The sequence below is a fragment of the Psychrobacillus sp. FJAT-21963 genome (assembly GCF_001420585.1).
In the GTDB taxonomy this organism is placed as follows: domain Bacteria; phylum Bacillota; class Bacilli; order Bacillales_A; family Planococcaceae; genus Psychrobacillus.
Genome location: NZ_LJIY01000016.1, coordinates 5,291 through 120,633, shown reverse-complemented (window position 1 = coordinate 120,633; position 115,343 = coordinate 5,291). Strand labels below are relative to the sequence as shown.

At 35.8% G+C, this 115,343-nt stretch carries 110 protein-coding genes, 2 pseudogenes, 3 riboswitches and 1 other annotated feature (1 of these 116 cut by a window edge); of the genes and pseudogenes, 36 read left to right on the top strand and 76 right to left on the bottom strand.

The window, feature by feature from the left end; genetic code table 11:
* The 4 genes in view from AN959_RS19645 to AN959_RS19630 are tightly spaced (at most 27 nt apart) and all read right to left on the bottom strand, a layout consistent with a single transcriptional unit that may run on beyond the window.
* Nucleotides 1–382 carry the 5' portion of an N-acetyltransferase gene (locus tag AN959_RS19645; RefSeq protein WP_056833262.1) on the bottom strand. Its footprint begins 47 nt before the window's first position, so only the first 382 of its 429 coding nucleotides appear in the window; the start codon lies at nt 380–382; its stop codon lies beyond the left edge, outside the window.
* A 3-nt stretch (nt 383–385) separates the two neighbouring features.
* On the bottom strand, nt 386–598 hold the full coding sequence (locus tag AN959_RS19640; RefSeq protein WP_056833260.1) for a hypothetical protein: 213 nt from the start codon (nt 596–598) through the stop codon (nt 386–388).
* A 27-nt stretch (nt 599–625) separates the two neighbouring features.
* On the bottom strand, nt 626–904 hold the full coding sequence (locus AN959_RS19635; protein WP_056833259.1) for a hypothetical protein: 279 nt from the start codon (nt 902–904) through the stop codon (nt 626–628).
* A gap of 22 nt (nt 905–926) precedes the next feature.
* On the bottom strand, nt 927–1,370 hold the full coding sequence (locus AN959_RS19630; RefSeq protein WP_156350834.1) for a hypothetical protein: 444 nt from the start codon (nt 1,368–1,370) through the stop codon (nt 927–929).
* A gap of 155 nt (nt 1,371–1,525) precedes the next feature.
* Between AN959_RS19630 and AN959_RS19625 the strand changes: the two genes are divergently transcribed.
* The gene (locus AN959_RS19625; protein WP_253278950.1) at nt 1,526–2,308 is read left to right on the top strand and encodes an SDR family oxidoreductase; all 783 of its coding nucleotides are present in this window, start codon (nt 1,526–1,528) and stop codon (nt 2,306–2,308) included.
* A gap of 20 nt (nt 2,309–2,328) precedes the next feature.
* On the opposite strand, the gene AN959_RS19620 is transcribed toward AN959_RS19625, so the two are convergent.
* Together AN959_RS19620 and AN959_RS19615 are read right to left on the bottom strand one after the other, a co-directional pair.
* Entirely contained in the window at nt 2,329–3,051 is a 723-nt protein-coding gene (locus AN959_RS19620; RefSeq protein ID WP_056833255.1) for a class I SAM-dependent methyltransferase, read from the bottom strand.
* 18 nt (nt 3,052–3,069) lie between these two features.
* Nucleotides 3,070–4,245: an MFS transporter gene (locus AN959_RS19615; RefSeq protein ID WP_053592012.1), complete on the bottom strand. Its 1,176-nt coding sequence runs from the start codon at nt 4,243–4,245 to the stop codon at nt 3,070–3,072.
* Between the two features lie 427 nt (nt 4,246–4,672).
* Here AN959_RS19615 and AN959_RS19610 point away from each other — a divergent pair, with 427 nt between their 5' ends.
* From AN959_RS19610 to AN959_RS19595, 4 genes are all read left to right on the top strand, one after another.
* Nucleotides 4,673–4,858, top strand: coding sequence for an SE1561 family protein (locus AN959_RS19610; RefSeq protein ID WP_053592011.1), 186 nt, complete (start codon nt 4,673–4,675; stop codon nt 4,856–4,858).
* A gap of 325 nt (nt 4,859–5,183) precedes the next feature.
* Complete coding sequence (locus tag AN959_RS19605) at nt 5,184–6,713, top strand: fumarate hydratase (RefSeq protein WP_053592010.1); 1,530 nt, start codon at nt 5,184–5,186, stop codon at nt 6,711–6,713.
* A 144-nt stretch (nt 6,714–6,857) separates the two neighbouring features.
* Nucleotides 6,858–8,786 (top strand): heavy metal translocating P-type ATPase, encoded by a 1,929-nt coding sequence (locus tag AN959_RS19600; protein WP_056833253.1) that lies wholly within the window; start codon nt 6,858–6,860, stop codon nt 8,784–8,786.
* A 190-nt stretch (nt 8,787–8,976) separates the two neighbouring features.
* Complete coding sequence (locus AN959_RS19595; RefSeq protein ID WP_056833251.1) at nt 8,977–9,162, top strand: hypothetical protein; 186 nt, start codon at nt 8,977–8,979, stop codon at nt 9,160–9,162.
* A gap of 123 nt (nt 9,163–9,285) precedes the next feature.
* Here the strand turns inward: AN959_RS19595 and AN959_RS19590 are convergent, their stop codons facing one another.
* From AN959_RS19590 to AN959_RS19580, 3 genes are all read right to left on the bottom strand, one after another.
* Nucleotides 9,286–9,723, bottom strand: coding sequence for a heme-binding protein (locus tag AN959_RS19590; RefSeq protein WP_082461115.1), 438 nt, complete (start codon nt 9,721–9,723; stop codon nt 9,286–9,288).
* Nucleotides 9,724–9,838: 115 nt separating this feature from the next.
* Complete coding sequence (locus AN959_RS19585) at nt 9,839–10,789, bottom strand: YihY/virulence factor BrkB family protein (RefSeq protein WP_082461113.1); 951 nt, start codon at nt 10,787–10,789, stop codon at nt 9,839–9,841.
* Nucleotides 10,790–10,815: 26 nt separating this feature from the next.
* On the bottom strand, nt 10,816–11,199 hold the full coding sequence (locus tag AN959_RS19580) for a hypothetical protein (protein ID WP_053592007.1): 384 nt from the start codon (nt 11,197–11,199) through the stop codon (nt 10,816–10,818).
* A 187-nt stretch (nt 11,200–11,386) separates the two neighbouring features.
* On the opposite strand from AN959_RS19580, the gene AN959_RS19575 reads away from it, so the two are divergent.
* Nucleotides 11,387–12,754 (top strand): sodium:alanine symporter family protein, encoded by a 1,368-nt coding sequence (locus AN959_RS19575; protein WP_056833249.1) that lies wholly within the window; start codon nt 11,387–11,389, stop codon nt 12,752–12,754.
* A gap of 62 nt (nt 12,755–12,816) precedes the next feature.
* Nucleotides 12,817–13,038 carry a DUF1128 domain-containing protein gene (locus tag AN959_RS19570; protein ID WP_053592005.1) on the top strand — a complete coding sequence of 74 codons (222 nt, stop codon included), beginning with the start codon at nt 12,817–12,819 and terminating at the stop codon, nt 13,036–13,038.
* A 44-nt stretch (nt 13,039–13,082) separates the two neighbouring features.
* On the opposite strand, the gene AN959_RS19565 is transcribed toward AN959_RS19570, so the two are convergent.
* The 4 genes from AN959_RS19565 to motA all read right to left on the bottom strand — a co-directional run bounded on the left by AN959_RS19565 (nt 13,083) and on the right by motA (nt 16,800).
* Nucleotides 13,083–13,994: a pseudouridine-5'-phosphate glycosidase gene (locus tag AN959_RS19565; RefSeq protein ID WP_056833247.1), complete on the bottom strand. Its 912-nt coding sequence runs from the start codon at nt 13,992–13,994 to the stop codon at nt 13,083–13,085.
* On the bottom strand, nt 13,991–15,091 hold the full coding sequence (locus AN959_RS19560; RefSeq protein WP_056833245.1) for a PfkB family carbohydrate kinase: 1,101 nt from the start codon (nt 15,089–15,091) through the stop codon (nt 13,991–13,993). Before AN959_RS19560 ends, AN959_RS19565 begins: the two co-directional genes overlap by 4 nt.
* Nucleotides 15,092–15,245: 154 nt before the next feature.
* Nucleotides 15,246–16,013: a flagellar motor protein MotB gene (gene motB / locus AN959_RS19555; protein ID WP_056833243.1), complete on the bottom strand. Its 768-nt coding sequence runs from the start codon at nt 16,011–16,013 to the stop codon at nt 15,246–15,248.
* Nucleotides 15,997–16,800, bottom strand: a complete 804-nt coding sequence (gene motA, locus AN959_RS19550) for a flagellar motor stator protein MotA (RefSeq protein WP_053592001.1) — start codon at nt 16,798–16,800, stop codon at nt 15,997–15,999. Before motA ends, motB begins: the two co-directional genes overlap by 17 nt.
* Before the next feature lie 191 nt (nt 16,801–16,991).
* Between motA and AN959_RS19545 the strand changes: the two genes are divergently transcribed.
* The 4 genes from AN959_RS19545 (at nt 16,992) to AN959_RS19535 (ending at nt 20,557) form a co-directional block, all read left to right on the top strand.
* Nucleotides 16,992–18,224 carry an aminopeptidase gene (locus tag AN959_RS19545; protein WP_056833241.1) on the top strand — a complete coding sequence of 411 codons (1,233 nt, stop codon included), beginning with the start codon at nt 16,992–16,994 and terminating at the stop codon, nt 18,222–18,224.
* 91 nt (nt 18,225–18,315) lie between these two features.
* Nucleotides 18,316–18,450 (top strand): hypothetical protein, encoded by a 135-nt coding sequence (locus AN959_RS21930; RefSeq protein ID WP_256363939.1) that lies wholly within the window; start codon nt 18,316–18,318, stop codon nt 18,448–18,450.
* 267 nt (nt 18,451–18,717) lie between these two features.
* Entirely contained in the window at nt 18,718–19,725 is a 1,008-nt protein-coding gene (mreBH, locus tag AN959_RS19540) for a rod-share determining protein MreBH (RefSeq protein WP_053591999.1), read from the top strand.
* A gap of 262 nt (nt 19,726–19,987) precedes the next feature.
* Entirely contained in the window at nt 19,988–20,557 is a 570-nt protein-coding gene (locus tag AN959_RS19535; protein ID WP_056833239.1) for a carbonic anhydrase, read from the top strand.
* Between the two features lie 99 nt (nt 20,558–20,656).
* On the opposite strand, the gene AN959_RS19530 is transcribed toward AN959_RS19535, so the two are convergent.
* Together AN959_RS19530 and AN959_RS19525 are read right to left on the bottom strand one after the other, a co-directional pair.
* Nucleotides 20,657–21,202, bottom strand: coding sequence for a GNAT family N-acetyltransferase (locus AN959_RS19530; protein ID WP_053591997.1), 546 nt, complete (start codon nt 21,200–21,202; stop codon nt 20,657–20,659).
* A gap of 6 nt (nt 21,203–21,208) precedes the next feature.
* Nucleotides 21,209–23,011 carry a M3 family oligoendopeptidase gene (locus AN959_RS19525; protein ID WP_056833237.1) on the bottom strand — a complete coding sequence of 601 codons (1,803 nt, stop codon included), beginning with the start codon at nt 23,009–23,011 and terminating at the stop codon, nt 21,209–21,211.
* Between the two features lie 152 nt (nt 23,012–23,163).
* Here AN959_RS19525 and AN959_RS19520 point away from each other — a divergent pair, with 152 nt between their 5' ends.
* Nucleotides 23,164–23,892, top strand: a complete 729-nt coding sequence (locus AN959_RS19520) for a TspO/MBR family protein (RefSeq protein WP_053591995.1) — start codon at nt 23,164–23,166, stop codon at nt 23,890–23,892.
* A gap of 30 nt (nt 23,893–23,922) precedes the next feature.
* Here AN959_RS19520 and map read toward each other — a convergent pair whose 3' ends face one another.
* Nucleotides 23,923–24,672: a type I methionyl aminopeptidase gene (gene map, locus AN959_RS19515; RefSeq protein ID WP_056833235.1), complete on the bottom strand. Its 750-nt coding sequence runs from the start codon at nt 24,670–24,672 to the stop codon at nt 23,923–23,925.
* A gap of 170 nt (nt 24,673–24,842) precedes the next feature.
* The gene (thiT, locus tag AN959_RS19510; protein ID WP_056833233.1) at nt 24,843–25,424 is read right to left on the bottom strand and encodes an energy-coupled thiamine transporter ThiT; all 582 of its coding nucleotides are present in this window, start codon (nt 25,422–25,424) and stop codon (nt 24,843–24,845) included.
* 62 nt (nt 25,425–25,486) lie between these two features.
* Nucleotides 25,487–25,578: riboswitch (TPP riboswitch) on the bottom strand.
* Nucleotides 25,579–25,969: 391 nt separating this feature from the next.
* On the opposite strand from thiT, the gene AN959_RS19505 reads away from it, so the two are divergent.
* Both AN959_RS19505 and AN959_RS19500 read left to right on the top strand, forming a co-directional pair.
* Entirely contained in the window at nt 25,970–27,037 is a 1,068-nt protein-coding gene (locus AN959_RS19505; protein ID WP_056833231.1) for a M20 family metallopeptidase, read from the top strand.
* 57 nt (nt 27,038–27,094) lie between these two features.
* On the top strand, nt 27,095–27,430 hold the full coding sequence (locus tag AN959_RS19500; protein ID WP_056833229.1) for a DUF4870 domain-containing protein: 336 nt from the start codon (nt 27,095–27,097) through the stop codon (nt 27,428–27,430).
* 766 nt (nt 27,431–28,196) lie between these two features.
* Here the strand turns inward: AN959_RS19500 and AN959_RS19495 are convergent.
* The 6 genes from AN959_RS19495 to AN959_RS19475 all read right to left on the bottom strand — a co-directional run bounded on the left by AN959_RS19495 (nt 28,197) and on the right by AN959_RS19475 (nt 33,183).
* On the bottom strand, nt 28,197–29,066 hold the full coding sequence (locus AN959_RS19495; protein ID WP_082461111.1) for an SGNH/GDSL hydrolase family protein: 870 nt from the start codon (nt 29,064–29,066) through the stop codon (nt 28,197–28,199).
* A gap of 13 nt (nt 29,067–29,079) precedes the next feature.
* A complete protein-coding gene (locus AN959_RS19490) occupies nt 29,080–30,309 on the bottom strand; it encodes an aminopeptidase (protein WP_056833227.1) in 1,230 nt (409 codons plus the stop codon).
* A 3-nt stretch (nt 30,310–30,312) separates the two neighbouring features.
* Nucleotides 30,313–31,464: a DEAD/DEAH box helicase gene (locus AN959_RS19485; protein WP_056833225.1), complete on the bottom strand. Its 1,152-nt coding sequence runs from the start codon at nt 31,462–31,464 to the stop codon at nt 30,313–30,315.
* A gap of 148 nt (nt 31,465–31,612) precedes the next feature.
* Entirely contained in the window at nt 31,613–31,768 is a 156-nt protein-coding gene (locus tag AN959_RS20845; protein ID WP_231687507.1) for a Fur-regulated basic protein FbpA, read from the bottom strand.
* 64 nt (nt 31,769–31,832) lie between these two features.
* Nucleotides 31,833–32,405 (bottom strand): VanZ family protein, encoded by a 573-nt coding sequence (locus tag AN959_RS19480; protein ID WP_056833223.1) that lies wholly within the window; start codon nt 32,403–32,405, stop codon nt 31,833–31,835.
* Nucleotides 32,406–32,460: 55 nt separating this feature from the next.
* Nucleotides 32,461–33,183 (bottom strand): AAA family ATPase, encoded by a 723-nt coding sequence (locus AN959_RS19475; protein ID WP_056833221.1) that lies wholly within the window; start codon nt 33,181–33,183, stop codon nt 32,461–32,463.
* Nucleotides 33,184–33,232: 49 nt separating this feature from the next.
* Between AN959_RS19475 and AN959_RS19470 the strand changes: the two genes are divergently transcribed.
* From AN959_RS19470 to AN959_RS19460, 3 genes are all read left to right on the top strand, one after another.
* Nucleotides 33,233–33,835: a DUF3298 and DUF4163 domain-containing protein gene (locus AN959_RS19470; protein ID WP_056833219.1), complete on the top strand. Its 603-nt coding sequence runs from the start codon at nt 33,233–33,235 to the stop codon at nt 33,833–33,835.
* Nucleotides 33,836–33,881: 46 nt separating this feature from the next.
* Complete coding sequence (locus AN959_RS19465) at nt 33,882–34,679, top strand: DUF2935 domain-containing protein (RefSeq protein ID WP_256363938.1); 798 nt, start codon at nt 33,882–33,884, stop codon at nt 34,677–34,679.
* A gap of 96 nt (nt 34,680–34,775) precedes the next feature.
* On the top strand, nt 34,776–35,552 hold the full coding sequence (locus AN959_RS19460; protein WP_056833218.1) for an HAD family hydrolase: 777 nt from the start codon (nt 34,776–34,778) through the stop codon (nt 35,550–35,552).
* A gap of 556 nt (nt 35,553–36,108) precedes the next feature.
* On the opposite strand, the gene serA is transcribed toward AN959_RS19460, so the two are convergent.
* A complete protein-coding gene (serA, locus tag AN959_RS19450; protein ID WP_056833213.1) occupies nt 36,109–37,695 on the bottom strand; it encodes a phosphoglycerate dehydrogenase in 1,587 nt (528 codons plus the stop codon).
* 109 nt (nt 37,696–37,804) lie between these two features.
* Nucleotides 37,805–38,032: a binding site (T-box leader), on the bottom strand.
* 323 nt (nt 38,033–38,355) lie between these two features.
* Between serA and AN959_RS19445 the strand changes: the two genes are divergently transcribed.
* Complete coding sequence (locus AN959_RS19445; RefSeq protein ID WP_056833212.1) at nt 38,356–39,720, top strand: aspartate kinase; 1,365 nt, start codon at nt 38,356–38,358, stop codon at nt 39,718–39,720.
* Nucleotides 39,721–39,760: 40 nt separating this feature from the next.
* Here AN959_RS19445 and AN959_RS21175 read toward each other — a convergent pair whose 3' ends face one another.
* The 12 genes and pseudogenes from AN959_RS21175 to AN959_RS19390 form a co-directional block, all read right to left on the bottom strand.
* Nucleotides 39,761–40,210 carry a GNAT family N-acetyltransferase gene (locus tag AN959_RS21175; RefSeq protein WP_253278953.1) on the bottom strand — a complete coding sequence of 150 codons (450 nt, stop codon included), beginning with the start codon at nt 40,208–40,210 and terminating at the stop codon, nt 39,761–39,763.
* Nucleotides 40,211–40,255: 45 nt separating this feature from the next.
* Nucleotides 40,256–40,738: pseudogene (locus AN959_RS21825) on the bottom strand (NUDIX domain-containing protein); the annotation flags it as partial.
* A gap of 539 nt (nt 40,739–41,277) precedes the next feature.
* Entirely contained in the window at nt 41,278–42,555 is a 1,278-nt protein-coding gene (locus tag AN959_RS19435; protein WP_056833209.1) for an MFS transporter, read from the bottom strand.
* Nucleotides 42,556–42,714: 159 nt separating this feature from the next.
* On the bottom strand, nt 42,715–43,032 hold the full coding sequence (locus tag AN959_RS19430) for a YbjQ family protein (RefSeq protein ID WP_056833207.1): 318 nt from the start codon (nt 43,030–43,032) through the stop codon (nt 42,715–42,717).
* A 77-nt stretch (nt 43,033–43,109) separates the two neighbouring features.
* Nucleotides 43,110–44,393, bottom strand: a complete 1,284-nt coding sequence (locus AN959_RS19425; RefSeq protein ID WP_056833205.1) for a globin-coupled sensor protein — start codon at nt 44,391–44,393, stop codon at nt 43,110–43,112.
* A gap of 161 nt (nt 44,394–44,554) precedes the next feature.
* The gene (locus AN959_RS19420; protein WP_253278949.1) at nt 44,555–46,312 is read right to left on the bottom strand and encodes a PHB depolymerase family esterase; all 1,758 of its coding nucleotides are present in this window, start codon (nt 46,310–46,312) and stop codon (nt 44,555–44,557) included.
* A gap of 300 nt (nt 46,313–46,612) precedes the next feature.
* Nucleotides 46,613–47,893, bottom strand: coding sequence for a nucleobase:cation symporter-2 family protein (locus AN959_RS19415; protein WP_156316839.1), 1,281 nt, complete (start codon nt 47,891–47,893; stop codon nt 46,613–46,615).
* The gene (locus AN959_RS19410; RefSeq protein ID WP_056833299.1) at nt 47,890–48,477 is read right to left on the bottom strand and encodes a xanthine phosphoribosyltransferase; all 588 of its coding nucleotides are present in this window, start codon (nt 48,475–48,477) and stop codon (nt 47,890–47,892) included. Before AN959_RS19410 ends, AN959_RS19415 begins: the two co-directional genes overlap by 4 nt.
* A 148-nt stretch (nt 48,478–48,625) precedes the next feature.
* Nucleotides 48,626–48,727, bottom strand: a riboswitch (purine riboswitch).
* 91 nt (nt 48,728–48,818) lie between these two features.
* The gene (locus tag AN959_RS19405; protein ID WP_053591978.1) at nt 48,819–49,112 is read right to left on the bottom strand and encodes a hypothetical protein; all 294 of its coding nucleotides are present in this window, start codon (nt 49,110–49,112) and stop codon (nt 48,819–48,821) included.
* A 101-nt stretch (nt 49,113–49,213) separates the two neighbouring features.
* Nucleotides 49,214–50,122, bottom strand: a complete 909-nt coding sequence (locus AN959_RS21975; protein WP_056833203.1) for a methyl-accepting chemotaxis protein — start codon at nt 50,120–50,122, stop codon at nt 49,214–49,216.
* 25 nt (nt 50,123–50,147) lie between these two features.
* A complete protein-coding gene (locus AN959_RS19395; RefSeq protein ID WP_056833201.1) occupies nt 50,148–51,236 on the bottom strand; it encodes an FAD-binding oxidoreductase in 1,089 nt (362 codons plus the stop codon).
* 2 nt (nt 51,237–51,238) lie between these two features.
* Entirely contained in the window at nt 51,239–52,270 is a 1,032-nt protein-coding gene (locus AN959_RS19390; RefSeq protein ID WP_056833199.1) for a S66 peptidase family protein, read from the bottom strand.
* A 198-nt stretch (nt 52,271–52,468) separates the two neighbouring features.
* Here AN959_RS19390 and AN959_RS19385 point away from each other — a divergent pair, with 198 nt between their 5' ends.
* The 5 genes from AN959_RS19385 (at nt 52,469) to AN959_RS19365 (ending at nt 58,129) form a co-directional block, all read left to right on the top strand.
* Nucleotides 52,469–53,317 (top strand): neutral zinc metallopeptidase, encoded by an 849-nt coding sequence (locus tag AN959_RS19385; RefSeq protein WP_056833197.1) that lies wholly within the window; start codon nt 52,469–52,471, stop codon nt 53,315–53,317.
* Between the two features lie 121 nt (nt 53,318–53,438).
* Nucleotides 53,439–54,302 carry a diaminopimelate epimerase gene (dapF, locus tag AN959_RS19380; RefSeq protein ID WP_216598650.1) on the top strand — a complete coding sequence of 288 codons (864 nt, stop codon included), beginning with the start codon at nt 53,439–53,441 and terminating at the stop codon, nt 54,300–54,302.
* A gap of 28 nt (nt 54,303–54,330) precedes the next feature.
* Nucleotides 54,331–55,668 (top strand): response regulator, encoded by a 1,338-nt coding sequence (locus AN959_RS19375; RefSeq protein ID WP_056833195.1) that lies wholly within the window; start codon nt 54,331–54,333, stop codon nt 55,666–55,668.
* Nucleotides 55,665–56,711, top strand: a complete 1,047-nt coding sequence (locus tag AN959_RS19370) for a HEAT repeat domain-containing protein (protein ID WP_053591971.1) — start codon at nt 55,665–55,667, stop codon at nt 56,709–56,711. The genes AN959_RS19375 and AN959_RS19370 overlap by 4 nt, the downstream gene beginning before the upstream one ends.
* The gene (locus AN959_RS19365; protein WP_231687506.1) at nt 56,708–58,129 is read left to right on the top strand and encodes a glycosyltransferase; all 1,422 of its coding nucleotides are present in this window, start codon (nt 56,708–56,710) and stop codon (nt 58,127–58,129) included. Before AN959_RS19370 ends, AN959_RS19365 begins: the two co-directional genes overlap by 4 nt.
* A gap of 541 nt (nt 58,130–58,670) precedes the next feature.
* Here AN959_RS19365 and AN959_RS19360 read toward each other — a convergent pair.
* Nucleotides 58,671–61,865: a hypothetical protein gene (locus AN959_RS19360; RefSeq protein ID WP_056833194.1), complete on the bottom strand. Its 3,195-nt coding sequence runs from the start codon at nt 61,863–61,865 to the stop codon at nt 58,671–58,673.
* A 161-nt stretch (nt 61,866–62,026) separates the two neighbouring features.
* On the opposite strand from AN959_RS19360, the gene AN959_RS19355 reads away from it, so the two are divergent.
* On the top strand, nt 62,027–62,581 hold the full coding sequence (locus AN959_RS19355) for a 3D domain-containing protein (protein ID WP_056833192.1): 555 nt from the start codon (nt 62,027–62,029) through the stop codon (nt 62,579–62,581).
* 42 nt (nt 62,582–62,623) lie between these two features.
* On the opposite strand, the gene AN959_RS19350 is transcribed toward AN959_RS19355, so the two are convergent.
* From AN959_RS19350 to AN959_RS19340, 3 genes are all read right to left on the bottom strand, one after another.
* On the bottom strand, nt 62,624–63,244 hold the full coding sequence (locus AN959_RS19350) for an NUDIX domain-containing protein (RefSeq protein WP_056833190.1): 621 nt from the start codon (nt 63,242–63,244) through the stop codon (nt 62,624–62,626).
* Nucleotides 63,245–63,353: 109 nt separating this feature from the next.
* Nucleotides 63,354–63,995 carry a FusB/FusC family EF-G-binding protein gene (locus tag AN959_RS19345; RefSeq protein ID WP_056833188.1) on the bottom strand — a complete coding sequence of 214 codons (642 nt, stop codon included), beginning with the start codon at nt 63,993–63,995 and terminating at the stop codon, nt 63,354–63,356.
* Between the two features lie 150 nt (nt 63,996–64,145).
* On the bottom strand, nt 64,146–64,409 hold the full coding sequence (locus AN959_RS19340) for a CD3324 family protein (RefSeq protein ID WP_056833186.1): 264 nt from the start codon (nt 64,407–64,409) through the stop codon (nt 64,146–64,148).
* A 255-nt stretch (nt 64,410–64,664) separates the two neighbouring features.
* On the opposite strand from AN959_RS19340, the gene AN959_RS19335 reads away from it, so the two are divergent.
* Nucleotides 64,665–65,801 (top strand): polysaccharide deacetylase, encoded by a 1,137-nt coding sequence (locus tag AN959_RS19335; protein WP_056833184.1) that lies wholly within the window; start codon nt 64,665–64,667, stop codon nt 65,799–65,801.
* Nucleotides 65,802–65,936: 135 nt separating this feature from the next.
* Here the strand turns inward: AN959_RS19335 and AN959_RS19330 are convergent, their stop codons facing one another.
* Complete coding sequence (locus AN959_RS19330; RefSeq protein ID WP_056833182.1) at nt 65,937–66,185, bottom strand: DUF3006 domain-containing protein; 249 nt, start codon at nt 66,183–66,185, stop codon at nt 65,937–65,939.
* On the bottom strand, nt 66,172–67,386 hold the full coding sequence (locus tag AN959_RS19325; protein WP_056833180.1) for an MBL fold metallo-hydrolase: 1,215 nt from the start codon (nt 67,384–67,386) through the stop codon (nt 66,172–66,174). Before AN959_RS19325 ends, AN959_RS19330 begins: the two co-directional genes overlap by 14 nt.
* Nucleotides 67,387–67,487: 101 nt before the next feature.
* Nucleotides 67,488–67,532: riboswitch (PreQ1 riboswitch) on the top strand.
* Between the two features lie 7 nt (nt 67,533–67,539).
* Here AN959_RS19325 and AN959_RS19320 point away from each other — a divergent pair.
* The gene (locus tag AN959_RS19320; protein ID WP_056833178.1) at nt 67,540–68,022 is read left to right on the top strand and encodes a QueT transporter family protein; all 483 of its coding nucleotides are present in this window, start codon (nt 67,540–67,542) and stop codon (nt 68,020–68,022) included.
* A gap of 198 nt (nt 68,023–68,220) precedes the next feature.
* On the opposite strand, the gene AN959_RS19315 is transcribed toward AN959_RS19320, so the two are convergent.
* The 9 genes from AN959_RS19315 to AN959_RS19275 all read right to left on the bottom strand — a co-directional run bounded on the left by AN959_RS19315 (nt 68,221) and on the right by AN959_RS19275 (nt 78,784).
* Entirely contained in the window at nt 68,221–69,120 is a 900-nt protein-coding gene (locus AN959_RS19315; RefSeq protein ID WP_056833176.1) for a glycine betaine ABC transporter substrate-binding protein, read from the bottom strand.
* A gap of 6 nt (nt 69,121–69,126) precedes the next feature.
* Complete coding sequence (locus tag AN959_RS19310) at nt 69,127–69,771, bottom strand: ABC transporter permease (RefSeq protein WP_056833175.1); 645 nt, start codon at nt 69,769–69,771, stop codon at nt 69,127–69,129.
* Nucleotides 69,772–70,734, bottom strand: a complete 963-nt coding sequence (locus tag AN959_RS19305) for an ABC transporter ATP-binding protein (RefSeq protein ID WP_056833173.1) — start codon at nt 70,732–70,734, stop codon at nt 69,772–69,774.
* Between the two features lie 116 nt (nt 70,735–70,850).
* Entirely contained in the window at nt 70,851–71,870 is a 1,020-nt protein-coding gene (locus AN959_RS19300) for an LLM class flavin-dependent oxidoreductase (protein ID WP_056833171.1), read from the bottom strand.
* 119 nt (nt 71,871–71,989) lie between these two features.
* A complete protein-coding gene (locus AN959_RS19295) occupies nt 71,990–73,726 on the bottom strand; it encodes a methyl-accepting chemotaxis protein (protein WP_056833169.1) in 1,737 nt (578 codons plus the stop codon).
* Between the two features lie 215 nt (nt 73,727–73,941).
* Nucleotides 73,942–74,922, bottom strand: a complete 981-nt coding sequence (locus AN959_RS19290) for a ring-cleaving dioxygenase (RefSeq protein WP_056833167.1) — start codon at nt 74,920–74,922, stop codon at nt 73,942–73,944.
* A gap of 481 nt (nt 74,923–75,403) precedes the next feature.
* Nucleotides 75,404–76,213, bottom strand: coding sequence for an alpha/beta hydrolase (locus AN959_RS19285; protein WP_056833165.1), 810 nt, complete (start codon nt 76,211–76,213; stop codon nt 75,404–75,406).
* Between the two features lie 172 nt (nt 76,214–76,385).
* Nucleotides 76,386–77,369, bottom strand: coding sequence for an ornithine cyclodeaminase family protein (locus AN959_RS19280; RefSeq protein WP_056833163.1), 984 nt, complete (start codon nt 77,367–77,369; stop codon nt 76,386–76,388).
* 71 nt (nt 77,370–77,440) lie between these two features.
* Nucleotides 77,441–78,784 (bottom strand): MFS transporter, encoded by a 1,344-nt coding sequence (locus AN959_RS19275; protein WP_056833161.1) that lies wholly within the window; start codon nt 78,782–78,784, stop codon nt 77,441–77,443.
* Nucleotides 78,785–78,955: 171 nt separating this feature from the next.
* On the opposite strand from AN959_RS19275, the gene AN959_RS19270 reads away from it, so the two are divergent.
* A complete protein-coding gene (locus tag AN959_RS19270; protein WP_056833158.1) occupies nt 78,956–79,465 on the top strand; it encodes a helix-turn-helix domain-containing protein in 510 nt (169 codons plus the stop codon).
* A 141-nt stretch (nt 79,466–79,606) separates the two neighbouring features.
* Here the strand turns inward: AN959_RS19270 and AN959_RS19265 are convergent.
* The 4 genes and pseudogenes from AN959_RS19265 to AN959_RS19250 all read right to left on the bottom strand — a co-directional run.
* A pseudogene (locus AN959_RS19265) lies at nt 79,607–80,114 on the bottom strand (transposase); the annotation flags it as partial.
* 332 nt (nt 80,115–80,446) lie between these two features.
* Nucleotides 80,447–80,896 carry an N-acetyltransferase gene (locus AN959_RS19260; protein ID WP_253278948.1) on the bottom strand — a complete coding sequence of 150 codons (450 nt, stop codon included), beginning with the start codon at nt 80,894–80,896 and terminating at the stop codon, nt 80,447–80,449.
* A gap of 55 nt (nt 80,897–80,951) precedes the next feature.
* Nucleotides 80,952–82,541 (bottom strand): long-chain-fatty-acid--CoA ligase, encoded by a 1,590-nt coding sequence (locus AN959_RS19255; protein WP_056833155.1) that lies wholly within the window; start codon nt 82,539–82,541, stop codon nt 80,952–80,954.
* Nucleotides 82,542–82,574: 33 nt separating this feature from the next.
* Nucleotides 82,575–83,783 carry a CaiB/BaiF CoA-transferase family protein gene (locus tag AN959_RS19250; RefSeq protein WP_056833152.1) on the bottom strand — a complete coding sequence of 403 codons (1,209 nt, stop codon included), beginning with the start codon at nt 83,781–83,783 and terminating at the stop codon, nt 82,575–82,577.
* A gap of 187 nt (nt 83,784–83,970) precedes the next feature.
* Here AN959_RS19250 and AN959_RS19245 point away from each other — a divergent pair, with 187 nt between their 5' ends.
* Nucleotides 83,971–85,425, top strand: a complete 1,455-nt coding sequence (locus AN959_RS19245) for a phospholipase D family protein (protein WP_056833150.1) — start codon at nt 83,971–83,973, stop codon at nt 85,423–85,425.
* A gap of 28 nt (nt 85,426–85,453) precedes the next feature.
* Here the strand turns inward: AN959_RS19245 and AN959_RS19240 are convergent, their stop codons facing one another.
* Entirely contained in the window at nt 85,454–86,602 is a 1,149-nt protein-coding gene (locus AN959_RS19240; RefSeq protein WP_056833148.1) for an MFS transporter, read from the bottom strand.
* Between the two features lie 89 nt (nt 86,603–86,691).
* On the opposite strand from AN959_RS19240, the gene yeiL reads away from it, so the two are divergent.
* Nucleotides 86,692–87,363 carry a transcriptional regulator YeiL gene (gene yeiL / locus AN959_RS19235; protein WP_056833146.1) on the top strand — a complete coding sequence of 224 codons (672 nt, stop codon included), beginning with the start codon at nt 86,692–86,694 and terminating at the stop codon, nt 87,361–87,363.
* Between the two features lie 126 nt (nt 87,364–87,489).
* Here the strand turns inward: yeiL and AN959_RS19230 are convergent, their stop codons facing one another.
* From AN959_RS19230 to AN959_RS19220, 3 genes are all read right to left on the bottom strand, one after another.
* Nucleotides 87,490–87,969, bottom strand: a complete 480-nt coding sequence (locus tag AN959_RS19230; RefSeq protein ID WP_056833144.1) for an NUDIX hydrolase — start codon at nt 87,967–87,969, stop codon at nt 87,490–87,492.
* Nucleotides 87,970–87,977: 8 nt separating this feature from the next.
* The gene (locus AN959_RS19225) at nt 87,978–88,448 is read right to left on the bottom strand and encodes a YbaK/EbsC family protein (RefSeq protein ID WP_056833143.1); all 471 of its coding nucleotides are present in this window, start codon (nt 88,446–88,448) and stop codon (nt 87,978–87,980) included.
* A 118-nt stretch (nt 88,449–88,566) separates the two neighbouring features.
* Nucleotides 88,567–89,478 carry a GNAT family N-acetyltransferase gene (locus AN959_RS19220; RefSeq protein ID WP_056833141.1) on the bottom strand — a complete coding sequence of 304 codons (912 nt, stop codon included), beginning with the start codon at nt 89,476–89,478 and terminating at the stop codon, nt 88,567–88,569.
* Nucleotides 89,479–89,605: 127 nt separating this feature from the next.
* On the opposite strand from AN959_RS19220, the gene AN959_RS19215 reads away from it, so the two are divergent.
* Nucleotides 89,606–89,890: a phospholipase gene (locus tag AN959_RS19215; protein WP_056833139.1), complete on the top strand. Its 285-nt coding sequence runs from the start codon at nt 89,606–89,608 to the stop codon at nt 89,888–89,890.
* 87 nt (nt 89,891–89,977) lie between these two features.
* Here the strand turns inward: AN959_RS19215 and AN959_RS19210 are convergent, their stop codons facing one another.
* The 3 genes from AN959_RS19210 to AN959_RS19200 form a co-directional block, all read right to left on the bottom strand.
* Complete coding sequence (locus AN959_RS19210; RefSeq protein WP_056833137.1) at nt 89,978–90,409, bottom strand: SRPBCC domain-containing protein; 432 nt, start codon at nt 90,407–90,409, stop codon at nt 89,978–89,980.
* Between the two features lie 274 nt (nt 90,410–90,683).
* Nucleotides 90,684–91,187, bottom strand: a complete 504-nt coding sequence (locus AN959_RS19205; protein ID WP_056833135.1) for a GNAT family N-acetyltransferase — start codon at nt 91,185–91,187, stop codon at nt 90,684–90,686.
* A 15-nt stretch (nt 91,188–91,202) separates the two neighbouring features.
* The gene (locus AN959_RS19200) at nt 91,203–92,207 is read right to left on the bottom strand and encodes a glutathione S-transferase family protein (protein WP_056833133.1); all 1,005 of its coding nucleotides are present in this window, start codon (nt 92,205–92,207) and stop codon (nt 91,203–91,205) included.
* A gap of 197 nt (nt 92,208–92,404) precedes the next feature.
* Between AN959_RS19200 and AN959_RS19195 the strand changes: the two genes are divergently transcribed.
* Nucleotides 92,405–93,688, top strand: a complete 1,284-nt coding sequence (locus AN959_RS19195; protein ID WP_056833131.1) for an NAD(P)/FAD-dependent oxidoreductase — start codon at nt 92,405–92,407, stop codon at nt 93,686–93,688.
* A 4-nt stretch (nt 93,689–93,692) separates the two neighbouring features.
* Nucleotides 93,693–94,556 (top strand): RNA polymerase sigma-70 factor, encoded by an 864-nt coding sequence (locus AN959_RS19190; protein ID WP_056833128.1) that lies wholly within the window; start codon nt 93,693–93,695, stop codon nt 94,554–94,556.
* 69 nt (nt 94,557–94,625) lie between these two features.
* On the opposite strand, the gene AN959_RS19185 is transcribed toward AN959_RS19190, so the two are convergent.
* From AN959_RS19185 to AN959_RS19175, 3 genes are all read right to left on the bottom strand, one after another.
* A complete protein-coding gene (locus tag AN959_RS19185; protein ID WP_056833126.1) occupies nt 94,626–95,015 on the bottom strand; it encodes an iron chaperone in 390 nt (129 codons plus the stop codon).
* Nucleotides 95,016–95,113: 98 nt separating this feature from the next.
* A complete protein-coding gene (locus AN959_RS19180) occupies nt 95,114–96,229 on the bottom strand; it encodes a M20 family metallopeptidase (RefSeq protein WP_056833124.1) in 1,116 nt (371 codons plus the stop codon).
* Between the two features lie 158 nt (nt 96,230–96,387).
* Complete coding sequence (locus AN959_RS19175) at nt 96,388–97,503, bottom strand: M20 family metallopeptidase (protein WP_056833123.1); 1,116 nt, start codon at nt 97,501–97,503, stop codon at nt 96,388–96,390.
* A 638-nt stretch (nt 97,504–98,141) separates the two neighbouring features.
* Here AN959_RS19175 and AN959_RS19170 point away from each other — a divergent pair.
* Nucleotides 98,142–98,636: a L,D-transpeptidase family protein gene (locus AN959_RS19170; protein ID WP_053592317.1), complete on the top strand. Its 495-nt coding sequence runs from the start codon at nt 98,142–98,144 to the stop codon at nt 98,634–98,636.
* 69 nt (nt 98,637–98,705) lie between these two features.
* Here the strand turns inward: AN959_RS19170 and AN959_RS19165 are convergent, their stop codons facing one another.
* The gene (locus tag AN959_RS19165) at nt 98,706–99,992 is read right to left on the bottom strand and encodes a glycosyltransferase family 2 protein (RefSeq protein ID WP_197275577.1); all 1,287 of its coding nucleotides are present in this window, start codon (nt 99,990–99,992) and stop codon (nt 98,706–98,708) included.
* A gap of 855 nt (nt 99,993–100,847) precedes the next feature.
* A complete protein-coding gene (locus tag AN959_RS19160; protein WP_056833120.1) occupies nt 100,848–103,214 on the bottom strand; it encodes a polyprenyl synthetase family protein in 2,367 nt (788 codons plus the stop codon).
* A gap of 332 nt (nt 103,215–103,546) precedes the next feature.
* On the opposite strand from AN959_RS19160, the gene AN959_RS19155 reads away from it, so the two are divergent.
* On the top strand, nt 103,547–104,203 hold the full coding sequence (locus AN959_RS19155; RefSeq protein WP_056833119.1) for a hypothetical protein: 657 nt from the start codon (nt 103,547–103,549) through the stop codon (nt 104,201–104,203).
* A 53-nt stretch (nt 104,204–104,256) separates the two neighbouring features.
* On the top strand, nt 104,257–105,768 hold the full coding sequence (locus AN959_RS19150) for a BCCT family transporter (RefSeq protein ID WP_056833117.1): 1,512 nt from the start codon (nt 104,257–104,259) through the stop codon (nt 105,766–105,768).
* Nucleotides 105,769–105,848: 80 nt separating this feature from the next.
* Here AN959_RS19150 and AN959_RS19145 read toward each other — a convergent pair whose 3' ends face one another.
* On the bottom strand, nt 105,849–106,901 hold the full coding sequence (locus tag AN959_RS19145; protein ID WP_056833115.1) for an LLM class flavin-dependent oxidoreductase: 1,053 nt from the start codon (nt 106,899–106,901) through the stop codon (nt 105,849–105,851).
* Nucleotides 106,902–107,050: 149 nt separating this feature from the next.
* Nucleotides 107,051–108,229: a DHH family phosphoesterase gene (locus AN959_RS19140; protein WP_056833113.1), complete on the bottom strand. Its 1,179-nt coding sequence runs from the start codon at nt 108,227–108,229 to the stop codon at nt 107,051–107,053.
* A gap of 154 nt (nt 108,230–108,383) precedes the next feature.
* On the opposite strand from AN959_RS19140, the gene AN959_RS19135 reads away from it, so the two are divergent.
* Nucleotides 108,384–108,713, top strand: a complete 330-nt coding sequence (locus tag AN959_RS19135) for a DUF3889 domain-containing protein (protein ID WP_056833111.1) — start codon at nt 108,384–108,386, stop codon at nt 108,711–108,713.
* Between the two features lie 107 nt (nt 108,714–108,820).
* Here the strand turns inward: AN959_RS19135 and AN959_RS19130 are convergent, their stop codons facing one another.
* The 7 genes from AN959_RS19130 to AN959_RS19100 form a co-directional block, all read right to left on the bottom strand.
* Entirely contained in the window at nt 108,821–109,327 is a 507-nt protein-coding gene (locus AN959_RS19130) for a DUF1456 family protein (RefSeq protein ID WP_056833109.1), read from the bottom strand.
* A gap of 343 nt (nt 109,328–109,670) precedes the next feature.
* Nucleotides 109,671–110,066 carry a VOC family protein gene (locus AN959_RS19125; protein ID WP_056833107.1) on the bottom strand — a complete coding sequence of 132 codons (396 nt, stop codon included), beginning with the start codon at nt 110,064–110,066 and terminating at the stop codon, nt 109,671–109,673.
* A gap of 681 nt (nt 110,067–110,747) precedes the next feature.
* The gene (gene phoU / locus AN959_RS19120) at nt 110,748–111,407 is read right to left on the bottom strand and encodes a phosphate signaling complex protein PhoU (RefSeq protein ID WP_056833105.1); all 660 of its coding nucleotides are present in this window, start codon (nt 111,405–111,407) and stop codon (nt 110,748–110,750) included.
* Nucleotides 111,408–111,421: 14 nt separating this feature from the next.
* Entirely contained in the window at nt 111,422–112,192 is a 771-nt protein-coding gene (pstB, locus tag AN959_RS19115) for a phosphate ABC transporter ATP-binding protein PstB (protein WP_053591925.1), read from the bottom strand.
* A gap of 81 nt (nt 112,193–112,273) precedes the next feature.
* Complete coding sequence (pstA, locus tag AN959_RS19110) at nt 112,274–113,101, bottom strand: phosphate ABC transporter permease PstA (RefSeq protein WP_056833103.1); 828 nt, start codon at nt 113,099–113,101, stop codon at nt 112,274–112,276.
* A gap of 1 nt (nt 113,102) precedes the next feature.
* Entirely contained in the window at nt 113,103–114,017 is a 915-nt protein-coding gene (pstC, locus tag AN959_RS19105; protein WP_253278947.1) for a phosphate ABC transporter permease subunit PstC, read from the bottom strand.
* Nucleotides 114,018–114,264: 247 nt separating this feature from the next.
* A complete protein-coding gene (locus AN959_RS19100; protein ID WP_056833101.1) occupies nt 114,265–115,107 on the bottom strand; it encodes a phosphate ABC transporter substrate-binding protein in 843 nt (280 codons plus the stop codon).
* Nucleotides 115,108–115,343 lie beyond the last annotated feature (236 nt).

Below are 115,343 nucleotides of genomic sequence, written 5' to 3'. Positions count from 1 at the left end.
GTTCAACGCCTGGATATTTTTCTCCTAAACTCGTAATCTCAAATCCACACTTTCGATAAAATTCAACTGCATCCCTATCGGTTTCGGCATGAATAGAACAAGAAGAATAGTGAGCACAAATAAAATTAATCATTTGGCTCCCTATTCCCTTTCCTCTTTCACTAGGTGATACAGCGATGTGTTTTATTTCAATAGTATTTGAGCTTATAATTTCAATCCCAATACAACCAATTATACTTTCTTTTAACTCAAGCCCATATAAATTTCGTTCATTTGAAGACACGTATTTTTCATATTCTTGATTAATCTTATCCACAGAAGTCGCAAAAGACAGAAGCTGCCTTAGTTCTGAATGTATCGATTTGGCACTAATTTTTATCAATTGTTACCTCCTGTTCGTCGTTCCACTCTTTTCTTCCACACTTATTTTTTTTAGCTCTATAAGCCCGCTTATAAACGAAGCAAACCCTCCCATTCCTATTATTACTGGAAGAAAGGAAACAGTAGACATTGTATCATTTATCATTAAAAAATACATTATATAGAAGAACAAAACAAGGCTACTAGTAGCTCCTATTATTACACTTATTTTTCTCATAGTTATTCACCCTTCGACACTGCGGTATTAGAAAAATAGAATAAATGAAATAACAAAATATACAATACCTAATCCTATTTCCGTAAGTACAACCTTTCTTTTAGCTTTGTGATAATAACTTTCAATACCGTCTACTGTAGAGCCAATGCCTCCCATAACAAAGACAAAGCTTAGTATAGAAATATCCAAGTCGTTAACTATTGCCATTATTAAAAAGATAACCATTGCCAAGAGTATAAAAAATCTCGTAAACAAAATGGGCTTAGAACTTTTCTTTCTGTTCACTTTTTCAATGAATAATTCCATTAAACTTACCTCGTGTCATTTATTAATTGCTTTTATTAGTATTCCTATTTTCAAACATTCCAATCATTATGGATAACCCTGCGACAATTGCTGGAATACCTAGTTCATTTATCCGGTGTAACCAAAAAGGAATAGGAACAGTAAAATTAGATAAATCAGGAGTTGTATATTTTACAATAGTGAATATAACTGGGCTATAAAATGCAATAAGCAAACTTGGTAAACTTACACATAATAATAATGGCCAATTTATATTAACTGCCCAAGTTTTGATAAATAGTAGTGATATATATAAGCCAAATATTAAAAATATAGTTGCATTGAACCAAAAAAAAGGAAGCATGTCGAACGTTATTGCGCTATTATCTCGAATTCTTTGCCGTAAAAAGGAACTTAATAATGTCAAAGCAATTAAACCAACAACCCAACATAATTTCCAAGCGTAATTTGACCAATTAGTACGCATATGAAATCCCCCTATCATAATCGTTTCTAAGAGTACTTTTATATCATACGTTTTAAATTGAAAATTAGTTTCATTTTTCTCAAAATTTTCCTTTTTCAAATCATACTCTTTGAATTAGCATAGGTTTTATAGCTAAAATGGAGTATATAAAAGAAATGGGTGATGATATGTTCCAAGGAAAAGTATGTGTCATAACGGGCGGAGCCAAGGGGATTGGCAGATGTCTTGTAGAAGAGTTTTCAAAGCTTGGATGCTCTATTGCTTTTATTGATAAAGACGAAACCGCAGGTCAGAAAGTGCTTACCAACTTATCTGGCAATCATTTATTTATAGCTGGGGATTTAGCTAAAAAAGAAGATATTGAGAAGTTTGCCAATCAAGTTATTCAAAAATATGGCTCAATTGATTTCTTGCTTAATAATGCGTGTTTTAGCAATAATGGAATTATAAGCGATTGCAGTTATGAGGATTTTACTGAAGTATTAAATGTAGGAATAACAGCGCCTTATATGTTGACGAAGCTATTTCTGACTCATTTTAGCAATCATGCTGCTATCGTCAATATGTCGTCCACTCGAGCATTTATGTCCCAGGCGGACACGGAGAGCTATAGTTCCGCAAAAGGAGGTATATCAGCACTAACTCATGCTCTTTCAATTAGCTTAGCAGGAAAGGTACGTGTGAACGCAATCAGCCCTGGATGGATTGAAACTAGTGCATATCATGAATCAAATGAAATCTATAATGCTTCTGATGAAGATTTACTTCAACATCCATCTCATCGAATAGGAAATCCACTTGATATAGCAAGAGCGGCTATTTTCTTATGCGATCCCAAAAACGATTTTATCAACGGAGAAAATATTACAATTGATGGCGGTATGTCCAAGCTAATGATTTATAATGGAGATGGCGGTTGGAACTACAATAAACAATGAAAAAGGAAACACTTGGTGATTTAATCCCGAGTGTTTCCTTTTTTAATCGCTTTTACAATCATAAAATGTGGATTTTTCATTAGACGTTCATATTTTTCAGGTTCATTCATTTTAAATTCTTCTGTAGGTTGGGGTTCAATTATCTGCTCAATAAAAAAATGCACAAGTGTATCATTTAGTATCATCTGCAGTGGACGACGGTAGAACGGAACTTCAATCATTTTCCCTTCTCTTTCCCATTGATCGATAATGAATTCATTTGAAAAATAATCTCCATTCTCGGATAATTTAAAATCCATAAAGGGATGGTGGACGGAAAATAACAGTTTTCCACCGGGATTTAATATTCTCTGAAACTCCTTAAAAGTGCTGCTCCAGTCCTTTATATAATGAAGCACTAAAGAGCTAATAATCCAATCAAATGTTTCATCTTCAAAAGGAAGCTTTTCTCCCAAGTCTATACAAAAAACACTTGCAGCTTCCCCAACTCTTCTTTTAGTAGCCTCTACCATTTTAGGACTAATATCGGTGGCGGTTACAACTGCTCCTAAATGGATCAATTGTTTTGTATACCACCCAGCCGCACATCCTGCATCCAGAACTTTATTATTTCTTAAATCGGATGGCAAAAGGTTCATCATCGCAGGTCGTTCATATTGCGTGTTGAATGGACTATTAGTATCCACGTTATGTTCATAATCATCCGCAAGCTGATTGTAGGTTTCTTTCACTCTATTATTCATATTTCACCTCACACTCCTTCAAACAAAACTTTTCTTTTGAGGATTCGATACAAAGATAATAAACGATAAAATGCCAAGTAGTAAGGCAACTAATACTAAAAAGCTAATACCTTCAAATAGCTGAATAAAAAGACCGCCTAAAAAGGGACCAGAGAGACTTCCAAGACTAAAGAAAATACCACAAATTAAATTACCTGTAGGAAGCAGTTCTTTCGGTGTTAAGTCAGCCATATAAGAAATCCCCAATGAGAATGTCGACCCTACAAACATTCCAGCTATAAAAAATAATATGGCTATTATCATGGTAGAAGTTTCAAAAAGACTGGCAATTCCAAATGTAATTGCGCCAAGGCCAAGCATTATGATTAACACTTTTCGTCTTCCTATTTTGTCACTTAATACGCCAAGTGGCAGTTGAGAGACAACTCCTCCAATAGAAAATGCTGCTAGTATGTACGACAAGCTTGTAACTTCTATAGCATTTCGAAGTGCATAAACCGGATAAATGGCGTTTAAAGAAGATTCCAAGAATCCATAACAAAACGGAGGAATAAATGCTACCCAAGCAACTGCGAACGCTGCTCCAAATCGTTTCCATGTTCCTGTGTGAGCTGATGAGCTAGTATGAATTTCTGGTTTTTCATTTTTAACAAAAAAGACTAGCAACCAGGCTCCTAAACAGAGAAGACTAGATACGATAAACGGCAGCCCTTCAAAGATTTCTACAAGTTGGACAAACAAAGGTCCTACTGCAAAACCCACACCAAATGAAAGACCGTATATCGCTATATTTCTTCCTAATCGATGTTGTGGGGAGAAGCTAGTAATCCAAGTCTGTGTGGAGAAATGAAGGGCATGATCTCCAATCCCTATCAACAATCGCAATACAAACCAAAATGCAACACTCTTCCATAACGGAAAAAGCATTAGTGAGACAATTACGAGTAGCCCACCTATAACAATAATGGGCTTGTACCCAAACTTACGAAGTGGAGGCTCGATAAATGGAGATATTAATAATGTACCTATATAAAGACCTGTTGCACTTAATCCATTTAAAGTCGCACTTACCCCGTCTTGCTCAAATATTACGGAGATGAGTGGCAATAACATCCCTTGTGAAAAACCTGATATAGATACAATCGTGACAAGTATCCAAAATCTCTTACGTTCAACTGCTGTAAATTGCTGCATATGCTACCTCTTTTTATATATTCTAAGTTGTTCTAAACAGTAGTGTAGCAGACAAATCGATCACATTATATATATTTTTCTTAAAAATTGGGTAAGCTATCGAAAGCTGACATCAACAAAAGACCCAGTCGATATCTACGTGAGATCTGACTGAGCCTTTTACATATAACTATTATTCACTTGTATATTCATAACTGCATTTGCGGCGTCTATGCCGGTGAAATGTCTGAACCCCCTCCTTCTCTCGATTGAATGGTTTTCGACTATTCACTACGGCCTCCCTTCTATGTATGCCTTAAAGAAACTTTAACACATAACGATAAAAGAGTAAATATTCTAAATACAATAATTATTAAAATAACTCTTTGGACCTATCTTTTATACCTATTTTCATTTATTCTTAAATCATAAAGTGAGGTGTTATTCTGTGGGTAAACAAATTTCAAATCCAGAACAACAAGTATCTTATTTAAAAGATCGTCTGCAAATGTTTTTAGAGGTATTAGATTCAATTGAACCTGAAACGACTGAACTGGAAGATATAGATCGACTTATTCAAATGATGGATGACTTAGAGTTGAAAATGGAACAATTTAAAAGTTCAAACGATTAAAACGCATGTCAAAGAAGTTCGGAATGCATCACATTGCGAACGCTCAGATTGTCGACAAAAGGTATCGAGAGGCCTCCTCACGATACCTTTTGTCAATTTAAAGAACCAGATTAGTAAATCGTCCGCAAACTGATCAACACTCATTCAGCGGGCGGGGCAGAGCCGCTTCCTTCCCTACGCTCCAATCAATCTATTGGATAATTACATATGAAGATACGTTAAGGCTCTACATAAAACTTACATGAATCCTCTCTTTTTTTCGAAGTGATTAAATAGTATACTTGTAATGTTTAAGATACATATACATAGAAGGAGCGTTTGTCCCATGCAATTGGAGCAATTAGAAAAAAGTATTTATGACTTAGTAACCGAAACATCGACAAATTTACCAAAAGACGTCCGTCGAGCAATTAAAAAAGCGAAAGCAGCTGAAAATGCTGGTACACGAGCGGCGATGAGTTTAGACACCATTACAAATAATATTCAGATGGCGGATGACAACGTATCCCCTATTTGCCAAGATACTGGGTTACCTACATTCAAAATTAAAACACCTGTTGGAGTTAACCAACTAGAAATTAAAGCAGCGATTAAGCGTGCTATCGTGAGCGCTACTAAAGATGCAAAGCTTCGTCCTAACTCCGTTGATTCATTAACAGGGAAAAACAGCGGCGACAACCTTGGCGAAGGTGTACCAGTAATGAAATTTGAGCAATGGGAAAAAGATTATATTGAAATGAAGCTAATCCTAAAAGGTGGCGGCTGTGAAAACAAAAACATTCAGTATAGCCTTCCTACAGAACTAGAAGGCTTGGGCCGAGCTGGACGTGATTTAGACGGAATTCGTAAATGTATTTTACATTCTGTTTATCAAGCACAAGGGCAAGGATGTTCTGCAGGCTTTATTGGAGTAGGCATTGGTGGAGATCGTTCCTCAGGTTATGACCTTGCAAAAGAACAATTATTCCGTCATGTAGAAGATACAAATCCTAATCCAGATCTAGCAAAATTAGAAGAGTATATTGTTGAAAAAGCAAATACATTGGGTATAGGAACTATGGGATTCGGTGGAGAAGCTACTCTGCTAGGCTGTAAAATTGGTGTGATGCACCGTATTCCAGCAAGCTTCTATGTATCTGTTGCTTACAACTGTTGGGCATACCGTCGAATGGCAATTAACATTCACCCAACTACAGGTGAAATCATAGATTGGCATTACCAAGATGGAGAGAAAATTGAATTTAAGGAAGAAGCTACTGAAGAAGCCCCTAAAAAAGTGGTGGAACTTCAGGCTCCAATTTCGGAAGAACAAATACGCTCCCTACAAGTAGGAGATGTTGTATCAATCACTGGTCGTATGTATACAGGTCGTGACGCAATCCATCATCACTTAATGAGTCATGATGCTCCAGTAGATTTAAACGGACAGATCATTTATCACTGTGGTCCAGTAATGCAGAAAGACGATGAAGGTAATTGGCATGTACGTGCTGCGGGACCAACTACTTCTATTCGAGAAGAACCATACCAAGGCGATATTATGAAAAAATTTGGTATTCGTGCGGTAATTGGTAAAGGTGGTATGGGACCTAAAACACTTGCTGCACTATCCGAACATGGTGGAGTATATTTAAATGCGATTGGCGGAGCAGCTCAATACTATGCAGACTGTATTAAAGGCGTCGAAGGCGTTGACCTAATGGAATTCGGCATTCCGGAAGCAATGTGGCATTTACGAGTGGAAAACTTCACAGCTGTCGTAACAATGGACTCACACGGCAATAGTTTACATGCGGATGTAGATAAGTCTTCGTTAGAAAAACTATCTGCATACAAAGAACCTGTATTCAACTAAACGTATCGATTGACATTAAATAACTTCTAAATTATAATAATTATAAAGTAGTAATGAATATAAAATGGATTTCCAACTGGGAATCCATTTTCGTCATTTTATAAGCTTATTAATAGTGAAATTCATTATCAAGGAGGTATTTACATGTCTACTATAAAGGAAACAAATGAGAATCCATCATTTTTAAAATCCCTATTTCCCCATATGGAGCTAATTGCCGCTCTCTTCTCTGGAGTATTAATTCTCGGTGCTTGGTTGCTAAGTAATGCTGGCCAAGAGACAGCTTCTATCGTATTTTATTTGTTAGCATTTGTCATTGGAGGCTTCGCTAAAGCAAAAGAAGGAATAGAAGCAACCATTGAAGATAAAGAATTGAATGTGGAAATGCTGATGATTTTAGCAGCGATTGGTTCTGCTATTATTGGTTATTGGACGGAAGGTGCTATATTAATTTTTATCTTTGCTGTTAGTGGTGCACTTGAAACCTATACAATGAACAAAAGTAAAAAAGAAATTTCTTCCCTCATGAAATTACAACCGGAAGAAGCCTGGAAACTAAACAGTGATGGCTCTACAATCCGTGTCTCCGTAAACGAACTTGTAGTCGGAGATCAATTGGTTGTCAAACCTGGAGAAAGAATACCTGCAGACGGAATCATTGTAAATGGTTTTACTGCAGTAGATGAAGCTGCAATTAGCGGTGAGTCTATTCCTGTTTCCAAAAAAACAAATGATGAACTATATGCGGGTACCGTGAATATTAGTGGCGCTATTACTATGGAGATGACAAAAGCAAATGAGGATTCACTTTTCCAAAAGATTATCCAACTTGTTCAATCTGCCCAAGATGAAAAATCTCCCGCACAACAATTTATTGAGAAATTTGAAGGTACTTATGTAAAATTCGTATTGCTTGGCGTGGCAGTTATGATGTTTCTTCCACATTACTTGCTTGGTTGGGACTGGACGACCACATTGTATAGAGCGATGGTTTTATTGGTAGTAGCATCACCTTGTGCTCTTGTAGCTTCTATTATGCCTGCAACACTTGCAGCTATTTCAAATGGAGCCAAAAGTGGGATATTATTTAAAGGTGGAGTCCACTTAGAAAATGTCAGTGAAATGAAAGCAATTGCTTTAGATAAAACAGGTACATTAACGCAGGGCAAACCAGTTGTAACAGACTTTTTTGTTCGAGAAGATTTAGATCGGATAGCAACTCTAACATTACTGGCAACTATTGAAACGCAGTCGAATCACCCACTTGCACAAGCAATAACTTCCTATGCCAAATCAGAAGGAATTGGTCAACTTCCCCTTATTCATATTGAGGATAAACCTGGATTTGGGTTAGAAGCAACTATTGACGGTCAAACAATCATTGTGGGAAAACCTGAATTTGTGAACAAAAAGGATGCATTTGCTTTCCAAAATGGTATCGCAGCTACATTAGCTGATGAAGGAAAGACTGTCATCTTCATGCGAGATCAACAAGGAATTGCAGCTGCTGCCGCTTTGAAAGATACAGTACGGGAAGAAGCAAAAGAAGCCATAAAGTTACTTCAGTCACTAGGAATAAAAACAGTGATGCTAACAGGAGACAATGAAAAAACAGCGAAAGTGATTGCTAAAGAAGCAGGAATCGATCAATATATCGCTGAATGTCTACCTGAAACGAAAGTAGAACATATGAAAGCATTATTGAAAGAGTACAAATTCGTTGGAATGGTTGGGGATGGCATTAATGATGCTCCAGCACTAGCGACTGCAACAACTGGATTTGCTATGGGTGAAGGAACAGATGTAGCACTTGAAACTGCTGATGTAGTGTTAATGAAAAATGACTTATCGAAAATCGCATATGCAGTTAAAATGTCTCGAAAAATGCAAAGAATTGTAAAACAAAACATCGTCTTTTCTATTTCGGTTATAGGCGTTTTAATTATCTCAAACTTTCTACAAGCAGTTGATCTTCCACTTGGAGTTATCGGTCATGAAGGAAGCACTATTCTAGTAATCTTAAATGGTTTAAGAATGTTAAATAGAAACATTAAAAAAAACACTCCTAAATAATCGTAGAACTCAAAAAGGACTTCTTATAGTCCTTTTGATTTGTTCTTGAACAAAAGCCTCCGTAGTCGAACAAGGGAGTTATTGTCTTCACTCAAAACGGTATTGTATTCGAATTACCCTCGTGAATCGCAATTGGTTCAACTTACCTTTCCCTTGTACATATAATGTACTAAAGAGGAGGCGAAATAGAATGGATCGATTAATTCTTTTAATGTTAGCTAGTATATTAGCTGGTTTTGCATTGTTAAAGGTTCCCTTAGAAGGTACTTTCTTAGCAGGTTTAGAGCAAATAATTAACTTAATAGGTATTTTAGCAATTATTATTTTCTCTCTTTTCCTAATTTTTAAAGGTTTAATGGCACTGCTGGGGAAATAAAAAAGTTGCACCACCTATTGCTTGGCCAAACAGACAGCAAACAATAACAAAAATGTAAAGAGACTATGTATAGTGGGTATACCATTGTACATAGCCTCTTTACATTCCTATATTAAGACAAAATTATTGATCATTTGTATTTGTTCGAGTAAATGTCATGCTTTCAAATAAACGAACTGCTGCAGTTGCTACTTCAATGTCTTGTGCGCTTGTTGCTCCACTTACTCCTATACCCCCAACTATTCTTTTATTGTATATAAGCGGAATTCCTCCACCCAATATGACAATTCTCCCTTGGTTTGTTGTATTAATTCCAAAGGATGGCCCTCCAGGAAGTGCTGCACTAACGAGATTAGCTGTTGGTACTTGCAAAGCAACACTGGTCCAAGCTTTATTAACTGCTATATCGATCCCGGCGATTTTAGCATTATCCATTCGATGGAAGGCTATCAAATTTCCTCCTTCGTCAACAATTGCTATATCCTCTGTAATGCCCATCGCCATTGCTTGTTTTTCTGCAGCTTCTAATAGTGCTTTTGCAGTTCTAAGAGAGATAATCAATAATTGTGCCCCTTTTTACTTTTTCTTTATTTTATGAACAAAATGATTTTCCGTTACGAAAGTTAATATATTTTTATGTATAAAGAAGTTCTTGAAAAATAAAAAAACAGAAGGGCTAATGCTGCCCCTCTGCTTCTTTTTGTTCCAGTGCAATTTTTCTCTCTTGCATCACCGCATTCACTTGCCCACCTACAAGGAGCATTATTCCGGAAATATATAGCCAAAGCATCATAACGATGATTCCCCCAATGCTTCCATACGTAGAAGAATAATTTCCGAAGTTACTAACATAATAGGAGAATGCTAACGAAACAACGATCCATCCAAAAGTTGCAAAGGCTGCTCCTGGAAAAACGCTTCTTAAAAATAATTTTTTATTTGGTACAATCCAGTAAAGAGCAGCTAATATTAAAAACATAATAATCGGACTTATTGTCCATCTAATATTATTCCATAGCTTTATAAAACTCTCTTCAAAACCGAAATAAGAAAATAGAATAGTTCCGATTTGCTGACCAAAAACTGGTAGAACAAGTGCAATAACCAATAAAAATATTAAAAGTAATGTGAAGACAATCGATAAACCTCTCACAATAAAAAAAGGTCTCGTTTCATCTAGATTATAAGATCTATTTAATGACTTAACAATTGCATTCATCCCATTGGATGCTGACCAAATAGTACCTATAATCCCGAAGGATAATAGTCCTCCATTTCGGTATTGCAAAACATCCGAAACTGTATCTTCAATTAGAATATAAACATCTTCTGGAGCATAGTTTTCTAGAAAGCGAAAAACTTGTGCCTCGTCCAAATTTAAATATGGCAATAAGGTAACTAGAAAGATAATCATTGGAAATAATGATAATAAGAAAAAATAAGCTAGCTGAGCAGCAAGACCAGTAATATCTGTTTCCTGAATATGTTTAATCAGATGCTTCACGTATCCTGACCATGTAGTTAAGTCTTGCTTCTCACTTTTTTTCTCTTCTTTCTTTTCATACCATTTAGTGGAGGACGAAGTGTTTGTTTCAGATACTTCTTTATTTAAATGATTATGTTCCACCTCATCCCCACCTTTCTTATGATTTATTACTTTTTTTCTTCATAAATACTTGTATATTCCGGTTCCGGGACAACAATTGATTTGTACTCGTCTTTTGATTGTGAAAATGCATCTTTCGTGTCAGTCAGTAAAGTTTTCACTTGAGGAGTCATTTCTTTTACCTCGTTTACTTTTTGAGATAAATACTTAGCATCCGAAGAAAATTGATCATAAAATGCCTTCCATTTTGTCACTTGGGATTCAATGTTAGTTTTTAATTCTTCACGGTTTTTACTGTAGTATACAATTTCATTTCTAATATATCTTGATTTGTTCATAACAGAATCTCGAGTCTTTCTATCCATCATTGTTATTGCACCACCAAGTAGTGCACCATACATAATTCCTTTAAATAATTTATTTTCACTCATATTCTTACCTCCATTTTTCGCTATATCTGTATTCAATTATACCCTTGTCATAATAGAATAAAACAAATTAATTGAAAAATAGTCTTGACTATATCTCTGAATTTTAAGAACATTGGTAATAAGTAAAAAACAATATAGAAAGGGAGCAAGACTTGGAAAGTAAAATTATAATGGGGGTTAATAATCGATGGAGAAGTTAAATGAGTTTTTAGGAAGTGTATCATCTTTTTTATGGGGCATACCGCTCTTAATCTTAATCGTAGGGACAGGCATTTATTTAACAATTCGAGTAGGATTTTTACAAGTTAGGCTTTTACCTGTAGCTTTGAAACTAGTATTCTCTAAAAAGCATGATAAGTCAGCGGAAGGAGATATTTCACAATTTCAAGCACTTACAACTGCGCTTGCTGCAACTGTAGGGACAGGGAATATTGTCGGAGTTGCTACAGCTGTAGTTCTCGGTGGACCTGGTGCAATTTTTTGGATGTGGTTCTCTGCATTTTTTGGTATGGTTACGAAATATAGTGAAGCCATATTAGCGGTAAGATATCGTGTAAAAGATGCAAACGGTCAAATGGCTGGTGGTCCGATGTATTACTTAGAACACGGACTAAAACAAAAATGGCTGGCAGTTTTATTTGCAATCTTTGGTGCGATTGCAGCATTCGGTATTGGAAATGGAACACAATCTAACTCCGTTGCCGGAATTGTAGATTCAACATTTGGTATAGATACATGGATTACTGGAATTATACTTACTGTATTTACTGCACTTGTTATCCTTGGTGGGATTAAATCTATTGGTAATGTTACTGCGGTATTCGTACCAGTTATGGCATTATTCTATTTATTAGCCGGTTTAATAGTTATGGTTACAAATATCACTGCTATACCAGAAGCATTCGCTACTATCTTTAGAATGGCATTCTCTGGTGAAGCTGCTGCTGGTGGAGCAATTGGTGCCGCTATTCGTTACGGTATTGCTCGTGGTGTATTCTCAAATGAGGCTGGTTTAGGTTCTGCTCCTATTGCTGCTGCTGCTGCAAAAACAGATTTACCAGGACGACAAGCACTAGTTTCTATGACTCAAGTATTTTTAGATACTTTCTTAATTTGTTCCATTACTGGAGTTACGATTGTATTGTCAGGACTTTACCAGGATCCAAATCTTGCAGCAAATGAATTGACTTCTGCTGCTTTCGGACATTTCTTAGGTGACTGGGGACCAATTGTTGTAGCAATCGGATTAGTTTTCTTTGCTTCCTCTACTATTTTTGGTTGGGCTTATTATGGAGAAAAATGTTTCCAGTACTTATTTAAAAGTCCTTCATCATTAATTGTTTACCGTATTGCATTCGTAATAATGGTATTTATTGGTTCAGTTGTTTCTCTAGATTTAATCTGGACTTTCTCTGATATAACCAATGCATTGATGGCAATTCCGAACTTAATAGGATTACTTGGTCTATCTGGGGTAGTTATATATGAAACAAAACGGATTCAAGATAAATTAAAAGAAGAAAAACTAGCGCAGAAATCTGCGAAATCTATTTAGTAATTGACAATCGTTGCGTAGCGTGAAATGATACTTAATGTATGAAAGGTAGGTACAAAAAAATGAATTTATCTGAGCCTTCGGTTGAAAATGTTACGTATATGATTGAAACAATAAAAGAAAAGCTTCGCATGGTAAACGTTGATGCAATGAAATCAGAACATTTTAATGCTAGCCAATATGAAGATTTAGTTTACCTATACGAAATGGTTAGTAAAAGAGACTCTTTCTCTCCAAGTGAAATGCAAGCTATTGCTGCTGAATTAGGTAATTTAAGAAAATAAAATAAAGAATCCTTCACCCATATTAAGGTGAAGGATTCTTTATTTTAAAGATTATTCAATTCAACTGCGATCTTCGCTCCAACTTTTGCATTGTTATAAACAAGTGCAATATTCGACTCTAAGCTTTTACCTTCTGTTAATTCTTTTACTTTTCCAAGTAAGAATGGTGTTACGTCTTTCCCTTTAATACCATTTTCTTCTGCTTCTGTTAAAGCTTTTTCAATGATATTGGTAATATACGCTTCGTCCAAAGAATCTGCTGCTGGGATTGGATTCGCAATGATTGCTCCTCCATTTAACCCTAATTCCCATTTCACTTTTAGCATTTCTGCTACTTCCTTCGGCTCATCCAAACGGAAGTTTGAATTGAATGCACTTGTTGCGGAATAAAATGCTGGAAACTTGTCCGTTTGGTAACCCACTACAGGAACCCCTTTAGTCTCTAAATATTCAAGTGTTAGTCCAATATCCAAAATAGATTTTGCTCCTGCACATACAACCGCAACATTCGTAGAAGCTAGTTCTTCCAAATCCGCAGAAATGTCCATTGTTGTTTCAGCACCTCTGTGCACTCCACCAATGCCACCAGTAACAAACATTTTAATACCCGCTAGCTCAGCACAGATCATTGTTGTAGCAACAGTTGTCGCTCCGATTTCTCCCGAAGCTACCACGTAAGGAAGATCTCTTCGTGATGTTTTTCGTGCATTGCTACTAGTACCTAAAGTTTCTAATTCCGCATCGGATAGTCCGATTTTAATTTTACCTTCCATTATTGCAATTGTGGCAGGAACTGCACCATTATCACGAATAATCTGTTCTACAGTTCTAGCCATTTCAACGTTTTGTGGGTAAGGCATACCATGTGAAATAATAGTTGATTCTAAAGCAACAATAGCTTTGCCTGCTGCCATTCCTTCTTCTACTTCTTTTGAAAATGTTAAAAATTCTCTCATGATAAATATTCCTCCAATTCATTATTTAAAATTACATTTGAAAGCTCTGTTCGAACTGTTTCAGGAGATTGTAATGTTTTACTTGCATTGACCATTCCTGCATTCAATGCTGACTCCATTGTTAATCCTTCCAACCAAGCATGAATCGTACCAGAAACAAAAGCATCTCCAGCGCCAGTGACGTCAACAACTTCGCTCACTTCTATCGCGGGTACGATTATCCCATCGTTAGAACTACTAGCATACATAACTCCTTTGTTACCTTGAGTGATAACAACATGTTTAATACCCTTCTGCACAAAAATTTGAGCAGCTTGTTTCCATGTCTCTTGATCAGTTATCTCCATTTGTAAATAGGCTTCCGACTCATCCTTATTCAGAATAAGTAATTCTATTCCTTCTAATTCATCTGGCATTCTCTCCATTTTAGGAGATGAGACCGGAATAATGGCTAAAGGAATATTCTTGCCAATCGATAACGTTCGTAAATATTCAATGACTTCCTTTGGACAATTCATATCTACAATTATTAATTGAGCGTTTGTGAGATAAGCTTCTTGTCTTTTTATATATTCTACGGATAGCTCATCATATATTTCCATATTGGCTAATGCTAATAGCATTTCACCTTCATTATCTAATATGGCTGAATACGTTCCAGTTGAATAGTTGGCAAGTTTCTCTACTGAAAATAGGTTCATCCAATGACTAGATGCTTTTTCAATAATTTGATATTCCATATCATTGCCGACTACAGATAATAATCGAACACTATGCCCAAGTCTACCTATGTTTTCAGCGATATTTCTTGCTACGCCTCCAACACTTTGCATGCTTATTGTCGGATTAGAAGTCCCCATCTGTAATTTACTTTTTACTATATATTTTCGGTCTACATTAGCACCTCCAATACAAATAACCTCTTTGTTTTCAGGAATAATATATGCTCTCCCTGTGATTTTCCCATTTTTAATTAATTGAGAAATCGTATTTGCTACTGCAGGTCTAGACATCTGGAGATTATCAGCTATTTCTTGTTGTGATGCGTAAGGATTATTTTTAAGGTACTGAAAAACTTGAAGTTCCTTCTGTTGCATGTTTCAACCCTCCTCCAAATACAAACTTTTGTTTTAATTATAAACTTTTGTTTGAAAAAGTCAAAACAAAAACTGACAACTTTATAAAAAAGTTGTCAGCATTGATTAGTCAGATTAACATTCCAAGATGTCACTTCAGGCTTTTCGACCGATATTATTTTGGTTCGTCGTTTAAAGTTCCATCTTCCAATACGCGTGGTTGAATTAAAACTTCTACACGTCTATTTTTTGCCCGACCTTCAGCAGTATCATTTTTTGCTACTGGTTTAAATTCACCATACCCCTTTGCACTAAAATAAAGGGGATCAATTGTATTATTATTTACTAAAATCTTTAAAAAATTCACTGAACGCATAACACTTAGTTCCCAGTTAGAAGAAAATTCACTACTGGAAATTGGAACATTATCCGTATGTCCTGTTATGACAACATGTCGAGGGGGATCAAACACTAATAGATCGGATATATCTTCAGCAATTTGGCGATACTGTGGATTTACTTCCGCTTCACCTGTATCAAACAAAATACTATCTCGAATTGTTACTAATAGGCCTTCATCCGTTAATTGTGTAGCGAATTGCTTTTCTAATGCATTCACAGCAATATATTCATCTACACTATCTTGAATCTCTGACAATGCTTGTTGGTCCTCAATGTAAGCCGAACTCTGCTCATTACCATTTGTTTTATTTGGTGTAACCGGTACGTCTAAAGGAGAAGGATTTTCCATTAATCCTACTCCGCCATCAAACACTTGACTAAAAACTTGGGACATCTGCTCCAGTTTTTCCTGATCCACTGTACTAGATGCAAATAAAACGATAAACAAAGCTAACAATAAAGTTAAGATATCCGCATAAGGAAGAAGCCATGATTCACTCATTTCCTCTTCTTCTTTATGTTTCTTATGCTTCTTTGCCAAGGCCAGCCTCCCCGCTTTCATTTAAAACTTTTTTTCGCTCCGACATAGAAAGATATGAAGCTAGCTTTTGTTCGATAACTCGTGGAGAATCTCCTTCTAATACAGAAAGAATACCTTCTAACATCATTGTTTTTTGACGTATTTCTTGCTTAGATTTACGTTTTAATTTATTTGCAAATGGATGCCAAAGAACATACCCAGTAAAAATCCCTAGCAAGGTTGCTATAAAAGCGGCAGAAATGGCGTGCCCTAGTTTTTCTATATCGTTCAAATCACCCAAAGCAGCTATTAATCCAACTACGGCTCCTAGAACCCCTAAAGTAGGTGCATAAGTACCAGCCTGTGAGAAAATATGTGCTCCACCTGCATGTCTTTCTTCCAATGCATCTATCTCTTCCGTTAATACATCACGTATATAATCTGCATTCTGACCATCAATCGCAAGTGTCAAACCATTTTTTAAAAATGGATCTTCTACTTCCGTTGTCTTACTTTCTAATGCAAGCAATCCTTCTCTTCGTGCTAAATCAGCCCAGCTAGAGAACATTTTAATAACCTCATAATCAGGCAATAACTTAGTCTCTTTAAATATAACTCCAAAAAGCTTTGGAACGCGTTTTAACTCATTCATCGGGAAACCTATAACAATTGTAGCGATTGTTCCAAAAATGATAATTAAAATAGCTGCAGGATTAAAAAGAGCAACTAATGGAACCCCTTTTAAAACTATCCCAACTAATAAAGCAACAAATCCTAGTACAAGACCAATTACGGTAGACTTATCCATTCATTTACCCCCACATTCTATATCTGTCATTTATTTCGGCAAATTTATATATTTTTTAATATTAAACTTCCTTTTGCATAATATAATTTCATAAAATATGTACTATCTATGTCTTTTAGCCTGGAATATTTTGTGTTCATACGTCATAAAAACTGATATTATGAAATTAAATACAGAAAGGAAGTCGAAATATGTCATCTTTTAATGAAAACTTAAATAAGTACGCTGCTTTGGCTGTAGAAGTTGGAGTTAATATTCAACCAGGTCAAAATTTATTTATCGCTGCATCAATTGATAGCGTAGAACTCGTTCGATTAATTACGAAAAAAGCATATGAAATTGGCGCTAACCAAGTTTTTGTAGATTTTTCAGACGATGAAATTACACGCTTACGTTATGATTTAGCTCCTAAAGATTCATTTGACATCTTCCCATCATGGAAAGCACAAGAAAAAGAATTATTAGCTGAACAAGGTGCTGCTTTCATGAGCATTATAAGTCAAAGTCCAGATCTTTTAAAAGGAGTGGACACAAATAAAATTGCGGCATTCCAAAAAGCGGCAGGTACTGCATTAAGCAAGTATCGTCAATACACACAATCTGATAAAGTAAGCTGGACAGTTATCGCTTCACCTTCTAAGGCTTGGGCAAGTAAGGTGTTCCCAGAGGTTGCCGAAGAAAAACAAGTTTCTGCTTTATGGGATGCAATTTTTAAAGCGGTACGTGCAGATTTAGAGAATCCAGTGGAAGCTTGGAAAGAGCATGACGAATTACTTCATACTAAAGTAGATTACTTAAATGATAAGAACTATAAAAAACTACACTATACAGCACCAGGGACAGATTTAACGATCGAGCTTCCAAAAGGTCATCTATGGTGTGGAGCTAGTAGTGTAAATGAAAAAGGAAACGATTTCATGGCAAATATGCCTACAGAAGAAGTTTTCACAGTTCCTTTAAAAACTGGAGTAGACGGGTACGTAGCTAGTACAAAACCTTTAAGTTACGGAGGAAATATCATTGATAATTTCACAGTAACATTTGAAAAAGGTCGTATTGTGAAAGTGGAAGCTGAACAAGGTCAAACTGTGTTAGAGAATCTTGTTGCGACAGACGAAGGCTCTCACTATTTAGGAGAAGTAGCGTTAGTCCCACATGATTCACCTATTTCTAATTCAAACTTATTATTCTATAACACGTTATTTGACGAAAATGCTTCTAACCACTTAGCAATCGGAAGTGCATATGCATTTTGCATAGAGGGTGGTAAGAAAATGAGTCGAGAAGAACTTGCACAAAACGGACTGAATGAAAGTATTACTCATGTAGACTTCATGATTGGATCAGAAAAAATGAATATCGACGGAATCAAAGAAGATGGAACGATTGAACCAATCTTCCGCAATGGAAATTGGGCTTTTTAATCTACCTAACTAGATTTCTATAATATTCTACTTACTTTTTATACTATTATAAGTTATAATGATAATATCATGACTAGTGAGGTGTTTAATAATGGGCTTATTCACAGTTACAGTTCTTGGAGTTGCTGGTGGTATAGGAGTAGTAGGCTACGTAATTCTTAGCTACTTTGCAAAAGCAATGAACTCACATGATTCAATTACAGTTGATCCAAAACCTTCAAAATAATTCAAACAACCGCAATTATATTGCGGTTGTTTTTTTATGGGTGAATAGTTTAAAGTTGATACTATTTCTCTTTTTCTTTTCATTTTCAATACAACTTTATGTCAAATCAATGACCAACAAGGTCTATCTATTTATTTTAAACAAAACTAACAGGATAAACGCACTATTATCTTTTGAAACAATTGTAAACTTCCAAAAAGTAACAAATGGCAATCCCTCCTTTATCCTTTATACTATATAAGTATGATTGAATGGGAGGTTTAATATATGTTTTCAAATACTCATATTGGAATAGATTTAGGAACAGCAAATACATTAGTATATACAAAAAGCAAAGGCTTACTTTTAAATGAACCGACTGTTGTCGCAATAAACACTAAAACAAAAGAAATTATCGCATTTGGTGAGAAAGCAAAACAAATGATCGGTAAAACACCAGCTTCTATTGAAGTTATTCGACCTTTAAAAGATGGTGTCATTGCGGATTTTGATGTTACGACAGAATTATTAAAACTGATAATGCAAAAAGCAGGCAAGAAGCTAGGCACTGCTTTAAGAAAACCGACTGTTATTGTTTGTACCCCCTCTGGTGCTACATCCGTTGAACGCAGAGCAATTCAAGATGCGGTTAGACAAAGTGGAGCAAAAGAGGTCCAACTGATGGAAGAGCCGGTAGCTGCAGCAATTGGTGCAGGACTTCCTGTAAATGAACCAGTTGCAAGCATGGTGGTTGATATTGGTGGTGGTACTACAGAGGTTGGAATTATCTCATTTGGTGGAGTTGTTGCTTCCAACACTGTAAAAGCTGCTGGAGATAAAATGGATGAAGCTATTATCAATTTTATTCGTAAAGAATATAATATTTTAATTGGAGAACCAACTGCTGAAGAAATTAAGAAAACAATCGGACATGCATTGGTGCCACATTCTGTAGAACAAATGGATGTAAGAGGAAGAGATGTTGTTACAGGCTTACCAAAAACAATACATCTTTCATCTACACAGATTCAGGGAGTTTTAGCAGAATCACTTGAAACTATTTTAGAAACTATTAGGGCTACATTAGAAATTTGTCCTCCTGAGTTGGCTGGTGATATAGTAGATCATGGCGTTGTATTAACAGGTGGAGGCGCTCTATTAAAAGATATGAAAGAGTGGCTTTCAACAGTTATTGAAGTACCTGTTCATATTGCCCCTGAACCTCTACAATCAGTAGCTATCGGTACAGGAAAATCATTTTTTATCTCTGAGAGAAAACAAAGAGTAGCAAAATAAAGAATTGGCGCTGTTAAACATACAAGTTGTCATTGACGAAAATTCGCTCGCTTTCCACAGAAGTCTCGCTAATTTTCACCACAATAAAAATGACAATCATATTAATAGTGCCAAATAATAAAAAATGCCACTCAAGTTCTCTCTCCTGAGTGGTTTTTTTCATGAAAATTTATTAATAGTTATTACACTAAAAAACATAATAGAGGAAATATCAATTACTTTCATATAAAATAATAATGTAGAAAATTGAAAGGGGAATTCCATGCCTAGTTTAAAAGAAATATTATCTTACAATGAATCCTTTGTACAAAATAAGTTGTATGAACCATTTTTAACGACAAAATTTCCAAATAAACGAATTGTAATATTAACATGTATGGACACAAGGCTCGTAGAAATGCTCCCTAAATCCATGAACTTTAAAAACGGTGATGTTAAAATTGTAAAAAGTGCTGGCGCTGTTATAAACCATCCGTTTGGTGGCATCATGCGGAGTCTAATCGTAGCAGTTTATGAACTTCAAGCGGACGAAATATACGTTATTGGTCACTATGATTGCGGTATGAGTGCTATTCAAACAGATAAAATCATCGGCAAAATGACTACAAGAGGTATAGATCCAAAAATATTTGATGTATTGAAGAATTCCGGGGTAGAAGTAGAAAAATGGTTAGAAGGTTTTTCTGATGTTAAAGACAGTGTTTTACATAGCGTCGATATGATTAGAAATCACCCACTAATGCTAGGTAGCGTACCTGTTCATGGGCTCATCATTGATCCTAATACTGGTAGATTAGATTTAGTGAAAGATGGCAATCTCGACGTAAAATAGAATATTTCCCGGGAAATCGACAAATCTGGTTATCCATCAATTGATGAATAACCAGCTTTTCGTTTTGGAAAGAATTTTTTTATAAATACTCTTACCCTTTCAGAAGTCCTCACTAATGCATGCATAAATATAATGATCTTCCCACTTACCATTAATATAGAGAAGACTTCGAAGTAATCCTTCTCGATGAAATGCATTGTTCTCCAAGACTTTAATTGACCCAAGATTTCTAGGTGATACATAAGCTTCTATACGATTCAAATGAGCATGTTCAAACCCAAACAATTTAACAAGGTGTACAGCTTCCGATGCAATACCTTTACCCGTTAAATTTTCGTCTATTGAATAGCCGATTAGTCCACTAGAAAAAGGCATTCTTTTTAAGCTATACAATGAAATACTACCTATCATCCGATCGGTATCATGTTGAAATACCCCAAAGCTGAATTCTCTTTTTTCGTTCATTAATAATAGCGACTCTCGAATTTTCTCTCTTTGCACAGAGGTTGTATAATAATCATCTCGATGCAATGGTTCATATACAGCCCAATATTTTTTGTTTCTATAAACAAGATCTGCAAGATTGGGTGCGTCCTTTACATTTAATGTCCGTAAATAACATCTGTCACCTTCTAAATAGATCAAACATCGTCACCCTTTTGCATTAGTTAATTGAATGAACTCGTTTACATCTTGAATGCAAAGATTAATCCCTTTAATCCAAAATTCCTCTTCAGTAATATCTTCACCAAGATGCTTCATCGCTAAATCCTCTACTGACATTACGGCAGTATCTTGAAGAAGTGCAATATATTTTTCTTCAAAATTTGCACCTTCGTTAATTGCTTTCGCATATATACTTAATGAAAATAAATAACCAAATGTGTATGGGAAGTTATAAAAAGGTACCCCTGTAATATAAAAATGCAATTTAGAAGCCCAGAAATGAGGATGTGTTGTTTCTAGTGCCTCACCGTATGCTTCTTTTTGAGCAATTTCCATCAACTCATTTAATCTTGTAGCTGAAACGATTCCATTTTTACGTTCCTCATAAAATCTTGTTTCAAATAAGAAGCGAGCATGAATATTCATAAAGAAAGCAACACTTCTTTGGATTTTATCCTCTAGTAAAGCAATCTTTTCATCGTTCGTTTTTGCTTCTTTTACCGCTGCGTCTGCTACAATCATTTCCGCAAACGTAGATGCCGTTTCTGCTACCCCCATTGCGTACTGGCGATTCATCCAATGTACTGGTCTTAAAGCATATGAATGAAAAGCATGTCCCAATTCATGTGCAAGTGTAGAAACATTGGACATAGTTCCACTGTACGTCATGAAAATACGGGATTCTTCTGAAACCGGCATTCCTGTACAAAACCCGCCTGGACGCTTATTTGGACGGTCTTCTGCTTCAATCCACCCTTTTTCAAAGGCATTTCTTGAAAAGGATTCTAATTTTGGTCCAAACTCTTTAAAATGCTTTAATATAAATTCTGCACCTTGTTGGTAATCCATTTTCTCGGTTGAAGCACTTACCGGTGCATCCAAATCATACCAATGCATACCTTCTTTTCCTAGCATTGTCGATTTTACATTTAAATATTCGACGAAAGGAGCTTTATTTTTGGAAATAGCACCCCACATCGCATCTAATGTCTCCTGCTTCATACGATTTATCTCAAGTGGTTCTTGTAGGACAGATTCCCAGCCTCTTTTTTCATAAATAGATAAACGGAAACCTGCTAAATGATTTAAAGTTTTAGCAAAAAATTCTTCTTTCTCTGTCCAAGCTGCTTCTAATACTTCAAATGCTTCTTTACGTGTAGTAGCATCTTCGTGAGAGCTTAAGTTATTAGCTTGACCTACTGAAAGTTCTTTTTCTACTCCATCCACTTTAACTTTTACTCTAATATCCCCTACCAACAAATCATATAGCTGCCCCCATGCATGGTAGCCATCTACACCAAGGGCTGTAATCATAGACTCTTCTTTTTCAGAAAGCATTCTCTTTGCTTCTTCTCTCCACTCATTTAGAACAAAAGAAAATTCGAGTAATTCATCTGTTTTTATTAATTCTGCCCATACCTCATCTGGTGTCTTGCTAATCGTTTGTTGTATGCCTAACAGCAAGGAAGAAAACTTTGCATAAATACTTCCTATCTCTCCTTCCAAAAGAGAAGCTTTTTTATCTGTAGTGTCTTGTGCTTGAAAGCAACCAATAACTGCTCCAGCTTGAGATAAGTTAGTCGCAATGTCCTTTAATTCATCAATGATACTAACGATTTTACTTGCTTCCTGAACTGATGTCGGAGTGGTAAAACTTTCTAATCTTTCTCCAAAAACCTTTAATTTTTCTTTCACTTGATCTAAATGGTTTCGTAACTCTTTAGATTCACTTCCACCTTCAAAGAACACATCTAAATCCCATGTAATTGGATATACTACTTCTCTCATTATTTTTCCCCCTTAAAAATTCATACTAGTTCGAATTATATTATATCATGATTTTTATGTTCCGTTTATTCTGTATTTGCCATGAAACATTCACAAATCAATTTGTCGCAATAAAATTTCAAAGGTATACTATAATAATAGGAGGGATGCGTATGATTAAAATAATCATTTTGATTATAAGCTTGTTCTCTACCATCTTGGTAAATTTACTCGCAAATACTCTACCGATTAATCATCATACAACCGGAGAAATTTCAAATAGACTACCTTCATTATTTACTCCCGCAAGCTACGTATTTCTCATATGGATCCCCATATATTTATTACTAGCATATTGGATTTGGAATAATGTTAAAGAATTTAAAAATGGAGAGTCCATATCCACGATAAGAGTTATATTATTTGTTTGTAGCTCCATTTTAAATATTCTTTGGATTTTCTTGTGGCATTATGAGTTATTTTTATTATCGCTTATAGATATATTTGCTTTATTAGGAGTCTTGTTTTTATTTTATAAAACGTATTCTTCTGAAGAGCAATTATGGATAAAGCGGCTCCCTATTTCTATCTATTTAGGATGGATATTCGTCGCTACATTTGCAAATATCGACTACTATCTTACTTATGTAGAATTTGGTGGTTGGGGCATGACGAAATCACTCTGGGCTGTTATTTTCCTAACAATTGCTACAGCAATTGCTTTACATTTTCGCTACCATTATAATGACCCGACAATCGTGTTAGTCTTTATTTGGGCGTTTTTAGGGATTGCCTGTCGACATATGTTAGATGAATTATTAATAACTGCCGCATCCATTTTTTTAAGCTGTGTACTTATAGTAGGAATATTATTTATAAAAAAAATGCCTCAGAAATCATAATTTCCGAGGCATTTTACTATTTAATTTTTCTTAATCTAATTTTGTTAATAAAAGCGGGCCCTCTTTTGTTACGACAATCGTATGCTCAATTTGGGCAACTAACGATTTGTCTGGTGTCACGAATGTCCAACCATCTCCCGATTCTACTATATGTTCAGCTTTTTGAGAAATAAATGGCTCTACTGCTAGCACCATACCTTCTTTTAAAATTGTCGGATCCCAAGCATCATAATAATTGAGCACGTGCTGCGGAGCTTCATGAAGTGATTTACCAATTCCATGACCAGTAAGGTTCATAATGACGTGCAAACCATTTTCTTTTGCTTCTCTTTCAACCGCTTTTCCAATTTGATTCAATTTAGAACCGACTTTTACTTTTAACATTGCCCGGTTAAATGCGCTTTCTGCCACTGCACATAACTTTTCTTTCTCCTCATAACCTTCACCAACAACAAAGGAAATACCTGTGTCAGCAAAATAACCATCACATGAGCCTGATACGTCAATATTGACAATATCACCATCTTTAATGATACGGGAACCTGGAATACCGTGAGCAACCTCTTCATTAACACTTATACAAGTGTATCCTGGGAAATCATACTCACCCATTGGACCTGAAATTGCTCCGTGCTCATTGAAGAGCTTACCACCAATTTCATCCAGTTCCTTTGTTGTAATACCTGGCTTCGTTGCAGCTCTCATTGCATCCCGAATTTCAGCAACAATACGACCTATTTTTTTTAAAGCTTCTAATTCTTCATTTGTTTGTACAATCATCTTTATAAGATCCCTTCTCATATCTAATGCGCCCCGGAGTATTTGCGTCTAGATATTATATCATGACGAACGATTAAGTCCCTATCCAAAAATCTGTGACGTCCACCGAAGGCTTAACCTGTATTAGCATATTCTAAAACTGGTTAAACTGTACAACAATCATATCATATTTATGCTTTATTCGGCAGTATAAGGCGAGGAGCCTTAAGGAATAGTATCATACAAACGAATGCTGCTAGTAAAAATACTGGAATCATATAAGTAGAATTATAGATTAATGAATAAAGGATAACGTTTTGATCGCCAGCAAATTCACCAAAAAACAGAATACCAGAAGTCACATGTGCAAGATAGCGAAGAAATGCTGCAATAAAAGCTCCAATAATTACCGCAGTAGCCATTTTCATTTTATCTTTGTTTTCATATGCCTTTAAAAAGGCAGGTCTTAGTAATCCTGCAAATCCTGCTACCATGAAAGCAATAAAATAATCAATTCCCACTTGTAGAATGACAACTTCCAATGATAATGGTGCTGCATAAAAACGGCCTGTTACAACTTGCAGCATACCGATTAAAAATCCTGTTATAAGGCCCGCGACTATCCCGCGACGAAATGCTATTAAAATTACAGGAACAAGCACAAATGTGACTGTACCACCTTGTGGCATACCAAATCCTATAATATCCAAAATATATCCAAGAGCCGCAAAAATTGCGATTTCCACTAACAATATAACGCGTTGATTTTTCATAGTAATCTCCTTTTTCGACCACAAAAAAACGACGTCGGGATAGACCCAGACATCGCGCGATTGTCAGTTTCCATCCACATCCCTACGCAAGCATGAACTTACAGGTTCGAAGGGTACTATCTCAGCCGCATAAGCGACGCCCCTTGTGGTGATAAATTATTTAGTTCGAGTTCATTGTAGCCCAATGAAATAAGTTATGCAACCCCCCACTGTACATTGTGAGGGCACTGAAAAAGTCCTCCATGAGATTTTATAACAATATGTGAACGACAAGTTGTTCAAATACTCGTTTTTATTTTGGATCCGTTAGTTTACGTTCCAGGCGGACGCGTTCCGCCGGCATGGCTTCAGCCGCTTCCTTCACAACGCTCAGTCCGCAGCGCAGCGAGGAGGCTAAGGCAACGCCCGCGGAAAGGGATCCGTTTCAACGATTTTCTTATTTATCGGACGACATTATTTAGTAAATTTAAATTCTATGGACTTTTTCAGTGCCCGTGTTCATTGTTATACTTATAAAAATATAATATGAAAATGGAGGTAAGTACATGATAGATTTATTGAAAGACTTAATTCGTATAAAAAGTGATGATGTGGATGGAGCAAATGAAGCACTTTTATTTTGTCAAAATTGGCTGGAAGAAAAGGGAATTGGTACAACTTTACATAAAAAAAATTCAAAGCTTATGCTTGTATCAGAAATCGGCGTTGGAAAGGAATGCATCATTTGGAATGGCCATGTTGATGTGGTTCCTGGCAACAAAGAGCAGTTTAATCCTTTTATAGAAGGTGACAAATTATTTGGTCGTGGCTCTGCAGACATGAAAGCGGGAGTTGCTGCTATGATGCAAGCATTCTATGAACTTTCAAAAGCGTCAGATCAACTAACGAAGAGAGTCCAACTACATATTGTTACCGATGAGGAAACAAATGGAGAAACGTCCGAGTATTTAGTTGAACAAGGATATCATGGTGATTTCGTTATTTGCGGAGAACCAACTCACCTTCATATTGGCCTCCAAGCAAAAGGAATTGTCCAAATGGATATTAAAATGAAAGGCAAATCCAGTCATGGCAGTCGTCCTTGGGAAGGTATAAATGCAATAGAAGAAGCAATTGCTTTAGATAAAGAAATTCGACAACTCTCTTTTTTAACTGCTAGTAATAAATTTTATGATTATCCTTCTTTAAACTTGGCTAAAATACATGCAGGTGAAAGATACAATATCGTTCCAGATGAGTGTATCATAAGCTACGATATTCGCTATGTGCCTGGACAAGACCCTGCAGAGATAATTCAAGAAATAACAGATGTTGCGCACAAACATTTCCCTGGAAATGAAGTGCTCATTTATGCCTCTGAGCCAGCGGTCACAACTAACGACAATAATCCCTATATTATTCAGCTACAATCCGAAACTACTATAAAAACAGGACGAGATACTAACTTATTTGGACAACACGGATCAGCGGATACCCGTTTCTATGTAAAAAATGGAGCAGGAGCTGTAGAGTTTGGTCCGTCAGGAGCGGATTGGCATGGAGAAAAAGAGTATGTCTCTATTTCATCCGTAGAAACATATAAAGATATTTTAGTCTCCTTTGCCAAAAGTTGAAACTAATTATGTAAAGAGACGTATATTAGATATCTAATCGGAAAGGAGTGTATTCAAATGGAAAACAACCGAATTTTATCTGCACTGTCTTATTTTAGTGTATTGTTTGCGCCTTTTATACTTCCGATTATTGTATTTTTTGTTTCTCAGGATACCGAAGTGAAACATCATGCGAAACGTTCGCTAATTTCTCATCTGATACCCTTTGGATTTATGATTATATTGTTTATAGCTCTATTCTCAAGCTTTTTTTCAGTATTTATGAATGCAGCTGTTAATGAGCAATCGCTTTTTATGGCATCAGCACCTTTTTTATTCATATTATTGTACTTAGTCAGTTATATTATTATCCTTGTATGGAATATTATCCAAGGTGTAAAGGTACTAAGATAATGTTTATACTACCGTTAAGACGGGAAAAGAATTAGTACTAATTAAACTTGGGAGCGATACTAATGAATATAAAAACCATAGCAAAAACTGCAATAAAATGGGCACCTGTAGTCTATCCGATTATTCGTAAATTAATGAAATCAAAAAAGACGATAAAATAAAAAATCTGCTCCCACATAAATTTAATGGGAGCAGATTTTTTAATTTTTGCTCATGCAAGCCGCATGACGTGGAGGGCATTGAAAAACTCTTCAAGGTTCTCTTAGCTAGTATGGGCACCGTGATTTCCGTTCGAGGCGGACGCTTTCCGCCGGCATGGCTTCAGTCGCTTCCCTCACTTCGCTCAGTCCAGGGTCTTCAGCTCACGCTATTCCGGCTGGAGTCGCCGCCTTCCACTCCAATCAACTATTATCCGCTTTATAATTAGAAATCCATTATGACATTAATAGTACAAGTTTTTATTACTTAAATCTTTTCAATTAGTATTTATAGAAAATCGTTGAAAAAGGCGACACTCCTGCGGGAATAGCGTTAGCCGCAGACCCCGCAGTTGAGGGGAAGGCAATCTAAGTTCGCCGCATCCTGCTCCTGCGCAAAGCTCGTCGCAAAAGAACTTTTGCGGCAACGATTGCATGACCAACATCGTGTTGGCCTAGGATGCTAAGGCAACGCCCCGCGGAAAGGGAGCCGTTTCAACGATTTTCTTATTTATCGGACGACATTAGCTCACACAAAAAGTAAGACAGTTTTTAACAAAACCCTAATATTATATCAATGGCCTTAATTCCGTAAGTGACAAATAACGATCAAGACCCTCTACTCTTGAAACGGGAGTCTCTGCTTTTTCCTTTTGACTATTAAGGATTTGTTCAAAAGTTAAAGGATTTGGAGCAGGCAATTCCTTTGGATTTACTTGTAAATTCGCATTGTACTTTTTGAAAAAAGCATTAGCCATCAGACGGTATCCTTCCATTGTAGGATGCACATCCGATACATTAGGTAGCAACTCTTTTTCTTTATTAGAAAAATCTTCCTCAACTGATACGTATGTTGCTCCATTGGCCTCCGCTTCCGTTTTTAATATGGAATGCAGTGCATTTAACTCTTTTCTTATACCTACTTTTTGTGTTTCTCGTAAATGAGGATAGGAAAAATAGTAACCCAACACATATATCTTTGCGTTTGGTGCAGTCACTTGAACTTCTTTCACAATTGCTTCCATATTTTTGCGTACCATATTTAAGGCATAATTTACTTGAATTTGCTTGTACGAAATTGAACCATTCGCTGCATTTAATTGCACAAGCCTTAGTAAATCATTTGCCCCTGCTGAAATGGTAACAATTGATGCATTTTTAAGTAATTCCTTTGCTTCATTTGTGCGAACTGTTTTTAACACATCAGCTGTTGTATATCCTGGAAATGCAAGTGCCTTCGAATAATAAGCAAGCTGATGAGATCTTTTCAACTCTTGTGCTATTAAATCTGTATAACCAGTATCTATTGATCTGTTCGGAGTTTGGCCAGCAGCTAGAGAATCTCCTAAAGCGATATATACTTCAGCACCATTTGCCTTTACAGAAAAAGACGTGAAAGGAACCACAAGGAGTAAGATTATAACTATCCACTTTTTCATCTAGATTTACTCCTTAAAAAGCCCAAGAACCTTTGCTGAAGATAGGCTCTATTGTACCATCTTCTAATTCTCCCATAATATCCATATCAGCAGAACCAATCATGAAGTCTTCATGAACAATGGAAGTATTGAGCCCTAAGTTTTCAAGCTCACTTGGAGATAATCCACGCGCACCTTCCACACATGTCGGGTAAGCTTCTCCAATAGCAAAATGATTCGAAGCATTTTCATCAAATAGGGTATTAAAAAATAAAACATTAGATGCAGAAATTGGAGATTCATGTGGAACTAGCGCAATTTCCCCTAAATATTTTGCACCCTCATCTGTTTGTGTTAATTCTTTTAAAAGCTCCTCACCAGTAGTTGCTTCAACCTTCGTAATAGCACCGTTTTCAAAAGTTAATGTAAAATTATCAATGACATTCCCTTTATATGCTAGCGGTTTAGTGTTTTTCACATAGCCATTAACTCCTGTTTTTAATGGAGCAGTATAAACTTCTTCCGTAGGCATATTAGCTATAAAAGGAACGGATTGAGCATTTTTACTAGCTCCTGACATCCAAATATGACCTTTTGGTAGTTCCACTTGGATATCTGTTCCCTCTGCTGTGTAATGTAATTTTTTATAACGCTTCGCATTTAATAGTGAAGCACGGCTTTCTAAATTTTCGATATGCTCTTTCCATTGTTGAACCGCTGTTCCTTCACCAATTCTTACTACTTGAAAAATTAAATCCCAAAGAGCCTGCATTTGCTCTTCGGCAGGTAATTCCGGAAATACCTTCGCTGCCCATTTTTCGGAAGGCATCGCAACAATTGACCAAGTAATGACATCATTCATCACTGCTTTTCTATAATTTTCAAGTGCTTTTCCGCTTGCTTTATGGAAGTTTGATATTTTTTCAACCGAAACACCTTCAAGTAAATCTGGATTTTCCGCATCGATCCATAATAAAGCACCTTTGTTTTCGATTAACTCATCTCGTTGCATAGCTGCCCATTTCGGATATTCGTGGAATGCTTCGTCTGGAGCCAAATCATAAAATGATCTTGTATTTGGTCCATCTGAATAATTTACATCTACTCGCTTTGCACCAGCTTCATACGCTTTTTTTACAACAAGTCTGGTAAATTCAATCGTTTCCGTAGTTGTATTAATAAGTAACTGTTGATTTTTTTGAATATTTAAACCTACTTTAACGATAAGCTCAGCGTATTCCTCTAATTTTTGTTGAAAATTCATTGTTTATTTCCCCTTTTTCTGTACTGTTTTCGATGAACCTTCTATTAACTCCCCTCGATACCATATTTTCTGAACTGGCTTGCTCGGAAGCTCCTTTGTCCATTTCTTATACGTTTTTTCATCCCCATAAGTTAATAAGGTCAATACTTCTCCATCATTTCCAGCACGTCCAGTACGGCCAGAACGATGCAAATATTGTTCTATAGAATGCGGAACATCAACATGAATTACATGTGTTAATCCAGAAATATCCAGACCTCTAGCAGCAACGTCAGTTGCTATAAGTATATTTACTTTACCATTTTTAAAGTCATCTAATGCTTTTTTTCTTTCCTCTTTTTTCATTTCTGAATGTAGAGAAATAATAGGAGCATCTCTATAAGAGAGCTTTGTATCCTTCATTAAAACTTGATCTAAACTATTTACAAAGGCTAGTCCCTTCATACCTTCTAAGTGAGAAAGCTTTCTTAATAATTCCGTTTTGTCTCGCACTTCCGTTTTGACAAAACTATGAATAACTTCACCCTTTGAAGGAATTTCCTCTGCTGTAACTTGAATGCGGACAGGATTATTCATGATTCTTTCTGCAACTAGTTCAATTTCTTCCGTAATTGTGGCAGATGTAACAACCAGTTGTCTTTCAACAGTTGCATCTATTAACCCCTTAACAGTCGTACGATTTTCTCGACTTAACAACTGGTCTCCTTCGTCTAGTACGATTGTTTTGATTTCATGCATCTTTAATTTTTTTAATTTCACAAGTTCTTGTAAACGTCCAGGTGTTCCAACTACAATTGTTGGCTTCTTTTTAAGTACATCGAGTTGTCTTTGAATATTTGCACCACCAATAAGTTGCGCTACAGTAATATCGGTACCTGCCACCCATTCACGAAATACTTCCACAATCTGCATGCCCAGTTCTTGAGAAGGCACAATGACCAATGCTTGTATGTGCTTCTTTGATGGATCCACCTTTTGCAATATAGGTAGCACATACGCTAATGTTTTTCCTGTTCCAGTTGGAGATTCTGCAACGATATCTGAACCATCAAGCATATGTGGTATTAATTTAGTTTGGATAGGCATTTCAGATACAAAATTAGCCTTTGCCCATTTTTCTTGTAATGTTTCATTTAAATTTTGTAAAAAAGTCAATTTGTTTTCCACCTCATCTGTGTTTGAGACAAGTGTACCACATTTTTCTTCTAGACAATTAGCTATAAATAGCAGAATTGGACGTTTTTCCGAGACCAGCGTCCGTAATAAGAACAGACGAAAAAAAGTGCCGATATTATCGGCACTTTTAGTTATCTTCTTCTGTTATATACTCTTTTGTTAGTTCATACAGATTCAGCTCATATAGTTGTCTTCCATCAATTTTAAATACGCCTTTATTCACTAGATCTTCAATCATATGCTCACGTTTTTCTTCAATTTTAGATTCTTTTGGTATCATCATTTTGTTACGCTCCTTGCATATTGTTTCCGTTATATTTTTACCCAGAAACTAATGATTTCAAACTTTATTCCTTTATTTTTTTAAATGCCAAAGTGACTGTTGGTAATTTCCTGTTGATGATTAAATAAAATAAATAACCAAGTAAGGCACCAAGTGTATTTAACCATAAATCATCTACATCACTACTTCTGTTTTGGGGAAGTTGCATTATTTCAATAAAAAGAGAGACCAATAAACCTATGACTACAGTGTAAGGGAAATCCTCCATTCTTCTAGAAAGAAGGGGAAGGAGAAAACCAATGGGCATGAAAAGAATAATATTCCCAAGAAAATTAATATAAAACGGCTGCCAGAATCCTAAATATTTTATAGCATTATAGGTTTCTTTTATAACCCGAAACAAATCTAAATTTACATTTGTTAGCGAGGGCTGCATCAATCCATACCTTGGAATAATGGTTTGTGAAAACAAACCAATGAGCACTAATACAAGTAGAAATATACCTAACTCGTGGAAACTTTCTTTTAGCTTAAGGCCTCTTTTTCTCCATCGACTAAAACGCCAAACAAAAACAAATGGAAGTGCTACACAGACGAAAAAAAGCATATCATCTAAATAATGAATTATTACGTTCATTTATTTCACTCCCAATACAAGATAGAACGAATTTAAGTCATTTAAAGTTTCATTTTCAATCACCTTCTAATAGTTCTTTCAAAAATTTCTCTCGGTGGTCCAAAAAATATTTTGTTATTTGATAATGATTTGTCATTTCATATTCTATTTCTTCAATCTCTCCATTATCAAAACTAAAGATTGTCGCATTTGGATAGCCTAATATAATAGGTGAATGAGTTGCAATTATGAACTGGCAGTCTTCCTCCGTTACAAGATCATGCATTATTTTTAAGAATGCAAGCTGTCTTTGAGGGGATAGTGCAGCTTCCGGCTCATCTAATAAATAAATAGCTCTACCATTAAATCTATTTAAAAATAAGGACAAAAATGATTCTCCATGAGATTGTTTGTGAAGTGACTTACCACCGTAACTTTGATTGCTACCTGGATGTAGTCTTTCCATCTCATCTATATGCGATGCAAATTGATAAAAAGATTCCGCACGTAGAAAAAAGCCATTTGTGATTTTCGGCATCCATGATAAACGCATGTATTTCCCCAATGCACTTTCCGACGCATCTACTTCATATACATTGTTTCTACTTCCCCCAGCTGTATTGAACTGACAATTATCAGCAATTCCTTCTAATAAAGTAGATTTACCAGTCCCATTTTCACCAACTAAAAAAGTGACGTTATTTGTTAATTCTAATTCTCTTAAATGATTTATAGTCGGAATCGTAAATGGATAGCTTAGTTCTTGATCTCGTAAAATTGTAATTTTCTTCAAAAACATATGTAGTTCCCCCACTCATATAAAATAACAATTGGAAAGGTGGTGAAAAATGGATTTACCTATTCTCATAAAAACAAAATATGTTCAATCACCAAAAGTAAACGTATCTTACCCTATTGTAACGAAATTACCTCATCCTCAGATAGAAAAGAAGATAAATAATGAAATTATTTCTACTTTGAACAAAATGTTGATTGAGGAAGGTTTTTATAATGAGAACTTAGTAGAAATGATCGGTCATTACGAGGTAAAAACGAATGAACGCGGAATTTTAAGTTTATCCTTATTAGTTTATTCATATACTGGTGGAGCTCATGGATTAACTATTATTCAATCATTAACTTTTGATGTGGCAACAGGTAAATTAGTTGAATTAAAGGATTTATTTGAACCAAATAGCCAATACGTAAAGATTTTGTCAGAAATAATCGAAAAGAAAATCGTCGAATGGGAAGTCCCTGTTTTAGAGGAGTTTAAAGAGATTCGTATGGATCAAGATTTTTACCTAGCGGACCACAGTATTGTTATTTATTTTCAAGTTTACGAAATAACACCTTATGTATATGGCTTTCCATACTTTCCAATCGCCATAAAGGATATAGAGGAAATTATTCTTGCTGGTGGACCTCTTGATAAATTGTTGCAATTCTAGTCATTTAACATCTTTTAGCGGGGTATGAATATTATAAGAAAAAGGAGTGATTTCAGTCAGTTTATTTGTGACAAGATCATTGGATGAGATTCGTTTTTGGTCAAGGATAATGAAAGAGCATGCCTTATTTTTAAGTTTGGGATTCAGTTTCGACGACAAAAAATTAATTCAAGAAGCACTGGAATTTGTTGCTTTGTTTGAAAAAATCGAAGAAAAACTAAATACCTATTCTTCACAATCCGATCCAGAAGAAATAAGAAGATTTAATATTCAAGTATATCAGGCAGCTACTGCGATATGGGCTTATAAAAGAAAGGTACTTGGACTAATATTACGTTGTGAAATTAGATCAAATAACTATGCTTTATTAGTGGATCACACAAGCAGAGAAGCAGCTTATTTTGTTAACCGATTAAAAGAGCTTAATGCCGGAAAGCTCGAACCTACACCTGATGACATTATTAAGGAAAATGTTTTCTTCCTTAAAATCATGGCAGATCATTCTAAATTCATTGGCCACCTTTTGGATCCTTCCGAAAGAAAGCTAGTAGACCAAGCACGAGAGTTCAGTCATGATTTTGACCAGCTTGTTTTTCAGGCACTCGATTTAGATTCCATGCGTCCAGAATCAGAAACTCCACCTATATTGGATCAATTTTTGGATCAAAATCGTGTATCTGTTGTATCCCTCAGAGATTTTAAAAAATCAGCAAGAGACCTAATAGAAGCTTGTCGTATAAAAAGCAATATTCACCCTCTTTTGGCCGACCATGTATTCAGAGAGGCAGAAAGGTTCCTTCATATTATAGATATGTTTGAAGAAACTCTTATTTCGAACAATTAATTATTTTGATTTGAAATTCATACGGTAACTCTAGTGACAGTCTCCCTTTACTGAGGTAAAGTAAATAGATAAGAAAGTGAAGGGAGTATTTAATAAATGAAGGCTATTTTTTTTGATTTAGATGATACTTTATTATGGGATAAAAAAAGTGTGGAAACCGCTTTTCATAAAACGTGTAAATTTGCAGCTAAGAAAGTTGACATTGATCCAATAGCTTTAGAGCAGGCAGTTCGAGAAGAAGCAGCCAAATTATACGATACATATGAAACACGTCCATTTACACAAATGATTGGAATAAACCCTTTCGAAGGGTTATGGGGCACATTCGATGACCCTACAGAAGAGTTCCAAAAGATGAAAGTAATCGTTCCAGTCTATCAGCAGGAAGCTTGGACACAAGGACTATACAAATTAGGCATTGAAGATGAGACTCTTGGAAAAGAATTAGCAGAGTACTTCCCAAAAATGCGAAAAGAAAGTCCTTTTGTTTATGAAGAGACATTTGAAGTTTTAGATCTATTAAAAGATAAATACATTCTTCTATTAATTACAAATGGTTCACCTAGCTTACAAAATACGAAGCTGGAAATTACACCTGAGCTAACCCCTTACTTCGACCACATTATTATATCTGGGGCATTTGGTAAAGGAAAACCAGACCCTTCCATTTTTGAACATGCACTAGAAGTTGCTGGAGTTAATAAGGATGAAGCGTTAATGGTAGGCGATAATTTAATGACCGACATCCTTGGCTCCTCTAAAATAGGTATGAAATCAGTTTGGATTAACAGAGAAGACAAACCACAAAATGAAGAAGTAAAGCCTACTTATACGATTAAAAACTTACATGAGTTATTCACAATCTTAGGATGATAGAATAAAAGCATACTCATGCCAATGAGTGCACTGAAAAACTTACGTATTAAATGACATGATTTTGAACAAAAAATAAGGCACTTGGGCACTTTCTGTTCAATTTTGAATAGAAAGTGCCTTGTTTTGATTTTTTCTCCTGTGCGATTTCATCCGTTTTCCCAATAAGTATATCCAATAGAATGACTTCTTTTAGAAGCAATCTGCGGAATTCTGTCTTATGAGCACTTACCTTTATTTCCTTTAATTTATTTGTAAGCATACAATGGTTGATTTTCGTTTTAGGCGGCGACTCCAGCCGGAATAGCAAATGTTTTCTGCACCGAAAGCGAAGCGGCAGGTGCATGAGCTGAAGACCCTGGACCGAGCGTAGCGAGGGAAGAGGCTGAAGCCATGCCGGCGGAAAGCGTCCGCCTTGAACGGAAATCAATGGGGCACAGACAAAAAGCGAGAATGTGAACGAAATGTCGTTCACATTCTCGCTAAAAGATACTTTGAAAAGTTTTTCAGTACCCTCTATCAATAGCTTTTATTATTAAATTGATTGGTACGTGCATTAAAGATCAATTGTTGTTGCATCTGATATATCTTCTAGTTGTTTCAACTGCTCAATTCCTGTTTCTTCGACATGTTTGTCAATAGAAAGCATCATGATTGCGTCTCCACCCACTTCAGAACGGCCAACCTGCATCGCTGCGATATTGACACCTTCACCAGCTAATAGAGTTCCTACACGACCGATTGCTCCTGGTTGGTCTTTATGACGAATAAATAATAAATGGCCTTCTGGCACTACATCAACGATAAAGTCATCTACTCGTAATATACGTGGTCCTAATCCGTTTAATAACGTTCCTGCCACTTTTCTTGTTGCTGAAGCTGTTTTTACTTCAACCGTGATTAAGCTTGTAAATCCTTTTGCTTTAGTTGTTTTTAATTCATTTACTACAATCCCAATGCGATCAGCATGAAAATTTGCATTCACATCATTGATCGACTCGCCTAGCTTGCTTTTCAAAAGACCCTTTACAGCATTTCGAGATAATGGTCGAACGTCGATATTAGAAAGTTCACCAGAATACGTAATGTTCACTTCTTCAGGAACACCGTCTGTCAAATCGCTTAAGAATGAGCCTAGTTTCTCAACAAGGTTAAAGTATGGCTCTATTTTAGCTAACACATCTTTTGGTACAGATGAAAGGTTAACTGGATTTTTTACTACCCCATCTTTTAAAAAGCTTACAACATCATGTGAAACGTCGATTGCTACGATTTCTTGCGCTTCCACGGTGCTTGCTCCTAAGTGAGGTGTCGCAATAACTTGCGGTAAAGTCAATAATCGATGATCAACAAAAGGTTCTTCTTCGAATACGTCTAGTGCTGCACCTGCCACTTTACCAGAGACAATCGCATCGTATAATGCATCCTCGTCTATAATTCCACCGCGTGCACAGTTTACGATTTGAACGCCATCTTTCATTTTTTCAAACGCTTCTTTATTAATTATATGACGAGTTTCTTTTAATAATGGTGTATGCACTGTAATGAAGTCTGCAGCTTTAATAACATCTTCGATAGTCCCAAATTGAACGCCTAGTTTTTCAGCTTTTTCAGGAGTTAAGAATGGATCATATGCGATTACATTCATACGTTGTCCTTTTGCGCGAGCAGCAACCTCTGCCCCAATTCTACCTAGGCCTACAACACCTAATGTTTTATTTTTCACTTCTACTCCAATAAATGATTTGCGATCCCATTTCTGATTTTTCAATGCATGGAACGCTTGTGGGATATTACGTGCAAGTGACATCAACATGGCAATTGTATGCTCCGCAGCAGAGTTTGTATTTCCGTCTGGAGCATTGACAACAATAATCCCACGTTCAGTAGCTGCAGTTAAATCAATATTATCTACCCCAACACCGGCGCGACCAATAATCTTTAAGTTTGTACCTTTTTCAATAATTTCACGGGTTACTTGAGTTTGGCTACGCACAAGAAGTGCATCGAATTCACCGATTTTTTCTCCAAGTTGCTCTGGAGTCAACTCTGTATCAATTACAATATTAAATCCTTCTGCTTGTCTTAAAGGATAAATACCATCTTCGCTAAGTGGATCACTGATTAAGATATTATAAGCCATTTTTTATATTCTCCTTCTGTTGTATGTGTATTTGTTGTGTTACAAATTTTATCTTGGTTACTATCCTCCTTTATTAAAAGCAAAAAAGCCCTTCCCCCCCTACATAAATGTAAGGGGCGAAGAGCTTGTATAAACTCACGCGGTACCACCCAAATTTACTGCATAATGCAGCATCTTAGTTAAAATGCTTAACGCGCATGACACGAATGAACCTACTATAATTGTTCAGTTCACCAATTCAAGAGTGCTACTCTACAATAGAAATCACTGATTTGCACCATCCATCAGCTCTCTTTAGATTCCAAAAAGTAAAATTTATCTCCGTCAAAATTGTTTAAGTTGTATTAGATTAAACCCATCATACGTTCACTCTTTTCAATTGTCAATATAGTTAAAAAACTTGAAAACGCTATCATTTAAAAACATCTTAAAAAAAGCCTGATTTGGCGCTAATTAAATCAGCAAAAAAAATTATAAAAAAATTTATTATTCGTGTTTTGATTGTTTATAGAACNAATAAAATCATACATCTTAACATAAAATAAATTATACTTTTTGAACCAAATATATTGACGTTTTACCGTATAATTTGTACACTGTATAAAATCATTTGTTTTTTCTAGAAATACAATATAACTTAATAAGTAAGGATATGATGATATGAAAGTTAGTAAATTCGGGGGAACTTCTGTCGCAAGTGCAGAACAGATTAAAAAAGTAGCAACAATCGTCCAGTCAGATCCAACTAGAAAGTTTATAGTTGTGTCAGCACCAGGAAAGCGTTTTGATTCAGATAAAAAAGTTACGGATTTACTTATAGATCTAGCAACAGCAGCTTTAAACGAAAAAGAAGTAGAAGCAAAACTTCAACTTGTATTAGATAGATATAAAGAAATTGCAGCAGGTCTTGGTTTAGAACAACCAATATGCGATGTAATTGAAGAAGATTTACGCCAACGTGTATTATTAGACACCTCGGACGAAGAATTTTTTATAGATAATATGAAAGCTAGTGGAGAAGATAACAATGCAAAGCTTATTTCTACATACTTTACAAGTATTGGACTATCAGCTCAGTATGTCAGTCCTAAAACCGCTGGACTTGTAGTAAATGATTATCCAGAACGTGCATTAGCTCTTCCACAAGCTTATGAAAACTTAAGCAAATTAAGTGATGTCAATGAAATAGTAGTATTCCCAGGATTCTTTGGATATACAATGGATGGCCAATTACGGACTTTTGATCGTGGGGGATCAGATATTACTGGATCTATTTTAGCTGCGGCTGTTCATGCTGACCTATATGAAAACTTTACGGATGTGGACTCTGTATTTTGTGCAAACCCTAGGGTTGTAAACGACCCAATGGAGATCGAAGAAATCACCTATAGAGAAATGCGTGAACTTTCTTACGCAGGCTTTTCCGTATTCCATGATGAAGCTTTGATGCCTGTTTATAAAGCTGGTATACCTGTTTGCATCAAAAATACGAATAATCCATCTGCTCCAGGAACAAAAATCGTCTCTGTGAGAAAAGGAAAACATCGACCAATTACAGGAATATCTGCAGATAGCGGATTTTCAATATTATACGTAAGTAAGTATTTGATGAACCGAGAAATAGGATTCGGAAGAAAATTACTTCAAATTTTAGAAGAAGAAAACATTTCATATGATCATACACCGTCTGGATTAGACGATATTTCTGTAATTTTCCGCAGTCATCAGCTAACTTCTGAAAAAGAAACACGGATTATCAAACGTGTAAAAGAAGAACTTCATGCAGAGGATGTCCATTTTCGCCATGAATTTTCTATGATTGTTCTTGTAGGAGAAGGAATGAATAACAATACAGGCCTTGCAGCACGTGCAGCAACTGCTATTTCAAGAACAGGAGCAAACATTGAAATGATTAATCAAGGATCCTCTGAAGTGAGCTTGGCTTTTGGGGTTCATAGAAGTAACGAAAATAAAATTTTACAAGAACTATATAAGGAATTTTTTGCACCAGTTACGATAGGTTAAACAAAAACAGCATCCTAACACAGTTAGGATGCTTTTCTTATCAAAGAGCCTTCATTCGTTTTATATTAGAAGTTTTAACGTAGTGAACTAGTGTCATCTTATCATTGACTTTCCATCTATCTTCGGTTTGATCATATCCCATCTTTTCATACAGATAGCAGTTTCTTTCCTCCTCTAGAATAGTGTCAAGTTCCCAGCTGTCAGCTTCTGGGTACATAGTTTCTAGTCGATCCATCACTTGTTGGGCAATCCCCTTCCCCTGACAGTCTTCTAAAATATTTATCATATGTAGTCGCATCACTTGTGGGGATTTCTTATATACATGGACACTTCCAACTAACAAATCATCCATATGGATTTTATAGAAGTCTCCAGTCTCTAAACGAGCTTTAAATCTTTCAAACGTTTGTAACACAGGACTTGTATTGTGATCCTCATATTTTTCATAAATAGGTGTGAAAACTTTTTTCTGTAACTCAAATAACTCCAATGCATCTTGTGGTGTTGCCTTCTTTAAGGAAATTTTAGATTGAATAATTTCAAATAAGGCTTTAAGTATAGAATAAGGTATAAATTCTCCGCTTTCGACAAGTTTAAAGATTTCTTCCATAGTAGCCCATTTCGCATTAGCCACTTCCTCATATTGTAGGCTTAAATTGTCGATATCCACGTTTTGCTTAACTAGCAGATGATCATCAAAACCTCGCGAAAACTTAATTGTAAATAACACTTCACATTTTTCCACTTGCAAATCAATTCCTAATTCTTCTTTTGTTTCACGTATAGCTGCCATTTCACAAGTTTCCCCAGCAAGGGCAGAACCGGCAGCAGCACAATCCCACATATTGGCCCATCCCTTTTTCCACGGTTGGCGCTGCTGAATTAACAACTCGCCTTCTTCATTCATTATCCAAACATGAACTACTGTATGAAAATCTCCTTCTTGCAACTCCTCGCCTCTTATATGTGATTTTCCAGTTCTCTCTCTTCTTTCATCATAAATATCCCAAACTTCCATTCTCTCACCTTCCCCCTTAAGTTAGATTGAGATAGTATAGCATGCATTCAATAAAGAAGTATATTAGATTATTGACTATATATGTAATTTATGCTATGATGAAGTTTGTTAACATTTTTGGTAGTGCATAAATCAAGAAATTTGGCATTCTGCTTTATGTGTTTTTGATTATACTTATTCACACTGGAGCGACTAAAGGGTCGCAAGGACGTAAAAGAAGGTAGGGTTTACGTTGCTTAGGTTAGAAGGCAACCAGTGGAACAATTTACCGCGGCATTGAAAGCTGAGGCTTTCATGGAGATTCTTCCCCAATGTATTGGGATGAAAATTAAATTCAAAATTTTATGTGTTACCATATACACAAATCAAGGGGTGTTTTCATTGAAGAAACACTCTTTAGATTGTTAAACATTATCATTCTTCGAAGGTGTACTATCAGACTGACTTGAAAACGTTTGTCAGTCAATGCGCGCCGTACAAGGCTTAAGCGAATAACAGTCTGAAGGGGTGTTCTCAATGAGAACACCCCTTGTCCAATTTTATACACTTATTTCATTTTGTCTTTTGTTATATTCCTTAAATGTTATTAGATAAATAACTCCACTTAAAACTGCTAAAATGGCTAAAATAACAAAAGTCCATGTAAAACCGATCCACGCTACTAATGGGAATACCAATGGTGCAATTGTCCGTCCAATAGTATAACGCAAACTAGCCGCCGCAAAGTATTGACCACGCATGTCTTCTGGTGCCAGTTTAGATACAAAGCTTTCTTGTAATCCTACTGTCATTAATTCTCCTAAAGTGAATACGGCCATTGCAAAAAGGAAAACCCAAAAATTTGCTGTGAGTGGAAAAATCAGCATAGCAACTGCATACATAATAGACGATAAAAAGAATACGCTTTTCTCCGGATATTTCGTCATCCATTTAGTGACGAAAACAGTGAACAGCACAACTAATAATCCATTCTCCGATAAAAGTATACCAAATGAACCTTCTCCAGTGACTGTCCATTCTCTACCAAATAAATTACCGAGCACTTGAACATCAATCGCATCTTTCATATAAACAGGTATCAACATATCTAATTGCATATACGTTTGAGCAAGTAAAATGCCTGCAACGACGAAAAGAAAAAAGACTTTATCCTTAACTATTAAGCCATATGCTTTTATTTGATTGACAACTACTTGTATCCAACTATTATTCCCGCTATCCTTAAGCTGTTCTCGCACTTCTGCAGGGAGCGTTTCCTCTGTTAAAAATCTTATTGCTATTCCAACTAAGATAAATATAATACCAGCTACTAGTAATAAAGCAAATCGATATTGAAAGAATAAAACTGCCCCAACAATAGGTCCTATAACAACAGAAATATTGATGGACGTATAAAAGACTGAAAATACACTACTTCTTGCTTGTTCAGGTACTACATCTGCTACAATCGCCTGACTTGCCGGATGATAGAAAGATCCAGCCATCCCAGCAATCGTAAATGCAATGAAACTAACAATTGGCGAATCCATCCATGGAGAATTAGCAAAAGCAAATAGTATAAACGCTATCCCTTCTACGGTAGCAGACAAGAAAATCATTGTCCTTCTCCCAAATCTATCTGCACAATATCCACCTATTAAGTTGGCACCTACCGAAAAGACCTGTGAAACCACTAGCAATATCCCCGCCATACTCGTTCCAAATTCATCAGCAAAGTAAATTGCTAAGAACGGAAACACCATCCAAAAACTTAAATTACTAAAAAACTCCCCAAATAAACGTACTTTTAAAGCTCGATCCCAATCTCTTATTCTCATCTTCTGTTCCTCACATCTTGTGTCTGATACAATTCTACCATAATATTGAAATAGTAGAAATATTGTTTTATCAATTGCAGTATGGGAATCATTTAGTATAAAAATTAGAAAAGTCGTAAGCTCATAAAAGCTTACGACTCCTTATAAAAACCTCTTTAATTAGTCACGGTATGTAACAGCAGTTCCCGTGGCAACACACATCATCATGCCTTCTCGAATAGTTTCAAAATCAAGATCAACCCCAATAACAGCGTTAGCACCTAGTTGATTTGCAAGAACCTTCATATCTTCCAATGCAATTTTACGACCTTCTGATAATTTATTCTCGTAAGCAGAACTTCTGCCCCCCACAATATCCGTCACAGATGCAAATAGATCACGAACTACGTTTGCACCCATAATTGCTTCTCCACTCACGATGCCATGATACTTTTCGATCGTTTTACCTTCTATTGTATTCGTTGTAGTTACTAACATGTAAATCCCTCCCTTTACTGATTATTTTCATCATACAATATTATTTTTAAAATAGCATTTTCAAACAGATTTACATGCTAAATTTGCTTAATTGTATTATCTAACAGCTTTGCTGAATCTAAAATTTCGAGAGATGCATTTCCAATCGATTCAACAGCTGTCGTTAAACTATTTATTTCTGTTCCAACCACTTTTGACTCCGCAGCAACTTCTTGTATCATTAATGAAATATTAGAGAAAGCTTGTGCAGTTAGATTACTTTCTGTTAAGCCTAAATTAGCTAATTGTTGAATAACCTGAATTGCATCCACAACGGTTCTTTGTGCCTCATTCGATTCTCCTACAAGTATATCTATTTGTTCCACTGAACTTTTTGTTTGTTCTGCTAGCTTTCGTACTTCCTCTGCTACAACCGCAAAACCCTTTCCATATTCACCAGCTCTTGCAGCTTCAATAGCAGAGTTCAAAGCGAGTAAGTTTGTTTTATTTGCGATGTCTTTTACAATTTTAACGACATTAAGTATTTCTGTAGAAGACTGATTTAATTTATCGATCATTTTAGACATAGAGGAGGTTTTATCAAATATTTCTTTGGTGTTATTAGTTAATGTATCAATTGTTTGTTTACCCTTTTCAGCAGTACGAATTGTTTCCATAGAGGTTTCAATTCCATTCTTGACATCGACCTTCAATGTGTTTGTAGTTCCTATAAGCTCTTCTACGGAAATACTTGTATCAGAAGATTGATATTCTAAAACGCTTACAATGCTCCCTAATGTTTCTTTAATTTTCTCCCTGATTTCTTCCTGTTCTTCCCTTGATTTTTCTGCAGCATATCGATCAAACTCTTCCACAACTAATTGTTGTTCATAGCTTATAATCTTACTAATTGCATCAATAAAAATTCGCTCTTTTTGCTTTGGAAGGTCCTTTAATAAAATTTCCTGTATAAAACTGTTGTGCAAATTGTGGCAAGCAGCTAAATACCATTTTGTTTCTAGTCCAATATGAACATGCATTTTTGCTATTTGCTTTCTTCTAATAATATAATCATCATCTATTATCCCATTAAACCATTCGGCTATGTGGCTTCGTAAAGTTTTTTCTAAACGTACACGTGAGCTATAGGTACTTATTATTTCCACCAACTGAGGATTTTCCATTATGGAATCGTAAAAGTGGCTTACTGCTTGGGGAATATAGTCTTCTAAAGTTAACTTCATTTCATTTAATGATTGAAGTACTTCTTTTGTTAATTTTATTAATTGAAGTTGTCGCAAACTTTCTTTCTCAGTCACGGTCAGTATCCCTACGAGATTGTCCACCGGATGTTCTACTTTTTTTCGTTTAGTTAGAAACATAATCACTTTCCTCTTTTCTATTGAAAATAGTAAAAAAGACTCCCTTTATATTTATGCTAACAAATCCACAATATAATTACAGTGACTTTTATCACAGATCAAATACTTCTTTAGAAACAAAAAAACACGAAGGAAGTATACCTTCGTGTAATATAAATATCCTAATTGCTATTAATAATTAATTTAGGTGCATAATCGGCAGTTTCTCCTCCATAAAACTCTATGAAATTAGAATTGAACCCCGCTAAAGTGTCAGCCTTTAATCGGAATTGAGTAATACCGTTTAAGTTAATCAGAGATAAACTATTGGTTGGAATATTAATGTCAAAATATTCACCTTCCACAGGTGAGAAACTACTTATATTAGATTGGGTGGCTGAATTGGAGTAATCAAGTTGTTCAATCGTTGAACCACTTCCAAATACCCCAGTTTTAATGTCTAATCGAAGTAATGAAATCGTGCCTTGTTTCGACTTAGGATATAGTCTTATTTTTGCAGATTCTATTGGTTCTGTTAGTGTACTTGTATCGAAGGATAAAATACCTCTATACGTATCCGTATTATACATTCCTTTATCCCCAACTTTAATCGTTGCATTGCTCTTTCCATCTGCAGTGTACTTTCCGACAAATCCATCTTCATTCCCAATGGATGATATAGATGTTTCATTTCCAGGATCATCTCCTGTTTCAATTGTATACGTCTCTGTTTTGACCGATTCGGAGTTATTTTCATTGTCCCGACTAAAGAATTTTAAAGTGGTGTTTTCTGTTATTGTAAGCGGTTGCAAATATATGGGCGAGTTAGTAGTTGGTTCAGTTCCATCTGTTGTATAGTAGGTCGTTCCTGGTTTATTAGAAATAAGCTCGACACTTACGGAATTATTGTAAGTTCCACCAGGTGGGGTTGCAGTTGTTACAGGATTAGTTACAGGGGGTTTTACGTCTGATTGAAAAAATTCCCACATTATTCTACTAGCATCAGGACCTTGTGGATCCGTATAGCTTCCTTGAGAACTTCCTCCTGACCACGCATGCCCCATATTTTGTATGTTTACTTTTTTCATCCAAATTTTTTCATCCTGTGCCTTGTAATCATATACGGTATAGCTTTTTCCTGATGGTACTTGTAAAATCTGAGTGTTATCAGCTTGATCATCTAGCCATCCTTCTGCTCCAGTTGCTGCTAGGCTATTCGTTACTGCCCATTGAGAAATGACTTGATCTCCGTTTATTTTATTTACTGTGTAGTCAGAAGTACCATGAAATACAATTACCTTCACTGGCTTAGCTCTACTTCCCATTGCGTTATAAGCATCTCTTCCTCTTTGAGCCGGACTTGATCCACCACTAGACATCGCTGTAAATGCTTCCGTCATGCTAGTCGCCGCCTTATATTCTAATCCTGCCCCAACTCCTATACCCGAAAAAACATCTGGATAGGTTGCGCCCATAATGACACTCATTGCAGCCCCAGCTGAAAGTCCAGCAACAAATACTTGATCATTCTGAATAGAATAATTCGATTTAATGGATTGCACCATGCCAGCTATCACGCTAGGCTCACCACTTCCGCGATTTTGATGACTTGTCTCAAACCAATTCCAGCACTTATTAGAGTTAGCGCTAGAGTTTTGCTCTGGATAAAGTACTAGAAATCCTTTTTTCTCTGAAAGCGCATTCATTTTTGTCCCTGTTGAAAACTGAGTTGCATCTTGTGTACATCCATGCAACATGACATACAATGGATAACTCTTACTAGAATCATATTGACTCGGCACATACAATTTATAGGTCTTTCCTCCATATGTTCCGGAGATTACCCCTCCTGAAGCTTTTGTCATAGAAGGTAAACCGACCATAGAACTAATTAACACTAGACAGAAAATCACTAACCAAATTCTTTTGAATCTTAACAATAAAACAGCTCCTTTCCTTTAGTTTGACCAATGGTAAGGGATTGGAGTTACAAATTAGTTACAAAATACTTTAAGTTTAAGATATTTTGTTTTTATCGCTGAAGGAAAGGCGAAGGCACTACACTTGTGCAAAGCTCCTTCATATTCTAAAAATCAATTCAGTAACAGGTTGGCGATTAGAACCTACTATTTTGATGACACCGTATCTAGGAGCAAAATAGCATGTTTTATTACTCTTGTATCTTCACATATAAAAAATGCCACCTACAAGTAGGCGACATTTCATTTTAAAGACCAATTTTATAGTTTTACTACTTTTTTCGAAGGAAGCATATTGAATAATATATTTAATATAATCGCTGTCATACTTCCAGCTACAATCCCATTACTCGTTAAAATTTGAATGCTTGTTGGAAGTGCTCCAAACAAATCAGGCACTACTGTTACTCCTAAGCCGATTCCAATAGCACATGCAATAATCATAGAGTTTTCTTGAGATTCGGTAATAATCGTGCTTAGCATTTTAATACCTTGCGCTACAATCATTCCAAACATCGCAATCATCGCTCCACCTAATACAGATGTAGGAATAATCGTTGTAAGTGCAGCAATTTTTGGAATAAAACCAAGAGCGATCAACATTCCTCCAGTGATATAAATAACGTTTTTCGTTTTCACACCAGAGATTTGCATTAGTCCAACGTTTTGTGAAAAGGTTGTATATGGGAATGAATTGAAAATACCTCCAAGTAAAACAGCGATTCCCTCTGCGCGATAACCCTTCGTTAAATCTTCTTTTTTGATTTTTTTATCTAGAATATCACCAAGTGCAAAATATACACCTGTAGACTCAACTAAAGAAACGATGGCAACCAAAGTCATCGTAATAATTGGGGACCATTCAAAAGTCGGTGTCCCAAAGTAAAATGGTTGAATCATATGGAAAATATCAGACTCTCTTACCGGGGTGAAATCTACTTTCCCCATAAATGCTCCAGCGACTGTTCCTGCGATAATTCCTAGTAAAATAGAAATAGCTTTAATAAATCCAGTAGCAAATCGATATAACAAGACGATAAAAATTAATGTTCCAAATGCTAACGAAATATTTGGAATGGAACCGAAGTCACTTGCACCTTGTCCTCCACCCATATTATTAATTGCAACAGGGATTAGAGTTATCCCGATAATAGTCACAACAGAACCTGTCACTACTGGCGGGAAGAACTTAACGAGCTTTCCGAAAAAACCGCTTATTACAATTACAACAAGCCCGGAAACAATAATAGCACCGTAAATAGAAGATACCCCGTATTCAGCACCAATAGCGATCATTGGACCCACAGCAGTAAAAGTACAACCTAAGACAACAGGTAATCCTATACCGAAAAACCGATTACTCATTACTTGTAAAATCGTTGCAACTCCGCACATCAAGATATCTACTGCTACTAAATAGGTTAATTGTTCAGAGTTAAGCCCGATTGCTCCCCCGACAATAAGAGGAACAAGTATTGCTCCTGCATACATAGCAAGTAGATGTTGAATGCCTAAAGCGGTATTTTTTATTGCATTATTCATCGCGTTGGTGCCTCCTCAAAAAATTCCACTTTTCCATTAGCTAACGATTTGATATTAGCAAGAGAATCTACTCGAATGCCACGTTCTCGAATAATGCTTCCACCCGTTTGGAAACCTTTTTCAATGACAATTCCAACCCCAGCAGTAGTAGCATTGGCTTGTTCTACAATATCAAGTAAGCCAAGCACTGCTTGTCCATTTGCAAGGAAGTCGTCAATTATCAATACAACATCTTCACTTGATAAGAAGTTTCGTGAAATAGATATATCATTTGTTTCATTTTTCGTGAAAGAATGTACCTTTGACGTGTATAAATTGTCTGAAAGAGTTAAGGATTTACGTTTTCTAGCAAATACAACAGGCACACCAAGAGTTAATCCAGCGAACATGGAAGGTGCAATTCCAGATGATTCTATCGTTACTATTTTAGTAACTTCTGCATCTTTATAACGAGTAGCAAACTCTTCTCCAATTGCTTGCATTAATGCAGGATCAATTTGATGATTTAAGAATGAATCTACTTTTAAGACATTTTCCGATAGAACTTTACCCTCTTGAGCAATCTTGTCCTTTAATAATTTCATGTTATTTGAATTCCCTTCAAGTATATTTTTACTAAATACAAAAAAGCTCGAAGACATTACCCATCCATATTTGGAGTGGAATAATGTCATCCGAGCTTGAAAATTTCGAATGGAAATAAAAGAAATATCGACAAAAAGTCCTACTTCTCTTATTTCATTTTCCACTCATAGTCAGCTTATTTACGGTAAGCCGGTAGAAACTTGCAGGCCTTATTCCTGCGATTATACGAGTAAAATGCTATTAGAATAGTTCCCATTATAGCACGAATGTTTTCAATTACAACGACCTTGTAATATATTTAATAATTCATAAAATTATGTAGAAATTTGTCGAATTAAAGTTATAAATTTCTTATTTTTAAAGACTTGAAAGTTTGAATAAATGGATCTGGATCATCTTGAATTTTATAGGAAAATACACCTTGATTGGTATGTAAGTATAAAATCCCACCACCAAATGAAAAACGCTTATGGGAAACATCATGAACATGCTGAAGCTCGAATTGATGTCGAGCCGACTTAATTCCTTCCATATTCAAACGAAGCTCATATTGGAGCTCTATTTGTTTCTGTTGAAAATAAAAATCTATTTGCCGCTCAATTTCTATATAAACAATTGAATGCTCACTCAACATCCATCCCTCCAATTCCACTATTTAGTGTACCATGTCCGAAAGAAATTATTACAAAAAGATTACTGGTGCCTGGCACCAGTAATCTTTCCGTAATCTATTTGCTAGATGAGTTTGATGAATTGGGCAGTTTGGGTTTCTAGCTTTTCTGATGCTTTGGATATGTCATTGAATTCTTCTAATGCAATTCGAATTTCTTCTTGGCTTTTTTCTATGCTAGCTTGAGACTTCCCATTACTAATTGTTACTTTATCAACTTCTTTTGTTATTCCATCGATATTTTCACGTACCTCGACGATGGATGCTTCCACTCTTGCCGCGAGCTTGCGTACTTCTTGAGCGACTACATTAAATCCTCTTCCGTGTTCACCAGCGCGAGCGGCTTCGATTGCAGCATTCAAAGCCAGTAAATTGGTTTGAGCAGCGATTTCTCTAATTGTTTGAACGATGCCCTTAATAGAGTCTGCTTGCACTTGTAGGTTGTTCAAGGTAACCGTATTTTCACTAGAAACTGCAGCAATTTCATCAATAGTTTCTAATAACTCCTGGCTTCTTTTAATACCTACTTCCGCACGAGTACTTAGCTCTTCGGACATATCATTTAGCTCTTCTGTTACAGCCATAATGGTTTGATGGCGATCAGTTACATTCGTTGCAACTTTTGTAACACCTAACACTTGCCCTCTTTCTCCAAATATCGGCATATAGGTTGCTTCAAACATAACGCTATTACCTTTTGCGTCTTTACGTTCCACTTTGTTTTGAATAGCCTTCCCACCAAATAATTCTTTCCAAAACATTTCATATTCTGGGCTCTTTGTATATGTTGCAAAACAAAAATCCCGATGGTTCATTTTCATTACTTTTTCTTTTGTATAGCCCAGTTCGTTAGCAAAGTTATCATTTACATATGCGACATCCCTATTTAAATCAAAACGAATAATCGCTAGGTTTTTTTCTAAAGCATCTACAACCGACACATCATTTACTTCTTCTACGTGAGAATAATTCATCCTTTTTGCCCCATCTCTTTATAATTTAAACTGGTGCGTATGCGGTTAAATCCAATACTGTTTTTTTCCCTAATGCTAACCGAGCTAATTCAGCTCCAACAAATGGCCCTGCAGTCAATCCAGAAGCACCTAATCCATTTGCAAAATAAATAGTCTCATATCCAGGTAACTTCCCAATAACGGGTAGAAACTCTGGTGTATAAGGCCTAAACCCTACGCGCACTTCCTCAATTACTGCAGTCCCCAAAGATTCCGCTATATATGTTGCCTTTTCTAATAACTCTACTTTACCTGCCTCAGTCACACGGACATCGAAACCGGTGTTTTCTTCATATGTGGAACCAGCCACCACTTTTCCATTGTCAAAGGTTAGTAAATATTGGTTCGTCGGAGGAAGAACAACCGGCCAATCTCCCGTTGATTCATTTTCTATCTTAAAATGCATGATTTGGGCTTTTTGAGAGCTCACCTTCATATTAACTCCCAGTGTTGCAGGAACTTCATTTCCCCAAGCACCAGCTGTTAAAATGACTGTATCCGCATCTATTTGATTTCCATCTACTAATAGAACTCCATTAGAAAACTCTGCATTTCCACTAATCACTTGTGCCCCTAGCTTTTGTGCCCCTTGAATTAATGCATCTCGCATAGCTCGCCCATCGACACGGGCTGCTCCTTCCACAAACAACGACGTAAAGTCCTCTGAAATAAGTGGAAACAATGCTCGCGTCTCATCACGAGACAGTATTTTTAACTCGCCGATTTCAGGTGCATCCACTCTTTTTTCCAATGCTCGCTCAAGCATTTTTTGCAGTTTTTTTTCATCATTCTGAAGTGCTATTGCTCCTACCTTTTTATAGCCAGTAGATGTTTCCCCTAATGCTTCCAACTCTCCAACGAGCTGCTTATAATATTTAGCACCATTTTTCACAAGCTCGTACCATTTCTTATTTCTTCGTTGGGAAATCCACGGGCATATAATTCCTGCTGCCGCTTCAGATGCCTGTCCTAAATCATTTCGATCAACGAGAATTACTTTCGCATGATGTTTTGCAAGATGATAGGCAGTGGAAGCACCTAATATCCCACCACCTACTACAATATAAGAAGACACAATTACTCAACTCCACTATCTAAAATAGAAAAAGTTACTCTCTCACAATCTATTTCAGCCATCGCTCCATATGGAAGAATAAATTTCGGTTCCGTATGACCAAAATTCAAATTATAAAGAATTGGTAACTCATTCAAATCTAGTTCCTTCATTATTTTTAATATAGATTCTTTGTATTCCTCATAATATCTCTCATGTTGAGGCTTTGCAAAAACTATTCCTTTTATATTTTGCAAAATTCCTTGCGAGCCATAATTCCTTAGCCAATATTCAATATAAGATGGCTCAGGTAGGTCCTCTGAAGTTTCAAAGAATAGTATACTGTCTTTCCAATACGACTCTTCCGGCCATAGAGAGGTTCCTTTAGCAAACTCTAAAACCTCGATACATCCTCCGATTAATCTTCCTTGCACGACTCCAGAGCCTTGCAGCAATTCATAGCCTTGATTTGGATTCATTTTACGTTGTTTATCTTTGTTTTCTATAAGCCATTCTAATCGTTCACTCGTCCATTCAGGCGCTGGTTTAACTTCTCCGATTATTTCATTTGTGAACAAAGTCTTTTTCACAGCCTCTACCGTATACGCATGCATCTCTACATTTTCAGCAAAGTCTGTCAGTATTGCAGGGCCATAAAATGATGAAATTCCAGCTTTATGACAAAATAAATGAGTTACTGTTGCATCTGAATAACCTATAAAAATCTTCGGGTTATTACGGATGACATCAAAATCAATATAAGGTAATAGTCTGATACTTTCACTCCCACCGATATTGGAAACAATCCCTTTTATGGTAGAATCCTTAAAGGCATTCATCAGATCCTCTGCTCGTGCTTTTGGATTATCATATAAATACTCCGCACCCTTTAAGCTATTTGGCATAGATACTACTTCTAACCCAAATACCTTTTCTAGTCGTTCGACACCCTGCTCATATCGCCAGTTCAATTCAGGTTCTCCAGCTCCACCCCATGACAAACTAATTGTCGCTACTTTATCCCCAGCTCGAAGCATTTTCGGTTTAATAAGCATGATAAACACTCCCCTTTATTACATTATAATCCAAACCATCCAAGATGGATGTCTAATTTTATAAATTTTGGGTATAAAGACAATATACATGTAATTCCGTTTGTTGATAAAGACAGTTTTCAAAGGCCTCCCCAGACTGTAAGATCTCATGGTAGGATAAAGCGTTTGTCAACAGTCTGATGAAAAGGAGTGAGATAAATGAAATGGAAGGGACGAGCTGGAAGCTCTAATGTAGAAGACCGGCGCGGTATGAGCGGAGGAAAAGCGATAGCCGGTGTTGGAGGGGGGCTTGGATTAATTATTGTAATTATACTTTCCTTTCTTGGCGGGAATCCGGGTGATATTATTGGAAATCTTGGAACTTCGGAACAATCAAGTACAATCCCCTATGAAGAAAGTGCTCAAGAAAAAGAATTAGCAGAATTTGTATCGGTAGTATTAGCAGATACCGAAAAGGTTTGGACAGAAATATTTGAGGAAAACGGTCTGGAATATGTGGAACCGACGCTTGTACTATATTCGGGCAGTGTAAATTCAGCATGTGGAGCAGCGGGAGCCTCTGTAGGTCCTTTTTATTGTCCAGGTGACCAAAAGCTTTATATTGACTTAAGCTTTTATCAGGAGTTACAAGAAAAATTCAATGCTCCTGGTGATTTTGCGATGGCATATGTGATAGCTCATGAAGTGGGACATCACGTCCAAACACTTTTGGGAACAACGGAAGAAGTAATGCCATTGCGCCAAAAATTGAGCGAAGAGGAATTCAATAAATACCTTGTCCGATTCGAACTGCAAGCTGACTATTTATCGGGTGTATGGGCTAAGCATGCACAAGGATTAGGTTACTTGGAAGAAGGTGATTTAGAAGAAGCATTGACTGCAGCAAGTGCTGTCGGAGACGATACATTGCAAAAGCAAGCAAGAGGTTATGTCGTTCCCGAAAGTTTTACGCATGGTACTTCAGAACAACGAAAAAGCTGGTTCTATAAAGGTTTTGAAAACGGAACAATTCAAGGTGGAGACACCTTTAATACAAAAACACCATAAAAAAATAATGGCAGTCGCAATAATATCTACTTTTGCGACTGTTTTTTCTATAGTCATCCATTGACCATGTTGGTTTGTAGTAACTATAATGAATGAAATTGTATTAATAAGGAGATTTCAAATAATGAATATTACATTTACAAAAATGCATGGCTGTGGAAATGATTATATCTATATAAATTGTTTAGAAAACATGATCGAAAATCCTGAAGGACTTAGTCGTTTAGTTTCAGATAGACATTTTGGAATTGGTGGAGATGGTGTTGTATTAATATGCCCATCTGATATTGCGGATGCAAAAATGAGAATGTTTAATGCGGATGGTAGTGAAGGTAAAATGTGTGGTAATGCCATTCGTTGTGTTGCAAAGTATTTATATGATTATCAGATTGTCCCGAAAAATACGATGAATATTGATACTTTAAGTGGTGTAAAAATTATTCAAGTTTTTGCCGATAATAACAAAATGACTTCTGCTACTGTTGACATGGGAAAACCGAATTTAAATCCTTCCGCATTACCTATCTTAATCGATCAAACTGAAAGTATAGTGAATATGCCATTTACGATTGAAAATGAAAACTACCATATTACTACTGTATCTATGGGAAATCCTCATTGCGTAATTATAACTGAAAATATAGAATCTATTAATCTTCCATTAGTAGGTCCAACATTCGAATTTAATCCTGTCTTCCCTGAGAGTGTGAACACTGAATTTATTGAAATAGTAAGTCGCACTTCTATTAATATGCGTGTTTGGGAACGTGGCAGTGGAGAAACATTAGCTTGTGGAACAGGAGCTTGCGCTGCAGTTGTTGCAGCAGTCTTAAATGGTCATTGTGATTTTGACACAGATATTGAAGTAAATCTTTTAGGTGGGAAGCTTATAATTAGATATTCTGATCATGGAGTATTTATGACCGGACCTGCTACTACAGTGTTTAAAGGTGAAATAGAGTGGAATGGTTCTTTCATTAACTAATATTGATAATATGTAAGGAGGTTTTCAGTTGTTCACTAATAACTCAACTATTAATTCTCACAACAAACTGGGACTTCTTTTGTTAATTGCAGCAGATTTAGTGGAAGTATCTTCTATTAAAGACGACTTAGAAAAGGAAGGCTACACAATCTTAGTAGCACCTAATGTTGAAAAAGGAATTGACTTATTTAATACAAACGAAATTGATGTTTGTTGTATTTCAGCAAATATGTCTGATTCTTCGACTCTTTCTTTTTTAGATAAAATGAAGCAGACTGCTCAAGTCCGTTTTATTCCAATAATTGTATTGAATTTTAATAATGAATTTTCTTCGATAAAAACGGAGTTCATCCGTCATGGAGCTGCGGATATGATACATCCTAGACAAGGAAACCATCTCCTTCTTGCAATCGTTTCAAACTTTTTATCACATCGAAATTTTATTAAGCACCTTCAATCGATTGATCCGCTTACAGGTGCACTTAACTATGCAAGCTTTGAAAAGAAAGCGCTCGATTTAATAGACAATTTTAATAATGAAGGCACCACTTTTTCCGTCTCAATAATAGAAGTACATCATATACAACAGATGAATAAAGACTTTGGATTTTCTTATACAAATGAGATACTAAGCACTTTTAGTGAATTGATGCACACTAACATTCAATCCAAAGAAAGCTTTTATCGATTACACGGGGGAACCTTTGCTCTCCTTCATCCAACAACTAAAGAGAATGAAGCACTTGAAAAATTGGACAAATTAAATAAAACCTTTGTTTCTAACACTTATTATAAAGATGGTCAAAGCTTTCATATTCAAATTGTATCAGGTGTTGCAGAATGGAACTCTTCTTATAACCATATTCAGCAGCTAGTAGTGAATGGCAAGCAGGCTTTGAGTGTTGCCAAGCAATCCACTGAGCCAACATGTATTTCATATAATAATATGAACTTAGAGTCTATTATGCCAATCGTCCGCGTCATTATTGTAGATGATAACAAACTGAGTAGAACGATGCTAGAAAAACAATTTCTATCATGGAAATCCCCTCGATTTCATATAGAAGTCTCTGTATATGATAACGGGTATGAGTTTATACACTCTGATTGGTATCATCCAACAGATTATCATATCCTCCTTTTAGATGTTGTAATGCCTAAAATGGATGGTTTAGAAGTTTTAAATCACATAAGAGAAGAGTATCCAAACGACCGTATCATCATATCAATGCTTACTTCCCGAAACAGCAATCAAGATATTTTACATGCTTTAAAAAGAGGTGCAGACGATTATTTAGTTAAGCCTTTCCAACCACAGGAAGTACTCGCTCGAATTCAACGCCTTGCCAGTAGGTTGTTTGTATGATTATAGAAATGATTTACTTCTATTGGGTTATTGGTATTCTTTTAGGATTTCAATTACTATTATTAGCTCTGCTATGCATTAGAAAGTGGCTCAGAAACAGAGAGAATGATAGACAAGACAAAGTGTATGAAGACAATCTAGAGCTTTTTGTGGACTATCTAATGTCAGAAAACTGGATGATACCTAAGGCCCTTGTAATTAGAGCGAATTTTGAAGTGGCAGAACGTATTTTTAGTGAAACATTTACAGATGTTAAAGATGCGCATATACGAGAGAAACTCGAGCAAGCAGCAGAATCTATATTCGCTGAAACCTATTTAAAACGAATGAAAAGAGGAACTTGGTCTACACGAGTAAATACACTATACTTCATCGAGGATTTTAAACTTATATCGTTAAAGCCTTTTCTCCAAGACCACTTATCGAAATTAAAAGTGTGGGATGAGGAAAAGAATCAAACTGTCCGAGCACTTGCAGCATTAAATGACCTTTCCATTGTTGATTATTTAAATAGAGATAGAACTGCAACATTACAACATTATTTAGATGTATTTAGTAGATTGAATGAGGATACTTTTGGAAATGCTATAAAACTGAGTAAAGAAAGCTATAATCCGATGTGCAGGATAGCCATTCTTTCCTTTATTGGGCTTACAAAAAATCTACGTTACCAACCATTATTAGAAGATGAATTACAAAATGAAAATTTGGAAATGCGTATACAAGCGCTTAAAGGCCTTTATAGGTTGAATTATATAAGCAATATCGAACTACTCATCCCATTTTTCGAATCCTCTTCATGGCAAGAAAGAATGTTCAGTTGTCGTATTTCCGGAGTACTAATGTTGGAAGTCTTTGAGCCATTTTTAGTTAAATTATTGGGAGATAGAGAATGGTGGGTTCGTAATGCGGCTGCAGAATCCATTCTTCAAATATTCGGAGAGGATAAACTTTATTTTCTTTCAAAGAATCATTCCGATTTATATGCAAGAGATATGGCAGTACAATGGATCACTTCCAAAAAAGGGGGAAGTAAGGATTGAAGGATATTGTTATTTTCTTATTTCAAGTAACCTCCTACTTCATCATATTTTATATGGGATTTACTTCAATTAGTTACATCGTTTTGTTTTTATTTTCCATGAAAAATGTTATGCGTGAAGGAAGACTTATTAAGACGGAATCACTTGAAGATATGGCAGTGAGCGAAAGAACATATCCAGTTTCTATCATTGTTCCTGCCTATAACGAAGAAGTTGGAGTAGTTAGCACTGTTCGTTCATTGTTAGCACTCAATTATCCTGAATATGAGATCATTGTGGTAGATGATGGTTCAAAAGATGGAACGTTATTAAAATTAATCGAAGAGTTTAAATTAGAAAAAATAGAACTGGCTGTTCGAGAACATATGAAAACCCAACAGATACAATCCTCTTATCGTTCGACAATTTATTCAACCGTTATGGTCGTCTCTAAAACTAACGGTGGAAAAGCAGATGCTTTAAATTGCGGTATAAATGTATCCAAGTATCCATATTTTTGTGCAATCGATGGAGATTCTATATTAGAGAATGATGCTTTATTGAAGGTAATGAAACCAGTAATCGATTCGGAAGGTAAAACGGTTGCAGTTGGTGGTTCCGTACGAATTGCAAATGGGACTACCATTTCGCGAAGTAAGGTGGAGTCAATTGATCTACCTAAAAACCCCTTAGTCATCTTGCAAATCGTGGAATATTTTAGAGGTTTTTTAATTGGGAGACTAGGATTTACTAAAATTAATCAGCTTCTTATTATTTCAGGGGCATTTGGCCTATTTCATAAAAATACGGTGATAAAATCGGGTGGATATAAAGTAGATACTGTAGGAGAAGATATGGAACTTATCGTTCGCCTACATCGAATTATTAAAGAGCAAAAACTCGATCTTCAATTAAAATATATTCCCGATCCAGTTTGTTGGACGGAAGCACCTGACTCCTTTAGAGTATTGAAATCTCAAAGAATTAGATGGCAAAGAGGCTTAGCAGAAACATTAAATGCACATAAAAAGATGTTTTTAAACCCCAAATATGGACTACTCGGATTCATCGGCTTTCCTTATTTTTTTACAGTCGAATTATTAGGTGCAGTTATGGAATTGATTGGATATATTTTAATAGTTGGTGGAGTATTTTTTGGCTTTTTAGATCCTTACATTGTAACAATACTATTATTGGTTACAATGCTTTACGGATCATTCATCTCAGCTTTATCTATTCTTCTAGAGGAGCTTACTATGTTTAAATATCCAAAGGTGAAGCATTTATTATTGTTATTCTTTTGGGCATTAACAGAGTCCTTTTGGTTCCGTCCCCTTCTAGTTATTTGGCGATTTGAGGGCTTGATTAAATCATTTCGTAGAAAAGAGGCGGAATGGGGAAAAATGGATAGAAAAGGAATATCTTCAGATTCCAAATAAAAAATATGGCTATCCCAAAAGAAAGAAAATCATTAAAATGGCTCCCTTTCCGCGGGCGTTTCCTCAGCCTCCTAGGCCAACACGATGTTGGTCATGCAATAGTTGCCGCAAAATCTTTTGCGACGAGCTTTGCGCAGGAGCAGGATGCAGCGAACTCTTAGATTGCCTTCCCCTCAACTGTGGGGTCTTCGGCTAACGCTATTCCCGCCGCCGGAGTGTCACCTTTTTCAACGATTTTCTAGAAATTAAAAAGTAGAATAAGGGTTTTTTAAAAGTTTCCACTCTACTTTTTAGTTTTTTAGACAACTCCATCTCGCTTGTTTCATCTAGATTGGACACTTTGGATGCACTTTCGCAACTAAAGTGTCCTAATTTTATCTAATATAACTATTTTCAGTACCCTTCACACAAAAGCGAAAGCGCTCGAATTCGTTCGCCGAAAGCGAGCTTATGCTTTGGAAAACCCATAGAATAATATATAAAATAAAGGGCTGCCCTCAAAAGTCGTTTTTCAATAACTTATGGGACTGCCCTATTTTTTTTAGTTTACTTCTTTAAATTTGTCTTGCAGAATATAATAAGATTTTTTTAAGCGTTCCTTTGATTGTGGTGCTTCCCACTTATCCCAATTGTATCGAGCTACAGACTTAAAAGGGATTACCCCATCCTTCATTTTTGGAAAGGTGTGCAATTTACCATTTTTTCTAAAGGTAAAAGCAACGCCTAAATCCTCTATTTCTAAGTTAGTTTCTAGTCCGTCTTTATATAAATCTGATAGGACTATTTTTGAACTTGGATCCTTCACGTTTAATAATAACCAGGGAATCCTCATCTCTAATACACCTGTTTTAGGATCAGCATAATAATCAGCTAATGAATAATAATCCTTTGCTGACGAATTACTATTTCCATACTGTAATTTTCCGGTTTCATAGCTTTCAAATGGAAGCTCTTTACCTGTGTCTGGCCTAACTAACCCTTTATTTAAAGCATAACGAATTGGGTTAAATACACCGGTACTTTTTGTTGGTATAGGCTCGCTTTCAGGAATCATTTGTAATACATGTCCATATTGATAAAGAAACGAATCGTAATAAGCATCTACGTATAAATTCGCTTTTTCTTTACTTTGTATATTTGCCCAAAAATCAATAACTGGTCGATCGAGTTGAATACTTGGTTGGCCTTCTATAACATCTGTTCCACTTTTTGGCGTTACATCGAATAAAATATTTACTTCGTTTTGATCAAACCAGTCACCTTTTTTGCTAGATTTCTGATCTAATCGAATATACAGATACGCCTCATCATGTGTGATAAAAGCAGATTGAATTGGTTCTTCCGACGATTGATAAACTGGTTCAATTCCTTTCCAATCATCCGAATTTCCATCCAATTTTATTTTTAATGTATTAAAACTAAGCAACCCAAAGTTCTGTTCATTTGTTTGTAAATTGGACCAAAACGGCCGTCGATTCGGATCGTCCAAGTCCATTGTGTTCCATGTCCGTTTAAACCACTCATCCTGCCAAGTAAAGATGAGTCCCCCCATCATTCCCTCTTCTAAAATATCCTCATATAATGAGACTAATATTTCTCCTTGTTCCTTTTCTGAATGACCTCCCTGATTCCAACCAAAAGGGTTCAAATGTGTTATACCTCGAGATGCAGGAATTCCAAATTCAGAAATGAGAATTGGCATAGAGTGGCTTGCTTTTAGGTCATGTAAATACCCTGCGTAATTATTTTTATTACCTCGATGATCGATATACTCAGTATACTTTTCTTCTAAATTTAAAAAATCTGGGTAGTATGGATATACATGATACGAAGCGAATAAGCCAGGTAAATCTTGCCCTTCTTTTATCTTTATATGGTTTGGATCAACGGAAGCCATGTCTTCTTTTTCTAAAGGTTCCGCTGGCTGGTTTAAATTATCTGTTGAAACCCAGTTTGTAAAGCTCATTGGTCTTGTCCAACTATACACCTCTGCTTCATATTTCATTAAAGTATCCATTTGCTCAGCTAACCATATCTCAAATCCTTCCGCTTGGTCTGTCTTGATATAAGAGCCATCAAACTGGGGGAGGTTTGCATAAACTGTTTTCATATTATCTACCATTAAAGGGTACCACTCTATTCCAATCATCCACCCGATTACGTATGGAGAAATATCTGAGTCATATGTTCCATGTGCATGCCCAACCTTTTCTGACACTTCTGCTATACCGTGAATTACATCAACCATCTGCTTATACTCTTTCTGAAAAGTCTCTGTAATCTCAGGCGTATATGCATCTAATGTTTCCTCCAACGGCCCCTCATCAATCCATACCCCATGGAAAACATAAATAGGTTTTTCATGCGTCTCATTATAATGCTTAAGCGCTTTATAAAAAGCTGGTGGGTGGAGTGTATAAACCCTAATCGTATTAGCGTTCATTTCACCGATGTATTCAAGCCAACGTGCATATTCTTCTCTTGTAATAGCAGCTTCTCCAGGAAATGCTCCTGGTTTTCCCATTCCAAGATTCACACCTTTTATCGTCATCGTTTCCCATTTATTATTTCTGTACACTTCAAACTTATCCTTTGAAATTCGACTATTATATGTTAACCCTTCTTTTGTTTTCACAGTGCTCAATGTCTGTGTCTTATCCACCATCTTTTCTTGCTCAAAAGATTCTATATCTTTTAGGATAGATGTCATAATAGGTACATAAACTTGCCAATAGAAACTCTCTCCCGGAAATAAAAAATCTACAGTCAACATTTCTCTAATTTTAGTGAACCCTTTATATTGGTAGATTCCTGGAATTTTCTCTACTGTACTGAAATTACCTGCAATGTAATAGCTATTCGTTGCATTCTGTTTTTTCATTACTATAGCTGGTGAGTTGGAGGAAATCCCGATTTTTTGGAGTATCTTTTTTCCTTTTTCCGTTGTATCTATTTCAAATTCTGCAAGTATTTTAGCATCTGCCTCTGAATCTATAATGTCAAACCAACCATTGTACATACTCGCTTTACTAATAGAGAACGTTTCTTCACCTTGTTGGGTAGTTTTGAATAATAAACCGTGTTTTTGAAGAGTCCCTTCATTCACCGAAAGCACTTCAACTTCTTCTGAGGATTCATTATAAAAAATAATACCTTCTCCATCAAAACTCCATTTTTTATTATTTTTTTCATAGGCATTTACAACCCATTTCGGTACCTCTCCGTCATTCAGTGCTAATGACTTGCCATACTTAGCAATCCAACCCGTTTGTTTAATACCCAAATATTTGGATGCTTTATCTCTTACATTATTAGAAATTGAATTATATTCCACTACTAGAGTTGCGTGTTTATCCTCATTTGCTGATTGAATGGATGTCCACTCTTCATTTGTTAATCCACCTTTTAAATCTTTTTCGTCTACACCATATGTATCTATTACATATATAAAATCCGAACCTGCTAAATTCGTAGGAAGTGGTTTTTCAATGTATTCGTTGTCCTCAAAAGTGTAGCCATAATAATCTTCAGAAGGATTATATTTTTTATTCTTTTCATTATTTATTTTCAAATAGTCTAGTAGCCAAAAGAATCCTTGGTGTTCACTAATATTCCCATGCGGAGTTGTTTTATTTATTACAGTAATGTTACGTTGTTTATCATCAGACATAAACCAAAATAACCACGGCAATAATAATAAAGTCCCTATTAAAATTATCCATTTTACAAATTTCATTGAAATCAGCCCTCTTTCGATAGTACTTTTCCAATATACACGATTCATAATATAGCAACAATATATCTACTATTTGTAATGCTATTGGTAAATTACCGTAATATTCCTGTAACAATATATTGCTAATATATGATTAGACTAAATAGCAAGGGGTAGAGTATTTGAAGAAAATTCTTGGATCACTCATAATCACAATCGTACTATTAGTCAGCGGAGTAACACAAGGCTTCGCAGCTACTACCGTTCACACAGTAAATAAAGGCGAAACTTTATATTCTATTTCCAAAAAGTATAATGTATCAATCGCCAACTTAAAGTCTTGGAATAACTTAAAATCAGATAGTATCAAAGCGAAACAAAAACTTAAAATAACAGGCAAGGAAAAAACAAAAAATCCTTCTAGATCCGATTCAGAGGACAAGGTTGCAAAAGAAATTGTTGTATCTGCGAGCGCTTTTACTGCAAATTGCAATGGCTGCTCAGGTGTTACAAGTACAGGAATTAACTTAAAGCGTAATCCAGATATAAAAGTAATCGCAGTCGACCCTGAAGTTATCAAGCTTGGCACAAAAGTGTATGTAGAAGGCTATGGCTATGCTATTGCTGGTGATACAGGTAGTGCAATTAAGGGAAACAAAATTGATGTATTTTTCTCTTCTAAAAAAGAGGCATATAAATGGGGCCGTAAATCTGTAACTATAAAAATATTAGAATAAAATAAAAGCCAACTTTCTATTAAGGAAGTTGGTTTTATTATGTCATAGAAGTGCTTGAATTCCTAAAATAACTGCTTTGTAATAAGAGTCCTCATGTGGAACAAAGGAGTCCCTTCCAACTATTTTTTTTAGTGGAATCCTTTCTCCTAATTCATTCAACTGATATCCCTCGACTTCAATGGCAAGAACTTCATTCCTCCAAAGTGCTGTAAACTGTTTAAAATCCGTCCTTACTATTCCTGAAACTTCTTCTACTTGGAGGTTAAAATCTTCAAAATTTACATTATTATTATATATAAAGACATTCGCTAACTCGTTGTCTATAAGTTCTCCTGTTGTGACGGAATAATCTATCACACCGAGCGGAACGAGCTCGTCAAAAGTTACCTCTATTCCAAGTTCTTCTCGTACCTCTCGTATACCGTCAACCACATTTTCAGTAGCCATTAAATGTCCAGCCGCAGTAATGTCTAGTAAACTAGGATAATCTTTTTTAGTTTCACTTCGAATTTGTAAATATATATACCCTTTCCCTTCCTCACTACAAATAAACCAACAATGAAACGTTTCATGCCACAATCCAAGCTGATGAACTTTTTCTCGTGTCGCTGTTCCTATTTCTAATCTATTTTCATCAAATATTTTCAGTATTTCATTTTCCATTTATAAATCCTCCTTATATGACAATTATATTACAGGTGCCTGGCACCAAAACAAACGTGAAAAACGTGAATGTTTAAACATTCACGTTTGTTTTGGTTATACATACAATTTAAGAGCCGATGATTAATTCTACAAATTCATCTAGTTTGTCATGGGAAAGTAAATTTTGATTACATTTATGGCTGTCCTGGCAAATGTAGTTCCCTCTTTTAATATAGGCGTCTTGTGTCGCACCTTTTGTGGCAGAAGTAAACATACCAATCTCTTCAAAGCGATTACATATAGTACATATTCCTTTTTTGTTGGAATTTTTATAGCCACCGGAAATCCCTATAAGCTTACCATGTCGTTCTACTATTAAGTATTTTTTATTCGTCCCTTTGTCCAACCATCCCAAATAAGATATTTCACTAAAGTCTACTTGTTCTAATGAAGGCATTTTTAGTTTTTTTGCTTTTGGGAATAATTTCTTTATTGTTTGTTCTTTTATTTCTCTAAAAGGAACTACATAGGGTTTTATTTTCTCCAAGAATACTTCCGCATCTGATTTTTCCTTTACTTCAACTATTGGATTTAGTAATAGTTTTTGATCTTCATGTAACTCTTCGAACAGCCCTAAAACTTTTTCAATCGTTAGCGACTTTAATGCATTTAATACAGCTTGATCATTTACAGTTGCATGCCCATTAATTAAGTTTTGTGTCTGATATTTAATAAAGTTGTATTGATCACTTTTTATGAAAGGATTCATTTCCATCCCTCCTATTTCATTTTTTAACAAATCATTTCTAATTTATTGTAGCGGAAATGACTTTTTTTATAAATGGTAAAGATGGCTATGAAATGTTCTCGACATATTAAAAGCTGATAACCCTGTATAAAAGGGTCACCAGCTCCTGATTTATTTAGAATAAATGATTTTTTTAACAGTTTCAACAGAAAGAAAATGTTCTGTAGCAAGCTGATTCATCGGAACTCCATTTTTATAAGCTTGCTTAAGATAGGCATTTCGTTCGTCAATACGCTTTCTTTCTCCTGAAAGCGCCCCCCACTGTTTATAACTCTTTTCTGGTTTCGGAATATAAATTGTTTCCCCTTGAATATACTTTTGAATTTCCTTCACAAGCTCCTCAGGTAAAACAGAATTCGCTTTTATATAAGTCATTGCGCTCGCTCCCTTATTTTTATCACTTTCAATAAGGTGCAAAGCCACAAGTTGAAATGGCGATTAATATTTATTTAATGACTCCCCACGCAAAGTATCGCCTTTCCAAAAATAGGCTTTGCATGAGACGTTGCGCTCTCTGGCAATTTACATCGATTTGCCATTACACTCACCCCCCTAGTAAATATCTTAATATAAGCATACCACGATTACAAAATACATATATTTTTTAGATGGCAAAAAATATATGAACAGGTGGTTATAATCATAAAAAAAATTACTATTCTATGTGCAGCTCTTTTCATCTCTTTTATTTTTAGTACAACCACTGGGCAAGCAGCAGTAGAAACACATTATGTTGGCTTTAATGATCAATTATTAGATTTTAGTGATGTACAAGTTATCAATGAAGACACGAAAGTTCCACTGGAAGAAATAGCAGCTTATTTAGATATTCCTTATGAAACAGAAAAAGGAAATACTTTCATACGAAAACAAAACTTAGAGATTATTTATAACGAAACATCGAACATAACTACTAAAAATGGAACGCCACTTAGTTCGGTTCCATTTGTGCGAATAGATGGAAAGCTGTTCATTAGTGTTAAATTTATTGCTACAGAAATAGGATATAAAATTGAAAACTTTCCAAAACAGAAAACACAGCGAATCTATAGAGATGACTGGATTCGTATGTCTCATGCAGAATATGAAGTTTATTTAAACCAACAGATGAAATCTAAACAAACACAAACAAAACCAGGAAAAGCAACTATTTACTTAACATTTGATGATGGACCAAATAAATTCACAGCAGTAAACAATGCCACTTTAAAAAAATATAAAGTGCCAGGTACTTTCTTCTTTTTAGGAAACAATATGAAAAAGAACTCCTCTATTATCAAATCTGTCGTAAAAGAAGGCCACTATATCGGAACACATAGCATGACACATGATAAAAACAAGGTCTACAAGTCCGCAAATTCTTTTATTAACGAAATGAACGAAGGAACCAAGCTAATAAAAGAAATGACCGGGTTGGATTCAAAACTCGTTCGAACCCCATACGGCAGCAAGCCCCATATAACGACAGCCATGAAAAATGAATTAATAAAAAATGACTACAAACTATGGGATTGGGACGTAGATTCACAGGACTGGAAATACACGGACAAACAAGCAAACCAAATCGTGAAAAACGTAAAAGTCGGAGTAGAAAAAGCCTTTAAATCAGGTGATAAAGACATCATCATCCTACTACACGACCGAAGCCAAACAACAAAAGCCCTACCCCAAATTATCGAGTGGCTTCAAAAAGAAGGCTATACACTAAAAACTTACGAACCCAAACAGCATATCGTCCAAAACTTCCTATATGACACATCCCTCTAACCAATTATTACAACAGTATTACTGGTGCCAGGCACCAAAACAAACACGAATAACACGAAAAACGTGATTAACATGAATGTTTGCAGATTCATGTTAATCACGTTTATTTTAATAATTATGAAAACTTCATTATTATTATTTATTACCGTTTTTTAATTGTTCTAATAAGCTTTGAATTTTGTCTCTTTGGCCCATTGTTTCCTTTTCATGAGATTCAATTTTATACGTATCACCCAAAACTGTTATGTAGACAATATCACCTTCCTCTAAAGGCACCTTTATCTGATCGCGAGCTACGAGAACGCTTTCTGTTTCATTTGGATGCTTTAAAAATACTGCATACTCACCATCAAAACGATCTAATGTATACTTATTTGACCTCACTTATAACCTCTCCCTTCTCATTTATCAAGCTAGCTGCATCTCCGTCGTTTCTCCAAACCTGTCTCTTTGTCCAATGAAGGTATCCATGACCTTCCTTGGCACTAGGACCACTTGTAATATAGATAGTTTTGCCAGCTTCTAAATCCATGTTTGGAAACGTAAATACTTGATTACCTTCCGTGGAGATAAGTTGCCAGCCCTCTAAATTTACGGCTTCATCCCCAGTATTTTTTATACCCACTATCTCCCCTTGTAAGTCCTTACTCAAAATCACGATGGATGGGGTGGATACCGTTTTTTTCGCTTCCACTTTGTCTGGACTGTCTTGGGTCGAAACAGAATAATCAACTCCGTTTGTCGTTACTACAATATTTCCAACTTCCGCTGTTGCATATGCTTGGGATTTCACTTTTTTAATATGGTTCACTACTTCTTGCTTTGGATGACCGTAGGAATTATCTTTTCCATAACTTAAGATTGTGACCTCTGGTTTAACTGCTCGAATAAAATCTTCTGAGGTGCTAGTGTCGGAGCCATGATGTCCTGCTTTCAAAAAAGTAGACTGCAGGTTGTATTGTTTCATCATGCTTTTTTCTACCTTAATATCCGCATCACCAGTTAAGAGAAATGATATTTCTCCATATTGCACTTTTAACACGATAGAAGCTTCATTATTATCATCCGATTCTTCTCCTACATTTAAAACAGTAATATCCATATTAGAATCTAATGAAATCTTATCCCCTTTATTTGGCACGACAAACGGGATTTTCTTATCAACTATAAGCTGAAGCATATTTTCATATGTCTGTGATGTATGTATTTTCCCTGAATCTATAAAATGATTAATTGAGATGGAATTTAACACAGCAAGAAGACCACCTATATGATCGGCATCCGGATGAGTTGCGACGACATAATCTAACTTCTTCACTCCCTGAGCGCGTAAGTAATCCACTACTTCTTTACCTGAGTCTCTCTTGCCACCATCTATTAACATAGTTTTTCCATCCGGTGATTGTATAAAAATGGAGTCCCCTTGTCCCACGTCAATAAAATGAACTCTCAATTCATTCCCAGGATTTATTTGGGTGGCAGACGTTTCCACTTTTGTATCAGTTTTTTCTGATTGCATCTCTGTCGTGCAGCCGAAAATGAGAAAAATCATGCATGCACTTAGTAATGTGAAAAAATGTTTCATATAAACCTTCCTTTTTTAATACTGTTTCCTATTTTAACATAGAATTTCTATAATCCTTGACATATGTCAAACCCTGTCATAGAATTAGCAATTGTGATTTATCAAACGTGGTTCGTGAACCTCCCACTTAAAAAAACTAAGGAGAAATGAATAATGAAAACTAAAACACTTGCTACAAGCGGTATTATTGCTGCTTTATATGTAGCGGTATCTTTACTGGTGGCACCATTTGCATTTGGAGCAATACAATTTCGTATAGCTGAGATGTTTAACCACCTTGTCGTGTTCAATAAAAAATATATTTTTGGTATTGTACTCGGTGTATTTGTAACAAATCTGTTTTCCCCACTCGGTTTATATGATTTAACTTTTGGGGTAGCACATTCGATTATCACTTTGTCCATCACTATTTTTGCATCCAAGTATATTAAGGGTCATATTCCTCGCATGATATTCAATACATTACTCTTTACTGTCACAATGTTTATCATTGCAATTGAATTAAACCTAGCATTGGGATTACCTTTCTTTTATACATGGCTTACTGTTGCAGCCGGTGAATTTGTCGTATTAGCAGTTGGTATTCCAGTAATAGCTGCTTTAAATAAACGCTTGAACTTTAAATCACTTTTGTAGGAAATATTTAGAGGGTGACTCAAAATAGGTCGTTAAAAACGACTTTTTGAAGTCACCCTCTTTCCTTTTGGGGTTTGTTCACTGATATGATTGGTTGCTCTAATATCACAATTGGTTGCTTTTATATAATGAATAGTTGCTCTCATACTCTATTTTGTTGCTCTTAACCAATTTTTAGTAAATAAATTGAGATAATTACTACTTATCAATTAACCCCTTCTCCACTAAGAAATCATGTGCGACATCTTCCGCCTTATCTCCATCGATATCCACCCGTGCATTCATTTTTAGCATATCTTCTTCAGATATTTTCCCTGCCAAATCATTTAGCACTTTTTCAAGCTCTGGAAACTTCTCCAATGCTTCCAAACGAACAACCGGCGCTGCATCGTACTTAGGGAAAAAGCCTAGGTCATCTTTTGTTGTTTGTAACTCAAAGCGTTCAATTCGACCATCTGTTGTAAATGCAGGAATAATATCCACGTCTCCATTTTTCACTGCCTCATACATGACGTTTGGGTCTAAACTTTCGGTTCTTGTGAAAGTAAATGGGTACGAATTAATAAAGTCATCATAGCCGTCTCCCTCACGCTCATAAAATGCATGAGGTGCACCAAATACCATATTTCCAGTTCTTGAAACTTCCACAAGATCCGAATACGTTTTTGCATCATACTCTTTATCCTTGGCATACGCGAGTGTGTACGTATTCTCAAAACCAAGTGGACTTAACCAAGTTGCTTGAAACTTTTCTTCATATCCTTTTTTCACTCGCTCTAAAACACTTTCAGAGCTTTCACCGACTTCCGACTCTTCCTTTAGCACATCCTTCAATCCTGTACCTGTATACTCCACATACAAATCAATATCGCCCTTTTCTAAGGCAGGAGTCATAATTGCTACCTCACCAAGACCTTCTTTATACTCAACATTATAGTCCGTCTTCGATTCAATATACTGTCCTAATATTTGAGGCAGAATAAATTGTTCTGTCCAAGGCTTTCCACTTATTACGAGTGTTTCCTCTGAGTTGGAGCTGGAGCAAGCCCCTAATAATAAAGATGCTGCAATCCCAATCGTTAATAATGATCTTTTCATTCCCGTTCATCCTCCTGTTTTCATACCTTTTGGTGTAGCTTTTCTCTCAATCCATTTCAAAGCAAAGTCAAACAAAATAGCCAATAAAGCAACAGGTAAGGCACCAGCTAGCACAAGAGAATTATTATATGACTGCAATCCCCGATATATGACATCTCCCAAGCCACCTGCTCCTACAAATGTTGCTAAAGTCGCTATTCCGACAGTTAAAACAGTTGCTGTTCGAATACCCGCCATAATAAACGGTAAGGCCAAAGGAAATTCAATTTGCCATAGAAGCTGGTTTTTAGTCATTCCCATCCCTTTACCTGCTTCTAATATCGAGCCATCAATACTTGTAACGCCTGTATATGTATTACGTAAAATCGGTAAAAGTGCGTAAATTATTAAAGCAATTAATGCTGTTTTAGCCCCAATCCCAATAAGAGGAACTAGAAATCCAAATAAAGCTAAACTAGGAATCGTTTGAAACACAGCAGTAATTCCAATTATCGGTTCGGCAAACTTGCGATACCTTGCAACGAAAATGCCTAATGGCAGGGCAATCGCAATGCCAATAGCAAGTGCAATAAAAGATAAGTAAATATGCTGAATAAAAGCTTCTTGGATTAAGTCTGATCTACTTTGAATAGTTTCTATAAAGCTTCGCATCTAAACCACCTCTTCCTTTGCAATAATTGCACGAAGAAGGACGGATTGATTTACATATCCTAGCGGTTCATTTCCCTTTTTAACTAACAAGCTCTTCACTGCATCATTATCTAGTAAAGCAATTGCTTCCTCTAACAATAAAGTGGCATCTACCTCTAAATAAGGTGTTTCCTTATCTTCTTCAAAGAACGTCGTAAACTCTTGTATTTCTCGCAATGAAAGGGACTTTCTTCTATTTATTCGCTCAATTCCTATGAAATCTTTTACAAAATTATTAATCGGTTTTTCTATTAACTCGGTTGGGGAGGCTATTTGCTCTATCTGTCCTTTCCTCATTACAATGATCGTATCTGCAATCTTTAAAGCCTCATCCATATCATGCGTGACAAAAACAATTGTCTTCTGAATCTTCTCTTGCAGATACTTTGTTTCTATTTGTAATTGCTCTCGACTAATTGGATCTAGAGCACTAAAAGGTTCATCCATTAAAACAATTTCCGGGTTTCCAGCTAAAGCCCTTACGACTCCAATACGCTGCTGTTGTCCTCCACTTAGCTCTAAAGGATACTTACCTAAAAACTGTTCCGGATCAAGCCCTACCATTTTCATAAGTGCATGAATTCGTTCGGTAGTTTTCTCTTTTGTCCACCCTATTAAATTTGGAACAAGTGATGCATTTTTTTCAATCGTCATATGTGGAAACAAACCTATACGTTGAATTACATAACCAATAGTTCTTCTGAGCTTTACCTCATCAAGCGAAGAAACTGCTTTACCATCTATAAACATTTCTCCTGAAGACGGCACTACTAAACGATTAATCATTTTCATTAAAGTTGTTTTCCCACAGCCACTCGGTCCTATAATTACAGTTAATTTCCCTTCTTCTATTGTTAAGGAAACATTATGTAAAGCCTCCGTACCGTCTTCAAATACTTTGGACACCTTCTCAAATCGAATCAACCATCTTTCCTCCTTCATACACTATATTTAACTGTTACTATATATACCCTAAAAAGTTGGATTAAAGCCTCTCTTAAAAATAAAAAACCAGATTCTACATTAGAATCTGGTATACATTATAAAGATTTCATACCCGTTACCTCGGCAACTATCTCATATGAACGCAGGCGAGCTTTTGGATCATATATCGTTGTATTGATAATCATTTCGTCGGCATCCGTTTCATCTAGAAATGCTTGAAGTTTTTCTTTTACTTCGTCTGGATTTCCGATAATTGTAGATTTCAACTGACTCAAAATACTTTCTTTCTCAAAAGTTGTCCAAATCCCTTCCATCGTTTCTACTGGAGGTTGTAATTGACTTGGCGTATTTCGAATAAGACTTAAAAACTGTAATTGATGAGATGTAGAAAGAATTTTTGCCTCTTCTGTAGTATTAGCTGCTATAACATTTAGCCCTACCATCGCATATGGTTTATCTAATACAGAGGATGGCTCAAAATAGTTGCGATACCTCTCTAAAGCAGGCAACGTATTTTGAGGTGAAAAATGACTTGCAAATGAAAATGGCAAACCTAATTGGGCAGCTAAAGTAGCACTAAAACCGCTAGAACCAAGCAACCAAATCGGAATGTCTTGCCCTTCCCCTGGTATCGCTCTCACTTTATTGAATCTCGAATCAACATCCAAATACCCTTGCAGTTCTTCTAATTGCTGAGGAAAATCTTGCCCATTATTTCTAGGATCTCTGCGTAATGCCATCATTGTCACTTGATCTGTACCAGGAGCTCGACCTAATCCTAAATCAATTCTCCCTGGATACATTGCCTCGAGTGTGCCAAACTGTTCTGCTATAACAAGGGGGGCATGGTTAGGAAGCATGATTCCACCAGAACCTACTCGGATTCTTTCTGTCGCCCCCGCTACATATCCAATGACAACCGAAGTAGCTGAACTTGCGATGCCAGGCATACTATGATGCTCCGCTAACCAAAATCGATTATACCCCCATTTTTCTGCATGTTGTGCTAAGTTTTTTGTATGTTGAAATGCTTCGCCTGGATTGCCACCTTGTGTAATTGGCGCTAAATCCAATACAGAGAATTTAATCTGATCTAATGATTTTTTTTCGCTCAATTTATCTCACTTCTTTCTAGCATTAAAAAATGCTAATTAAAAGATAGCGTACATTTTCAAAAATACAAAATAATTGAACTGAAAAAGGTAGCAGCTCGCAAGCTACTACCTTTCATATTTTATTTTGCCAGTTTGAATTCAGAAACAATATCTTGAAGCTGCTCAGACATTTCTGCCAGAGACCTAGAAGCGGCAGTCATTTCAACCATAGAAGCGTATTGTTCTTCCGCTGCAGCAGCTACATTTTGTGTATAACTAGTAGACTGTTCTGTTACTTCTTTCGTTTTATTCACTTCGTTTACAAGAACTTCCGTATTACTATTTATTTCTTGAATTTCCTCGGAAATAATAGAAAGCTTATTATTAATGAGATTTACATCCTCTGCTATTTTTTCAAACGTTTTTCCAGCGTTCGAAACATAGCTCATCCCACTTTCTATCACTACTTTTCCTTCGTTAGCAGTTTGGACAGTATGCTTCGTATTTAACTGAATTTCACCGATTAAAGAAGATATATTTTTAGCTGCGTTCCCGGATTCTTCCGCTAGTTTTCTTACTTCATCCGCTACAACTGCAAACCCCTTACCATGTTCTCCTGCTCTAGCCGCTTCTATAGCTGCATTTAAAGCTAGTAAATTTGTTTGCTCTGCGATACCAGTTATTACATTAATAATCTCGCCGATTTCTTGTGATTTATTTTCTAAAAGCACCATAGATTCGGTCGTTACCGAACTTTGATTATTAATTTGCATCATTTGTTCTACTGTTTGCCTTATAACCTCATTACCTGCTAATGAATCTTTAGACGTTGCGATGGATAGTTCGTTTAATTCCTTAATATTTTTCGCTATTTCTGTAATACTTGTAGAGATATACGAAGCAGAGTTTTTAGCTTCCTCTATTCCAACTAATTGACTTTCCTGGCCAGAAGAAATTTGTTGAATAGATTCTGTGATTTCCTCCGAAGCTCTACTTGTCTGTTCACTGCTAGCAGTAAGCTGTTCGGATGTTGCAGCTACTTGCTGTGCAGAATTGGAAACAGACGCAATCACTTCTTTCAAATTGGTTGCCATTGTATTTATTCCAATAGCTAAATGACCAAGTTCATCTCTATTTTTTATCTTTATACTTTCAGTAGATAAGTCTTGCTCGGCAATTTGTGTAACACTTTGAGCGATTCTTTGTATTGGTATACCAAGATGTCTAGAAAATAAATAGATTACAACAATACCAATCAATGCACTAATTGCCAGTGTTATTAGGATAGTGAAAATAATATTATTCGTACCTTCATTAAACGCTTTCATATAGGTCCCTGCACTGATTACCCATCCCCAATTAGGATCCAGCGCATTATACGTAATTTTAGGAGCTATCGTTCCTGGTTGATTTGGTAAATCCCATTTATAGTGAGTGAAACCACCACCAGATTGTGCAACTTCGATCATTTCCTGAACAAAATAATTTCCGTCTACATCTTGTTTATCCCAAACATTTTCTCCCTCTAATGAAGGATGGGCGATTTCTAATCCATCTGTTCCATAAACGACAAAATATCCATTCATACCTAAATCTACTTTAGATGTTATTTTTCGAGTACCATCACTTTGTAAATCTCCGAGTAAATATTGTTTTGCTTGTTCCTGCGCCTCTTCTAATGTCAAATCTCCATTTTCAACCGAAGTATTCAATGACTCGATAACTAAAAGAGCCATCTCCACACTATTTTTAAGCGTTTTTTCTCCCAGTTCATCTAAGTTGTTTTTAGCTGAATAATAACTACTTAGTCCAATTATTAAACTCGGAATAAGTAATAAACTAATAGCAATAATAAAAAGCTTAGAACGAATATTCATTCTTTTCCCCCCTAAGTAATAGACAGCTAACAAAAAATCGTAGTCTCCTTATTAACCCCTCTAATTGAAAATAAGGATTTTCTCTATGTATTTTTAACTACTTATTTATTATATCGTCATTTTTTCTAAATCTTTAGTATGTTATGAATTTAGTATTAATTACTTATTAAATGATAAAAAAGCCTACTTCGTAAATAGAAGTAGGCGCGATAATATTAATATTCTTTTTCAAATTCCTTTGTACTTCTTACAGTATCGAAATGGCGTACCATACTTTCAATCTCTTCCCGTTTTGGTTCTAAAAATGGAGGCAATGATAACTTTTCTCCAAGCGTTTCGTAAGGCTCGTCTCCCATGAATCCTGGACCATCTGTAGCGAACTCGAACAATAGGCCTGGCGCTACTCTTGCGTATAAAGATTGGAAGAAAAAGCGGTCTACAAAACCAGACGTTTGAAAACCGAAGTTTGTCATACGTTGAATCCACTCTTCCAATACTGCACGGTCTTCCACACGGAATGCTGCATGGTGAACTGTCCCAAAACCTTGACGACCCGGCGGAAGAATAATGTTTTTCTCAACAATTACTTGTGCACCATTACCACCTTCTCCGACTTCGAACAAGTGGAATGAGCCCTCTTGTGCAATCTCTTTAAATAACAAAACCTTTTCCATTACTTCTTTTAAATAATCGAACTCAGCAATCCTAATATGAATTGGCCCTAGACCAGTAATAGCATACTCTAAAGGAATTGGCCCTTTCTGCCATGGAGTACCTGTTGCAACTCCTTCATTATTTTCATCTGAGATTAATTGATATTGTTGGTCATCAAAATCTACGAAAGAAAGCACTTTTGTTCCAAATTGATCTTCAATTCCCGTATGCTTTACTTCCAAACGATCAAAACGCTTAACCCAATAGTCTAATGCAGCATCACTTGGCACTCGGAAAGCTGTTTTAAAAATTTCATTTGTACCATGAGTACCTTTTGGAATATTTGGGAAGTCAAAGAAGGTCATATCTGTACCTGCGCCACCAACATCATCCGCAAAAAATAAGTGATATGTTTGGATATCATCTTGATTTACCGTTTTCTTTACTAAACGCATCCCTAATACATAAGTGAAAAATTCATAATTTTTTTCCGCACTACTTGTAATTGCTGTTACGTGATGCATGCCTTTTAAATGATTCATATATTTCCCCTCCGAATTTATCTTTAATTTAAATATCTCTAATTCAAAGTAATTTTAACATGTTATAAAATGCTTGTCAATTAAAGTATTGCCATTTAAATTTTTATAATACTAATTACAAGTATCAAACAAATAAAAACACACTTAGCAAATAAGTGTGTTCAGGTCGTAAACTATCTCGAATTTTTTTATATAGATTTGAACAGGTTTTCCGAAGCTTATCGCCCGCTTTCCGCGGGCGAGCGCCGAGCCTCCTCCTCAGCTCTCGCTTCGTGTGGGATCTCGTCGTCTCGCTTTCCCGCAGGAGTCGATCGAACGCTTCTCCAAACCAATAAAATGCTACCTTATTATTTTCTATATGCGCAGGAAAAATAATCTTGAGGTAATAGTGAATAATGACTAAAAATCAACATAACACGGACTAATTAGCCAACTGCTTTTTTTCTTCCATCTGAACACACTTAAAAAATAAGTGGGTTTTTTATAATGCTATTTTCTCACTATTATTCGAAAACTTATCTAGCCACTCAAAGGATTTATTAAATAACTCTTCTTCCAATGCATAACTGGAAAAGGTATGATCAGCTTGCTCCACAAAATGCTTATCCACTTCTTTTTTACATCCTCTTTGACGTAGCGCATCAAAATAGCTATATGTATGTTCTGTAGGAACGTCTTCATCCTCTTTTGCATGAATGATGAAAGCTTCGTCTTTATAGGAGCAAATAGCTTCTAATGGGTGATGATTTTTCAAATCCTCTAAAAATAAATGACTGACGTAGAATCCATTATAATCTACTTTTCCATTCACTCTCGCTAATTCAACTGTCTCAGCACCCATAATTTTTGTAATATCTTCGTAAGGTTTACCTACTGGTGACCACAAAATAAGTTTTCGAATGCGTCTATCCTGAGCAGCCGTAATGGAAGCTACAGCACCGCCTAGACTATGTCCAATCAGAATAATATTCTCGGCATCCACTTCTTTAATCGATGATAAATAATTTAGTACAGTCTGTACTTCCTTTAATTGTTTTGTAACCGCTACATTAGAATAATCACCGTCGCTCTCACCACATCCACTAAAATCGAAACGGAATACACTAAACCCTCTTTTAGTAAAAAAACGAGCTGCCTTCACAAACATTCGATGCTCTCCTACTTTACTACCTAAAAATCCATGTAAAATAACAATGAGAGGAACTTTCTGTTCAACAGAGTTTAGAGGAAGATGGAGTACTCCGGAGAGACATAATTCATTTGAAAGGATTGATACTGTTTGTTGTTTCATATTTAACTTCCTTTCATAAGTTAATTTATTTCTGTTTCACTAGTATGTTAATAGATATAATAATGGAAATGACTTTTTTAGTCAATTAAATATAGTGGTTTAGTAGGAATTAATAAGATACAAAAAGAGGCTTCCATTATTGGATGCCTCAGATGTTATTACGTATTCATTTTTACACATCTATTTCTGTTCCTATTTGTTGTTTTTTCGCTTTATTATATACACCTTTTGCTACTGCTAAATCAAAGTAAGCTGCTCCTACCGATTTAAAAAATGTAATTTCCTCCTCGTTTTCACGACCAATTGTTTGACCGTTTACAAGCTTTCCTAGTTCGCCATGCACATCGTCGAATGACCATTTCCCAATTTTTTCTGCATGCATTAATTCTCCTGCTTCATCTTTAACACCGGCTAGGTCATCTACTACAATTTTTGACGCTCTAGTAATTGTGGTGATGTCTACTTCCAACATATGTGGCAAATAAGAGCCCACCCCATTTATATGAGTTCCTTTTTTTAAATCTTCTCCTTTAAAAACAGGTTCATTAGAGCGAGTTGCACAGCATATTATATCTGCTTGTCGAACGGCAACTGACACATCTTCAAATACTTCATAAGGTACCTCTACACCAAATGACTTTAATTTTTCACCAAACATTTCAGCTTTTGAAGTAGTGCGATTCACTAGTAAAATACGATCAATTTTACGAACAGCAAGAACAGCTAATACTTGCTCAAAGGCCATTGCTCCTGTTCCAATCACAGTAACCACTTTCGCATCTTTTCTCGCTAAATAATCTGTTGCTATTCCACTTAAAGCACCAGTACGAAGTCTTGTTAAATAGGATGCATTCAGCATTGCTATATGCTCTCCATTTTGTGCGTCTGATAGTAATACTACCCCTTGAGTAGTCGGTTTACTTTTTTGAGGATTGTTTGGAAAAATTGTCACGACTTTAACTGCAGACACTTCTCCTACTAGATCAGCACTTGGCATATATAACGCAGAAGCTTCGTGTTGAGGAAATTCTATTACTGTTCGATGCGGATTTGCAATTTTCTCTGCTTCTTTCGCTATTAAAACGTCTTTCACATCTTTTATTGCCTCTGTCATTCCATATGTACGCATAATCTGTTCTTCATTTACTACTAACATTTTTGCAACCCCCATTTATATAAAAAACTCGTCTTCCCTAGTAATGGCAAAGACGAGTTATTCTAATAACTTTATACTTGACTCAATTCTTTTGCTTTTCTTCTATTTGTAGGCTTTTTTAAACCAGCATCATTATTTACATCATCTAAATGTTGTTGACTTCGATCCTTAACAGCCCAAATTGCAACTAAAGATACAAGTGCTGTAAAGATTATATAGCATGCTACTGGAATATAGGAGTTGTTAAATTCAAGCATTAAGCTTGTAGCAACTAGTGGAGCAGTTCCTCCAGCTACTGCTGCACCTATTTGATAACCAAGAGTGATACCAGTGTAACGAACTTTCGCATCAAAAATTTCTGAGAACATAGTCCCTAGAACCGCAGTAATAGGTGCCCAAATAATTCCTAATGCAATAACTGTAGCAATTACTAATAATACCACTGATTGTTGCTGTAACATCCAGAAGTAAGGGAAGGCAAATAACGCCATACCAACCGTTCCAGTTATATACACTTTTTTACGTCCAATTCTATCTGATAAGCTACCCATAATCGGAATAAGAATAGTTGTTACGATCGTACCAATCATCACAGCATTTAAAGTAGTAGTTCTTGAGAAACCTAAATTTGTTGTTGCATATGAAACAACAAAAGTACCAAAAATATAGAATGGAGCTGTTTCTACTACTTTCGCTCCAATTGCAATTAATACTTCACGCCAATGATACTTAAAGGTATCAACGATTGGAAGCTTTGGAATATCTCCTGATTCCTGCACCTTTTTAAAAGAAGGAGTTTCCTCAATACCTTTACGAATCCATAAACCAAAGATAACCAATAATGCACTGAATATAAATGGAATACGCCAACCCCATGTCATAAACGATCCTTCAGGTAATAATGTCATAAGAGATAAAGCGATTGTTCCTAGAACCATCCCGATTGTCACACCCATTTGAGGGATAGCACCATATAATCCTCGTTTTTCTTTCGGGGCATACTCGACTGCTAATAGAAGAGCTCCACCCCATTCTCCCCCAATACCTAACCCTTGAACTAAACGAAGAGTGATTAGAAGAATCGGAGCCCATACTCCAATTGCTTGATATGTTGGTAGTAATCCCATTCCAAAGGTAGCTACTCCCATTAAACTTAACGTGATAACTAATGTCTTTTTACGTCCAATTCTATCACCAATATGCGCAAAGATTACCCCACCAAATGGTCGGATAAAAAAAGCCAAAGCAAATGATGCATACGCTAATAGTAAACCAACTGTTGGGTCTTCTGTAACAAAAAATAATTGATTGAACACTAAAGCTGCTACTGTCCCATATAAGAAATAATCAAACCATTCTATTGAGCTACCTACTAAACTTGCAATCCATACCTTCCGCATTTGTTTTGAATCCATATTACTTCCCCCTTCATAAAAATTGAAGTGCCACTTTAATTCTCCCTTTTTTTATTGTAGATTGTTGAAAATTTTCTGTCAATAGGTTTTTAATCTATTAACATTGAGAGTTCTTTCAAAAGTAATGTATGATGATAGAAATAACGTGATAATTTAAAAGGAGAATTATGTATGTCTTCTAATATAGGTATGGTTTTAAAAAATCTTAGAAAAGAACGTAAACTGACTTTAAAAGAGTTAGCAGAACAAACGGGGGTATCCATAAGTTTCCTTTCACAAGTAGAACGTGGTAAATCGAGTGTCACTTTAGAATCTTTAAAAAAAATAGCAGATGCTTTAAAGGTAAACCCAACTGTATTTTTTCCTGAGAACGATAAAGAAAAGGATTTAAAGGAAATACGGGAACAATTCTATTACAAGGATTTATCCTGTGGTATACGAGAAGCTGCCTACTCTCCCATTTTAGTTATACTACAGCCTGGAGAAAATGAAGGAAATGCATTTTCACATGGTGGACATGAGTTTATTTTTGTTATTAAAGGAACATTAACTGTGGTAGTAGATGACCATAAAGAAGAGATACAAGAGCACCAGTCAATTATGTTCGATGCGAATAAAATGCATTATTGGTATAACCTAACAGATGAACCGATAAAATTTTTAGTAGTCTCCTCGAAATGAACAAAAAAAACGCTTGGAACAAATCCAAGCGTTTTATACTGTAGACAAAGTACCCCGAGAGTTCGTCTCTCGGGGTACTTTGTCAATTTTGAAGGTTTTTGATTTCAAATTTCCCTATGATTTTTACTTTCTGTACACTGAGTAGGCACGTGTTTCTTTCCTTACGATTTTCTTGCCATACTTGCGTTTATTGGCTCTCGCCTTCACATGAGTTGAATCAATGAATACACGGTCTTCTGATAATAGACCACGGTCCATAATCTCTATTAAGATCCGGTAAAAGATTTGTTCAAAGATGTCGGTCTCTTGAAAACGACATGCGTAGTTCTTACCGAAGGTTGAGAAGTGTGGTATTTCTGTATGAAAACCAAATCCTAAAAAATAGCGATACGCCATATTCGTTTCAATCTCTTTTATTGTTTGGCGCATCGAAAGGATGCCAAATGTATATTGAATAAACGTCATTTTAAATAACACAACAGGATCAATCCTTGGTCGCCCAGTAGCAGAGTAAAGATGTTCTACTAATGGATAAATGAAATGGAAATCAATCGCGGCATCTAATTTACGGACCAAATGTGCCTTCGGTACAAGCTGCTGTTAGCATTTCAAGTTGTTCACGTTCATTGATTTGGTTTTCAGTCATCATTCAACACCTTAACATCTTAGAAATTTAGAAAATCAACACTTTTTATATAAACCAACACTAGTCGATTGGAGTGGAAGGCGCGAAGACTCCTACGGGAACAGCACGAGCCGAAGCACCCGGACTGAGCGTAGCGAAATTAATTTTTGCGACGAGCTTGCGCAGGAGCAAGGAAGAAGGCTGAGGCCGTGCCCGTGGAAAGCGTAGCGCCTGAAATGGAAATCGACGATTTCATACTATGTATTGTAATTAAAAAAAGACTATAGACAATTTCAAATTTCTTTGAGTTTGTCTATAGTCTGAAAATCTTGGAACAAATCCAAGCGTTTTATATCCTAAACTAATTGCAAACAGTATTCTACTTCACCTTCAATTATTTCGCCCGTTTCCTTAAATCCAAAACGCTCATATAGCTTTCGTGCTAATTCATTATCAGGCTCAGTTGATAAATAAATTGCATCACAGTCTTCTATCCTTTTCATTTCATCTATTATCAATCCAATTGCTCGCTTGCCATATCCTTTTTCTTGATATCTCCTATCAATCATTAATCTGCATATTTCATATTTTGAAAGATCTTCTGAAAATCCATACATTGTAAACCCTATTAATTTGTCATCCACTTGAATTCCTTTAATAGTCCATCCTGTCTCAAATACGGATTGAACAATTGAAAGAGCATTAGAAGCAACAAACTTCTCTGTAATGGTTGCATGGCCATTTTCATTTGTAGTTAAAAAAACTGTTTTCAACCAATTTTCCTTTGTTATATCTACTAAATTCATACTTATGATTTCCCCCGATAATACTTGCTTTGTCTATATTTCTTATTACTTACTTTTAATTAACTTTTTTCAGTCCATTCCAATACATTTCTCTTAGTCGGAATTTTTGAAGTTTACCTGTGGCCGTTTTTGGTAAAGCCTCTACAAAGTCAACCGCCTTCGGTGCTTTAAAATGTGCCATAGTTGAGCGACAGTAATCAATAATCTCTTGTTCTGTCACATGGCGATCAGGATGGAGAACAATTATGGCCTTTGGTACTTCTCCCCATTTTTCATCAGGCACGGCAATCACGGCTACTTCTAAAATATCTGGATGTTTATAAAGAACCCCTTCAATTTCTGTTGAAGAAATATTTTCCCCACCTGAAATAATCATATCTTTAATACGGTCTTGAATCTCAATATATCCATCTGGATAGGTTACGGCTAAATCACCTGTATAGAACCATCCATCTTTTATAGCTTCGGCCGTTTTTTCAGGATCTTTATAATACCCTTCCATTACAACATTACCGCGAGTGATGATTTCCCCTAATTCCTTTCCATCCCATGCCACTTCTTTTCCATCTTCTTGACTTACTACTTTTGTTTCCCCATTAAACGCAAGCTCAATACCTTGTCTTGCTTTAATCGTCGATTGCTCTTCTGCAGACTTATCATCAAATTCTTTTTTCCACTCACAATATAAGATGAAAGGAGATGTCTCGGTTAACCCGTATACATGCATCATGTTCAGACCTAAAATGGCTTGTGCTTTTGCAATAAGAGCTGCTGCAGGTGGAGCACCAGCCGTAGCCATACGAGGGTTAGTTGTAATCTTGACCTCTTTTGCCTTTGGTTCGTTAACTAGCATGTTCACTACTGTAGGTGCCCCACACAATAAAGTGATTTTATGCTCTTCAAATAAATCTAATATGAGAGGAGGATCTACTTTTCTTAAACAGATATGAGTAGCTCCTGTAGCTGTTATTGCCCAAACTCCTCCCCATCCATTCGCATGGAACATTGGCAATGTGTGCAAATATACATCATCATGATGAACGCTTAAGTGGTACATAAAATTAGCTGCATTCAAATAATTACCTCGATGAGTTAGCATAACACCTTTCGGTTTTGAGGTTGTACCACTTGTATAATTTACGGTTAGCAATTGATTTTCATCAATTGGTGGTAATGAAATCTCTTCTAGATCCTGTTGAATAAAGTCCTCAAAATCAATTCCATTTAACGAATGGGATTGCCCTTCTACAGATACAATGACAACTTGATCTAAAGACAAGTTACTTTCAATTTTCTCAATTGGCCCAGTAAACTCTTCATCTACGATAAGCATCTTGGAATCACTGTGTTGTATGATATATTCCAAATCCTCTGCATTTAATCGATAATTTAGGGGTACCATTACGGCTCCAAGCTGACAAACACCATAAAAGCATTCCAACATGTAGTGTGTATTTGGAAGCATAACTGCTACATGGTCTCCTTCGCTTATTCCTGCTTGACGCAAAGCGTTGGAAAGCTTGTCTACACGTTGCCCAAACTCTTTATATGTAAACTTTTTCTCCCCATCTATTACTGCTATCTTTTCCGGATAGTACTTTACTGCTCTGCGTTTCCAGTCTAACGGTGTTAATGGTGAAAACATATGATCAGCTCCTTTTCTATTTATCTATTTTATTTATATTGGAATAACCTTATTCTTATTTGTCCCAAAAACTCCTTTTTGAGTGAACAATTGAATAGTCTCTGATTGGAAACCAATTTCCTCCATAATCTCCATAGAATGTTCTCCCGTTTGTACTCCAGAAAAACGGTATTCAGGTAAGTTATTAGAGAATTTTATAGGGAAAGCAATTTGATTTTGCGAGCCTCCTTTTTGCTTTGGAACGGAGATAACCATTTCTCTTGCTTTAATCTGCGGATGGTTCACTGCTTCTGAAAAACTCAATACAGGTTCAACACAGCCATCGAATTTATCTCCAAGAATATTTAGCCATTCATCAAAGGTCTTTTGTTTAAATGTTTGTACTAATAACTCTTTGAAAGTCTGCTGGTCCTTTTGCCTCTTACTACCACTTAATGTTAATAAACTTTTATCACCGATTAGTTCACAAAGCAATTCCTGAAATTTCGGTTCTAAGCTCCCAACTGAAATGTATCGATGATCACTAGTCTCATAATAATCATAAAAAGTACCGCCATTTAATAGTAAAGACTCTTCTGTTGGCTCTTCATTCCCCACCAAATATCCTGGTCCATACATAGCATTTAAAGAAAAAGAAACATCTGTCAGACTAATATCGATATGCTGTCCCACTCCAGTTTTATCTCGATTGTATACCGCTGCTAATATACCAATAACAGCAGGCATTGATCCTCCAGCTATATCAGCAACTTGTATGCCAGACGGAACAGGAACCTGTTTTTTCCTAAAAGAATAACTTGGGATGCCAGCTATTGATAAATAGTTAATATCATGGCCAGCTTTATGCTGTAAAGGGCCTGTTTGTCCATAACCTGTAATGGAGCAAAAAATAATTTTCGAATTAATCTCTTTTAATCTGTCATAACCAATTCCAAGTTTATCCATAACTCCTGGCCTAAACTGTTCAATAACAATATCGTAATCTTGAATTAGTTTATATATTATTTCCTTTGATTCCTCTAATTTTAGATTCAGAGCCAATGAGCGCTTGGAACGATTCAGATGAGCGAAAGTGGCTGATACATCTCCATCCTTAGGATTAATATGTTTTAGAAAGTCCTCTCGATCTGGTGATTCTATTTTTATAATATCTGCACCCATGTCTGCCAGCATCATTGTTGCAAAAGGACCCGGTAGTAATGTAGAGAAATCTAAAATCTTTAAACCTTTTAATATCGACATCCCCATCTCTCCTTATCTATACACTACTTTATCTAACTATTCAAATAATTCTATATAATTTAATTGTAAAGAATTCCACGATTGCTTTCAATATAATTAAACTATTTCTAACAGTTAATTCGGTTTGCGTTTACACTTTAGCGGGAATATCTCTATTGCAGATAATATAAACTAGGGGGAACTACAGATGGCTAGAAAGCCGAGCAAGCCATGGAGTAAGAGAAAGAGAATTATAATGGGCTCAATTGGTGTTATTGCACTTATTTATATAGCCTTGATTTTATGGCATACATATAAACCTCTTCCGGAAGGAGTTTCATTCGCCGGAAAGATGCATAAAACGGATACTGTAGAATTTATCACCGATTTGACGTATGCTCAGGACCAAAAAGGAACCGAGATGGTACATGAGAATCATATATTCGAGGAAGTTTATACGATGATCGAGGAAGCGGAAAAATTTGTAGTGGTAGACTTTTTTCTATTTGATGGATACTATGACGACGATATAAACTTCCCTCGCATTGCAGATACACTTTCTATTTCTCTAGCTAAGAAAAAGAAAGAGAACCCTGACATGCCTATAGTTTTTATCACAGATCCTCTAAACCAAGGCTATGGATCCTATGAAAACAAATGGTTTAAAAAAATGAGAGATGCAGGAGTCGAAATCGTATACACTGATTTAGATTCTTTAAGAGATTCTACTCCAGTATACTCCGGTATATATCGATTATTTTTTCAATGGTTTGATATTGGTGGAGAAGGTTGGATTCCAAATGGAATGGCCAGTGAAGCACCCAAAATGACAATTGCTTCTTATATGAAATTACTTAATGTAAAAGCTAACCATCGCAAAACAGTTGTAACAGATAAAGAAGCCATGATCACGTCCTCCAATCCACATGATGCAAGTGGATTCCATGGGAATATTGCTTTAAAAGTAACCGGTCCTATTTTAAATGACATATTAGAGGCAGAGGAAGCTGTTTCTTTATTTTCAGGAGGCCCTAAGCTTCCAAGAATAGATGTGGAAAATTCAGATGGACAATATGAAGTACAATATTTAACAGAGAAAAAGATATTGGATGCACTACTGAAAGATTTGTCCGCAACAAAGGAAGGAGATAAAATTTGGCTTGGAATGTTTTTTATTGCTAAGCGAGACATTGTAAACGCCTTAATAGAAGCTGCAAATCGAGGCGTAGAAGTAAAGCTCATTCTAGACCCAAATAAAAATTCCTTTGGGCAAGAAAAATCCGGACTTCCAAATCGTCCGGTTGCACAAGAAATGATCGAGGATACAGAAGGAAAAATTGACATTCGTTGGTATAATACAGTTATTGGACAATACCATACAAAAGCTATTTGGATTCAATCAGACGAGCATACTATCATTTCGAATGGTTCCGCAAACTATACAGAACGGACATTAGATAACTATAATCTTGAAAATAATCTACGTGTTATCGCACCAAATGATAGTGATTTAGTAATCGAAATGGAAGATTACTATGAAAGACTCTGGAATAATAAAGACGCCATGTACACTGTCGATCAAGATAAATATGAAAACAACTTCACATGGTGGCAACGTTGGATTTACTCTATTCAATTTTTCTTTAAAGTAACAACCTATTGAAAATAACCCCCAAAACTTGGGGGTTATTTTAGTATGCATATCGTTTTTTTGTTAGGATAATGATTGCGATTGCTGGAATCGTACAAATAATCATTCCAAGGAAAGCCAATCCAGAAGATATTTCATATAAATATCCTCCTATTAAAGTTAATACGGCAGTGCCCCAGCTTAATGCAAAAGCTGAGTACACACCTTGCGCATTTGGAAGCTGTTGCTTTGGTAAGTTTTTTGTTAGATAACTGATAAATGCAAAGTGGGCTACGCCAAAAGACAATGCGTGTAAGCTCTGAGAAAAAATAAAAACCCAAACATTTGGAAACAAAAATACAAGCACCCAACGTAAAGTAGATCCAATTGCAGCTAATAACAACAAGGATGAAGGCTTCCAATTTTTAAATAATTCCGCCTTAGAAAAATAAATTATCTCAAAAATAACTGCTATATTAATAATCATTCCAATGTAGAAGCTATTTACACCTAACTCCTGTAAATATATATAGCCATAATTATAATAGGATGCATGTGCACCCTGTAATAGAATTACAATCAGAAGCACAATAGGAAAACTTTTAACTTTCCACAGACCGCTTAGTGAAAGATTCTCCTTCCGATCTGTTTTTGTTGGCTTTACTAAAAGTTCTGGTGGGGATGGGAGAAAACGTATCAATAGCAGTAAACATAGCCCCACCATCATACTCCATAAAATAGCCCCCTCACCGAAATAGCCTGTGAGCATACTAATGATAAGAACTGAAATTATAAAGCCAAGTGATCCATAGGAACGACTCTTGCCATAGTTTACTCCACTTTGCTGGACTAATGAGCTTGCGGTGCTTTCAATAGCAGGAAGTAAGGTCGGGTAAACCGCATTAAATAAAATTGTTACCACAAAAAGCATTCCAAACGAGGTAACAGGAATATAAAGTACAGTTACTATTAATGAGATTATCGTTAGCATAAACACAACAGCTTGGCTGCTCATATATTTTGAAGCTATTGGAAAAACAAACATTGTAGAAACTCCACGCGCAACTAATCCAAAGCCCATAATTAAACTCGCATTTGTTACACTTAATTCTTTATCTTCAACTAGCCAACCTGTCCAATAAGGTAGAAACACACCCCAAGTGATAAAAAACACAAAAAAGTTCTGTGAAAGCCATCGTTGTTTATTCATTTTATTCCCTCCGTAATAATTGCATCATACCACTTAAACACATACAATAATGTGAGATATCTCATACTTTTTCACTCTAGGAGGAAAAAATGAAATTTTTAGATGAGCCTATGCGTAGCTATTACATTGAAAAATATCCAATACAGTCCTTATTTTCTTTTCCAATTATCTCTTATATTCAAGTTTGTCAATTTGAACGTGGTGAATTTATTTTAAAGGAAGATTCCAATCCGGAGTACATATACTATCTCGTAGAAGGAAAGTCAAAGCTCTATGTGACACATTCAAACGGAAAAGTTTCCCTTATCAATTTTTTAGAGGCTCCTATTTTTATAGGAGAAGTGGAATTATTAAATTCTGAGAGGTATTCAAAAGGAATACAAACCGCTACTCAAACAACCTGTTTTGCTATCCCTATTCATTTATGTAAAGACAACCTTTTAAAAGATGCCACTTTCCTTCGATATTTGTGCATCTTTATCAGTCAAAAGATGACTACAATTTCAACAAAATATACACAAAGTCAAGCATTCCCACTAGAAAATCGTCTTGCAGAATTTATCCTTTTATCTGCAGATAATGATTTTTATAAAGAGAAACACACAGAGGTATGCGAATACTTGGGTGTTTCTTACCGTCATTTACTACATGTTCTAGCTCAATTTTGTAAATCAAATATTATTGAAAAAAAATCACGTGGCTATATTATTCGAGATAGAGATCGATTACAAGAACTAGCAAAGGAAGTCAAAATAAATTAACACACAAAGAAATTTCAAAGCCACCTGATAATCCAACAGTTACAACAGTAAACCCCTCATATTTAATTTATTTAGAGTTTATATAAAAAAGGTAACCACTTGAATGGTTACCTCGGTCTACTTTATTTACAATTTGATTTCTACTAAATGCTCAATTTCTAGAGGTAAATCTGTTATTCTCTCTTTTAAAAATAATGGATAAAGATTTAAACCTATTAATTCTTCAAAAGGCTTCCAGTAATACGTATGTATTTTTCCCTCTTCATTCACAGTAAATTCGTTCCCTCTAACATAGAAATCTTCGTCTTGTAATTCTAACAAATAGAAAAAACAAATTTCATGAAACTTCTCTTTCAATGTCGCTTCCTCGAAAAAGTTTTCATTTACCCATAACATACGCTTAATATTCACTTCTAGTGAAAGCTCTTCTTTTATTTCTCTTCTTATTGCATCTTCACTTTTTTCATGCAATTTTACCCTTCCGCCAGGTACATAATAATAGGGTTGATTTTCATCGTTCATGATTAGTAATTTTTCATCATGAACGATTAATCCTGCCACGCGATAATTAAATCTACCTACAGCTGTTTTAAATGAACTATCCATATTATTATTTACTCCCATCCTTTGCAAACATCGACCCATTCTTGCGCTTTTGCATATGTATATAATTCTTCACAAGTAAGTTCTATTGCACTATTGCTACTACCACAAGCAGGGTAAACAGTTTCAAATCGTTTCAATGATTCATCTACATATACAAGCACATGATCTGGAATACCAAAAGGACAAACTCCACCAACAGCATGTCCCACATTCTCCAATACTTCATCCGGGGACAACATTTTAGCCTTAACACCAAATGTACTTTTAAACTTTGCATTATCGATTTTTGTATCTCCTGCTGCTACTACAAGGATACTATTATCCTCCTTCTTGAAGGAAAGTGTTTTCGCAATACGCGCAGGCTCTACATCTAGAGCTTGGGCAGCAAGTTCTACAGTTGCACTCGACGCTTCATACTCCTGTATCTTATCAGCTATTCCTAGTTTAGAAAAATAATCTCTTACTAATTCAATTGCCATGACATACACCTCTAATTGATTTTTTGATTAATCATAACAGGTATTCATACATATAAGCGCGTGTTATTTCTAACAAAACATTTTGATCCTATCCACGATAATCTCCATTTATACCATATTAAATTTCAACATTCGTAGAATGAATATCGTATTTATAACAAGTTACTGCCTCTACTTGCTCAAATCCTTCTTGCACGTATAAGGCTTTTGCATGGTTATTATCTGCGTTTACACAAAGGATGGTTCTTTTATAATTTTTTTCTTTCGCAAAGTGTAAGGAAGCCCTTAGCAGAACTCTACCTAATCCTTGCCCTTGATATTCGGGTATAATAGCAATTGGTCCTATATTCATAATTGGTGCATTTTCGTATTCATCTACTGTTCCTCGAATAACCCCCACAGCCTTGTCCCCATGATATAAAATCATGGCTCCTCCCTCAATATGGTCATCATCTGACATCATTTTCTTTACCATCCCAGGTGTGATAGGAGTCTCACTTCCTTTAAGTTTCGCAAAGCTCGGGTTTCTAACTGCACACCAAGTCTCTTCATTTCCAGGTTGAAGCTTTTTTATCTCATATCCATTTGGTAAATGGAATTTCGGTACTTCCCTATCCTCTCTCACAAGAACAAAAGTGTATCTTTCGATATTGAACTTTAATCCTTCCATAACTTCCGATAGCTTCCTATTTTCAAATGGTACAAACAAGAAAACCTTCTCTATCTCTTTCGTATGCAACATGATTGCTTTCATAAGCAAAGTATAAACCTCGAAGCTTTCGATTTCAGTGTGAAATATTCGAAACCGTGCCTTATTCCCACTTCTATGATATTCATCCATTATTAACGAAACAGCACCTACAATACCATCTTGTTCATTCAGAACAATATAAGTTGGGTTTTCTACTGTCGACTCGAAGCTTTGTAAATCTTCGTCATATAAAAATGAATCATCCAACTGCGCTCGGTGTTTCTTGCAATACTTTATAAAGTCATTGACTCGATTATTTTTTAATTCTTCAATTCTCATCAATATCCCCCTAACACGTTTTTGGTGCTATTAAATTTGTATGTCTCTTAGGAAACAGTATATACAAAATCGGTAACTATTGAATAGCTTATATTAAATTGAAAGTAATAGAAGGGAGGTTGCTAATTTGTATCAGAGAAGGAATAGGAATCGTCGATTTTGTTTGTTTCCAGGATACAACTGGTGTGGACCTGGTTGTAGTGGGCCTGGTGCACCTATAAATGCTGTGGATGCAGCTTGCATGGCACATGATAAATGTTATAGTAGAGGCATTAATCCTTGTGAATGCGATCATGAATTTCTCCGTAATCTCCATCCTCTTATTAACCCTTATACGCAAGAAGGAAGACATGCTCGAATACTCTATAATTATATGAAATTACAAACAGTATTCACTTGTTTTAAAATTTAACAAGACAAAAACTCTAGATTCCAGGTTCTTATTAGCACAAATAGAACCTGGAATCAAAAGTGAAAAATTGATCATACAATTTTCCAATTATTTTACAATGCCTACTCTCAATTCTGTAATACCAAATTCCAAATAAGCTTTTAAACAGGTCAGCATATAAACCCAACCTTCTTTATTATCCACCAATGTATTAATAATCTCATCTTCATTTTCATTAAATCCTTCTTCATTAACCTCTATAATCGTACTCAATTCATCTACTTCTTTCATGGAAATAGTTACAGTGTTTTCCTCAAGCTCTCCCCATTTGAATACAATCTTCTTATTGATGTCGATTTCGGTTACTTTAATATTTACTTCTGCGTTATATTCATCGTATCTTAATGTGATCGTCTTTCCTTGCTCCCATCTTTCTGAGCTCGATGACCACCAAAAGTTCCCGATTCTCAAAGGATCCACAAAAGCTTCAAATACCTCACTTGCAGGTTTTAATATTCTAAATTTTGTAAGTATGTTCATATTACTACAACTCCTTTTTTATTGTGTTATTTCTTCAAGTATAGACTTTTATCTTATAAAAAAGAGTCCATTTTATAAGAAATAATAAGAACTATGATTTATTCAATTGCTCATAACAGCTATTTTAAGGGATACATTTTTTTCTAATTTCACAATCATATCTTCTATCATTACTTCTTGTGTTCCTAACATTTCTTCATAATAGATAAATTTCTTTTCAAGTACAAATCAACTTAAAAAGGTGTCATGGAATTCTCCACGACACCTAAATTTATTAAAAAGTAATACGGAACGCTTTTACGACAATTCCATCATTAGTTGGTTCAAAATCAAATTGTGGCAAACGCTCAAACCCAAGATGACCATATAATTTTATAGCATTCTCCATAAAATCAGCAGTATGTAGTCCCATAGCAGAGAACCCTTTAGCTTTAGACCGTTGAATACATTCGTTAATCAATGCTGTTGCCACACCTTTTCCTCGAGCTTGTGGTGCGATGGCTAGCATTCTTAGTTCTGGATAATCAAGTTCGTCTTCCAGTAAACCTTCATAAGCTTTTATTTCAGGAGAAAATAAAGCAACGCTTCCTACTATTACTCCATCAATCTCTGCTACCATTCGTTCTACGCCGGGCTGAATATCTCCATCTGATAGGATGGATTGTTTTAAAACTTTCCAATGTTCTTCCGGAATTTTAGGAGCATGCTCGGTATATGCGTCTAATCGTTGTTCTCGGATAAAAGATAATTCATCCTCTATTGCATTACGTATAATCACTATTTCCCCATCTCCTTAATTACTTGTATGAACAAGAAATTTTTCTTCTTTTCCACTTAAAGATTCTCGATTATGTGCAGAATTGAAGTTTGAAACATCCGGTCCTTTTGGTAATATGTTTAGACTTTTTTGATCATCACTCGCAATATGGTTTGATAAATGGTAATGGATTTTAATTGCTTCAAAATTAGTTGTATCTCCAAAACCAGGCGTTTGGAACAAATCTCGTAAATAACCCCATAGATTTGGAAAATCAACAATACGATTTCTATTTGCCTTAAAAGCTGAATAATACGCTACGTCAAACCGTGCTAATGTTGCATATAGTCGAACGTCTGAATCCGTAATATAGTCCCCAAACAAGAAGCGTTGCGTCGATAAACGTTGCTCTAATTCATCTAAACGATTAAATAATACGTCATATGCTTCTTCATATGCTTCTTGTGAACGAGCAAATCCACATTTATAGACACCATTATTAACATCATGAAAAATGACATCATTTAATGCATCAATTTCCTCGCGTAAATTTTGTGGATATAGATCAGGCGCATTTTCTTTATGATATGGTGCCCATGCAGTTTCTAAATGATTTGTTAATCTAAAGTAATCGTTATTCACTACTTTTTGTTCTTTTACATCAATGATAACTGGTACAGTTGGTCTTCCTGCGTATTCTGGATCTGTTTTTTTATACATTTCGCTTATATATTGAATACCTAAAACAGGATCTACACCATTTTCATCTAAAGAAAATTCCCAGTCTACACGGCCGATATTCGGACGCATTGGACTAGCAGTACCCAAACTGATGACATCTTCTAAACCTAGCACGCTTCGTACGATCACTGAACGATGCGCCCATGGACAGACAGCAGCCCATAAAAGACGATAACGTCCTTCTTCAACAGGTAGTTCACCTGGTTGATTTCCAAATGGCGTGTCAAATTGATTACTTTGACGAACAAATTTCCCTGTTTTATCAACTTCTACTGGTACTTCCTTCTTTGTTTTTTCCAATTTTCATCATCCTTTTCCAGTCAAAGTTTGTGTCAAATATATAAAACATAGTTATCAACTTTGTTTAGTTAATTTTATTAATTAGTTATCTTGAAGTCAAGATAAAAATAGTTTAATTACATTCTTGATTTAAATGTCACAACTTAATTAGCTTCCTCGTCTTAATTTATGAAAACATAATAGGAGGTTATCATCGTATGGCTCAAAAATGGGACGTTGTAATTGTTGGTGGTGGATTGGCAGGGTATGTGGCAGCAAACTATTTGGCTAAAAAGGATTTGTCTATTTTAATAGTCGAAAAAGATAAAAAGGTCGGCGGAAGGGCTAGGACAGATAAGATTAATCAACATTATTTTAATCTCGGCCCACATGCCCTATATAAAAAAGGAAAAGCGGCTCCTATTCTCGAAGAATTAGATATCAAACTGAATGGGAAATCACCTATATTAGGAGGTACTTTAATTGAAAATAAAATGGAGTACACTGCTCCTTTTAATCCTTTGGGACTTTTAACGACACGATTATTGAACTGGAGAGAAAAAGTGGAATGGGTAGCTATATTAAAGAATATAAATAGCTTGGATACAGAAAAGTTAGCAGAGCAAACATTTCAACAATGGGTCATGCAAGTTACGATATCTAAAAAAGTCCAGTCTTTATTATATACACTCGGCAGACTCACCACGTATTGCCATGCCCCTGAAATGGTTAGCACCAAGATAATTGTATCTCATATGAAGATTGGAATGGGTGGAGTACTTTATTTGGATTACGGTTGGCAAATGGTAATAGACCAACTGCATAATAAAGCGGTCATCTCTGGTATTCAAGTTCAATCAAACACTGTTGTAAAGCAAATTATCAAACTTCAACAGGAACATTTTAAATTGGTTCTATCTAATGATGAGGAAATTTCCAGTAAGTATGTGCTGAATACCACAAGCCCTCAGGAGCTTAATAAAATGTTAGGTGACCAATCGAGTATTTCGCAGCGTGACTTTTTTGCCAAAATAACACCTGTAAAAGGAGCTACACTTGATGTTGCATTAACGAAGCTTCCTAATCCAAAAAAATTGTTTGCCATGGGTATAACTGACCCCTTATATTACTCAGTACATTCAAATTATGCCAGACTCTCTGAAGATGGAGAAAATACAGTTTTACATGTTTATAAATACCATCACCCGAATGATCAAATAGATGGTAAAGAAGTAAAAAAGGAGTTGGAACAATTTTTAGAAAAGATGCAGCCAGAATGGAAAAAATACGAGATTACTAGTCGTTTTATGCCTAATATTACAGTTAACCAGCGTCTACCTCAATTAGGAGATGAGCAAAAATTGGCCTGTGCTAATATAGAAATCCCTGGATTATTTTTAGCAGGTGACTGGGTTTCTCCTTATTCTGTTTTGTCAGAAGGAGCAGTAAGCAGTGGAAAGCAAGCAGCGAAAGAAATAATACAACTACTCGAACAGAGGTGATAAAGTGCAAATTAGTAATGAAGATTATCAACTATTTAGACCACTGTTATTTACAATAGGCTATCGTATGCTAGGTTCCATTGGGGATGCAGAGGATATTGTGCAAGAAACTTTTTTAAAAGCATATCAAATGGATGAACAAGAGATTAATAATATGAAAGCGTATCTTTGTAAAATGATGACAAACCGTTGCCTTGATTACTTAAAGTCAGCACGTTATAAACGAGAGAATTACGTAGGACCTTGGAATCCCGAGCCACTATTGTTAGAGAAATCTAATGATCTAGATCCAGCTGATGTTGTTCTTCAAGCAGAAGGATTAAGCATTGCTTATTTAAGGATGATGGAACATTTAACACCAGACGAACGGGCAGTACTTCTATTAAGAGAGGTATTGGATTTCTCCTACTTGGAGATTGCTAGCATTATTGAAAAAAATGAAGATAACTGTAGGAAAATATATAGCAGATCTAAGCATAAAATTGCACGCATAGATAGTGAAAGTTTAAACTATGAAACCAATAAGTCGATTATCAATCGGTTTATCCAAGCTTTTGAAATGAAAAATACAAATGCCTTGTTAGAATTAGTATCCGAGAATGTAACACTATATTCTGATGGTGGAGGAAAAGTTAAGGCTGCTATTCGTCCAATAACATCCCTTCCAAACGTTTTGGCATTATTATACGGTATAATGAAAAAAGCTCCTAAGGATTTTTATTTTGAAATAAGAAATGTCAACGGTCAGCCAGCAATTGTGAATTACATGAACGGCTCTCTTCAAAGTATTATTAGTTTTTATATTAGTGATGAAAAAATAAAGGAAGTTTACATTATGATGAACCCCGATAAGTTACCTAAACTTTAGATACTATTAAAAGTAAGACTGTCCCCTGTACAGATGAAAAAAGGGGCAGTCTCTTATTTTAAATAAATATTATTTTTCTTTTTTCCGCTTTTTCTCGGCTTTATTTTCATTCTCAGCGACTCTAAATTTAACTATTTTGCTGATTAGTTCATAAGGCAATGGTTGTTCTAAAGGAAACTGGACGGATCCTTTCGCTCCTTTATATTGTGCAATTTCCTCTTTAAAAGCTTCTATTCCGCTTGGAGCTGGATAAAATCCTATATGGTTTTTATAAGCAGCAAAGTGGACTAGGTTCCCATGGAAAGCAAAAGTAGGCATTTGATAGCTTATTTTCTCTGTCGCTTCAGGAGCAGCCTCTTTTATTACTTGCCATATTGTTATTAGTTTTTCTTGAACTTCAGGAGGAAAGGTTGAAATATATTCATCTATTGAGTTAAAAGTGACTTTGTTTCCTTCCATAATTTCTCCTTCCAAAACCATTTATTTTAGTATAGCATTGCTAGATTAAACTTAAAAAGCATCCACACAATAGTGTGAATGCTAAATTTAACGAAGGTTTATAATTCTGCTAATCCTTTGAAAAGCTCTACAGCCGTTTCAATTATATCATCACGGAAATCATATTCATACGTATGTAGATGTGGATAATCTTCACCGTTCCCTATATAGCACATAGCACCTTTTGTTAGCTTTAAGTAATGGCCGTAATCCTCAGAGCCACGGAATGCTTTTGTCATTTCCACTACCTCAAAACCCTTATTCTTTGCAACTTTACGAATTTTATCAGAGCTTTCTTTGTCGTTTACAGTTTCAGGGAAAGAATCCGCAAAGGAAAAACTAACTTTCAAGCCGTATTCTGCTGCTTGAGCATTAGAAAGATCCTCTAGGTTTTTCTGAAGCTTATCTAGTTCTTCTTCATGAAGAGCACGAATAGTTAACAGCAAATCACCCTTACTTGCAGACATACCGAAAGCTCTTTCGCCTATATCCACTTGTACAACTGTGCAAAGTACAATCCCTTCATTATTCTCTGGTGAAATGAACTCAGGAATCGCATCAATAACTTTAGCAATAGCAAAAGCTGGGTTTGCTCCATTCTCCGGTTGGCTAGCATGTGCTGGTGCACCTTCCATATGGATCGTCATCCCTTTGGAAGCACAGTGTGCAGTCCCATCAATTACATTTACCGAGTTAAAAGCCATGCCACTCATATTATGATAAGCAAAAATTTCTTCGATATTATGTTCCTCGATAAATGAAGCGCATTGAGCAGCACCGTCCCCGGTTTCCTCCGCATGTTGGAAAAGGAAGAAAATATTTTTGTCTGCACCCTTTTGGTCAATTTCTAATGCAAATCCGGCAAGACTAGCAGAGTGGCCATCATGCCCGCATTTATGAGAAATGCCTGGAGACTGAGAAGCATGTGGAATGTCAATTACTTCCGGCATAGGAAGAGCATCAAAATCTGCACGGTATGCAATATTCTTTTTGCCTTCCCCTGCACGATATACCGCATAGAACCACTTTTCTTTGTCTAATATTTCTAATTGTGTATGCGTTTTTAAAAAATCTATTAAATGTTGTTTTGTCCAAACCTCATGATTTGAAAGTTCAGGATGCTTATGTAACTCATGTCGTAATTGGATTGCTAATTCTAGATTTTTCTTTTCCAAAGCTTTTCTCTCCCTTAACTCATTTTTTTTGATAAGTCGTAAGTGTATCTTATTAAAATATTCCTATATTTATAGTAGGCTTCATCGTCAGAATGATGCTTATTTCTAAAAAGCGCATTTGGCTAATTAGACAACTTTTTATTATTTATGCTATATGACTATTGTTCCGTAATACCTTTGAAAAGCTCTACTGCTGTTTCAATGATGTCATCTCGGAAGTCGTACTTAGATGTATGGACATGAGGGTAGTCTTCTCCATTTCCGATGTAGCATATTGCACCCTTAGTTAACTTTAAATAATGACCAAAGTCTTCTGAGGCACGAAATGCTTCTTTCATTTCAACTAATTGAAACCCTTTATCTTCACATACTTTACGAATTTTATCTGAACTCCCTTTGTCATTTACAGTTTCAGGAAATTCATCATTATAAGAGAAGCTTACCTGAATTCCGAATTTTTCTGCTTGATCCTTAGCAAGATCTTCTAAATTTTTCTGAAGTTTATCTAATTCCTCTTCGTATAATGCTCGGATCGTTAAAAGTAACTCTCCCTTACTCGCAGACATACCGAATGCTCTTTCACCGATATTTACTTGAACAACTGTACAAAGTACGATTCCCTCGTTATTCTCTGGGGAGATAAAATCAGGGATTGCATCAATTATTTTAGCAATGGCAAAGGAAGGATTTACTCCATCCTCCGGTTGACTTGCATGTGCAGGAGAACCAACCATGTGAATTGTCATTCCCTTTGATGCGCACTGAGCCGTTCCGTCAATTACGTTTACCGAATTGTAAGCCACACCACTCATATTATGATAGGCGAAGATTTCATCTATATTATTTTCTTTAATAAAAGTAGCACACTGAATAGCGCCATCTCCTGTTTCCTCCGCGTGTTGGAAAAGGAAAAAGATGTTTTTGTCTGCACCCTTTTGGTCGATTTCCAGAGCAAATGCAGCGAGACTTGCTGAGTGACCGTCATGACCGCACTTGTGAGAAACTCCAAAGAATTGGGAAGCATGTGGAATATCAATTACTTCAGGCATAGGTAGTGCATCAAAGTCAGCACGGAAAGCTATATTCTTTTTGTCTTCACCGGCACGATAAATAGCATAGAACCATTGGCCGTTGTCGACTATTTCTAATTTTGTATGCGTTTTCAAGAAATCGATTAAATGTTGTTTCGTCCAGACCTCTTGATTCGAGAGTTCAGGATGCTGATGCAACTCATGTCGTAGTTGAATTGCCAATTCAAGATTTTTCTTTTCCAATGTATATCTCTCCCTTTTAAAATCGAAATTATACAATATAATAGTTTCACTATTTTAAGTATAGTAGTATATATTGAAAAACAGTAGATTCGATAATTTTTACTAGTAAAAAAAATTTTACTTTCTTTGTATGTACGTCATCCAAAAACTAAAAAAACACCCACACGATGTGTAGGTGTTAGACTGTACACAAACTTAATTTTGGGTGCATAGAGTTGTATATTAAATTCGGCAAGGGGCCACCACTTCGCTTTCCGTGGGCTTGGCTTCAGCCTCCTCGTCACTTCGTTCCTGCGGGGTCTTCTGCTCAAGCTGTTCCCACAGGAGTCTTCGTGGTGGTCCTTGCCTTATAAACAATTCCTTATAGGTATCTACTATCTTTACTATTAATTGGATAAAGCAACCTCTCTAATTTCTTATTATTCATAACCGTTTATAAAAATACTTTTGTCGTCAATCTGACACTCACACGATGTGTAGATGTTTTAACAGTTCAACAACGTTTCTGATCATTTGTAACTTTGACACTCTTCTTATTACATTTGCCATATCATATATGAGAAATGAAAGGATGAAAACAACACTTTTAAATTTCATCATATTATGTAATATAACTAAAAAATATGGAGGTGATTTTACTGATTCATACAGTAAAGCCAGGAGAAACACTAACTCAAATATCTAGAGACTATCGTACACCGTTATCCACAATCATAAGAGCTAATCCTTCAATAGATCCAAATGTACTATATATTGGTCAATCCATTGTTATACCAGGTTTTCCAGACCCCAATACACTCCCCTATAAATTGGAAGTTTCCATTAACAATCGTTGGCTTCGTTTACTATTGGATGGTGTTTTACAAAAACAGTATCCTATCGCAGTTGGGAGAATGTTATTCGCTACTCCAGTAGGAAATTTTATCATTATTAACAAAGCACCTAATCCAGGAGGACCATTCGGTACTATGTGGATGAGTTTATCGAAAGAACACTATGGGATTCATGGAACTAATAATCCAAGTTCCATTGGTCAAGCAGTATCACGTGGTTGTATCCGCATGAACAATAAGGATGTGGAGGAATTAGCACGCCTAGTCCCAATAGGAACTCCGGTTTTTATACACCCATAACATCAAGAGTGACTACCAAAAAGTCTTTGAAACTGACTTTTATAGGTAGTCACTTCTCTTCTTTTGTCCTTATCGTACATCATCAAGTGATTTCACAACTGTGTGAGCAATTGGTTTCCATTCAACATGCTTAAACAATGCTACGACAGAAATTGGTATATAGGTAAACATGAAAATTGGAAAAGTAATTGTAAAAGCGATTTTTTTCCAGGCAGAACAATGGATTTTTCTCCACTCTGATAGTGTTGTCATTAAGCCCAGAACAAAAAGGATTCCATAATACCAAACAAAAGATTCTATTATGGCCGTAGTTGCTCCTTGCATAATCCCTTTCCCCTCAAATATTCCCATAAAGATGCCCAAGTATAGTAAACCATTCACCATAATGCTGATACTAGAAACAAGCATGGCCGGCATGATCATCATCGTCATATCAAAGCATGAAAATCTGTTACCCTTACCTCGGAATATATTTTCAATTAAGTCCTTTCCATATTTAGAAAATACCTGATAAAAACCTTTTGCCCAACGTAATCGTTGATTCCAGGATTGAGCAAAAGTGACTGGTTGCTCGTCATAAAACACAGCGTTTCTACAATAACCAATCTTTTCACCTTTAATAATTTGAGAAACTGAAAACTCGATGTCTTCCGTTAGGAGATGATGTATCCAACCTCCATTGTCTCTGAATACATCTGCATGTACTAAAAATCCTGTTCCAGATACCGCACAACTAGAGTTAAGGGCCATTCTTGGAAGGTTGAGATATTCAGCTTCATGCAGGAACCAAAGTGCATATCCTGCTGAAATCCAATTCTGATCATAGTTCTTAGAATTTCTATAACTAGTGATCACCCTGTATCCTTTATTGAATGTCTTGTTCATCTCCGTTATATAATTCTCGTCCAAGAGATTGTCGGCATCAAACACGAAATATCCATCATATTTATTGGATGAGTAGTCACTTCCAATGATTCTAAGCATATAGTCGAGCGCGTATCCCTTGCCAATCTGAATCTTATTGAAACGCTCTCTAACTATAGCTCCCGCCTTCTCCGCAACCTTAGCAGTATTATCGGAACAGTTATCTGCCACAACGAAAATATCAATCATTTCTTTGGGATAATTTTGATTTTTTATACTTTTGATCAGTTGTCCAATAACGAGTTCTTCATTTCGAGCTGGGATAATAACTGCAAATTTATGGTGATGAACATTCTGTATTTCAGTGTACTTTTTCTGCTTGGCTTTAAATGTGATAAACATATAAACAAATTGGTAGGAATACATTAATGCAAATAATAGGAACATAAGTGAATTAAAATCATTCATAAAAGTTAGTAAAGTTGAGTCCAAACGGATACCTCCACAATTTCTTCATTTTATTTTCTTCATTCTTCAAGTTGGGTATACAATGCAGAATAATGAAATATAGCTTGGTATAACGGATTCTCCTGCTTAAATGATTAAACAAATAGTATGCCCTGATTAAAAAGAATCAATTTATCTGTTAATATTCCCTAAAGTTAAGCATATATCACATAAATAAAAGAAAGATTAAAGTCATGTTAAGTCCACGTAAATTTTTAAACACTAAATAATACAAACTTCATTTTTAGATACATGGATGTATCCTTTTATTCAGTTCTATTTCAATGAAAGCGGAAATATGGCGGGCGAACTGAAATCTTTCATTTTGAATGTATTTCAGACGCATAGAAAATTGAAACACGGAGTGCGCTTGCTGCACGCTTCGCGTGAACCTCCATCGGATGAAACGCTCCTGCGGCGTGTGAGGCGTGCATCCTGTTAACCACTTTTGATGAAAAATTTTTGATAGCAATATTTTGGACTTTCAATACTATTTAGCACATTTTAGAAAGAAACCTTTTATTTGTAATGGCTGACACCTGCATTCGCGCCTTCCCAGCCTCATGACGTGCCGTATGAGACAGATGTAAGCGTCTAGCGCATTACAGCGGCTCATGCGGACGTGCGGCATCCGCGAATGCATATAGATAAGTAGTATTCATTTTTAGGACTCGGATGTGCGCTTGCTGCACGACCTGCCTTATGAGACAGTAAAATTTAGAGCTTAAACCAGGAGTAAAGACGATACCAAAATAAAAGATCATAGATATTTGCATATCCATGATCCATATATAAAAATTGATTAAATTGTAGTAAAGCCTAAAAGATTGTACCCAACACTCAATGATCGCGATTTATTATATAGTTTAAAAAATGCTTCAAGAAAGAAGTATTGCGTGGCACTTCCTGTAATACTTCCATTGCAATACAGTAATTTTCCCACATCTCTTTTTTGGCACCTTCCAGACCCAATATAGATACGAAAGTGGAGTTGTTGTTTTCCTCATCCTTGCCAATAGGCTTTCCGAGTATGGCAGAATTACCTTCAACATCCAGTAAGTCATCCTTAATCTGAAAAGCAATGCCAGCGTGACGAGCAAACTTTTTCAAAACCTCTACTTCTAAATCATTTGCTTGGGCTAGGATGGCTGGCATTATTAGGGAAGCTTCGAAGCCTATGCCAGTTTTATAAAAGCACATCATATTTAATTGATCTAGTGTCAGTTGTTTCCCCTTTGAATCTAAGTCCATCGCTTGCCCTCTACACATATTTGCAGTTGTTTGTGCTGAATATTTAATCAGATTAAGTACAGTCTTCGAATCGAACTGATCCAGAGAGGTTTGTTCCTCAATTGCCTTTTGTGTTAAAAAAAGACCCGTTATTTCTGATATAGCAATGTTGTACACCTCATGAAGAGTTGGACGTCCCCTACGAGTGGATGAATTATCCTGTGAAGGTAGATCATCAAAAATAAGTGAAGCTGTATGCATATATTCTAATGATTTCAAGAGTGGCTCGATAGCCGTTTTATTTAATCCATATGCTTTTACGCCCATGAACCAAGTAATTATTGGCCTTAAACGTTTTCCTTCACCCATTAGGCTGTAATTTGCAGCATCTTGTATAGGGTCTGTTATTAACCTCTTATTCTCGATTGTAGGGAGATTTAAGATACTATTAATCTGATTACGTAAAGTCTTGCTCACATTTGAAAATTCTTCCTGTTCTTCTCGATCCTTTTTCAATATGGTAATCATATGGTCACGAAGCAATTTATCAAAGAAATCTACATCATCGGCTTTTCGAACCATCTCTTGAATCAGTCTATTGAATTTAGGATTACTAGAAGCAAAGAGATCCATAACTTCATTGTACTTTTTAATACCCATTCGCTCTTTAAATCTTTTCAGCCCGTTTATAGCTCGATCCAAAATTACCTCACATGTCTTCCTGTCCGAGTCATACACGTTATGAATTAAATTAGAGATAACTGTCCAGTACAATTCAAATGGGTTTATGAGATCCAAGCGTTTATCATGATACTTCATATAATAAGTATATGGTGTTACCGCACCGTCCTTCATGTCATCAAACATATCTGCAAAATCATCAGCAAGCTGATTATAAATGCCATAAAAGAATGTTCGGTCGTCCAATTCTTTATCCTCAGGAGCACCGATTACTGAACGTACAATCAATCGAGAAGAAGAGGATTTTAATATAACAGGAATATAAAGTTCTTCATTGGTGTAATTTGCATTCGATAAATCTTTTATACGATCAACTTCTTGGGAATTAAAAAAAACATAGGATTGCGCGAAAAAATTCTTTGTTGTCTCTTGCCTCTGCTTGCTCTTAATATACGTAAAGGCTTCTCGAAGCTCCGCATGAATATACTTGATTAGAGCTACGTTCTTCCCCTTCCACTCTCCCAATTCCGGCACTACTCCAGTAATAATTGTGGTACGAATCAAATCCGAATATTGTTTTTCCTCTTCTTCAGATAAAATTTTTGCATCCAGAAGATCATCAATAAACGGATAGGTTAAACCATAGGAATAGCCAAGCCTAATAGCTGCATCAAGCCTCCGAGAACGTTCTTCAGGAGATGTTTTGTCGTTCATCTCTTCAACCTCTTGCATGATTACTCCGGCAATGATTTTAATTAGTTTTCGTTGGGCTTGCTCAGCATCCATCCCGTTCGGAATTTTGGAGGATACAGTCTTCAGCTTGTTTATAACCCAGATTAGACTCGATTCCACTCCTTCTTTCTGTGCAATTCTGTATAACCAGGCCATGCTAAATGTCTCGTCTTTGTCTCCTTTTGTTAGGTGATTTTTTAAACTATTTACTACACGGTCAATTCTGCTTAGAGTATCAGGTGAATCCAGTGCTCTTCCCAGATCACGCATAAAAATATAGGACATGCTTCTATCGAGGTAATTATCAAGTTTACCTGTATAATTTAGCCATTGAATATAATGGTGATATCCGCGAGAATCAGGTTTTCCCTTTCCACGCGATAAAAAGGAGAATAATGAATGATGATGAATATGATTGTGTTTCCACAATCGTATATCTTCCGTTAGGATTGGTATATAAGCCTTTTCCAATACTTGCCCATAAAGTGATTTAAAATAAAGAGCAGCCTTCTGCTCAGCATGCTGATAGCATTCATCAGCATTTATTAATAACTCCTCGATCATTCCATAACACACCTTCACTTTATGTTCTCTATTTTCCATCTTGTAACTATTAAAATCTCATCATATAGTATTTTCTTCATTATATCACCCGACACTTTCTCTAGCTTGTTTTCGACTTCTAGCCTCCACATTGTATTTATTAACTAATTTAAATCTATTCTTCTTTAAATGCCTAAATTCCTATAATTCACCAGACAGCTAAGCGATTGTTTAGTTTCATTTATTTGGTGACATACTAAACGAAGAAATAGATCTTTAGAATCCTAAAAAACTATACGGTTTTCCATAACTAGAAATGATTATATGCGCAATTATTTGGAGGGTGTGCTTTTGTGAAACTGTTTCAAGTAAGAAAAGGACAATTTGTATATTACAATAATGAATTGCACAGAGTTTATTCGGTAAAACCTATGTATAAACAATCTGTTCATCTTATGAGGCTGAGGGATTTGTCCCAACATTTAAGTAGTGCGGCCGAAGTAGAAAAATACCAACCAAAAGAACTCGATAGCTTTATTTTCAATAAAAATATGTATACCCTCAGTAAAGATAGAAAAGCAGAGGAAGGGGATTTCATATTAATTACGAACCCAAATCCCGATTACCTCGATCATTATTCATTAAATGAAATCGAAGTAGTGGCAGCGGTTGAAAACAAAGGCGTTATTACGAATAGGTCAAACGGGATTAGGCATAATGAGTATCTATTAATGGTTCCTGGACGTCATGACCAGAGTAATCCAATTGAATATCGAGATATTCAAAATATAGATGAGAGTACCTTGAATGAACAATTAAATGTTATTAATGACATGTTACCAACAATAGGCGATGTATATAGAAAAAACGATTCGGATACTGTAATTGAAGCGATGGTTGTTGGCATAAAAGGCAATTCGATATTTCTTGGATGCGATATAGAATTACCCTATGTAGAGTTGATGAACACTGAAAAATGGGAATTTCTCTATAACCTCCTTGATAAATGATTTTTGTATATTAGTCTTCACAATTATTAACACATTTCCTGTTGGAGGTTTCCATGAATGTTAACAAGCTAAAAGAAAACAGTGTATTTATCATCTCACTTATACTAACCCTTATTTTTATTGCATGGGGGGTCTTTTTCACAGATCTTCTTACAAAGGTCACCAATACTATTTTCAACATTTCTATTGATTACCTTGGATGGGTCTATATTGGCACCACCCTTTTCTTTGTAGTATTTTCCTTTTACTTACTATTTTCTAAGTATGGTCATATACGTTTAGGCAAGACTACAGACAGGCCTGATTTCAATACTGCGTCCTGGCTAGCAATGTTATTTGGGGCAGGAATGGGTATTGGGATTGTTTATTGGGGTGTAGCTGAACCGGTTACTCACTATACGAAACCCCCATATGGAGAGGGCTATACCATTGAAGCAGCCAATGTTGCCATGCAATATACCTTTTTTCATTGGGGCCTCCACCCTTGGGCGATTTATACTGTTATTGGATTAGCTCTTGCTCTCTGCCAATATAATAAAAAACTACCTGCAGCCATAAGTTCTGTTTTCTATCCGTTGCTGAAGGATAAAATTTATGGACCTATTGGTAAAACAATTGATATTCTGTCTGTATTTGCAACTGTCTTTGGAATAGCAACGTCTCTTGGACTTGGAGCATTACAAGTTACAGCCGGGATGCATTCCATTTTCGGTGTTCCAAATACTTTAGTTGTTCAACTGATTGTTATTGTTGTCGCTACAGTTATTTTCATTATTTCGATTAACACTGGCTTGGAAAAGGGAATTCAATATTTATCTAACGCTGCAATGATCATATCTTTTGCTATTTTGTTGCTAATATTAATTGTCGGACCAACTTTGACAATCATTAAAATCTTTTTTAATACGTCTGGACTCTATATCAATGATTTTATCCATATGAGTTTAAGGATGACACCATTTGGTGAAGGAGAATGGATTGCATCATGGACGTTATTTTATTGGGCATGGTGGATTGCTTGGGCACCTTTTGTCGGTATGTTTATAGCCCGAATATCGAGGGGAAGAACCGTAAAAGAGTTTGTTGTAGGTGTGTTGATCGTCCCTACTCTTGGAACTTGTTTATGGATGTCTATCTTTGGAGGCTCCGCGCTTGATCTTGTGATCAACTCAGAAAATCATGAATTGGCTAAATATATTGCAGACAACGTGTCTTTAGCTATCTTTTCATTCTTTGATTATCTTCCACTAAGTTCTATATTAAGTCTTATGGGATTTGCTCTAGTAGCTATTTATTATATTACTGTTGCAGATACCTCTACTTTTGTATTAGGAATGTTGAGTGAAGGGGGAACATTAAATCCCTCCAATAAAATCAAAATGACATGGGGTATTATTCAATCTGCTGTTGCAGCAGTTTTACTTTTATCCGGTGGATTAACCGTATTGCAAACAGCATCTATTGCAGCTGCCTTTCCATTTGCCATAATTATGATCTTCATGTGTTACTCCCTACTTAAAGTGCTAGATAGTGAATTGGCAGTACAATCAAGGAAAAAAAAGTGAAAGAATATTGAATACTTAGGCTTGGTTCTGCTTCAACAGAATCAAGCCTATTCTCTTATAAGCTTAAAGAGTCACTGAAGTCATTCCCCTTCAGCTTCCCAACGTTCTATTTCTGCACGAACCAATGGTGCCACTTCTTTTCCTAGTAGTTCAATTGCTTTTAACACTTCATCATGAGGCATCGAACCGACTGGTACGTGAAGCATAAAGCGTGTGATGCCTACGTTTTTACGAAGAAAAATAATTTTTTCAGCAACTGTTTGTACATCACCTACGTATAAGGCTCCTTCTAAACTGCGTGCATGGTCAAAGGTGGCACGAGTATATGGACCCCATCCGCGTTCTTTTCCTAAGACGTTCATAGCTTGTTGAGTTGATGGAAAAAATTTGTCCACAGCACTTTCGGTACTTTCAGCAACAAACCCATGAGAGTGTGATGCAACTGTCAACTTCGATACGTCATGCCCTGCCTGTGTAGCTGCTTTCATATAAAGTTGCACGAGTGGTGCAAACTGAAGTGGACTACCTCCGATGATTGCTAAAACAAGTGGCAACCCAAGAAAACCCGCACGAGCAACAGATTGTGGAGTTCCTCCGCTAGCTATCCAAACTGGAAGTGGATGTTGAACAGGGCGTGGGTAAACACCCCGGTTTTGAATATCCGGTCGATGTTTTCCGCTCCAAGTAACCATTTCTGATTCCCTTATTTTCAATAATAATTCTAACTTTTCATCGAATAATTCATCATAATCCTGTAAGTCATAACCAAATAGAGGAAAAGACTCGATAAATGAACCTCGTCCAGCCATAATCTCTGCACGACCATTTGAAATTGCATCTAGCGTAGAAAATTCTTGGTATACTCGAACAGGATCGTCCGAAGATAATACGGTAACCGCACTTGTCAGCCTAATTTGCTTTGTCTGAGATGCTGCAGCAGCCAACAAAACTGCTGGTGCAGAACATGCATAATCCTTCCGATGATGCTCTCCAACACCAAATACATCTAATCCTACTTGATCCGCTAATACAATTTCTTCTATAACCTCTCGAATTCGCTCAGCATGACTAATTACCTTACCAGTTTCCACATCCGGTGTTGTTTCTACAAACGTAGTTACGCCAATTTCCATTATACTTCTCTCCCCACTGCTAGTTATATAACATACATATTACATCATCTCACTAAAATACTTAGCAGATTATGCCTTCAAATAAAATAAAAAAGAACCATGTGTGTTTCTCACATAGTTCTATATAAAACAAACAGCTGTAATTGTGACTATCTCTTTTGAACCTCATGCATTAAATATTCCACAAACAAATCATCCCTCACTAGCCATGCTTCAAAGTTTCTTTTTAAAAATCGTTCGCATTCATCAAAACTTGTAAAGGTATGTTCCATTTCCCTTTTATTTCTTTCAATCATCCAGTTTTGTTCATCCTCTTGATAAATAAGAAAAACATCATCATTTCTATTTTTGTATAACGAACCGAATGAAGATTGTTTCAAATTATATCGATTTCTTTTGGCATCTTCCTGTATTGGTTCCAAGTGAAATGTTTCGACCACAAATTGGTTGTACGCTTCCTCTGTTAAAGTACAACCTGACGCTTTCTGATGTCCACCACCACCAAAATATCCTGCAATTTCAGAAACATCAATATGATCATGAATGGTGCGCAATGAAATTCTTTTCCCACCCATAATTATAATTGCAATATAATCTAGATGAGGATATTCTTTACCAAGTTCGTTCCCTAGTTCCGAATGGTATGATTCTGCATAGACGATTCCAGTAATATATGCCCCTACTGTTGACTGAACAATCTCTCTTTTTTTACGGCGAATATATCTTTCTATTTTATCTTCTTCCATGTTCAACAATGTCTTTTCTAATTCATCAAACACAAAATGTTCACTTGTCTGTAGTCGATCAATCATTTTTTCTTCAAAATCATCAATTGATACTAAAAAGAAGAGAGAATTTAAGGAATGAGCTTGATGATTCTCATTTTTCTCCCACTCCCATGTATCGTATTGCCTAACCAACTCTACAAATTCCGCAATTGAATCCTTTGGCTCCAGCAGTCTATGTTTGACTAGATATTTATAAAACAATGAAGTAGCAGACGTTAATTTGCCTTGATTATCTTCAACTAGGACATAGCCCCACTCATAATCATTTAAATGTAAAGCCGTTTTATGATGATCAAGTAGTTGGATTTTTCCTTTTGAATGATAAAAATTATCGAGCCTTTGTTCATTTTCTTTATTCGGAGACAAATCCGTAATAAATAAAAACGTATCTGAAGAATCATGTTCAAGAAAGAATTCAATCTCTCTATTTAAAGATGCTACAGAATTATATCGCACCTTCACTTGTTTACCAAAAGCTAGCTTTGCTAAAATCCCACATCCAACCCCATCTAAATCGTTATGAGTCAGTAATTTATACATTGCTTTCACCTCAAACATAGTATGGTTTTTAAAAGCTTAAATTATTATTAGGACTAGTTTTTATTCTTCCGTAGAGTAATTTGTGTAACTGGTTATCCGAATAACTTAAATAAACAAGGAAATAATAAAAGTTAAAAGAGAGGTTTCATAAACCATGAAGACAGTTTTAGCGATTCAATTAGTTCTAACCTTAATTTTCGGTAATTTTACGGCTTTTCATGTAAACCATGAAGAACATGAAGTTTCCCCACCCTATGCTAAATGGGGACAAATTGCTATACAAGAGACGAAGAAAAAATATCCTCAAGCAAGTATTATCGATTATCTTCATATTGGAAAGGAAACAGGTACTGATTCCTCAACAGAAAAGTTCAAACTATGGTTAAGAGAAAACAACAAAGAATTTGGTGTATTTGTTGATATTTCCTTTGATAATGAAACAGAACAGATAATTGATATTAAGTTAACCGAAACAAGTAACTAGACAGCATTTCTTACATTTCAATATAACTAAACCCCAATTATTAGATGTCAAATCTCACAATTGGGGTTAATCTTTTCTAGATATTTTATTGAATACAGCTTAGAATTTCATGTTCTATATCTAACAGCCAAACCTTTTAGGAATTTACGCGCAAAATTATCACCACATACCTTATAATTTCGGTGTCCTTCTTTTCGTAAAATAGCGCCTAATTCTCCTTTTGACACAGCGATACCACCATCATCAAGTATATCTAGCATATCTTCTGCTGTTAATTGAAGTGCCACTTTCAACTTCTTCAGAAGCATATTGTTAGCACTCTTTTCAGGCAGTTCAGGGTTATTAGGCTGGTCTGGTTTTGAATCCTGTTTACCTCTTTTAAACGTAATAAACCCGTTCAAAAATGCCGCTAACATCTTATTATTGCATTTTATTTGATATTCTGTTTCCTCTGCTTCATCAAGATTATCGAATTCATCTTTTGATTTGGTTAGTATCTTTATTACTTCCTCTTTTGTAAATACCATACCACCAAGTTTAAATATCTCTATCATATCTTTATTTTTAATATCTAGAGCATATCTAAGTCTAATTAATATATCGTTATTATCCATTTATAAACCTCCTAAAAATGTTACCAATGCTACCTTACCATTTACTAGCCATTAATCACAACCAACAGTAAATTTTGAGATTTCTTCAACTATTCTCGAACCCTTTTTCTACTGTTACATCTTGTTATAAGTAAGTCTTTCCTATCCTCTTTTTCTCAAACTTAGTAGCAGTTTGCTTTTCATAGAAAATAAATTTAACTAAAGAGTTGAATTTTATTTTAACTCAGATAAATATTACAAAACTAAAATAACCACCTTTGAAAAATATTCAAAAGTGGTTATTAATTTAATGTATTTATTTTTTGTTATTTAATTCTCGCCAACTATTTTGCAGTGAAAAATTTTATTTTGCGTTCTTATCTGGTTGATGAATTCCGAAAATATTTCCTTCAGGATCATGATAGTATCCTTGCCACGCCATTCCTGGTAAGGCATATTTAGGCAATGCAATCTTGCCTCCATTATCAAGAATTTTAGATTCCGTTGCTTCGTAATCTTCCACTCCCATTGTACAAGCAAACCCATTTAAGGCTTGATTTGCTTCAGGAGGTGCACTTTGTCGTTGCATCAAAGCTCCATTTATTCCAGGTTCATTTTCATCCCCAGTCAAAGCTCCAAAATAAGGCATTCCCGCATAACTACTATAATCCTCAAATGACCATCCAAAAACCTGTCCATAAAAATTCTTTGCACGTTCCATGTCATCTACATGGATTTCAAAATGTATTAATCTTCCCATGATTACCTCCAAATTTTTTTATTTTAATATCCTAATTACATCCTCTTTAATATTCTATAAGTATTAAAATAATCCTGCTAAACAATACATGCTCCAATCAACATGAGGAGCGTGTATGGCAACATAAGGGTGCTGATGGGATTATTAATAATATATTTCACTATTTAATTAGAATCAATTTAGCTTTGATATAATTGGTCATTAATTATATTTCTTACAATATAACGGAGGGGCTTTCCAATAAGTCCTCCATCTGCTTTTGTGTTTAAATCTAATAATGTTGATTGAGTGAGTGAAATAATTGATTGGAGTGAAAGGCGGCGACTCCTGCGGGAAAGCGAGACAGTCCGAGACCCCGCACGTAGCTTTAGAGAGGAAGGAAGGCTAAGGCCGCCTCTTCAAACGGAAGGCAATCTAAGTTCGCCGCGTCCTGCGGCAACGATTGCATGACCCACATCCTGTGGGCCTCAACGCCTTAATGACCAACATCGTGTTGGCCTGAGGAGGCTCGGCGCTCGCCCGCGGAAAGCGTCCGCCTGGAACGGAAATCCTTCACACTTTTTAATAGAAGTTAGGAAGAGAGGGGCTGCCCTTAAAAGTCATTTTTTTGACTTTCAGAACAGCCCCTCCGTTTTTTTATCTCATTTTCTTAGTTATAGTGTTCACAAATCTTTTTTACTTTTATGAATTGAAATCATACATTTGACCTTTAATCAAATATGCTGTACTTTCAGCGATATTTGTTATATGATCTGCTGTTCTCTCTAGAAAACGATTTACAAATAATAATTGTACAACCTGATCTGTTTCTTCTGGATGCTCACTTAAATAAGTAGTAAGGTTTTTATATGTTTCACCATTATATTCATCCACTATATCATCTAAGTCGCCAACTTCTTTGGCTAGCAGGATATTTTCCTCTAAAAAAGATTGTAGTGCTTTTCGGAGCATTTCAATCGATACTTCTTTCATCTTTTCTAAATGAGTAATCTCCATTAAAGATTTTGTATTTCGAATCTTGATAGTTGCTTTTGCGATATTTACTGCAAAATCCGCGATTCGCTCAATTTCAGAGGAAATTTTAAGTACACCAATGATCTCGCGTAAATCTCTTGAAACCGGTGCTTCTTTTGCCATTAGCCAGATTGCAAACTGATTAATTTCCAGCTCAAGACTATCAATAGCTGTATCTCCTTCAATAACTTTTATAGCTATCTCGACATCTTGTGTTTTCAAGGCCATTAAAGATCTTTCAAGAGCAATAATTGATAGTTCACCCATTTCGGTGATTTTTCTTTTTAATTCCCCTAAATTATTCTCAAAGTTCACACGAATACTCATTTGTTTACCCCCTATTATCCAAATCGACCTGTTACATAATCTTCTGTTCTTTGATCCTGTGGTGTAGAGAAAATTTTATCTGTATCATCGTATTCAACTACTTCTCCATTTAAGAAAAACGCCGTTTTATCAGAGATTCGTGCAGCTTGTTGCATGTTATGTGTAACAATGACAATCGTATAGTCTTTTTTCATATTTGTGATTAGTTCTTCTATTTTTAACGTAGAAATCGGATCTAATGCTGAAGTAGGCTCGTCCATTAAAATAATGTCTGGTTTCATCGCAATAGCACGAGCAATACATACGCGTTGTTGCTGACCACCTGACAAACCAAGTGCTGATGTTTTTAGACGGTCTTTTACCTCGTCCCAAATGGCTGCACTTCGCAAACTCTCTTCTACAATATTATTTAATTCTTTTTTACTTTTAATACCTTGCATTCTTGGTCCATAGGCAACATTGTCATAAATGCTCATTGGGAATAAATTTGGTTTTTGAAATACCATTCCTACTTTTGTTCGTAATTTGATTACATCATTTGTTTTATACACGTTTTCATGATTAATGACAATATCTCCTGTAATTTTCACGCCATCAATTAAATCATTCATACGATTTAATGTTCGTAAAAAGGTTGATTTACCACAACCTGAGGGTCCGATTAAAGCAGTAACCTCTTTTTCATGAATAGCAAGATCGACTCCAAATAGCGCTTGTTTCTCACCATAGAATAAATTTAAATCCCTTACATTAATTTTAGATGTACCTTCTTTACGTTGCTCCATTTGCGAAAATACCTTCCCTACTTGTTTTTTTGGTCGTTAGCTCACCATGTTCTATTTCTGATGACCTCATTAACATACTTCTTATTTATTTGTTGCTTTGTTAAATTTCTTCGAGATAAATGTTGCTATAAGATTGATTGCTAAAATAATTACTATTAAGACAATACCAACTGCAGCAGCAAGTTCAATGTCTCCAGACTCTTGTGTTACTAAATAAGAATGAACAGTTAAAGTTCTAGCTGATGATAGAATGCTCTCTGGCATAGCTGCTACTGTCCCAGCAGTTAAGAATATTGCAGCTGATTCTCCAACAATTCTTCCTACAGAAAGGATGATACCAGACAAAATTCCCGGCATTGAACTTGGTAATATGACCTTATATAATGTTTGTAATTTTGTCGTTCCAAGTGCTAGTGAACCTTCACGATATGAACGCGGCACTGTTTTTAATGCTTCTTCAGTTGTTCGAATGATTACAGGTAACACGATAATCGTCAAGGTTAATGAAGCAGCTAGAATCGACATACCTAACTTTAACGTAGTTACAAAGAATACCGCTCCAAACAAACCATAGATAATGGAGGGAATCCCTGTTAAGCTTTCTGTTGCAAAGCGTATTAGTCTTACTAAACGCCCTTGTTTAGCATATTCTTGTAAATAAACAGCTGCTAATATTCCGATAGGTGTTGCAATGACTAATGAAATAAGAACTGTGTATATCGTTGTTACGATCATTGGCCAAATACCACCACCTCCAGTTGGAGAATAATCACCAAAGATGAAGTCGAAGCTAATCAAATTAAAACCTTTATAAAAGATAAATCCAACGATCATAACGAGGACGGCAACCGATAAGAAAGCTGATAACCATAGAAGTCCACGTAACAAGTTATCTTTAAAATGTCTCATCTTAGTTACCTCCCTTCGCACTTATTTTTGCTAATACAAAATTCAAAATTAATATAAATGAGAATAAAACAATTCCGGTTGCAAATAACATTTCTTGATGTGTACCGAATGCATAACCCATTTCTAATGCGATATTTGTCGTTAGTGGACGAACACTATCTGTTAAACTAGTTGGCACGATTAAACTATTACCAGCTACTAAGATAACTGCCATCGTCTCTCCAATTGCTCGACCTAAACCTAATACGATTGCCGTCATAATACCTGATTTAGCTGCTGGTACAATGACTTTAAAAATTGTCCCAATTTGTGATACTCCTAAGGCGTATGATCCTTCACGATATGTTTGTGGTACTGCACGAATCGCTGTCTCTGCTACCGTCACTATAGTTGGTAACATCATGATTGCTAGCACAAGAATAACAGCTAATAAGCTTTGTCCTTTTACTAAACCTAAACTGTTTTGTAAAAACGGAACAATGATTGCTAGTCCAAATACACCATATAATACTGATGGGATACCTGCTAGCAACTGAATTGCTGGTGAAATAATTCTTGCTATTCTTTTAGAGGCAATTTCTGCTAAGAAAATAGCTGTAAATAAGCCAATTGGGACTCCAATAATTAATGCTCCAATTGTTGCAAATATGGATGCAACAATCATTGGGAATATACCAAATTTATCTTCACTCGGTACCCAATCACTACCCAAAATAAAGTCTATAAAGCTATAGCCCTCTGCTACAAAGGGATGAGCTCCTTTATAAAATACAAATCCAATGATTAACAATAATGTTAAAACTGAAAGAAGTGCACAAATCAAGAAAATTCTTGAGGACACTTTTTCTAACATATACTTCCTTTTATTTGCTTTACCGATTTCTACGGCCTGCTTGTTAGTTGTTGGGATAGACACTCTTTACTCCTCCAAGATTCCGTTAAAAAATATGTTATTTTCTTCTTTATCAAATACGCCTCGGCGTATTTGCGCCCAGATTTTTATCGAGCTTGCTCGATAAATTCCTCTAAAAATCTGTGGCATCCGCCGGAGGCTTTAACTTTATTCAGCAAGGGTTTGTGGACCCCTACTGAATTGATGCTATGCATTCATTTCACCACTTATAGAAGTGAGATACTTCTGCTGAATCAAGTTATATAGTTATTTATTTTACAGGGATTGCTCCTGCTTCAGCTGCAATGAGTTGTCCATCTTCACTTAAAATAAAATCTATAAATCGCTGTCCTGCATCTGTTAATTGTCCTTCTTTATATACAAACAAGAACGGTCTAGACAAACTGTATTTACCTTGTAGAACATTTTCTGCATTCGCTTCAACACCATTAACATCGATTGTTGAAATCGATTCATCAATGTATTCAAATGAGATAAAACCAACAGCATGTTTATTGTTCGCAACAGTTGTTTTAATATTTCCATTACCACTTGCGATAATTGCGCTTCTGACTAATTCACCAGAGCTGTAGTCAACGATTTCTTGGAACGCATCACGAGAACCTGATCCATCCTCACGAGAAACAACTACGATCTCCATGTCATTTCCACCTAGTTCATTCCAGTTCGTCACTTCTCCAGTAAAAATCTGCTTTATTTGCTCCATCGTAAGGTCTTTTACTTTATTACTTGGATGAGTCACTACTACAATTCCATCATAAGCAATAACTACTTCATTCAAACCACTTGCTTTTTCCTCTTCTTTTAAATCCCGTGAAGACATCCCTATCTCCGACACTCCACTGATTGCGTTGGTAATTCCCGCAGAAGAACCAATTTGATTTATTTCAATATTCGTATTATCTTCCTCTGTATATTTTGCTGCTAATTTTTCAGCAAGCGGTCCTACAGATGTAGATCCTGAAATAGATACTGTAGCACCACTACCATCTGACACCTGTGTATCATTATCGTTATTACTTGTACATGCAGATAGTACAGCAAGAATAGACAGCATTAATAATCCCATTTTTACTTTTTTCAAACTGATCATTTCTTACCTCCAAGAAATATGTTAGTAATTTTTCCATGACGTATTTTGTCTATTCTAGAATAATTGCATAGTGTAAATTTTCGACACGATATTTGTAAAGGTATTGTAAATTTTATTAATAACAATATGCTTTGTGTTAATTTTTGCTAAATATTTTAAATAAGGAGATAACTTATGATGAGTTTAAATTGAAATAATAATACTTCTTATTTATTTCAGTTTTTTATTAATAAATA

Coding starts and splice junctions, on each gene's coding strand:
- AN959_RS21975 (WP_056833203.1), bottom strand. CDS start 50,122: ATGAATTATTCTCACGTAGAAGAAGTAAATGATGTGTCGGTTGTAGAT.
- AN959_RS19630 (WP_156350834.1), bottom strand. CDS start 1,370: ATGCGTACTAATTGGTCAAATTACGCTTGGAAATTATGTTGGGTTGTT.
- AN959_RS19580 (WP_053592007.1), bottom strand. CDS start 11,199: ATGAGTGAAAATAAATTATTTAAAGGAATTATGTATGGTGCACTACTT.
- AN959_RS19445 (WP_056833212.1), top strand. CDS start 38,356: ATGAAAGTTAGTAAATTCGGGGGAACTTCTGTCGCAAGTGCAGAACAG.
- AN959_RS19525 (WP_056833237.1), bottom strand. CDS start 23,011: ATGAGAGAAGTAGTATATCCAATTACATGGGATTTAGATGTGTTCTTT.
- AN959_RS19635 (WP_056833259.1), bottom strand. CDS start 904: ATGGAATTATTCATTGAAAAAGTGAACAGAAAGAAAAGTTCTAAGCCC.
- AN959_RS19490 (WP_056833227.1), bottom strand. CDS start 30,309: ATGAATTTTCAACAAAAATTAGAGGAATACGCTGAGCTTATCGTTAAA.
- AN959_RS19560 (WP_056833245.1), bottom strand. CDS start 15,091: ATGCAACAGAAGGAACTTCAAGTTTTTCAGTACCTTAAAAATAATCCT.
- AN959_RS19595 (WP_056833251.1), top strand. CDS start 8,977: ATGGATCGATTAATTCTTTTAATGTTAGCTAGTATATTAGCTGGTTTT.
- AN959_RS19435 (WP_056833209.1), bottom strand. CDS start 42,555: ATGAGAATAAGAGATTGGGATCGAGCTTTAAAAGTACGTTTATTTGGG.
- AN959_RS19130 (WP_056833109.1), bottom strand. CDS start 109,327: ATGGATAATAACGATATATTAATTAGACTTAGATATGCTCTAGATATT.
- AN959_RS19230 (WP_056833144.1), bottom strand. CDS start 87,969: ATGGATAGTTCATTTAAAACAGCTGTAGGTAGATTTAATTATCGCGTG.
- AN959_RS19430 (WP_056833207.1), bottom strand. CDS start 43,032: ATGTTAGTAACTACAACGAATACAATAGAAGGTAAAACGATCGAAAAG.
- AN959_RS19370 (WP_053591971.1), top strand. CDS start 55,665: ATGATTATAGAAATGATTTACTTCTATTGGGTTATTGGTATTCTTTTA.
- AN959_RS19140 (WP_056833113.1), bottom strand. CDS start 108,229: ATGTATAAATTACTGACTCATAACGATTTAGATGGGGTTGGATGTGGG.
- AN959_RS19250 (WP_056833152.1), bottom strand. CDS start 83,783: ATGTCGATATTAAAAGGTTTAAAGATTTTAGATTTCTCTACATTACTA.
- AN959_RS19425 (WP_056833205.1), bottom strand. CDS start 44,393: ATGTTTCTAACTAAACGAAAAAAAGTAGAACATCCGGTGGACAATCTC.
- AN959_RS19320 (WP_056833178.1), top strand. CDS start 67,540: ATGAAAACTAAAACACTTGCTACAAGCGGTATTATTGCTGCTTTATAT.
- AN959_RS19125 (WP_056833107.1), bottom strand. CDS start 110,066: ATGGGAAGATTAATACATTTTGAAATCCATGTAGATGACATGGAACGT.
- AN959_RS19275 (WP_056833161.1), bottom strand. CDS start 78,784: ATGGATTCAAAACAAATGCGGAAGGTATGGATTGCAAGTTTAGTAGGT.
- AN959_RS19620 (WP_056833255.1), bottom strand. CDS start 3,051: ATGAATAATAGAGTGAAAGAAACCTACAATCAGCTTGCGGATGATTAT.
- AN959_RS19160 (WP_056833120.1), bottom strand. CDS start 103,214: ATGATCGAGGAGTTATTAATAAATGCTGATGAATGCTATCAGCATGCT.
- pstB (WP_053591925.1), bottom strand. CDS start 112,192: ATGGAGCAACGTAAAGAAGGTACATCTAAAATTAATGTAAGGGATTTA.
- map (WP_056833235.1), bottom strand. CDS start 24,672: ATGATTGTACAAACAAATGAAGAATTAGAAGCTTTAAAAAAAATAGGT.
- AN959_RS19520 (WP_053591995.1), top strand. CDS start 23,164: ATGATTAAAATAATCATTTTGATTATAAGCTTGTTCTCTACCATCTTG.
- AN959_RS19570 (WP_053592005.1), top strand. CDS start 12,817: ATGAATTTATCTGAGCCTTCGGTTGAAAATGTTACGTATATGATTGAA.
- AN959_RS19295 (WP_056833169.1), bottom strand. CDS start 73,726: ATGAATATTCGTTCTAAGCTTTTTATTATTGCTATTAGTTTATTACTT.
- AN959_RS19640 (WP_056833260.1), bottom strand. CDS start 598: ATGAGAAAAATAAGTGTAATAATAGGAGCTACTAGTAGCCTTGTTTTG.
- AN959_RS19480 (WP_056833223.1), bottom strand. CDS start 32,405: ATGAACGTAATAATTCATTATTTAGATGATATGCTTTTTTTCGTCTGT.
- AN959_RS19310 (WP_056833175.1), bottom strand. CDS start 69,771: ATGCGAAGCTTTATAGAAACTATTCAAAGTAGATCAGACTTAATCCAA.
- mreBH (WP_053591999.1), top strand. CDS start 18,718: ATGTTTTCAAATACTCATATTGGAATAGATTTAGGAACAGCAAATACA.
- AN959_RS19405 (WP_053591978.1), bottom strand. CDS start 49,112: ATGTTGAGTGAGCATTCAATTGTTTATATAGAAATTGAGCGGCAAATA.
- AN959_RS19325 (WP_056833180.1), bottom strand. CDS start 67,386: ATGAAACATTTTTTCACATTACTAAGTGCATGCATGATTTTTCTCATT.
- AN959_RS19280 (WP_056833163.1), bottom strand. CDS start 77,369: ATGTTAGTAGTAAATGAAGAACAGATTATGCGTACATATGGAATGACA.
- AN959_RS19100 (WP_056833101.1), bottom strand. CDS start 115,107: ATGATCAGTTTGAAAAAAGTAAAAATGGGATTATTAATGCTGTCTATT.
- AN959_RS19460 (WP_056833218.1), top strand. CDS start 34,776: ATGAAGGCTATTTTTTTTGATTTAGATGATACTTTATTATGGGATAAA.
- AN959_RS19210 (WP_056833137.1), bottom strand. CDS start 90,409: ATGAACATACTTACAAAATTTAGAATATTAAAACCTGCAAGTGAGGTA.
- AN959_RS19600 (WP_056833253.1), top strand. CDS start 6,858: ATGTCTACTATAAAGGAAACAAATGAGAATCCATCATTTTTAAAATCC.
- AN959_RS19220 (WP_056833141.1), bottom strand. CDS start 89,478: ATGAGAATTGAAGAATTAAAAAATAATCGAGTCAATGACTTTATAAAG.
- AN959_RS19135 (WP_056833111.1), top strand. CDS start 108,384: ATGAAGACAGTTTTAGCGATTCAATTAGTTCTAACCTTAATTTTCGGT.
- AN959_RS19255 (WP_056833155.1), bottom strand. CDS start 82,541: ATGTTTTCACCATTAACACCGTTAGACTGGAAACGCAGAGCAGTAAAG.
- AN959_RS19470 (WP_056833219.1), top strand. CDS start 33,233: ATGGATTTACCTATTCTCATAAAAACAAAATATGTTCAATCACCAAAA.
- AN959_RS19270 (WP_056833158.1), top strand. CDS start 78,956: ATGTCTTCTAATATAGGTATGGTTTTAAAAAATCTTAGAAAAGAACGT.
- AN959_RS19260 (WP_253278948.1), bottom strand. CDS start 80,896: ATGAATTTAGTAGATATAACAAAGGAAAATTGGTTGAAAACAGTTTTT.
- AN959_RS19385 (WP_056833197.1), top strand. CDS start 52,469: ATGAAATGGAAGGGACGAGCTGGAAGCTCTAATGTAGAAGACCGGCGC.
- AN959_RS19350 (WP_056833190.1), bottom strand. CDS start 63,244: ATGGAAAATGAAATACTGAAAATATTTGATGAAAATAGATTAGAAATA.
- AN959_RS19240 (WP_056833148.1), bottom strand. CDS start 86,602: ATGAATAAACAACGATGGCTTTCACAGAACTTTTTTGTGTTTTTTATC.
- AN959_RS19145 (WP_056833115.1), bottom strand. CDS start 106,901: ATGGAAATTGGCGTAACTACGTTTGTAGAAACAACACCGGATGTGGAA.
- AN959_RS19565 (WP_056833247.1), bottom strand. CDS start 13,994: ATGAGAGAATTTTTAACATTTTCAAAAGAAGTAGAAGAAGGAATGGCA.
- AN959_RS19185 (WP_056833126.1), bottom strand. CDS start 95,015: ATGGAAGGAAACAAAGTCACTTTTAACTCAATAGATGAATATATTTCA.
- AN959_RS19615 (WP_053592012.1), bottom strand. CDS start 4,245: ATGCAGCAATTTACAGCAGTTGAACGTAAGAGATTTTGGATACTTGTC.
- AN959_RS19415 (WP_156316839.1), bottom strand. CDS start 47,893: ATGAATAATGCAATAAAAAATACCGCTTTAGGCATTCAACATCTACTT.
- AN959_RS19475 (WP_056833221.1), bottom strand. CDS start 33,183: ATGTTTTTGAAGAAAATTACAATTTTACGAGATCAAGAACTAAGCTAT.
- pstA (WP_056833103.1), bottom strand. CDS start 113,101: ATGAGACATTTTAAAGATAACTTGTTACGTGGACTTCTATGGTTATCA.
- AN959_RS19410 (WP_056833299.1), bottom strand. CDS start 48,477: ATGAAATTATTAAAGGACAAGATTGCTCAAGAGGGTAAAGTTCTATCG.
- AN959_RS19345 (WP_056833188.1), bottom strand. CDS start 63,995: ATGAATCCTTTCATAAAAAGTGATCAATACAACTTTATTAAATATCAG.
- AN959_RS19285 (WP_056833165.1), bottom strand. CDS start 76,213: ATGAAACAACAAACAGTATCAATCCTTTCAAATGAATTATGTCTCTCC.
- AN959_RS19390 (WP_056833199.1), bottom strand. CDS start 52,270: ATGCTTATTAAACCGAAAATGCTTCGAGCTGGGGATAAAGTAGCGACA.
- AN959_RS19315 (WP_056833176.1), bottom strand. CDS start 69,120: ATGAAAAGATCATTATTAACGATTGGGATTGCAGCATCTTTATTATTA.
- AN959_RS19495 (WP_082461111.1), bottom strand. CDS start 29,066: ATGAAAAAGTGGATAGTTATAATCTTACTCCTTGTGGTTCCTTTCACG.
- AN959_RS19605 (WP_053592010.1), top strand. CDS start 5,184: ATGCAATTGGAGCAATTAGAAAAAAGTATTTATGACTTAGTAACCGAA.
- AN959_RS19150 (WP_056833117.1), top strand. CDS start 104,257: ATGAATGTTAACAAGCTAAAAGAAAACAGTGTATTTATCATCTCACTT.
- thiT (WP_056833233.1), bottom strand. CDS start 25,424: ATGAAAAATCAACGCGTTATATTGTTAGTGGAAATCGCAATTTTTGCG.
- yeiL (WP_056833146.1), top strand. CDS start 86,692: ATGAAATTTTTAGATGAGCCTATGCGTAGCTATTACATTGAAAAATAT.
- AN959_RS20845 (WP_231687507.1), bottom strand. CDS start 31,768: ATGATGATACCAAAAGAATCTAAAATTGAAGAAAAACGTGAGCATATG.
- AN959_RS19545 (WP_056833241.1), top strand. CDS start 16,992: ATGTCATCTTTTAATGAAAACTTAAATAAGTACGCTGCTTTGGCTGTA.
- AN959_RS21930 (WP_256363939.1), top strand. CDS start 18,316: ATGGGCTTATTCACAGTTACAGTTCTTGGAGTTGCTGGTGGTATAGGA.
- AN959_RS19625 (WP_253278950.1), top strand. CDS start 1,526: ATGGGTGATGATATGTTCCAAGGAAAAGTATGTGTCATAACGGGCGGA.
- serA (WP_056833213.1), bottom strand. CDS start 37,695: ATGGCTTATAATATCTTAATCAGTGATCCACTTAGCGAAGATGGTATT.
- AN959_RS19340 (WP_056833186.1), bottom strand. CDS start 64,409: ATGACTTATATAAAAGCGAATTCTGTTTTACCTGAGGAGCTTGTGAAG.
- AN959_RS19535 (WP_056833239.1), top strand. CDS start 19,988: ATGCCTAGTTTAAAAGAAATATTATCTTACAATGAATCCTTTGTACAA.
- AN959_RS19500 (WP_056833229.1), top strand. CDS start 27,095: ATGGAAAACAACCGAATTTTATCTGCACTGTCTTATTTTAGTGTATTG.
- motA (WP_053592001.1), bottom strand. CDS start 16,800: ATGGATAAGTCTACCGTAATTGGTCTTGTACTAGGATTTGTTGCTTTA.
- phoU (WP_056833105.1), bottom strand. CDS start 111,407: ATGAGTATTCGTGTGAACTTTGAGAATAATTTAGGGGAATTAAAAAGA.
- AN959_RS19195 (WP_056833131.1), top strand. CDS start 92,405: ATGGCTCAAAAATGGGACGTTGTAATTGTTGGTGGTGGATTGGCAGGG.
- AN959_RS19360 (WP_056833194.1), bottom strand. CDS start 61,865: ATGAAATTTGTAAAATGGATAATTTTAATAGGGACTTTATTATTATTG.
- AN959_RS19575 (WP_056833249.1), top strand. CDS start 11,387: ATGGAGAAGTTAAATGAGTTTTTAGGAAGTGTATCATCTTTTTTATGG.
- AN959_RS19505 (WP_056833231.1), top strand. CDS start 25,970: ATGATAGATTTATTGAAAGACTTAATTCGTATAAAAAGTGATGATGTG.
- AN959_RS19225 (WP_056833143.1), bottom strand. CDS start 88,448: ATGGCAATTGAATTAGTAAGAGATTATTTTTCTAAACTAGGAATAGCT.
- AN959_RS19245 (WP_056833150.1), top strand. CDS start 83,971: ATGGCTAGAAAGCCGAGCAAGCCATGGAGTAAGAGAAAGAGAATTATA.
- AN959_RS19290 (WP_056833167.1), bottom strand. CDS start 74,922: ATGAATCATTTAAAAGGCATGCATCACGTAACAGCAATTACAAGTAGT.